This is a genomic window from Curtobacterium sp. RIT-PI-V, assembly GCF_025642935.1.
In the GTDB taxonomy this organism is placed as follows: domain Bacteria; phylum Actinomycetota; class Actinomycetes; order Actinomycetales; family Microbacteriaceae; genus Curtobacterium.
Genome location: NZ_JANZKM010000003.1, coordinates 1 through 114,138, shown reverse-complemented (window position 1 = coordinate 114,138; position 114,138 = coordinate 1). Strand labels below are relative to the sequence as shown.

107 protein-coding genes, 6 tRNA genes and 1 other RNA gene are annotated in these 114,138 nt (G+C 71.0%); 37 read left to right on the top strand and 77 right to left on the bottom strand.

What is annotated here, in order from left to right; all coding sequences use genetic code 11:
- Positions 1-54: 54 nt before the first annotated feature.
- A complete protein-coding gene (locus OGL88_RS03930; protein WP_263089855.1) occupies positions 55-933 on the bottom strand; it encodes a type II secretion system F family protein in 879 nt (292 codons plus the stop codon).
- A complete protein-coding gene (locus OGL88_RS03925) occupies positions 930-1,949 on the bottom strand; it encodes a CpaF family protein (protein ID WP_263089853.1) in 1,020 nt (339 codons plus the stop codon). Before OGL88_RS03925 ends, OGL88_RS03930 begins: the two co-directional genes overlap by 4 nt.
- A 679-nt stretch (positions 1,950-2,628) precedes the next feature.
- On the opposite strand from OGL88_RS03925, the gene acs reads away from it, so the two are divergent.
- Positions 2,629-4,590, top strand: a complete 1,962-nt coding sequence (acs, locus tag OGL88_RS03920; RefSeq protein ID WP_263089852.1) for an acetate--CoA ligase — start codon at positions 2,629-2,631, stop codon at positions 4,588-4,590.
- Between the two features lie 69 nt (positions 4,591-4,659).
- On the opposite strand, the gene OGL88_RS03915 is transcribed toward acs, so the two are convergent.
- Positions 4,660-5,121, bottom strand: a complete 462-nt coding sequence (locus tag OGL88_RS03915) for a RidA family protein (protein ID WP_263089851.1) — start codon at positions 5,119-5,121, stop codon at positions 4,660-4,662.
- Positions 5,118-5,276, bottom strand: a complete 159-nt coding sequence (locus OGL88_RS03910) for a DUF4177 domain-containing protein (protein ID WP_017888699.1) — start codon at positions 5,274-5,276, stop codon at positions 5,118-5,120. Before OGL88_RS03910 ends, OGL88_RS03915 begins: the two co-directional genes overlap by 4 nt.
- Positions 5,277-5,326: 50 nt before the next feature.
- On the opposite strand from OGL88_RS03910, the gene OGL88_RS03905 reads away from it, so the two are divergent.
- From OGL88_RS03905 to OGL88_RS17985, 5 genes are all read left to right on the top strand, one after another.
- A complete protein-coding gene (locus OGL88_RS03905; protein ID WP_263089848.1) occupies positions 5,327-7,891 on the top strand; it encodes a transglycosylase domain-containing protein in 2,565 nt (854 codons plus the stop codon).
- Positions 7,888-8,844 (top strand): metallophosphoesterase, encoded by a 957-nt coding sequence (locus tag OGL88_RS03900; RefSeq protein WP_263089846.1) that lies wholly within the window; start codon positions 7,888-7,890, stop codon positions 8,842-8,844. The genes OGL88_RS03905 and OGL88_RS03900 overlap by 4 nt, the downstream gene beginning before the upstream one ends.
- 90 nt (positions 8,845-8,934) lie before the next feature.
- Positions 8,935-9,008: transfer RNA gene (locus tag OGL88_RS03895), tRNA-Pro, on the top strand.
- Between the two features lie 150 nt (positions 9,009-9,158).
- Positions 9,159-10,184 carry a sensor histidine kinase gene (locus OGL88_RS03890; protein WP_263089844.1) on the top strand — a complete coding sequence of 342 codons (1,026 nt, stop codon included), beginning with the start codon at positions 9,159-9,161 and terminating at the stop codon, positions 10,182-10,184.
- Complete coding sequence (locus OGL88_RS17985; protein WP_263089842.1) at positions 10,181-10,798, top strand: response regulator transcription factor; 618 nt, start codon at positions 10,181-10,183, stop codon at positions 10,796-10,798. The genes OGL88_RS03890 and OGL88_RS17985 overlap by 4 nt, the downstream gene beginning before the upstream one ends.
- A gap of 81 nt (positions 10,799-10,879) precedes the next feature.
- Here OGL88_RS17985 and OGL88_RS03880 read toward each other — a convergent pair whose 3' ends face one another.
- The 12 genes from OGL88_RS03880 to ffs all read right to left on the bottom strand — a co-directional run bounded on the left by OGL88_RS03880 (position 10,880) and on the right by ffs (position 25,210).
- On the bottom strand, positions 10,880-11,917 hold the full coding sequence (locus OGL88_RS03880) for an LLM class flavin-dependent oxidoreductase (protein WP_263089839.1): 1,038 nt from the start codon (positions 11,915-11,917) through the stop codon (positions 10,880-10,882).
- 379 nt (positions 11,918-12,296) lie between these two features.
- Positions 12,297-12,923 carry a thymidine kinase gene (locus OGL88_RS03875; RefSeq protein ID WP_263089838.1) on the bottom strand — a complete coding sequence of 209 codons (627 nt, stop codon included), beginning with the start codon at positions 12,921-12,923 and terminating at the stop codon, positions 12,297-12,299.
- Positions 12,923-13,624, bottom strand: coding sequence for a response regulator transcription factor (locus OGL88_RS03870; protein WP_235035937.1), 702 nt, complete (start codon positions 13,622-13,624; stop codon positions 12,923-12,925). The genes OGL88_RS03875 and OGL88_RS03870 overlap by 1 nt, the downstream gene beginning before the upstream one ends.
- Positions 13,611-14,825, bottom strand: a complete 1,215-nt coding sequence (locus OGL88_RS03865; protein ID WP_263089835.1) for a hypothetical protein — start codon at positions 14,823-14,825, stop codon at positions 13,611-13,613. Before OGL88_RS03865 ends, OGL88_RS03870 begins: the two co-directional genes overlap by 14 nt.
- A complete protein-coding gene (locus OGL88_RS03860; RefSeq protein ID WP_263089833.1) occupies positions 14,822-16,039 on the bottom strand; it encodes a sensor histidine kinase in 1,218 nt (405 codons plus the stop codon). Before OGL88_RS03860 ends, OGL88_RS03865 begins: the two co-directional genes overlap by 4 nt.
- A 153-nt stretch (positions 16,040-16,192) precedes the next feature.
- Positions 16,193-17,299 (bottom strand): Rv2578c family radical SAM protein, encoded by a 1,107-nt coding sequence (locus OGL88_RS03855; RefSeq protein ID WP_205462759.1) that lies wholly within the window; start codon positions 17,297-17,299, stop codon positions 16,193-16,195.
- Positions 17,300-17,345: 46 nt separating this feature from the next.
- Complete coding sequence (locus tag OGL88_RS03850; protein ID WP_263089831.1) at positions 17,346-18,833, bottom strand: malate:quinone oxidoreductase; 1,488 nt, start codon at positions 18,831-18,833, stop codon at positions 17,346-17,348.
- Positions 18,834-18,910: 77 nt separating this feature from the next.
- Positions 18,911-19,963 (bottom strand): aspartate-semialdehyde dehydrogenase, encoded by a 1,053-nt coding sequence (locus tag OGL88_RS03845; RefSeq protein WP_123292140.1) that lies wholly within the window; start codon positions 19,961-19,963, stop codon positions 18,911-18,913.
- 35 nt (positions 19,964-19,998) lie between these two features.
- Positions 19,999-21,264 (bottom strand): aspartate kinase, encoded by a 1,266-nt coding sequence (locus OGL88_RS03840; protein ID WP_111084230.1) that lies wholly within the window; start codon positions 21,262-21,264, stop codon positions 19,999-20,001.
- 116 nt (positions 21,265-21,380) lie between these two features.
- Positions 21,381-21,980, bottom strand: coding sequence for a recombination mediator RecR (recR, locus tag OGL88_RS03835; RefSeq protein WP_111084231.1), 600 nt, complete (start codon positions 21,978-21,980; stop codon positions 21,381-21,383).
- Positions 21,980-24,829, bottom strand: coding sequence for a DNA polymerase III subunit gamma and tau (locus OGL88_RS03830; RefSeq protein ID WP_263089827.1), 2,850 nt, complete (start codon positions 24,827-24,829; stop codon positions 21,980-21,982). Before OGL88_RS03830 ends, recR begins: the two co-directional genes overlap by 1 nt.
- Positions 24,830-25,113: 284 nt before the next feature.
- Positions 25,114-25,210: signal recognition particle sRNA small type (gene ffs, locus OGL88_RS03825), an RNA gene on the bottom strand.
- 37 nt (positions 25,211-25,247) lie between these two features.
- On the opposite strand from ffs, the gene OGL88_RS03820 reads away from it, so the two are divergent.
- The gene (locus OGL88_RS03820; RefSeq protein WP_123292136.1) at positions 25,248-25,922 is read left to right on the top strand and encodes an SDR family oxidoreductase; all 675 of its coding nucleotides are present in this window, start codon (positions 25,248-25,250) and stop codon (positions 25,920-25,922) included.
- Positions 25,923-26,250: 328 nt separating this feature from the next.
- On the opposite strand, the gene OGL88_RS03815 is transcribed toward OGL88_RS03820, so the two are convergent.
- Both OGL88_RS03815 and pta read right to left on the bottom strand, forming a co-directional pair.
- Positions 26,251-27,447, bottom strand: coding sequence for an acetate/propionate family kinase (locus OGL88_RS03815; protein ID WP_263089825.1), 1,197 nt, complete (start codon positions 27,445-27,447; stop codon positions 26,251-26,253).
- A 66-nt stretch (positions 27,448-27,513) separates the two neighbouring features.
- The gene (pta, locus tag OGL88_RS03810) at positions 27,514-29,622 is read right to left on the bottom strand and encodes a phosphate acetyltransferase (protein ID WP_263089822.1); all 2,109 of its coding nucleotides are present in this window, start codon (positions 29,620-29,622) and stop codon (positions 27,514-27,516) included.
- Between the two features lie 122 nt (positions 29,623-29,744).
- Here pta and OGL88_RS03805 point away from each other — a divergent pair.
- Both OGL88_RS03805 and OGL88_RS03800 read left to right on the top strand, forming a co-directional pair.
- A tRNA-Ser gene (locus tag OGL88_RS03805) sits at positions 29,745-29,832 on the top strand.
- Between the two features lie 342 nt (positions 29,833-30,174).
- Positions 30,175-30,819, top strand: coding sequence for a hypothetical protein (locus OGL88_RS03800; protein WP_263089821.1), 645 nt, complete (start codon positions 30,175-30,177; stop codon positions 30,817-30,819).
- A 19-nt stretch (positions 30,820-30,838) separates the two neighbouring features.
- On the opposite strand, the gene OGL88_RS03795 is transcribed toward OGL88_RS03800, so the two are convergent.
- Positions 30,839-32,920 (bottom strand): DUF853 domain-containing protein, encoded by a 2,082-nt coding sequence (locus tag OGL88_RS03795; RefSeq protein WP_263089820.1) that lies wholly within the window; start codon positions 32,918-32,920, stop codon positions 30,839-30,841.
- A gap of 64 nt (positions 32,921-32,984) precedes the next feature.
- Positions 32,985-34,241 (bottom strand): multidrug effflux MFS transporter, encoded by a 1,257-nt coding sequence (locus OGL88_RS03790; protein WP_111084464.1) that lies wholly within the window; start codon positions 34,239-34,241, stop codon positions 32,985-32,987.
- Between the two features lie 225 nt (positions 34,242-34,466).
- On the opposite strand from OGL88_RS03790, the gene OGL88_RS03785 reads away from it, so the two are divergent.
- Positions 34,467-35,048, top strand: a complete 582-nt coding sequence (locus OGL88_RS03785; RefSeq protein WP_263089816.1) for a TetR/AcrR family transcriptional regulator — start codon at positions 34,467-34,469, stop codon at positions 35,046-35,048.
- 102 nt (positions 35,049-35,150) lie between these two features.
- On the opposite strand, the gene OGL88_RS03780 is transcribed toward OGL88_RS03785, so the two are convergent.
- From OGL88_RS03780 to OGL88_RS03760, 5 genes are all read right to left on the bottom strand, one after another.
- Complete coding sequence (locus OGL88_RS03780) at positions 35,151-35,723, bottom strand: substrate-binding domain-containing protein (protein WP_263089815.1); 573 nt, start codon at positions 35,721-35,723, stop codon at positions 35,151-35,153.
- Positions 35,724-35,754: 31 nt separating this feature from the next.
- Positions 35,755-37,155, bottom strand: coding sequence for an MFS transporter (locus tag OGL88_RS03775; protein WP_263089814.1), 1,401 nt, complete (start codon positions 37,153-37,155; stop codon positions 35,755-35,757).
- Between the two features lie 91 nt (positions 37,156-37,246).
- Positions 37,247-38,392 (bottom strand): cystathionine gamma-synthase, encoded by a 1,146-nt coding sequence (locus tag OGL88_RS03770; protein ID WP_263089812.1) that lies wholly within the window; start codon positions 38,390-38,392, stop codon positions 37,247-37,249.
- Positions 38,393-38,406: 14 nt separating this feature from the next.
- On the bottom strand, positions 38,407-39,771 hold the full coding sequence (locus OGL88_RS03765) for a cystathionine beta-synthase (protein WP_263089811.1): 1,365 nt from the start codon (positions 39,769-39,771) through the stop codon (positions 38,407-38,409).
- Positions 39,772-39,952: 181 nt separating this feature from the next.
- Positions 39,953-41,842: an ABC transporter ATP-binding protein gene (locus OGL88_RS03760; RefSeq protein WP_263089809.1), complete on the bottom strand. Its 1,890-nt coding sequence runs from the start codon at positions 41,840-41,842 to the stop codon at positions 39,953-39,955.
- 141 nt (positions 41,843-41,983) lie between these two features.
- On the opposite strand from OGL88_RS03760, the gene OGL88_RS03755 reads away from it, so the two are divergent.
- Entirely contained in the window at positions 41,984-43,408 is a 1,425-nt protein-coding gene (locus OGL88_RS03755; protein WP_263089808.1) for an amino acid permease, read from the top strand.
- Positions 43,409-43,596: 188 nt separating this feature from the next.
- On the top strand, positions 43,597-44,517 hold the full coding sequence (locus OGL88_RS03750) for a hypothetical protein (RefSeq protein ID WP_263089805.1): 921 nt from the start codon (positions 43,597-43,599) through the stop codon (positions 44,515-44,517).
- A 184-nt stretch (positions 44,518-44,701) separates the two neighbouring features.
- Here OGL88_RS03750 and rplL read toward each other — a convergent pair whose 3' ends face one another.
- From rplL to OGL88_RS03730, 4 genes are all read right to left on the bottom strand, one after another.
- Positions 44,702-45,082, bottom strand: a complete 381-nt coding sequence (gene rplL, locus OGL88_RS03745; protein ID WP_017888664.1) for a 50S ribosomal protein L7/L12 — start codon at positions 45,080-45,082, stop codon at positions 44,702-44,704.
- Between the two features lie 51 nt (positions 45,083-45,133).
- A complete protein-coding gene (rplJ, locus tag OGL88_RS03740; RefSeq protein ID WP_111084245.1) occupies positions 45,134-45,649 on the bottom strand; it encodes a 50S ribosomal protein L10 in 516 nt (171 codons plus the stop codon).
- A gap of 268 nt (positions 45,650-45,917) precedes the next feature.
- Positions 45,918-47,429: a sensor histidine kinase gene (locus tag OGL88_RS03735; RefSeq protein ID WP_263089801.1), complete on the bottom strand. Its 1,512-nt coding sequence runs from the start codon at positions 47,427-47,429 to the stop codon at positions 45,918-45,920.
- A complete protein-coding gene (locus OGL88_RS03730; protein WP_017888661.1) occupies positions 47,426-48,166 on the bottom strand; it encodes a response regulator transcription factor in 741 nt (246 codons plus the stop codon). Before OGL88_RS03730 ends, OGL88_RS03735 begins: the two co-directional genes overlap by 4 nt.
- Before the next feature lie 104 nt (positions 48,167-48,270).
- Here OGL88_RS03730 and OGL88_RS03725 point away from each other — a divergent pair, with 104 nt between their 5' ends.
- The 5 genes from OGL88_RS03725 (at position 48,271) to OGL88_RS03705 (ending at position 53,868) form a co-directional block, all read left to right on the top strand.
- Positions 48,271-49,308: an acyl-CoA dehydrogenase gene (locus OGL88_RS03725; protein ID WP_263089799.1), complete on the top strand. Its 1,038-nt coding sequence runs from the start codon at positions 48,271-48,273 to the stop codon at positions 49,306-49,308.
- Positions 49,302-50,660 (top strand): bifunctional PIG-L family deacetylase/class I SAM-dependent methyltransferase, encoded by a 1,359-nt coding sequence (locus OGL88_RS03720; protein WP_263089798.1) that lies wholly within the window; start codon positions 49,302-49,304, stop codon positions 50,658-50,660. The genes OGL88_RS03725 and OGL88_RS03720 overlap by 7 nt, the downstream gene beginning before the upstream one ends.
- Entirely contained in the window at positions 50,657-51,367 is a 711-nt protein-coding gene (locus tag OGL88_RS03715; RefSeq protein WP_263089797.1) for a glycosyltransferase, read from the top strand. The genes OGL88_RS03720 and OGL88_RS03715 overlap by 4 nt, the downstream gene beginning before the upstream one ends.
- Positions 51,368-51,496: 129 nt before the next feature.
- Positions 51,497-53,056, top strand: coding sequence for an ABC transporter permease (locus OGL88_RS03710; RefSeq protein WP_263089795.1), 1,560 nt, complete (start codon positions 51,497-51,499; stop codon positions 53,054-53,056).
- A gap of 134 nt (positions 53,057-53,190) precedes the next feature.
- Positions 53,191-53,868 (top strand): ABC transporter ATP-binding protein, encoded by a 678-nt coding sequence (locus tag OGL88_RS03705; protein WP_111084468.1) that lies wholly within the window; start codon positions 53,191-53,193, stop codon positions 53,866-53,868.
- 60 nt (positions 53,869-53,928) lie between these two features.
- On the opposite strand, the gene OGL88_RS03700 is transcribed toward OGL88_RS03705, so the two are convergent.
- The 6 genes from OGL88_RS03700 to OGL88_RS03675 all read right to left on the bottom strand — a co-directional run bounded on the left by OGL88_RS03700 (position 53,929) and on the right by OGL88_RS03675 (position 60,321).
- Positions 53,929-54,864 carry a biopolymer transporter Tol gene (locus OGL88_RS03700; RefSeq protein ID WP_263089794.1) on the bottom strand — a complete coding sequence of 312 codons (936 nt, stop codon included), beginning with the start codon at positions 54,862-54,864 and terminating at the stop codon, positions 53,929-53,931.
- Between the two features lie 109 nt (positions 54,865-54,973).
- A complete protein-coding gene (locus tag OGL88_RS03695; protein WP_111084253.1) occupies positions 54,974-55,813 on the bottom strand; it encodes a carbohydrate ABC transporter permease in 840 nt (279 codons plus the stop codon).
- Positions 55,806-56,801: a carbohydrate ABC transporter permease gene (locus tag OGL88_RS03690; RefSeq protein WP_263089791.1), complete on the bottom strand. Its 996-nt coding sequence runs from the start codon at positions 56,799-56,801 to the stop codon at positions 55,806-55,808. The genes OGL88_RS03695 and OGL88_RS03690 overlap by 8 nt, the downstream gene beginning before the upstream one ends.
- A gap of 225 nt (positions 56,802-57,026) precedes the next feature.
- Positions 57,027-58,328, bottom strand: coding sequence for an ABC transporter substrate-binding protein (locus tag OGL88_RS03685; protein ID WP_205462778.1), 1,302 nt, complete (start codon positions 58,326-58,328; stop codon positions 57,027-57,029).
- 104 nt (positions 58,329-58,432) lie between these two features.
- Entirely contained in the window at positions 58,433-59,578 is a 1,146-nt protein-coding gene (locus OGL88_RS03680; protein ID WP_123938624.1) for a Gfo/Idh/MocA family protein, read from the bottom strand.
- The gene (locus OGL88_RS03675; protein ID WP_263089787.1) at positions 59,575-60,321 is read right to left on the bottom strand and encodes a sugar phosphate isomerase/epimerase family protein; all 747 of its coding nucleotides are present in this window, start codon (positions 60,319-60,321) and stop codon (positions 59,575-59,577) included. Before OGL88_RS03675 ends, OGL88_RS03680 begins: the two co-directional genes overlap by 4 nt.
- 144 nt (positions 60,322-60,465) lie before the next feature.
- Between OGL88_RS03675 and OGL88_RS03670 the strand changes: the two genes are divergently transcribed.
- Positions 60,466-61,677 (top strand): ROK family transcriptional regulator, encoded by a 1,212-nt coding sequence (locus OGL88_RS03670; RefSeq protein ID WP_263089786.1) that lies wholly within the window; start codon positions 60,466-60,468, stop codon positions 61,675-61,677.
- Positions 61,678-61,743: 66 nt separating this feature from the next.
- Complete coding sequence (locus tag OGL88_RS03665) at positions 61,744-62,427, top strand: YqaJ viral recombinase family protein (RefSeq protein ID WP_123938623.1); 684 nt, start codon at positions 61,744-61,746, stop codon at positions 62,425-62,427.
- Here the strand turns inward: OGL88_RS03665 and OGL88_RS03660 are convergent.
- The 6 genes from OGL88_RS03660 to OGL88_RS03635 form a co-directional block, all read right to left on the bottom strand.
- Positions 62,424-63,032: a Pr6Pr family membrane protein gene (locus tag OGL88_RS03660; RefSeq protein WP_263089783.1), complete on the bottom strand. Its 609-nt coding sequence runs from the start codon at positions 63,030-63,032 to the stop codon at positions 62,424-62,426. The two genes, OGL88_RS03665 and OGL88_RS03660, sit on opposite strands and share 4 nt — an antisense overlap.
- A gap of 100 nt (positions 63,033-63,132) precedes the next feature.
- Positions 63,133-63,822, bottom strand: coding sequence for a 50S ribosomal protein L1 (gene rplA, locus OGL88_RS03655; RefSeq protein ID WP_263089782.1), 690 nt, complete (start codon positions 63,820-63,822; stop codon positions 63,133-63,135).
- A gap of 90 nt (positions 63,823-63,912) precedes the next feature.
- Entirely contained in the window at positions 63,913-64,344 is a 432-nt protein-coding gene (gene rplK / locus OGL88_RS03650) for a 50S ribosomal protein L11 (RefSeq protein WP_263089781.1), read from the bottom strand.
- A gap of 144 nt (positions 64,345-64,488) precedes the next feature.
- Positions 64,489-65,502, bottom strand: a complete 1,014-nt coding sequence (gene nusG, locus OGL88_RS03645; RefSeq protein WP_263089778.1) for a transcription termination/antitermination protein NusG — start codon at positions 65,500-65,502, stop codon at positions 64,489-64,491.
- A gap of 119 nt (positions 65,503-65,621) precedes the next feature.
- Positions 65,622-65,885, bottom strand: a complete 264-nt coding sequence (secE, locus tag OGL88_RS03640) for a preprotein translocase subunit SecE (protein WP_228504884.1) — start codon at positions 65,883-65,885, stop codon at positions 65,622-65,624.
- Between the two features lie 35 nt (positions 65,886-65,920).
- Positions 65,921-65,993 (bottom strand) — tRNA-Trp (locus OGL88_RS03635).
- A gap of 180 nt (positions 65,994-66,173) precedes the next feature.
- On the opposite strand from OGL88_RS03635, the gene OGL88_RS03630 reads away from it, so the two are divergent.
- On the top strand, positions 66,174-67,355 hold the full coding sequence (locus tag OGL88_RS03630) for a pyridoxal phosphate-dependent aminotransferase (protein ID WP_263089956.1): 1,182 nt from the start codon (positions 66,174-66,176) through the stop codon (positions 67,353-67,355).
- Between the two features lie 85 nt (positions 67,356-67,440).
- Here OGL88_RS03630 and OGL88_RS03625 read toward each other — a convergent pair whose 3' ends face one another.
- The 3 genes from OGL88_RS03625 to OGL88_RS03615 are packed head-to-tail and all read right to left on the bottom strand — an operon-like array spanning position 67,441 to position 69,343.
- Positions 67,441-68,457, bottom strand: coding sequence for a UDP-N-acetylmuramate dehydrogenase (locus tag OGL88_RS03625; RefSeq protein ID WP_263089774.1), 1,017 nt, complete (start codon positions 68,455-68,457; stop codon positions 67,441-67,443).
- 14 nt (positions 68,458-68,471) lie between these two features.
- Entirely contained in the window at positions 68,472-68,897 is a 426-nt protein-coding gene (locus OGL88_RS03620) for a MaoC/PaaZ C-terminal domain-containing protein (RefSeq protein ID WP_123292107.1), read from the bottom strand.
- Positions 68,894-69,343, bottom strand: coding sequence for a MaoC family dehydratase N-terminal domain-containing protein (locus OGL88_RS03615; RefSeq protein ID WP_263089771.1), 450 nt, complete (start codon positions 69,341-69,343; stop codon positions 68,894-68,896). The genes OGL88_RS03620 and OGL88_RS03615 overlap by 4 nt, the downstream gene beginning before the upstream one ends.
- 130 nt (positions 69,344-69,473) lie before the next feature.
- Between OGL88_RS03615 and OGL88_RS03610 the strand changes: the two genes are divergently transcribed.
- On the top strand, positions 69,474-69,872 hold the full coding sequence (locus OGL88_RS03610; protein ID WP_263089770.1) for a hypothetical protein: 399 nt from the start codon (positions 69,474-69,476) through the stop codon (positions 69,870-69,872).
- Positions 69,873-70,119: 247 nt separating this feature from the next.
- On the opposite strand, the gene OGL88_RS03605 is transcribed toward OGL88_RS03610, so the two are convergent.
- The 5 genes from OGL88_RS03605 to OGL88_RS03585 form a co-directional block, all read right to left on the bottom strand.
- Positions 70,120-70,193: transfer RNA gene (locus OGL88_RS03605), tRNA-Met, on the bottom strand.
- Between the two features lie 32 nt (positions 70,194-70,225).
- A tRNA-Thr gene (locus tag OGL88_RS03600) sits at positions 70,226-70,297 on the bottom strand.
- A gap of 93 nt (positions 70,298-70,390) precedes the next feature.
- The gene (locus OGL88_RS03595; protein ID WP_263089769.1) at positions 70,391-71,614 is read right to left on the bottom strand and encodes a M23 family metallopeptidase; all 1,224 of its coding nucleotides are present in this window, start codon (positions 71,612-71,614) and stop codon (positions 70,391-70,393) included.
- A gap of 148 nt (positions 71,615-71,762) precedes the next feature.
- Positions 71,763-72,584 (bottom strand): inositol monophosphatase family protein, encoded by an 822-nt coding sequence (locus OGL88_RS03590; protein WP_263089768.1) that lies wholly within the window; start codon positions 72,582-72,584, stop codon positions 71,763-71,765.
- Positions 72,585-72,641: 57 nt separating this feature from the next.
- Positions 72,642-72,726 (bottom strand) — tRNA-Tyr (locus tag OGL88_RS03585).
- 136 nt (positions 72,727-72,862) lie between these two features.
- On the opposite strand from OGL88_RS03585, the gene OGL88_RS03580 reads away from it, so the two are divergent.
- Together OGL88_RS03580 and cls are read left to right on the top strand one after the other, a co-directional pair.
- Positions 72,863-73,351: a YajQ family cyclic di-GMP-binding protein gene (locus tag OGL88_RS03580; RefSeq protein ID WP_111084269.1), complete on the top strand. Its 489-nt coding sequence runs from the start codon at positions 72,863-72,865 to the stop codon at positions 73,349-73,351.
- A 5-nt stretch (positions 73,352-73,356) separates the two neighbouring features.
- Positions 73,357-74,817, top strand: coding sequence for a cardiolipin synthase (gene cls, locus OGL88_RS03575; protein ID WP_263089766.1), 1,461 nt, complete (start codon positions 73,357-73,359; stop codon positions 74,815-74,817).
- 352 nt (positions 74,818-75,169) lie between these two features.
- Here the strand turns inward: cls and OGL88_RS03570 are convergent, their stop codons facing one another.
- From OGL88_RS03570 to OGL88_RS03555, 4 genes are all read right to left on the bottom strand, one after another.
- On the bottom strand, positions 75,170-76,345 hold the full coding sequence (locus tag OGL88_RS03570) for a heparan-alpha-glucosaminide N-acetyltransferase domain-containing protein (RefSeq protein ID WP_263089764.1): 1,176 nt from the start codon (positions 76,343-76,345) through the stop codon (positions 75,170-75,172).
- Between the two features lie 5 nt (positions 76,346-76,350).
- Positions 76,351-77,724 carry an FAD-dependent oxidoreductase gene (locus OGL88_RS03565; RefSeq protein ID WP_263089763.1) on the bottom strand — a complete coding sequence of 458 codons (1,374 nt, stop codon included), beginning with the start codon at positions 77,722-77,724 and terminating at the stop codon, positions 76,351-76,353.
- 86 nt (positions 77,725-77,810) lie between these two features.
- On the bottom strand, positions 77,811-78,887 hold the full coding sequence (locus OGL88_RS03560; RefSeq protein WP_205462790.1) for a polyprenyl synthetase family protein: 1,077 nt from the start codon (positions 78,885-78,887) through the stop codon (positions 77,811-77,813).
- A gap of 32 nt (positions 78,888-78,919) precedes the next feature.
- Positions 78,920-79,711 (bottom strand): demethylmenaquinone methyltransferase, encoded by a 792-nt coding sequence (locus tag OGL88_RS03555; RefSeq protein ID WP_263089759.1) that lies wholly within the window; start codon positions 79,709-79,711, stop codon positions 78,920-78,922.
- A gap of 131 nt (positions 79,712-79,842) precedes the next feature.
- Here OGL88_RS03555 and OGL88_RS03550 point away from each other — a divergent pair, with 131 nt between their 5' ends.
- Positions 79,843-81,102, top strand: a complete 1,260-nt coding sequence (locus tag OGL88_RS03550) for an isochorismate synthase (protein ID WP_263089757.1) — start codon at positions 79,843-79,845, stop codon at positions 81,100-81,102.
- A gap of 90 nt (positions 81,103-81,192) precedes the next feature.
- On the opposite strand, the gene menD is transcribed toward OGL88_RS03550, so the two are convergent.
- Entirely contained in the window at positions 81,193-82,941 is a 1,749-nt protein-coding gene (menD, locus tag OGL88_RS03545) for a 2-succinyl-5-enolpyruvyl-6-hydroxy-3-cyclohexene-1-carboxylic-acid synthase (RefSeq protein ID WP_308202600.1), read from the bottom strand.
- 49 nt (positions 82,942-82,990) lie between these two features.
- Complete coding sequence (locus OGL88_RS03540) at positions 82,991-83,347, bottom strand: PLD nuclease N-terminal domain-containing protein (protein ID WP_131921755.1); 357 nt, start codon at positions 83,345-83,347, stop codon at positions 82,991-82,993.
- A 64-nt stretch (positions 83,348-83,411) separates the two neighbouring features.
- Between OGL88_RS03540 and OGL88_RS03535 the strand changes: the two genes are divergently transcribed.
- Positions 83,412-83,747, top strand: a complete 336-nt coding sequence (locus OGL88_RS03535; RefSeq protein WP_263089753.1) for a DUF4229 domain-containing protein — start codon at positions 83,412-83,414, stop codon at positions 83,745-83,747.
- A gap of 12 nt (positions 83,748-83,759) precedes the next feature.
- Here OGL88_RS03535 and OGL88_RS03530 read toward each other — a convergent pair whose 3' ends face one another.
- The 4 genes from OGL88_RS03530 to OGL88_RS03515 are packed head-to-tail and all read right to left on the bottom strand — an operon-like array spanning position 83,760 to position 87,321.
- Complete coding sequence (locus OGL88_RS03530) at positions 83,760-84,761, bottom strand: 1,4-dihydroxy-2-naphthoate polyprenyltransferase (RefSeq protein WP_131845706.1); 1,002 nt, start codon at positions 84,759-84,761, stop codon at positions 83,760-83,762.
- Positions 84,762-84,811: 50 nt separating this feature from the next.
- Positions 84,812-85,942 carry an AMP-binding protein gene (locus tag OGL88_RS03525; protein ID WP_263089751.1) on the bottom strand — a complete coding sequence of 377 codons (1,131 nt, stop codon included), beginning with the start codon at positions 85,940-85,942 and terminating at the stop codon, positions 84,812-84,814.
- Positions 85,943-85,958: 16 nt separating this feature from the next.
- Positions 85,959-86,888, bottom strand: coding sequence for a 1,4-dihydroxy-2-naphthoyl-CoA synthase (locus tag OGL88_RS03520; RefSeq protein WP_111084280.1), 930 nt, complete (start codon positions 86,886-86,888; stop codon positions 85,959-85,961).
- A gap of 22 nt (positions 86,889-86,910) precedes the next feature.
- Entirely contained in the window at positions 86,911-87,321 is a 411-nt protein-coding gene (locus tag OGL88_RS03515) for a hypothetical protein (RefSeq protein ID WP_263089748.1), read from the bottom strand.
- Between the two features lie 133 nt (positions 87,322-87,454).
- Here OGL88_RS03515 and OGL88_RS03510 point away from each other — a divergent pair, with 133 nt between their 5' ends.
- The gene (locus OGL88_RS03510; protein ID WP_263089746.1) at positions 87,455-88,444 is read left to right on the top strand and encodes an o-succinylbenzoate synthase; all 990 of its coding nucleotides are present in this window, start codon (positions 87,455-87,457) and stop codon (positions 88,442-88,444) included.
- Positions 88,445-88,563: 119 nt separating this feature from the next.
- Here OGL88_RS03510 and ccsB read toward each other — a convergent pair whose 3' ends face one another.
- The 6 genes from ccsB to OGL88_RS03480 all read right to left on the bottom strand — a co-directional run bounded on the left by ccsB (position 88,564) and on the right by OGL88_RS03480 (position 94,867).
- Entirely contained in the window at positions 88,564-89,592 is a 1,029-nt protein-coding gene (gene ccsB, locus OGL88_RS03505) for a c-type cytochrome biogenesis protein CcsB (protein WP_263089954.1), read from the bottom strand.
- A 5-nt stretch (positions 89,593-89,597) separates the two neighbouring features.
- Entirely contained in the window at positions 89,598-91,307 is a 1,710-nt protein-coding gene (resB, locus tag OGL88_RS03500) for a cytochrome c biogenesis protein ResB (protein ID WP_263089745.1), read from the bottom strand.
- Positions 91,291-91,989, bottom strand: coding sequence for a cytochrome c biogenesis CcdA family protein (locus tag OGL88_RS03495; protein ID WP_123292336.1), 699 nt, complete (start codon positions 91,987-91,989; stop codon positions 91,291-91,293). The genes resB and OGL88_RS03495 overlap by 17 nt, the downstream gene beginning before the upstream one ends.
- Before the next feature lie 45 nt (positions 91,990-92,034).
- Positions 92,035-92,655 (bottom strand): TlpA family protein disulfide reductase, encoded by a 621-nt coding sequence (locus OGL88_RS03490; protein WP_263089744.1) that lies wholly within the window; start codon positions 92,653-92,655, stop codon positions 92,035-92,037.
- The gene (locus OGL88_RS03485) at positions 92,652-93,308 is read right to left on the bottom strand and encodes a histidine phosphatase family protein (RefSeq protein WP_123292091.1); all 657 of its coding nucleotides are present in this window, start codon (positions 93,306-93,308) and stop codon (positions 92,652-92,654) included. The genes OGL88_RS03490 and OGL88_RS03485 overlap by 4 nt, the downstream gene beginning before the upstream one ends.
- 68 nt (positions 93,309-93,376) lie before the next feature.
- Positions 93,377-94,867, bottom strand: coding sequence for a SulP family inorganic anion transporter (locus OGL88_RS03480; protein WP_263089743.1), 1,491 nt, complete (start codon positions 94,865-94,867; stop codon positions 93,377-93,379).
- 69 nt (positions 94,868-94,936) lie between these two features.
- Between OGL88_RS03480 and OGL88_RS03475 the strand changes: the two genes are divergently transcribed.
- Positions 94,937-95,311 carry a MerR family transcriptional regulator gene (locus OGL88_RS03475; protein WP_111084475.1) on the top strand — a complete coding sequence of 125 codons (375 nt, stop codon included), beginning with the start codon at positions 94,937-94,939 and terminating at the stop codon, positions 95,309-95,311.
- 227 nt (positions 95,312-95,538) lie between these two features.
- Here OGL88_RS03475 and OGL88_RS03470 read toward each other — a convergent pair whose 3' ends face one another.
- Positions 95,539-95,769: a hypothetical protein gene (locus OGL88_RS03470; RefSeq protein WP_263089741.1), complete on the bottom strand. Its 231-nt coding sequence runs from the start codon at positions 95,767-95,769 to the stop codon at positions 95,539-95,541.
- Positions 95,770-95,911: 142 nt separating this feature from the next.
- Between OGL88_RS03470 and aspS the strand changes: the two genes are divergently transcribed.
- A complete protein-coding gene (gene aspS, locus OGL88_RS03465; RefSeq protein WP_123292088.1) occupies positions 95,912-97,252 on the top strand; it encodes an aspartate--tRNA(Asn) ligase in 1,341 nt (446 codons plus the stop codon).
- Between the two features lie 133 nt (positions 97,253-97,385).
- Here aspS and OGL88_RS03460 read toward each other — a convergent pair whose 3' ends face one another.
- The 5 genes from OGL88_RS03460 to OGL88_RS03440 all read right to left on the bottom strand — a co-directional run bounded on the left by OGL88_RS03460 (position 97,386) and on the right by OGL88_RS03440 (position 99,037).
- Positions 97,386-97,679 (bottom strand): Dabb family protein, encoded by a 294-nt coding sequence (locus OGL88_RS03460; RefSeq protein WP_263089737.1) that lies wholly within the window; start codon positions 97,677-97,679, stop codon positions 97,386-97,388.
- Positions 97,676-97,930, bottom strand: a complete 255-nt coding sequence (locus tag OGL88_RS03455; protein WP_123338836.1) for a glutaredoxin family protein — start codon at positions 97,928-97,930, stop codon at positions 97,676-97,678. Before OGL88_RS03455 ends, OGL88_RS03460 begins: the two co-directional genes overlap by 4 nt.
- 69 nt (positions 97,931-97,999) lie before the next feature.
- Positions 98,000-98,098, bottom strand: a complete 99-nt coding sequence (locus OGL88_RS03450; RefSeq protein ID WP_003792170.1) for a 30S ribosomal protein bS22 — start codon at positions 98,096-98,098, stop codon at positions 98,000-98,002.
- A gap of 128 nt (positions 98,099-98,226) precedes the next feature.
- Positions 98,227-98,421 (bottom strand): helix-turn-helix domain-containing protein, encoded by a 195-nt coding sequence (locus tag OGL88_RS03445; RefSeq protein ID WP_022902482.1) that lies wholly within the window; start codon positions 98,419-98,421, stop codon positions 98,227-98,229.
- 100 nt (positions 98,422-98,521) lie between these two features.
- Positions 98,522-99,037, bottom strand: a complete 516-nt coding sequence (locus OGL88_RS03440; RefSeq protein WP_111084288.1) for an ArsR/SmtB family transcription factor — start codon at positions 99,035-99,037, stop codon at positions 98,522-98,524.
- A 74-nt stretch (positions 99,038-99,111) separates the two neighbouring features.
- On the opposite strand from OGL88_RS03440, the gene OGL88_RS03435 reads away from it, so the two are divergent.
- Positions 99,112-100,545, top strand: a complete 1,434-nt coding sequence (locus OGL88_RS03435) for a TrkH family potassium uptake protein (protein WP_194646423.1) — start codon at positions 99,112-99,114, stop codon at positions 100,543-100,545.
- A 22-nt stretch (positions 100,546-100,567) separates the two neighbouring features.
- Complete coding sequence (locus OGL88_RS03430) at positions 100,568-101,233, top strand: potassium channel family protein (protein WP_111084290.1); 666 nt, start codon at positions 100,568-100,570, stop codon at positions 101,231-101,233.
- A 39-nt stretch (positions 101,234-101,272) separates the two neighbouring features.
- Here OGL88_RS03430 and proC read toward each other — a convergent pair whose 3' ends face one another.
- Complete coding sequence (gene proC, locus OGL88_RS03425) at positions 101,273-102,103, bottom strand: pyrroline-5-carboxylate reductase (RefSeq protein WP_263089605.1); 831 nt, start codon at positions 102,101-102,103, stop codon at positions 101,273-101,275.
- Between the two features lie 64 nt (positions 102,104-102,167).
- Between proC and OGL88_RS03420 the strand changes: the two genes are divergently transcribed.
- Positions 102,168-103,124 (top strand): cation diffusion facilitator family transporter, encoded by a 957-nt coding sequence (locus OGL88_RS03420; protein WP_205462801.1) that lies wholly within the window; start codon positions 102,168-102,170, stop codon positions 103,122-103,124.
- Here the strand turns inward: OGL88_RS03420 and OGL88_RS03415 are convergent.
- Positions 103,105-103,539, bottom strand: coding sequence for a nucleoside deaminase (locus OGL88_RS03415; RefSeq protein ID WP_123938773.1), 435 nt, complete (start codon positions 103,537-103,539; stop codon positions 103,105-103,107). The two genes, OGL88_RS03420 and OGL88_RS03415, sit on opposite strands and share 20 nt — an antisense overlap.
- Positions 103,540-103,615: 76 nt before the next feature.
- Between OGL88_RS03415 and upp the strand changes: the two genes are divergently transcribed.
- The 5 genes from upp to OGL88_RS03390 all read left to right on the top strand — a co-directional run bounded on the left by upp (position 103,616) and on the right by OGL88_RS03390 (position 109,109).
- Complete coding sequence (upp, locus tag OGL88_RS03410; RefSeq protein ID WP_111084293.1) at positions 103,616-104,251, top strand: uracil phosphoribosyltransferase; 636 nt, start codon at positions 103,616-103,618, stop codon at positions 104,249-104,251.
- A 497-nt stretch (positions 104,252-104,748) separates the two neighbouring features.
- Positions 104,749-105,519, top strand: coding sequence for a winged helix-turn-helix domain-containing protein (locus OGL88_RS03405; RefSeq protein ID WP_263089601.1), 771 nt, complete (start codon positions 104,749-104,751; stop codon positions 105,517-105,519).
- Positions 105,520-105,796: 277 nt separating this feature from the next.
- Entirely contained in the window at positions 105,797-106,309 is a 513-nt protein-coding gene (locus OGL88_RS03400; RefSeq protein ID WP_240347364.1) for a MarR family winged helix-turn-helix transcriptional regulator, read from the top strand.
- Positions 106,306-107,655 (top strand): cryptochrome/photolyase family protein, encoded by a 1,350-nt coding sequence (locus OGL88_RS03395; RefSeq protein ID WP_263089598.1) that lies wholly within the window; start codon positions 106,306-106,308, stop codon positions 107,653-107,655. The genes OGL88_RS03400 and OGL88_RS03395 overlap by 4 nt, the downstream gene beginning before the upstream one ends.
- Positions 107,652-109,109, top strand: coding sequence for a serine hydrolase domain-containing protein (locus tag OGL88_RS03390; RefSeq protein ID WP_263089596.1), 1,458 nt, complete (start codon positions 107,652-107,654; stop codon positions 109,107-109,109). The genes OGL88_RS03395 and OGL88_RS03390 overlap by 4 nt, the downstream gene beginning before the upstream one ends.
- A gap of 54 nt (positions 109,110-109,163) precedes the next feature.
- Here the strand turns inward: OGL88_RS03390 and OGL88_RS03385 are convergent, their stop codons facing one another.
- The gene (locus OGL88_RS03385) at positions 109,164-110,135 is read right to left on the bottom strand and encodes a carbohydrate kinase family protein (RefSeq protein ID WP_263089594.1); all 972 of its coding nucleotides are present in this window, start codon (positions 110,133-110,135) and stop codon (positions 109,164-109,166) included.
- Positions 110,136-110,289: 154 nt separating this feature from the next.
- On the opposite strand from OGL88_RS03385, the gene OGL88_RS03380 reads away from it, so the two are divergent.
- Positions 110,290-110,865, top strand: a complete 576-nt coding sequence (locus OGL88_RS03380) for a hypothetical protein (RefSeq protein ID WP_263089592.1) — start codon at positions 110,290-110,292, stop codon at positions 110,863-110,865.
- Between the two features lie 84 nt (positions 110,866-110,949).
- Here OGL88_RS03380 and OGL88_RS03375 read toward each other — a convergent pair whose 3' ends face one another.
- The 3 genes from OGL88_RS03375 to OGL88_RS03365 form a co-directional block, all read right to left on the bottom strand.
- A complete protein-coding gene (locus OGL88_RS03375) occupies positions 110,950-111,564 on the bottom strand; it encodes a superoxide dismutase (RefSeq protein ID WP_111084300.1) in 615 nt (204 codons plus the stop codon).
- A gap of 44 nt (positions 111,565-111,608) precedes the next feature.
- Positions 111,609-112,118, bottom strand: coding sequence for a flavin reductase family protein (locus OGL88_RS03370; protein ID WP_111084301.1), 510 nt, complete (start codon positions 112,116-112,118; stop codon positions 111,609-111,611).
- Between the two features lie 211 nt (positions 112,119-112,329).
- Positions 112,330-113,853, bottom strand: a complete 1,524-nt coding sequence (locus OGL88_RS03365; protein WP_263089580.1) for an MFS transporter — start codon at positions 113,851-113,853, stop codon at positions 112,330-112,332.
- Positions 113,854-114,138 lie beyond the last annotated feature (285 nt).

Genomic DNA, 114,138 nt, shown 5'->3' with positions numbered 1-114,138 from the left:
GCGTCGCGCGTGGCCACCGCACGATCGGGGCCGCGAGCGCCATCTGTGGAGAGGTCATCGCGCACCGACGACGGTGGAGGAGAGGACGCCGACCACGACGGGGACCACCCCGACGAGCACGAACGCGGGCAGGACGCAGACGCCGAGCGGCAGCACCAGTCGGACGGCCAGGCGCTCGGCCGCGGCGAGCCCGGCGGCGGCAGCGTCGTCACGGACGTCCTCCGCGGCGCGTCGCAGCAGTCCCGCCGCGGGCACGCCCGCCCGCCTTGCCAGGTCGAGGACCTCGCGCAGACGGACCACCTCGGCCGCCGGCGGGACGATCCCGTCGGCGGCACGACGGACCGCCTCGCCGGCGTCGATCCACGAACCGCCGCCCGAGACGGCGACCGCCCAGGCGTCGAGGACGACCCCGGGCACGCGTCCGTCCGGCGTCGCCGACCGGACGAGCCGTGCGGTCCAGGCGCGCCCGGACAGGACGAGCACGGCGGCGAGCGCTGAGCAGACCCAGCCGAGCGGCGAGCCCGTGAGGACCTGCACGGCGCCTGACCCCCACGCGGCCCCGAGTCCGAGGCCGAACAACGGCAGCGCCAGGACGACGCGGGCACTGGTGCGCGGGCCGGCGAGGGCGACCCGGACCGCCCGGTCCGACGCGGCCGATCGACGGAGCGCTCCGGCGAGGGCACCGAGGGTGTCCGCAACGGGGGCACCGGTCTGCTCCGCGACCCGCAGGACGACGGCGATGTCCGCGGACGCGGGAGCGATCCCCGCGCGAGCGGCCCCCGCAGGGAGCCGGCCGACCAGTTCCCAGGCCCGCGGCGGCGGGACCCCGGCGGCGACGAGCGTCGCGACCCGGTCCAGGGTGCCGGCCACGCGCGCCGGGTCGAACGGCACGGGACGCCGGGCCCGACGCCCCAGGAGCGACCCCTTGCTCACGGTGCTCCGTCCACCGGGCGCACCCCGAGCCTCCCGTCCGACCCGACGTGGAACGCGCCCACCGCGGCGAGCCGTCGTCCACCAGCCCGACGCTCGACGTGGAGCACCAGGTCGAACGCACTGACCGCTTGTCGGGCCAGCGCCTCGACGCCGAGTCCGGCGAGGGCGCCGAGCGCCTCGAGCCGAGCGGCGACGTCCGCGACACCGTTGGCGTGCACGGTGCCGGCGCCCCCGTCGTGGCCCGTGTTCAGCGCGGACATGAGCTCGCGGACCTCGGCACCCCGGCACTCCCCCACGACGATCCGGTCCGGGCGCATCCGCAGGGCCTCACGCACGAGCCGGTCGAGGCCGAGCGCGCCGACGCCCTCGGCGTTCGCCTGCCGTGCTTCGAGTGCGACCACGTGCGGGTGGGCGATGCGCAGCTCGGCGACGTCCTCGACCGTGACGATCCGCTCGTGGACCGGGACGGCGCCGAGCATCGCGGCGAGCAGGGTGGTCTTGCCGCTGCCGGTGGCACCGGTGACCAGGACGTTGCGGCGCTGGTGCACGGCGTCTTCGACGATGGAACGCGGCACGTGCTCGAAGGTGCCGGCGCGATCGAGGGCGGCGAGGGTCGGACGGTCTGGGTGTGGGAGCCGGATCGAGAGGGCCGTGCCACCGACCGAGACCGGGGCGAGCACGACGTGCACTCGGATCCCGTCGCCGTGCCGGACGTCCGCGCACGGCGTGGTCTCGTCGACGTGGCGGCCGCCGAGCGCCACCAGCCGCGTGGCGAGCTCGCGGGTGCGTGCCTCGGTCAGGCGTGGCGCGACGGCTTCGAGTCCGACGCCACGGTCGGTCCAGGTGCCGACGCCGCCGACGACCAGGACGTCGGTGACCCCGGCGTCCGTCACGAGTCCGGCGAGTTCCTCGAACTCGACGGCACCGTGCGTTCGGCGCCGGAGGGCAGCGGCAGCAGCCCCGGGAAGGAACGGCCCGGCCTCGGGGAGGAACGGCGTGGCACGGTGACGGTGCATGACGCCAGAGCGTAGGAGGAGAGCCGTTTTCGGCATCCGGTGCCACAACCAGCCTGTGGAGGGGTAAGTGCCGACGGCACCAACGGACCGATTTGTCCCCCGAAACGGAAAGCCGTACCCCACTCGGCGACGAGCGCCCGACACGGCGTGACGGCGGACCATGCGAGCAGGTCCCGTCGATCACGGGCGCCGGGGTGGAGTAGCAACTGCTACGAGACCGCCGGGCACTCCATGCGTGAGCATGTACCGGTCTGTCCACTCGACCGGCGTCCCCGTGCGGATCGCCGCCGATCGTCGGCGGCCGGCGAACGCTGATCGCTCGAGCCGGACCCCGGACAAAAGAAGAGGCGGCACCGGTTGGGGGGAACTGGTGCCGCCTGGACACCGAAGGATTGGGGGGAATCCGATTCGATGCCGCCGGAAACGAGTCCAGCAGGATCTACTGTACCCCACGATCCGCCCCTCGGGGCAACCCCCGACACGACCGCCGGGCGTGCCGCCGCGACCAGGACACACCGGCGTCCGCCGTCGCGGCCCCGCTGCCCCGCACCCGGGCCCGCCGCCGCGGCCCCACTCCCCCGCACCCGGGCCGCCGCTCGTCACGGAACCACGCAGCGCACCGGCCGAGGGGTAGTCTCCGTGGCGCACCCTGAGGACGCAACGACGCGAAAGGACATCGATGTCCACTCCGACCCAGACCGACCACCGCGAGGACGACGGCGCCACCTTCCCGCCGACGCCCGAGTTCGTCGCCGACGCCGTCGCGCACGAAGACCTGCACGAGGCCGCCGCCGCCGACCGCGAGGCCTTCTGGGCCGAGCAGTCCCGCAGCCTGCTCGACTGGCGCACCCCGTTCACGCAGACCCTCGACTGGTCCGGCGCCCCGTTCGCGAAGTGGTTCGACGACGGCACGCTCAACGTCGCCGAGAACTGCCTCGACCGGCACGTCCGCGCGGGGAACGGCGACCGCGTGGCGATCCACTTCGAGGGCGCACCCGGCGACACCCGCCGGATCACCTACGCCGAACTCACCGCCGACGTGCAGCGCGCCGCGAACATGCTCACCGACCTCGGTGTCGGGCAGGGTGACCGAGTGGTCGTCTACCTCCCGCTCATCCCCGAGGCGGTGGTGACGATGCTCGCCGTCGCCCGCATCGGTGCCGTGCACTCCGTGGTCTTCGGCGGGTTCAGCGCCGAGAGCCTCCGCGCCCGCATCGAGGACGCCGGCGCGAAGCTCGTCGTCACGGCGGACGGCGGCTGGCGCCGTGGCGCGGTGTCCGCGCTCAAGCCCGCGGTCGACGAGGCACTCGAGGGCGAGGGCACCGACAGCGTCGAGCACGTCCTGGTCGTCAAGCGCGGTGGCAACGAGATCGCCTGGAACGACCGCGACGTGTGGTGGCACGACGAGTTCGCGAAAGCGGACGCCACACACGAAGCGCAGGCCTTCCCCGCCGAGAACCCCCTCTTCATCCTCTACACCTCGGGCACGACCGGGAAGCCGAAGGGCATCGTGCACACCTCCGGCGGGTACCTGACCCAGGCCGCGTACACGCACAAGAACGTGTTCGACATGCACCCGGAGAAGGACGTCTACTGGTGCACCGCCGACATCGGCTGGATCACCGGGCACTCGTACGTCGTCTACGGCCCCCTGGCGAACGGCGTGACGCAGGTGCTCTACGAGGGCACCCCGGACGAGCCGAAGCCCGGCCGCTGGTGGGACATCGTCGACTCCTACGGCGTCACCGTCCTGTACACCGCCCCCACCGCCGTCCGTGCGGCGATGAAGGCCGGTCGCGAGATCCCGGAGGCCCGCAGTCTCGAGACCCTCCGCCTGCTCGGCAGCGTCGGCGAACCGATCAACCCCGAGGCCTGGAACTGGTACCGGCAGGTCATCGGCCACGACCGCACACCCATCGTCGACACGTGGTGGCAGACCGAGACCGGCGCGATCATGATCTCCGCCCTGCCCGGCGTCACGAAGCTCAAGCCCGGTGCCGCGCAGACGCCGCTGCCCGGCATCGTCGCCGAGATCGTCGACGACGACGGCAACCGAGCCGACCCCGGCGAGAGCGGCTACCTCACCATCACCGAGCCGTGGCCGTCGATGGCGCGCGGCATCTGGGGCGACCCGGACCGCTTCGTCGAGACGTACTGGTCGCGGTTCCCCGGCCGCTACTTCGCCGGCGACGGCGCACGGCTCGACGGTCAAGGCGACATCTGGATCCAGGGCCGCGTCGACGACGTCATGAACGTCTCCGGCCACCGCCTGTCGACGGCCGAGATCGAGTCCGCCCTGGTCGGACACGAGGGCGTCGCCGAGGCCGCCGTCGTCGGAGCCGCCGACGAGACGACCGGACAGGCGGTCGTCGCGTACGTCATCCTGACCGCCGAGGCCGCTGCGGACGTCGACCGCGAATCGGCGTCGACCGAACTCCGCAACTGGGTGGGCAAGCGCATCGGCGCGATCGCGAAGCCCCGTCAGGTGGTCATCGTCCCCGAGCTGCCGAAGACGCGCTCCGGCAAGATCATGCGGCGTCTGCTCCGCGACGCGGCCGAGGGCCGCCGCATCGGCGACACGACGACGCTCGCCGACCCGACGATCATGGCGACCATCGCGGAACTCACGGAGTCCCGGTGACGGAAGCAGGGCCTCCCGTCCATCTCGGACTGGAGGCCCTGCTCACGTTCGTTCCGTCGGTCGCTGCCGTCAGGCGGTGAGCTCCACCACCAGCTCGACCTCGACAGGAGCGTCCAGCGGCAGCACCGCGACGCCCACCGCGCTGCGCGCGTGGACCCCGGCATCGCCGAAGACCTCGCCGACCAGCGTGGAGGCGCCGTTCGCGACCCCGGGCTGGCCCGTGAAGGACGGCTCCGACGCGACGAAGACGGTGACCTTGACGACCCGGGCGACGCGGTCGAGCGAGCCGGCGACCGACTCGACGGCGGCGAGTGCGTTGAGCGCTGCCACGCGGGCCTGCGCGGTGGCGGTCTCGGCGTCGACCGACGCCCCGACCTTGCCGGTGACGGGCAGCGCGCCGTCGACGAACGGCAGCTGCCCGGCCGTGTAGACGTACTGGCCGGTGACGACCGCAGGGACGTACGCGGCGACGGGTGCGGCGACCGGCGGGAGCGTCAGCCCCAGCTCGGCGAGGCGGTCCGCGACGCTCATGCGTCGGCCTTCGGGCGCTTGAGGTACGCGACGAGTCCACCCTCGGGGCCGGTGACGATCTGGACCAGCTCCCAGCCCTCGTCCCCGTAGTTGTTGAGGATGGCGGTGGTGTTGTGGATCATCAGGGGCGTGGTGAAGTACTCCCAGCGAGTCATGCGGTTCCTTGCCAGCCTTTCAGTCGTGGGTGTCGTTTAGGCTGCATCCTATGTCTGCCCAGAAGACGTCTGCCTCGCGGACCAAGCCCGTCTCAGCAGTCGGCGCCTTCATCGGATTCGTCGGGTTCAGCGCCCTCGCCGGCCTGCTGGTCACGATCGGGGTCACCCCGGCCATCGCGGTCGCCGGTGTCACGACGACGTCGACGATCGGTGTGTTCGAGTCCCTGCCGGAGTACATCGAGATCGGTGACCTGCCGCAGCGCAACGAGCTGTACGCGTACTCGGGCGGCAAGTCGGTGCACTTCGCGACCGTCTACGACCAGAACCGGCAGGAACTGAAGTTCGACCAGATCAGCGAGCAGCTGAAGAACGCCGCCATCGACGGCGAGGACAAGCGCTTCTACAGCCACGGTGGCGTCGACATGACCTCGCTCATCCGTGCGGGCGTCGGCAGTGTCGCGGGCGGGCTCGGCGAGTCGGGCGGTGGGTCGACGTTGACCATGCAGCTCGTGCGCAACATCAAGATGAACGAAGCCCTGAACCTGCCCACCAAGAAGGAACAGCAGAAGGCCTACAACGAGGCCGTCGAGCAGACCATCCCCCGCAAGCTCGAGGAGATGAAGCTCGCGATCGGGCTGGCGAAGAAGTACTCCAAGAAGGAGATCCTCACCGCCTACCTGAACATCGCCTACTTCGGCGACCAGACCTACGGTGTGCAGGCCGCCGCGCAGCACTACTACAACAAGAGCGCGACGAAGCTGACCCCGGCCGAGGCCGCCTCGCTCATGGCCATCGTGCAGTACCCCGAGGCACGCAACCTGTCGAGCCCGAAGAAGTACGAGGCGAACGTCGCCCGGCGCAACGTCATCCTCAAGTCGATGTACGCGCAGGAGAACCTGACGAAGGCCGAGTACGACCAGGCCATCGCGGCGAGCCCGAAGGACTACGTCCACCTGACCGAGCCGTCGCAGGGCTGCCGGGCATCGGTCGGCGACGGTTCGCAGTTCTTCTGCGACTACGCCGTCAAGATCGTGAAGGAGATGTCCCAGCTCGGCTCGTCGCAGAAGGCGCGCGACACCGCGTGGCGGAACGGCGGCTACAAGGTCCAGACGTCGCTGAACATCGACCTCAACGCCGAGCAGAAGCAGCTCGTCAACACCTACGACAACAAGGCCGAGACCAACCTCGCGCTCGGTGCGACGCTCAACTCGATCGAGGCCGGCTCCGGCCGCATCGTGACGATGGCGCAGAACAAGGACTACGACCAGTCCCTGAAGTCCGCCCCGACGTCGACGTCCATCAACTACAGCGTGGACTACAAGTACGGCAACTCCGGCGGGTTCCAGACCGGCTCGACGTACAAGCTCTTCACCCTGCTCGCATGGCTCAAGGCCGGGCACGGTCTGAACGAGGTCGTGAGCGGCGCTCCACGCAACATGTCGACGGGGTGGACCGCTTGTGGCGCACCCATCACGGCCGGCAACTACAACCCGAAGAACGACAGCCCCGGCGAGAGCGGCAACTACACCGTCGCCGCTGCGACCGCCGGATCGATCAACCTCGCGTTCCTGAACATGGCGCAGAAGCTCGACCTCTGCGACATCCGCGACACCGCGGAGTCCCTCGGCGTGCACCGTGCCGACGGCGGCGAGCTGCAGTACAACCCGTCCGCGGTCCTCGGGACCAACGACATCGCCCCGATGACGATGGCCGCGGCCTACGCTGCCGTCGCCAACAACGGGATCTACTGCAAGCCGATCGCCATCGACCAGATCACCGCGCCGTCCGGCAAGCAGCTCGGCGGCCAGACGAAGGACTGCAAGCAGGCGATCGACCCCGAGGTCGCACACGCAGCCGTCTACGCCATGAAGGGCACGATCACCAGCGGAACGGCACGCGGGGCGCAGACGCCGGACGGCACGCAGCTGTTCGCGAAGACCGGCACCACCGACACGGCGAACCAGATCTGGCTCGTCGGGTCGAGCTCGCGCGTCGCCACGGCGTACTGGCAGGGCAACACCGACGGCAAGCTCAACAACCTCCGTCACTACAGCAACGGCGTGAACGGCACCTACGCCGGCGTCCGTGCGGACGTGTGGAGGCAGGCGATGACCCCGATCAACGCGGTCTACCCCGCGGGACCGTTCACGGACCCGAACACGTCCGCACTCCGTGGCAACGCCAAGGCGCTCCCGGACGTCCGCGGCAAGAGCGCCGACGAGGCCCGTGCCGCCATCTCCGGCGCCGGTTTCTCGTACGTCGACGGCGGGCAGCAGACCGGCGGCGGCGCGGCGGGCTCCGTGACGACGACCTCGCCGGCAGCAGGCTCGCTCCTGTCGTCGGGTTCCGCCGTCACCGTGTACACGTCGGACGGCTCGCAGGGGACCGTTCCCGAGATCGGTGGGGACTCGCTCGGTGATGCCCGCTCCGCCCTCAACGACGCCGGTTTCGGCAACGTCGCCGTGACGGACGACTACGCCAAGGGCGGTGGCAACAAGACCTGCAAGGTCGCAGCCGTCGACCCGGCGATCGGAGCCGCAGCCGACAAGAACACCGATGTGCGGATCAAGCTCTACGGCGACAAGGACGGCAAGGCGCCGAAGGAGTGCAAGTGACGCGCGGTCGCGCCGCCCTCGGGGTCCTCGCAGCCGGAGCGGCCGCCGGCGCCGCCTCGTTCGCCTGGGGTTCCCTGGTCGAACGCCGACGCTTCGGGATCCGGTGGGAGACCGTCCCGGTCCTCCCGCCGGGGTCACGTGACGTGACCGTCCTGCACCTGTCCGACATCCACATGGCCCCGTGGCAGGCCGACAAGCAGCAGTGGCTGCGCGACCTGTCCCTGGTCGAGCCGGACTTCATCGTCAACACCGGCGACAACCTCGGGCACCCCACGGCGAACGCGGCCGTGGAGTACGCGCTGGAGCCGTTCCGCGGCGTCCCCGGCGTGTTCGCGTACGGGTCGAACGACTTCTTCGGGCCGTCGCCGCGCAACCCGCTGAAGTACTTCTCCGGTCCGAGCCGGATGCACAGCGGGGCGAAGCCCGTCGAACTCGACATCGACCGGCAGACGGCGTTCTTCGAGTCCCTCGGTTGGCTCGACCTGAACGACCACGCCCACGCCGTCGAGCTCCGCGGCTCGCGCTTCGAGCTGTTCGGCACCTCGGACGCCCACCGCGACTGGGACCGCCTCGACCTGCTCCCCACGAACGTCGACGAGATGCGCGGCGAGGTCCCCTGGTCGGAGGACGAGGACGGCCCCACTCCCGTCGCGATCGGTGTCACGCACGCGCCCTACCGCCGCGTGCTCGACGCCTTCGTCACCCAGGGCGCAGACGTCATCTTCGCCGGGCACACGCACGGCGGCCAGGTCCAGGTCCCCGGGGTCGGCGCCCTCGTCACGAACAGCGACCTGCCCCGCCGGTACGTCAGCGGACTGCACAAGTGGGAGCACCGGAACCACTGGTCGTGGCTCGAGGTCTCGGCCGGTCTCGGCACCTCGATCTACGCGCCCGTGCGCTTCGCTTGCCGCCCCGAGGCGGTCGTCGTCACCCTCACCGCCCGCACCTCCTGACGACGCGCCCGGGAGTTCGCCGGATGGTCGTGAGCACCCCGATCATCGGATAGTATTGTCGGGTTGCTCCGGTACGGAGTGATCACACCGCGGGGTGTGGCGCAGCTTGGTAGCGCGCCTCGTTCGGGACGAGGAGGTCGCAGGTTCAAATCCTGTCACCCCGACACTGTGTTGAGACAGTACGAAGAAGGCCCTGGTTCTCCGGAACCGGGGCCTTCTGCTTGTTCACGGTGGGGCGCTCGGTACTACACCTTCCGACACACGACGTGACCGCTGCTCCTCCGGCTGCGACGACGCGGCTAGCCTCGACAGCGATGTCACGCGCCGACCACCTCCGCCCGGTCCTCGAACGGATCGCCGCACAGTTCCCCGAGCTCGCCGACGACCCGGTCATGACGCGGAACCTCGTCGACAACGTGACGTCGATGGTCGCCGAGGCACACGAGCGCTACGCCGCCGGTGCCGAGGACAGCGTGGTGAGCGGCGCGTACCTCGATCCGGACCACCTGGCCACCGGCTCTCTGCACGCCGAGCAGTCCCAGCACCCGGCCGGCGCGATGCTCGCCGCGGAGATGCTCTTCGACGCCTACCTGCCGGTCTTCGTGGACGAGGTCCGCGCGGAGTCCACCGCCGAGGTCCTGCGCGCCACCAGGGCCCTGCATGCGGGCATCTGGCGCCGGTTCCCCGCCGGGGCCGTCGCCTACACGGAAGCGCTGCGCCAGCGCGTCACGACGGCGCACCTGGACTCCCGCACGCAGATCGCCCGAGACCTGCACGACCGCGTGGCGCACGGCATCCTCGCCGGGCTGCAGCGACTCGACCTGGTGCTGCTGACCGATCCCCCGGCCGGCGAACGGGCCGACCAACTCGACGACGCGGCGCGACTGCTGCGCGGAGCGCTCGGCGACGTGCAGGACCTCGCGGTGAGCCTGCACGCCCGCGTGGGCGACGCCCTGCTCGACGACGCGGTCGCCCGGCACGCCAGGGACCTGTTCGCCGACGACGACCGTCTGTCGTTCAGCACCACGGGTGCGTCCGAGCACCTGCCGAACTGGCAGGCCGAGGAAGCACTGACGATCCTGCTCGAGGCGCTCACGAACCGGCGGAAGCACGCGCCGAGCTCCTCCGCCGAGGTGCACTTCGCGTGGACCCAGGCCGCCCTCGTCGTGACGGTGTCCGACGACGGTCCGGGCTTCGACCCCGCCGCCGACACCGATGGGCGCCTCGGGCAGCAGACCATGCGCGAGCGAGCCGCCGTCATCGGGGCGCGACTCGACGTCGACAGCGCCCCTGGTTCCGGCACCACCGTCCGCCTGACGATCCCGAGGGGCATGCTGTGACCATCACGCACGTCGCCATCGTCGACGACCACCAGCTGTTCCGCGAAGGACTGGCCACGATCCTCGCGGCCGTCCCCACGATCCGCGTGGTCGCACACGGCGAGCGTCCGTCCGACGTCCTCGACTCCCCCGAGGCTGCCGCCATCGACGTCCTGCTCCTCGACGTCGAGCTCGACGGTCCGCCGGCGCGCACCACGATCGCCACGGTGCGCCGAACCCGTCCGGACATCCGCGTGGTGGTGCTCACGATGCACCGGGATGCCGTCCTGCGCCGGACGCTGCTCGACGCCGGCGCGGTCGACTTCGTGACGAAGGACACCCCGAGCCGCGAGCTCGTCGACCGCATCGCACGGGCCGCGCACGCCGACGCCGCGCCGGTGACGTTCCCGGTCGACCTGGTCAGCGAGGCCCGCGCGGGCTCACCGCTCAGTGACCGCGAACTCGAGGTCCTGCGGCTCCTGGCGGCCGCACGCACCAACGCCGAGATCGCGGCGGACCTGCAACTCGCGATCGGCACGGTCAAGCGGCACGTCTACAACGTGTTCCGCAAGCTCGACGTCGGTTCGCGGGTCGGCGCCGTGGCTGCAGCGACGCGCCTGGGCCTGCTCACCTGAGGCTCCGCTCCACTTGGTGAGCAGAAACGGTCGGGTGCCCGACGGCGACCCGACCATTTCTGCTCACCAAGCGAACTCGAACTAGACCGACGCACCCGCGGGCACGAGCCGCCCCGCGGCGTGCAACCCCGCGACGACGTCGAGCGCCTGGTGCCGGTACCGCGCCTGCGCAGCCCCCGGCGCGACGATCACGCCGTTCGCCCCGGTGGACTCCACGAGCGCGTTGATCTTGTCCGCCACCTGGTCGGCGGTGCCGTACGCCTGGCGCTCGGTCCGGGCGGCGATGAACCGACGCTCGAGGTCGTTGAACTCGTACGCACGGGCCTCGTCCATCGAGACCGGCTCGGGCTTCGCCCCCTGCCGCATCCGGATGAACGAGATCATCCCGGGAGCGCTCTGCTCGTCGACGACGGCCGGGTCCTCGTCGGTGACGACCTGCACGCCGATGAGTGCGTTCGGCGTCTGGCGGAACCGCGAGGGCCGGAACGAATCGCGGTACAGCGCGAGCGCCGCCTCGGTGTTGTCCGACGCGAAGTGGTGGGCGAAGGCGAACGAGACGCCGAGCGCCCCGGCCACCTGGGCGCTGTACCCGGAGGAACCGAGCAGCCAGAACTCCGGCACGTCGCCGTACCCGGGGACGGCACGGATGCGGGACAGCGGGTTCGACTCGTCCATGCCGGTGAAGAACCCGATCAGGTCGGCGAGGCGGTCCGGGAAGTCGTCGACGTCGAGCCGGTCGGTGCGGCGCAGCGCCATCGCGGTCGCCCCGTCGGTGCCCGGCGCACGGCCGAGCCCCAGGTCGACGCGGTCGCCGTACAGCGCACGGAGCGTGCCGAACTGCTCGGCGATGACGAGGGGTGCGTGGTTCGGCAGCATGACACCGCCGGAACCGATGCGGATGGTCGAGGTGGCCGCGCCGACGGCGCTCAGCAGGACCGCGGGGGCCGACGAGGTGATGCCGGGCATGCCGTGGTGCTCGGCGACCCAGAACCGCTCGTAGCCGAGCTTCTCGGCGTGGACCGCCATGTCGATCGAGCCCTGCAGGGCTTCGGTGTTGGACTGGCCGTACTCGCGCGTCGCCAGGTCCAGGACGGACAGGTGCAGGGTGTCGTCGCTCATGTGGTCACCAACGCGCGCCGCGGCGCACGCATTCCACGACGAGACCGCCTCCTCCACCGGTCAGGACACGCCGTCGTCCGCCAGCCGACCGGTCACCAGGCGTCGCCCGGACGTCGCACAAGCGACGGGTCGCGACCGAACGGCGGACGCATGCGGCGCGCCGTGGACGTCAGGCGCGACGGCCGGGAGGCCCGTGGCGGGGCTGCACCGCGCCTCCAGGCCCTCTGCGGTCGCGTCTCGAACGCCGAGCGGTCACGACGTGCTGCGCGCACCGCGCGGACCGGTCACGGCCGGTCGCCCGACGAGCGCACCGTCGACGCGACGCGACCGCTCGACGAACCCGAGCGGGGTGTCGTGACCGGCCGGCGGGCGCGACCGCTCAGGCGCCGTCGAGCCGGCCGCCGGACTCCGTCAGGTAGCAGTTGGCGCAGAGCGACTCGTAGGCCACGTCGACGCCGTCGATGGCGACCTGCGAGCCGTCGAAGACGAACCGGCCGTCGACGGTGCGGGCGTTGAAGACCGCCTTGCGACCGCACCGGCAGATCGTCTTGAGTTCTTCGAGCGAGTGCGCGACCTCGAGCAGGCGGGCGCTGCCCGGGAACGCCTCGGTTCGGAAGTCGGTGCGGATGCCGTACGTGATCACCGGGATCTCGTCGAGGACCGCGATGCGCAGCAGGTCGTCGACCTGTCGCGGGGTGAGGAACTGCGCCTCGTCGACCAGCACGCAGCTGACGGAGCGGATCATGCCGTCGAGGCGGTCGGACTGGGGGTCGACGGCGCCGGCCGCGGCGACCGCGGACCGGACGTCGGCATCGGGGGCGAAGACCAGGTCGACGGTGCGGGTGACACCGAGGCGGGAAACGATCTCACGGTCGCCCTTGGTGTCCACCGCGGGCTTCGCGAGCAGGACCCGGTGACCGCGCTCTTCGTAGTTGTAAGCAGCCTGCAGGAGCCCCGTGCTCTTGCCGCTGTTCATCGCGCCGTAGCGGAAGTAGAGCTTCGCCACTACGCGAGGAACCCGTCCTCGGCGGCCCGCCGGATCAGGTCGGACTTCTTCGAGGCGGGACGGCCGACCTTGCTGTACTTCTCGCGGACCCGGCGCAGGTAGGTCTTCGCGGTCTCGTACTGCACGTTCATCTGCGCGGCGACCTCGTTCGTCGAGTAGCCGGACACGTACAGCCGCAGCGCTTCTTCCTCGCCGTGGCTGAGCTTCGGACGCTGGTGTGCGGCCGCGCCGGTGGGCAGCGGACGCCACTCGCGCGGCTGCGGGGTCTCGCGTGCGACGCCCATGATCTCGCGGGCGACGTCCATGACCTCGCGCATCGGCAGGGACTTCGACAGGAACGCCGCGGCGCCTGCTGCCAGGGCACGGTCGCGGGACTCGCGGCTGTCGACGCTGGAGAGCACGATCACCTTCGCACCGGCGGCGCGGCAGGTGCGGACACGGGCCTCGATCGAGACGGGTTCCTTGAGCTGGAAGTCGAGGAACACCAGGTCGGTCGGGAAGCTGTCGCTGTGGACCATCTCGAGCCAGGTGTGCGCGGTCAGGGCCAGGTCGAAGTCGAACGCGTTCACCGCGATCCAGCTCGACAGGCTGTCCAGCAGCACCTCGTGGTCGTCGAGGATGGCCAACCGCACACGTCGTGCCCCCGGGTTCGGGAGGGACGGGGACCCCTCCGAGAGCCTGTTCGGGTCAGTGCTGGTCATAGGAGAACCTTAGTGCGAGGGCGGACGGACGAACCGCGACGTCGAGGTCGGGGAACGTCACACGGAGGACGGCGAAGTAGGGGTCGAAGGTGCGGTGGATCCCGATGTCGGAGTCGGCCACGGCGAGGTCGAGTGCGAGCAGCACACGGGCGCCGCGGGCAGGGTCGGTGCGGGCCGGGTCGGCGCGTGCTGGATCGCCGCGGGTGACCGCGTCGTCCTGCCCGTCCGCGCGCCGGACCGTTGCGCGGAACCCGGCAGGGTCGACGGTCGAGGCACGGAAGGCCGCCCGCAGGAACGTCCGCACCACGGAGCGCTGGTCGGCGTCGAGCATCGCGGTGAGCCCGTCCGGGTCGTCGACGAGCGGGGCGTCCCCGCCCTCGACCCGCACGGCCTGCTCGAACCAGGTGCGGTCCGCGTCGGCGACCATCGCCCGGCGGATGCCGTCGGCGATCAGTCGTGCCCGCTCGCGGTCGGCGTCGGTGATGACCTCGCGCGTGCGCAGCTCGGCGAAGAACGGCGCGACGTCGCGGGCGAGGATCGTCGACCGGTCCTGCTGCACGCTCGCCGCGATGCCGTCCCGCTCCGCACGCTCGACGGAGTAGGACCCGGCCCGGATCTGCACCCGCTCGGCCAGGCCCGCGAACGTCCACGCGAAGACGGCCGACGCAGCGGTCAGCACCAGGGTCGGCGCCGCCGCCAGGAAGGCCGCGACGGCGACGGGGATCTCGTGCGGGAACGTCGCGGCGCCGACGCCCCAGGTCACGGCGTTGACGACGGCGAGCAGGGCGCCGCCGATGGTCAGGTCCGTCCACGGCCGGTACGGCGCGACCATGACGATGCCGGTCGCGGTGATGAGCGACATGAAGTCGTTCAGGGCGCTGCGGTCGGGTCCCCACTGCGCGGCGACGCTCGTCACCGCCGCCAGGCCGAGCAGGCCGACGTGCGCGACGAACGCCCAGCGCGGGAACGGTGCGCGGAACGGACTCGAGGCGGTGAAGACGACCGCTGCCGACGCCGCGACCAGGATGACGGTGAGCGCGCTGAGGGTCGGGCTGCCCACGACGTCACGGTCGAACACGGACACCAGGAGCGCCCAGACGATGCTGGCGGCGCCGAGCCCGATCGCGAGCGGACGCGACCCCATCGCGCCGAGCGGGTCGTACTGCTGCGCGGTCCGACGGGCCTCGGCCGTGGCGCTCACCGGTCGGCTCCTTGCACGTCAGGGGTCGCGGCGTCGGTCGTGGCGGTGACCGGTCCGAACGGCACCGTCATCATCACGCTCGTCCCCGAACCGGGTGACGACCAGATCTGGACGTCGCCACCCACCCGACCGATGCGGTCACGGACGGAGCCACGCAGGCCCATCCGGTCGGAGCCCGTGGAGTCCTCGTCGAAACCACGACCGTCGTCGACCACCATCACGGTGCACGATGAACCGTCGTCGAAGACGCTGACCTCGGCCGCGTCGACGCCGGCGTGCTTGCGGACGTTGGCCAGACACTGCCCCACGGCGCGGACGAGCGCGGTGACGGCACGCTGGTCGAGCCGGTCGAGTGCGGACGGGTCGCCGGACACCGTGACGTCGAGACCGGCCGCACGGTGCTCGTCGACCATGACGGCGAACGCGTCGACCGCTGCACCCGGTCGCTGCCGGGCGTCCGGTGCCAGCCACCCTTTGCCGGTCAGGACGGCGACGTCGGCCTCGACGGTCCGCGCCAGGTGCGGGTCCATCGGCCCGTCGGGAGCCAGGGCGATCGCGTTGAGGTGGTTCAGGACGGTGTCGTGCAGGATCGCAGCGGCCTCGGCTTCGACCCCGGCACGGTACGCGGAGACGTGCTCCTCACGAGCCGACCGCAGCAGCTCCGGCTGCACCCGCTCCGACCGACCAGTGCTCCGGCTCGTGAACAGCACCAGGACGACCACGAAGCCGAGCGTCACCCAGGCGAGCACGAGGGGACGCGGCGGGCCGTCGGCCTGGACGACCGCGATCCACGTCGCCGCCCGACCGGTCAGGAACCCGAGGAAGGACCACAGCACCACGCGGCTCGGCACCGCGCCGGCACCGCCGACCAGGATGAGCGGGATGACCGCCAACGACAACAGGTACGAGGTGACCCAGCCCAACGGGACCTGCTGCTGCACGACCATCGCGAACCACCAGGCGCAGACGCCGCCGACGACCAGGAACGCGACCGCGGAGCGCCACGTGCCGAACTGCACGTGCACGCCGATCATGCCGAGCATCGGGACGAGCGCCAGGACCGCACTGATCACCTGCACGTCGGGCTCGGACAGCCGGTACAGCAACAGCGCGATCGCCGCCGCCACCAGCGACCCGATCGCACCGGCGTGGAAGGCCCGCACCGTCGACCACGCGTTCACTCGCGGAGCGAGGTGCGTGGGGATGCCGAGCACGAGATGGGTCCTTCCGGGTGGCGGGAATGCCGCCCACGATCAAACACCTCGGTGCTGACCGTGTACCCCGAAACTGCGTCCGTTCGGCGACCCGGTCGATGATACCGGCCCCCACGACGCACCGATGTCCCCCGAACGCGCGCACCTCGGTGCTCAGAACAACGTCTGCGTCGTGACCGGTCGGAGCAGACGGCGGTCGAAGCCCGGATCCGCACGCTTGAGCGGCGAGGCCGTGGGGATCGACTGTTCCTGCGGCACCGTCGAGGGGTCCGAGAAGCCCATCGACCCCGTCGCCGGGTCGACCCGCCCCAGGCCGACGCCGTGCGCCGCCAGGATCGGTCGGATGCGCTCCGACAGCCACCGGCGGTAGTCCTTCGGCGCGAAGGTGTTGTCGAGGTACATCGCCCGGTAGCGCGCCACCAGGTCGGGCCGTTCGCGTCCGAGCCACTCGAACCACCACGGCTTCACGCCCGGCCGCAGGTGCAGCGCGGAGTACATGACGCTCGTGGCGCCGGCCGCCGCAGCCCGACCGACGGCGTCGTCGAGGTGTGCACGGGTGTCGGTGATGTACGGCAGCACGGGCATGAGGAACACCGCACAGTCGAGCCCGGCGTCGCGGATCGCCCGCACGGTGGCGAGCCGCGCGGCCGTCGTGGGCGTGCCGGGCTCCACCGACTGCTGCAGGTCGTCGTCGTACACGGCGATCGACATCGCGAGGTCGACCGGCACCACCTTCGCCGCCTCGGCCAGGAGCGGCAGGTCGCGCCGGAGCAGTGTGCCCTTCGTCAGGATGCTGAACGGTGTGCGGCTGTCCGCCAACGCCTGGATCACCCCGGGCATCAGTCGGTACCGCCCCTCGGCCCGCTGGTACGGGTCGGTGTTCGTGCCGAGCGCGATCGGGTGGCGGTCCCACGTGGGCTTGCCGAGCTCGCGCCGCAGCACGTCGGCCACGTTCGTCTTCACGACGATCTGCTGGTCGAAGTCGGCGCCGCCGTCGAACTCGAGGTAGGTGTGCGTCGGCCGCGCGAAGCAGTACACGCACGCGTGGCTGCACCCCCGGTACGGGTTGATGGTCCACCCGTAGGTGCCGGAACCGTCGGCGCTCGGCACCCGGTTCAGCGCGCTCTTCGCCAGGACTTCGTGGAACGTGACGCCCGCGAACTCGGGCGTCGTCACACTGCGGACGAACCCGCTGTTCGACTCCATGCCCGGCAGTGCATCGCTCTGCTCGGCATCGATCGCCTGTCCACTCCACCGCATGCCGTCATTCGAACACATGTTCGAACGGGCCGCAAGCCGGAGCTGGTCAATGGTGGAGTCCGAGCACCTTCGCCGTGCGCTCGAGGGTGGCATCGGCCAGGGCGGCGTCGTCTCCGAGGTCCTGCCCGTAGGTCGGGACCATCTCGTGGACCGCGTCCTGCCAGGCGTCCCAACGGTCCGGGAAGCACTTCCGGAGCAGGCCGAGCATGATCGGCACCGCGGTCGACGCCCCCGGCGAGGCCCCGAGGAGCCCGGCGATCGAACCGTCGGCAGCCGTGATGACCTCGGTACCGAACTGCAGCACCCCGCCCTTGTCCTTGTCGGGCTTGATGACCTGCACCCGCTGGCCCGCGATGATCTTGTGCCAGTTCTCCGGCTCGGCGCTCGGCATGAAGTCGCGCAGCGCGTCGAACTTGGTCTGCTTCGAGGCGAGCAGCTGGCCGATCAGGTAGCGCACCAGGTCGAAGTTCGAGAACGCGACGCTCAGCATGGGGCGCAGGTTGTGCGGTCGGATCGACTTGAACAGGTCGAGCAGCGACCCCTGCTTCAGGAACTTCGGGCTGAACCCGGCGTACGGCCCGAACATCAGCGACGCGTTGCCGTCGACGATGCGGGTGTCCAGGTGCGGCACCGACATCGGCGGCGCACCGACGCTGGCCTTGCCGTAGACCTTGGCGGCGTGCTTCTGCACGACTTCGGGATCGTCGGTGCGCAGGAACTCGCCGGAGACCGGGAAGCCGCCGTACCCGCGGATCTCCGGGATGCCGGACTTCTGCAGCAGCTGCAGGGCCCCACCACCGGCACCGACGAAGACGAACTTCGCGGCGATCTTCTGCGTCGACCGACCGACCTCGTTCAGGACGTCGAGCGCCCAGCCGTCGAATTCCTTGCCCCGCGAGATGTTCTTGACCTGGTGGTTCGGTTCGAACTCGAGACCGTCGAGCTCGAGCTGGTCGAACAGCTGCCGGGTGAGCGACCCGAAGTCGACGTCGGAGCCCGCCGCCGAGTAGGTCGCCGCGATCGGCTGGTCCTTCTTGCGGCCGGGGATGAGCGCGGGTGCCCACTTGCGGATCTGAGCGGGGTCGTCGGAGAACTCGATCCCGGCGAACAGCGGATGCCCCCGCATCGCCTCGTACCGCTTGCGCATGTACTCGACGTTGTCCGCGCCCCAGACGAAGGAGATGTGCGGGGTCGGGTTGATGAAGTTGGACGGGTCGGGCAGCGCGCCGGTCTCGACCAGGTGCGACCAGAACTGCCGCGAGACCTGGAACTGCTCGTTGACCGTGACGGCCTTGGCGATCTCGACGCGACCGTCGGCGAGCTCGGGCGTGTAGTTCAACTCGCAGAGCGCCGAGTGCCCGGTGCCGGCGTTGTTCCACGGATTCGAGGACTCTTGCGCGACGGCGCCGAGACGCTCGTAGACGCGGATCTTCCACGATGGCTCGAGCCGGTGGATGATCGCGCCGAGGGTGGCGCTCATGATGCCTCCCCCGACGAGGACGACATCGATCGGGTCCACCTGCTTCACTGCCACCCGTCGATCCTACTGGCGTCGACCGACAGGCCGGTCAGCCGCGCGCGGAGACCGAGTCGCCGCGTGCGGCCGTGCCGCTACGCGGCGACGGTACGGCGCGCGACGATCGCCTCGGCGATCTGCACCGCGTTGAGCGCTGCACCCTTCCGCAGGTTGTCGTTGCTGACGAACAGCGCGAGCCCACGACCCTCGGGCGCGGACTGGTCGGCACGGATGCGGCCGACGAACGCGGGGTCTTGGCCGGCGGCCTGCAGCGGCGTCGGCACGTCCGACAGCTCCACACCGGGTGCGCTCGACAGGATCTCGGTCGCACGCTCGGGCGACAGCGGACGCTCGAACTCGGCGTGCACCGAGATGGAGTGGCCGGTGAAGACCGGCACACGCACGCACGTGCCGGCGACGAGCAGGTCGGGGAGCTCGAGGATCTTGCGGCTCTCGTTGCGGAGCTTCTTCTCCTCGTCGGTCTCGCCCAGGCCGTCCTCGACGATGCTGCCGGCGAGCGGCACGACATCGAAGGCGATCGGGCGGACGTACTTCACCGGCTCGGGGAACGTCACGGCGGAACCGTCGTGGGTGAGCGCTGCGGTGTCCTGCTCGAGGGCGGCACGCGCCTGGCCGAGCAGTTCCTCGACGCCGGCGAGCCCGGAGCCGGAGACGGCCTGGTAGGTCGTGGCGACCAGACGGCGGAGCCCGGCCTCGGTGTCCAGCACCTTGAGCACCGGCATGATCGCCATGGTGGTGCAGTTGGGGTTCGCGATGATCCCCTTCGGCGCCTGGTCGATCGCGTGCGGGTTGACCTCGCTCACGACGAGCGGGACCTCGGGGTCCATGCGCCAGGCGCTCGAGTTGTCGACGACGAGCGCCCCGGCCGCGGCGAACTTCGGCGCGAGGGCCCGCGAGGCGGTGGCGCCGGCCGAGAACAGGGCGATGTCGATCCCCGACGGATCGGCCAGCTCGGAGTCCTCGACCACGATCTGCTCGCCGCGGAACGGCAGGGTCGTGCCGGCGGACCGGGCGCTCGCGAAGAACCGGACCTGGTCGGCCGGGAACGCGCGCTCTTCGAGCAGACGACGCATCACGGCGCCGACCTGTCCGGTGGCGCCGACGACGGCGACGGTGAGGGTGCTCATGCGGTGCTCCTGGTGGGTCAGCGGGTCAGCGTGGGTCAGCGGCCGGTGCCGGCGTAGACGACGGCTTCGGCATCGGCGTCGAGGTCGAACGCGCTGTGCACGACCCGCATCGCCTCGTTGAGGGTGTCGGCGCGGGTGACGACCGAGATGCGGATCTCCGAGGTGGAGATCATCTCGATGTTGATCGACGCGTCGTGCAGCGCGCGGAAGAGCTTCGCCGAGACGCCGGCGTTGGTGCGCATGCCGGCACCGACCAGGGCGAGCTTGCCGATCTGGTCGTCGTACTGGATGCTCTCGTACCCGATGTCGGACTTCGCGACCTCGAGCGCCGTGAGCACGGTCTGGCCCTGGTCCTTCGGCAGGGTGAACGAGATGTCCGTCCGCCCGGTCGACGCCGCCGACACGTTCTGGACGATCATGTCGATGTTCGCCCCGGCGCGTGCGACGTTGGTGAAGATCTCGGCGGCCTTGCCCGGCTGGTCCGGGACGCCCACGACGGTGATCTTCCCCTCGGAGAGGTCTCCGGCGATCCCGGTGATGATCGGTTCTTCCACGGTTTCCCCCTCGGCAGGGTTGTAGACGATGGTGCCCTCGGTGTTGTTGAACGAGGACCGGACGTGCAGGGTGACGCCGTGCCGGCGGGCGTACTCGACGGCACGGATGTAGAGGACCTTGGCGCCGGACGCCGCGAGTTCGAGCATCTCCTCGCTCGTGATGCGGTCGACCTTGCGGGCCTTCGGCACGACACGAGGGTCGGCGGTGAAGATGCCGTCGACGTCGGTGTAGATCTCGCAGACGTCGGCGTCGAGCGCGGCGGCGAGCGCGACGGCGGTCGTGTCCGAGCCACCCCGGCCGAGCGTGGTGATCTCGCCCGTCGTGCGGTTGAACCCCTGGAACCCCGCGACGATGGCGACGTGGCCGGAGTCGAGCGCCTCGCGTACGCGCTTCGGGGTGACGTCGACGATGCGCGCCTTGCCGTGCTGCGCGTCGGTGAGCATGCCCGCCTGGCTGCCGGTGTACGACGAGGCTTCGACGCCGAGGCTCTTGATCGCCATCGCGAGCAGCGCCATCGAGATGCGCTCCCCCGCGGTCAGGAGCATGTCGAGCTCACGGCCGGCGGGGATCGGGGTGACCGAGTGCGCCAGGTCGACGAGTTCGTCGGTGGTGTCGCCCATGGCCGAGACCGCCACGACGACGTCGTTGCCGGCCTTCTTCGTCTCGACGATCCGCTTCGCCACGCGCTTGATGCTCTCGGCGTCCGCGACGGAGGATCCACCGAACTTCTGCACGATCAAGGCCACTGGCTGGTACTCCCGGAGACGGCGACACCGCGAGGTCACGCGGTCTCACAATGGTAGTCGGTGTTTCGAGGATGTTGCGTGCGAGCCGCCCCAGACGCAACGATCCTGCGTGGGGCTCAGCCGCCGACGACGCGCCGGCCCTCGAACGCACGGCCGAGCGTGACCTCGTCGGCGTACTCGAGGTCGCCGCCGACCGGCAGACCCGAGGCCAGCCGGGTCGTCCGGATGCCCATCGGGACGAGCAGCCGGCTCAGGTAGGTCGCCGTCGCCTCGCCCTCGAGGTTGGGGTCGGTCGCGATGATGACCTCCTCGACCGTGCCGTCGGCCAGGCGGGTCATGAGCTGCTGGATCCGCAGGTCGTCCGGGCCGATGCCGTCGATCGGGCTGATCGCGCCACCGAGCACGTGGTAGAGCCCGCGGAACTCACGGGTGCGCTCGATCGCCGCGACGTCCTTCGCCTCTTCCACCACGCAGATCGTGGCCGGCGACCGGCGCGGGTCGCGGCAGATGCTGCACTGGACGTTCTCGGTGACGTTGCCGCAGATCTCGCAGAAGCGCACGCGCTCCTTGACGTCCGCCAGCAGCTCGGACAGCCGCGACGGGTCGAACGACTCGGTCTGCAGGATGTGGAACGCGATGCGCTGCGCCGACTTCGGGCCGATGCCCGGCAGGCGACCGAACTCGTCGATGAGGTCCTGGACGATCCCGTCGTACATCAGGCACCGTCCTGGTGGAGAGCGGTCTCCTCGATGAACTGGGCATTGAGGATCTCACGCACGACGGCCTCGCCGTAGCGACCGGCGACCGGCGCACGACGTGCCGGTGGTGCGGTCCGCGGCGCGGCCGGCGGAGCGGTCTGCGCGCGCGGGGCGGCCGGCGCCTGCGCGGGCGCTGCGGCGGATCGACCGTGACCGGGGTCCGGGAACGGCGCGCCGTCGTCGTACGGTTCGTCGTCCAGCGGGTAGTCGTCGACGGGCACGCCCGGTGCGACGGGTCCTCCGGGAGGCGCGGCGACCGTCGACGACGCCGCCTGCACACCGCCGTCGGTCGGCTGCACCCCCTGCGGTGCGGTGGCACCGGCGGGTTGCGCGGGCGCCTCGAACCGGGGCTGCTGCGGATCGACGGACTCGGCCGGGGCGACGGGCGCGGCGGCCGGGGCGGTGCCGAAGGGTGCCGCCCAGCCGGGCTCGACGGACTCGGGCACGGCGTCGGCGGTGGGGTCGCTGGCGGGGATCGTGGCGACCGCCCAGTCGGTCACGGGTGCGCCGGACGGTGCGGGCGCCTGCGCAGGAGCGGGTGCCTGCGCCGGAGCGGGTGCCGGCTCAGCAGCGGGTGCCTGCGCCTGCTCGGCAGCCAGCGCCTGCGTGGGAGTGGGTGCCGGTTCCGGAGCGGGTGTCTGCGCCGGACGTGGCTCCGGCTCGGCGGCGGGAACGGACTCCGGCGCCGCGGCTTCGGGTGCCGCCGTCGTGGCGGGCGCTGCGGAGGCAACGGCCTCGGCGGGGGCGGTCGGGCCGTCACCGGTGGCTGCAGCAGCGTCGGAGGCCGGAGCCGACGACGGAGCGGGCGCGGCGGACTGCGGTGCCGACGATGCCTGCGGCTGCGCTTGTGGCTGCGCAGCGGGCTGGCTCGCCGGCGCCGGACGGCCGGCCGGGGCGGACGGCTGCTGTGCGGGAGCCGGGGTGCGCTGTTGACCAGGGCCCCCGGGACCGCGGGCGACGAACTTCACGCGGAGCCCGATGACGTCCATGATCGCGGCGCGGAGCAGTTCGCTGACGCTGGCCGAGGGGTCGGACATCTCCTTGAACGAGGCGACGTCCTGCTGGCTCGGGAAGGTCAGGGTCAGCACGTCGTCGCGCAGCGCGGTCACCTGTGCGGTGACGACCACCGACCACGCCGACCGCTTGGCGTGCTGCACGTGCTCGACGATCTGCGGCCAGGCGTCGCGCATCTGCTGGAAGCCCACGGCGCCGACGGTCCGGACCGCCGGCTCGTCACCGATCGTCGTGCCCTGACCCGTGGACGAAGCACTGACGGGTGACGAGGTGCTGGCGGGTGACGAGGCGCTGACGGGTTCGGTGGCCCGGGCGGTCGGGGCAGCGGGCTCGGGAGCGCTCGGGACGGCGGCAGCCCAGGAGGCTGCGGCATCACGTGCCGCACTGCCGGCGTCGGACTGCGCCGGAGCCGCGTTCGCCGACGTCGCGGCGGGAGCCTGCTGCGCCGCCGGAGCCTGCTGCGCCGCCGGGGCCTGCTGGGCGGCGGGGACCTGCTGCGCGGCGGGCTCCTGCCGACGCGGCGCCGCAGCCGACGACGGGGCCGGTTCGGGCGCCGGGCTGGTGGCGGCCGGCTGTGTCGACCCCTGCGCTGCGACCGCGCCGGACGGTGCCTGGTGTCCGCCGGCATCCCCGACACCGACGCGGCGCTCGAGCCGCTCGACCCGGGCGAGGGCCCCACGCTGGGTGTCGTCGGCCTCGGGCACGAGCATGCGCGCCGTCATGAGCTCGAGGTGCAGCCGGGGCGAGGTCGCTCCGGTCATGTCGGTCAGCGCCTTGTTCGCGATGTCCGCGCCACGGGACAGCCCGGTGGCACCGAAGACGCCGGCCTGCCGGGTCATGGTGTCGAGCTCGTCCGGCGAGACACCGCGCAGGACCGCTGCGGCGCTCTCGTTCGTCGCCGCGACGACGATCAGGTCGCGCAGCCGCTCGAGCAGGTCCTCGACGAAGCGACGCGGGTCCTGACCGGTCTGCACGACCCGGTCGATCGCGGCGAAGGCGGAGGCCGGGTCGGCCACGGCGAGGGCGTCCACGACGTCGTCGAGCAGCGCGGCGTCGGTGTAGCCGAGCAGGGCGACCGCGCGCTCGTAGGCGATCGCGCCGTCTTCGCTGCCGGCGATGAGCTGGTCGAGCAGGGACAGGGTGTCGCGGACGGAACCGCCGCCGGCGCGCACGACCAGGGGCAGGACACCGGGTGCGACCGTCACCGACTCCTGCGTGCAGAGCTGCTCGATGTACTCGAGCATGACGGCGGGCGGCACGAGCCGGAACGGGTAGTGGTGGGTGCGCGACCGGATGGTGCCGATGACCTTCTCCGGCTCGGTCGTCGCGAAGATGAACTTGACGTGCTCCGGGGGTTCTTCGACCAGCTTGAGCAGGGCGTTGAACCCCTGCGGGGTGACCATGTGCGCTTCGTCGAGGATGAAGATCTTGTAGCGGTCACGCGCGGGGGCGAACACGGCGCGGTCACGGAGGTCGCGCGCGTCGTCGACGCCGTTGTGGCTCGCGGCGTCGATCTCGATGACGTCGAGCGAACCGCTGCCGTCGCGGGCGAGCTCGACACAGCTCGGGCAGACGCCGCACGGGGTGTCGGTCGGCCCCTCTGCGCAGTTGAGACACCGCGCCAGGATCCGGGCCGAGGTCGTCTTGCCGCAGCCACGCGGGCCGCTGAACAGGTAGGCGTGGTTGACGCGGTTGGTGCGGAGCGCCGTGCGGAGCGGGTCGGTGACCTGCGACTGCCCGATCAGCTCGGCGAAGTTCTCGGGCCGGTAACGGCGATACAGGGCGGTGACCACGCGACCAGGGTAGCCGGGACGACCGACACCCGCGTGCCCCTCCACAGGTCCACGGGCACTGGACCGGACCGCCTGCGCAGGGTGGGCCGAGCGCACGGACGGCACCGCGCCTCCCGGCCGACACGGGGTCGGACAGGAGGCGCGGTGCGGGACGCTGCTCGGGCTCAGCCGCGGCTGCGGCGGCGGGCGCCCCTGGCCAGGCGGGAGAGCCCCAGCAGACCGAGGAAGACTCCTCACGCACCCGCGCAGGAGACAGACACAGCCCCGGCTCCCCCTACGGAGACAGAAAGGACTCCTCACGCACCCGCCAGAGCCCGGCTACCCTTGCTGCGTTTCCGCCCTGGGGGAGTTCACCTGGATGGCGTCACGTGAGGAGCCGCAGACAACTCTACCGGATGCGACCGGGCAGGATTGACACATGAAGATCGCCATCGCCGGAGGACACGGCCAGATCGCACTGCTCCTCGCCCGCCAGATCACCGACGCCGGACACGACGCCGTCGCGATCGTCCGCAACCCCGCGCACGTCGCCGACGTGGAGCAGCAGGGCGCCACGGCGATCGTCGCGGACCTCGAACAGCTCGGCGACGACGACCTGGCACTGCGCCTCCGCGGGGTCGACGCCGTGGTGTTCGCCGCCGGCGCCGGGCCGAACAGCGGTGCGGAGCGCAAGCTCACCGTCGACCGGGACGGCGCGATCCTGCTCGCGGACGCCGCGGAGCGCGCCGGCATCGACCGGTACGTGATGGTCTCGGCGATGGCGGCGGACACCTACGATGCCGAGGCCGCGGTGGTCCCCGCGAAGGACGACGCCGCCGTGTTCCAGGTCTACCTCCGGGCGAAGGCCGAAGCCGACGCGAACCTGCGCGCCCGACGGCTGCGGTGGACGATCGTGCGTCCGGGCGGCCTGCTCGACACCCCGCCGCAGGGGACGGTCGACGTCGGGCGCACCGTACCGCGTGGCTCGATCCCCCGGGCCGACGTCGCCACGGTCGTACTGCACGCGCTGCTCGACGACTCGGCCGTCGGTGTCCAGTTCGAGGTCACGAGCGGGAACACGCCGATCCCCGCGGCCCTCGACGCCCTGTCCTGAGCCGCGCTCCTCGTCCGCACCGTACGCACCTCCTCACCCCGTGCGAGCTTGCACGCTCCGTGCCGCGCCACAAGCGCGCACCCAGCCACCAACCCCGCACCAGCCCACCCAGGCCGCACCATGCGGTGACCGCGACCCAGCGCCGGACGGGAGGCACGGCGCCAGCCCGCCCCGCGCCTCCCGTCCGCACCGTGCGCACCTCCTCACCCCGTGCGAGCTTGCACGCTCCGTGCCGCGCCACAAGCGCGCACCCAGCCACCAACCCCGCACCAGCCCACCCAGGCCGCACCGTGCTGGCACCAGGCGGCGCAGCGCCCCACGCCCCGCGTCAGAGCGCGACCGCAGCCGACTGCCGGGCGATCTCCAGTTCCTCGTTCGTCGGGATCACGAGCACCGCGACACGTGACGTGTCCGTGGAGATGACCCGGGCCTCACGGGATCCCAGCTCGTTGCGGTCCGCGTCGATCTCGATGCCCAGGTGCTCGAGCCCGGCGAGCACGCGCCGGCGCAGCAGCGCGTTGTTCTCGCCGACGCCGGCGGTGAAGACCACCGCGTCGAGCCCGCCGAGCTGCGCGGTGTACGCGCCGACGTAGCGACGGATGCGGTGGCGGTACACGGCGAGCGCCGCCTCGGCGACCTCGTCGCCGTTGAGGGCGGCGTCCTGGACGTCGCGCATGTCGCCGTTGCCGGTCAGTCCGAGCAGCCCGGACTGCTTGTTGAGCATGGTGTCGAGCTCGTCGAAGGACAGCCCGGCCTCGCGGTGCAGGTGCAGCAGGACGGCGGGGTCGAGGTCGCCGGAACGGGTGCCCATGACGAGGCCCTCGAGCGGCGTGAGGCCCATCGACGTCTCGATCGACTTCCCGCCGTCGATCGCTGCGGCCGAGGCACCGTTGCCCAGGTGCAGCACGATGGTCTTCAGCTCGGACAGCGGGCGGTCGAGGAAGACGGCGGCCTGCTCGGAGACGTACTTGTGGCTCGTGCCGTGCATGCCGTAGCGGCGGATGGAGTACTTCGCCGCCAGGTCGGCCGGGATCGCGTACGTGTACGCATGCGGCGGCATGGTCTGGTGGAACGCGGTGTCGAACACGGCGACGTGCGGGACGTCGGAGAACACCTGCTTCGCGGCCCGGATCCCCTCGAGGTTCGCCGGGTTGTGCAGCGGCGCGAGGCTGTTCAGTGCCTCGATCTGTCCTTCGACGTCGTCCGTCACCACCGTCGCGCGGTCGAAGGTGGTGCCGCCGTGCACGACGCGGTGGCCGACGACGGCCGGCGGGTGCTCGTCGAACGACGGGCCGACCTTGGCGAACGCGTCGATCATCGCCTGGAACCCGGCGGCGTGGTCCGGCACGGACGCGGCGTCGTTCGACGACGACTCCCCCGTCAGCGCGTTGGTGTGCTTCCACGCGCCGGCCGACTCGCCGATGCGCTCCACGAGCCCGGAGGCGAGCGTGCGCTCCCCCTCGAGTTCGATGAGCTGGTACTTGAACGAACTCGATCCGGAGTTCACGACGAGGGCTGCGGTCACGGGTGGTGTCGCTTTCTGCTCATGGCCTGGTCGGCCGGACGGGAGGCGCGGTGTGCGTCGCGCGGGTCAGGCCGCGTCGGACGCGGTGCCGGCCTGGATCGCGGTGATCGCGACGGTGTTCACGATGTCGCTGACGAGCGCGCCGCGGGACAGGTCGTTGATCGGCTTGCGCAGTCCCTGCAGGACCGGCCCGATGGCGACGGCGCCGGCGGAGCGCTGCACGGCCTTGTAGGTGTTGTTGCCCGTGTTGAGGTCCGGGAAGATGAAGACGGTCGCCTTGCCGGCCACCGGGGAGTCCGGCATCTTCGTGCTCGCGACCGTCGGGTCGGCAGCGGCGTCGTACTGGATCGGGCCCTCGACGAGCAGGTCCGGGCGGCGTTCGCGCACGAAGGCGGTGCCGGCGCGGACCTTGTCGACGTCGGCGCCGGAGCCGCTGTCGCCGGTCGAGTAGCTGAGCATCGCGACGCGGGGGTCGATGCCGAACTGGGTCGCGGTCTCGGCGGACGAGATCGCGATGTCCGCGAGCTGCTCGCTCGTCGGGTCCGGGATCACCGCGCAGTCGCCGTAGACCAGGATGCGGTCGGCGAGCGCCATCAGGAACACGCTCGACACGATCGATGTGTCCGGACGGGTCTTGATGATCTCGAAGGACGGCCGGATGGTGTGCGCCGTGGTGTGCTTCGCGCCGGAGACCATGCCGTCGGCGAGCCCGAGCTGCACCATCATCGTGCCGAAGTACGAGACGTCGGTCACGGTGTCGCGCGCGAGCTCGATCGACATGCCCTTGTGGGCGCGGAGCCGGGTGTACTCCTCGGCGAAGCGTTCGCGGAGCTCGGGGTCGAACGGCGACACGAGCTGAGCGGCGTCGAGGTCGAGGCCGAGTTCGGTCGCGCGGGTGCGGATCGCGGCGGGGTCCCCGAGGATCGTCAGTTCGCAGACCTGGCGGGCGAGCAGCGTCGACGCCGCGCGCAGGATGCGGTCGTCCTCGCCCTCGGGCAGCACGATGCGCTTGCCGTACCCCCGTGCCCGGTCGAGCAGACCGTGCTCGAACATGAGCGGCGTGACGACGCCGGACGGCGTGAGCTGCAGGCGGTCGCGCAGGGACTCGGCGTCGACGTGCTGCTCGAACAGGGCGAGCGCGAGGTCGGCCTTGCGGGGCGAGTCCGCCGCCAGGCGCCCGCGGGTCTGCGTGATGCGGAGGGCGGTGTCGTACGTGCCCAGGTCGTTCTGCGCGATCGGCAGCGAGCTCGACAGGCCCTCGAGCAGCCGGGAGATCTGCGGTGCGGTCTCGAACCCGCCGTTCAGGATGACGCCGGCCAGGCTCGGGAACGTGTCCGACTGGTTCGCCAGCAGGGTCGCGATGAGCACGTCGCTGCGGTCACCGGGGACCACGACGATGCCGCCCTCGATCAGGCGGGGCAGGACGTTCTCCATGCTCATGCCGGCGACGACGGTGCCGAGTGCCTCGCGGTCGAGCAGGGCGTCGTCCCCGCGCACCAGGGTCGCGTCGGTCGCCTGCAGCAGCGCACGGACGGTCGGGGCGACGAGGACGCGGTCCTCCGGGATCGCCCACACGGGCACGTCCGGGTGGTCGTCGTGCACGGCCCGCTCGACACTCGCCACGATGGCGGCGAGGGCCTCCGGGTCGGCGCGGTTCACGACGACGCCGAACAGCTGCGCGTGTGCCGCCCGCAGCTCGCTCGTCGTGACGTCCGCGACCTGCGCCATCCCCTCGGGCGTGCGGGCACCGCGCTCGGCCGCGTCACGACCTCCGAGGACGAGGAGGACCGGGGCGCCGAGGTTCGCGGCGACCTTCGCGTTGAACGACAGCTCGGTGGGGCTGCCGACGTCGGTGTAGTCGGACCCGAGCACGACCACCGCGTCGCACTGCCGCTCCACCTGGGCGAAGCGGTTCACGATGGTGCCGAGCGCTGCGTCCGGATCCGCGTGGACGTCGTCGTAGGTGACCCCCACGGCGTCGTCGTACGAGATCCCGACCGCGGTGTGCTGCAGCAGCAGTTCGAGCACGTAGTCGGGTTCGGCGACCGAGCGGGCGACGGGGCGGAACACGCCGACGCGGCCGACGGAGCGTGCGAGGGTCTCGAGGACACCGAGGGCGACGGTGCTCTTGCCCGTGTGCCCTTCTGCTGACGTGATGTAGATGCGGGTCGACACGCGCCCCAGGGTAGTCGCCGGACATGTCACGACAACTGGGAGCACCGCCCTCGACGACACGCGGTCGTGAGCACCCCCGCAGAACCTGTACCATTGGGTGTCGCCGTCGCGAGACAGCGCAAGGAGAATTCGCCTAGTGGCCTATGGCGCACGCTTGGAAAGCGTGTTGGGTGCAAGCCCTCGGGGGTTCGAATCCCCCATTCTCCGCCAGCAGCAGTTGGGTGCGCGCGCAGCACCCAACTGCGGGGTTCGAATCCCCCATTCTCCGCCAGCAAGGCCCCGCACCTCGGTGCGGGGCCTTCGTCGTTCACGGCGTTCCTCGCGCCTGGTCCCCCACGCAGCGGACCCACCTGTCCCCTGTTCGCCAAGGACTGGCCGTCAAACGCCGATCCGGGGTGGAACGGGCTGTCCCCGGTCCCCGTCGTTCACCTATGCTTGCCGGAGCGGACGACTCCGGGACGAGTCGACCGCGGTGCATCGAGCGGCAGGGGCGTCGCTCGCAGGGCGGCCGATTCGGCGTGCCCGGGAGACCCGAGGGTTCAGGAGACGCGCATGGGGGACATGACGGTGCCAGCGACGCCACACCTGCGCGCCACCGTGTACGACGTCGTCCTCCGCCCCCGCCGGTCCCTGGTCCGCTCGACCGCGCTGAGCATCGTGTTCTCGGCCGTGCCGCTCGCCGTCGCCCTGGTCTGGGTGTCGTTCCCGTTCCGGACGTGGGCGATCGTCGCGACCGTGGTCGTCGCGCTGGCGGTCCTCGTCGGCGTCGTCTTCGTCCGACTGAGCACGGCGTACATCGGCATCGACCCCGACGGCCTGACGATCCGGGGCGTGGTCACCGCGCACCGCCGGATCCCCCGTGACCGCGTGCACAGCCTGGCGCTCGCCACCACCTACGGCAGCTCGGTCGACCGCACCATGCGCGAGCTCGTGGCGTTCGACGCGACGGGCGCGCACCTGTTCCGCATCCGTGCCGACGTGTGGGGCGACGACGGGGTCGCCCAGGTCGTCGACGCCCTGGGCGTCCAGGTGACGGAGGAAGCACGTCCGGTCTCGGCCCGGGTCTTCGCGAAGCGCTACCCGTCGAGCCGCGCCTGGTACGAACAGCGGCCGGCCTACCTGTTCGTCGGCGGCGTGGCGGCACTCGTCGTCATGGGTCTGCTCGTCGTCGAGTTCACCGGCCTGCTCGGTCGCTGACGCTCGGAGCTGCTGGACGTCACCGACGGCGGCGCAGCGTCGAGAAGATCCCCTGCACGACCTCCTTCGCGATCGTGCCACCGAGCCGTGACCCGAGCAGGTCCGACAGCGGGTCGTCCGCCTTCCGTGAGGTCGTCGTCCGCGTGCTCCGCCCCGACCGGCCCGAACGCCGCGACGCCGCAGCCCGCTCGGCCTTCTCGAACTCGCGCTGCGTCCGCTCGTACTCCTTCTGCGCAGCAGCCCGCTCGCGTTCCTCCTGCTTGGCCTGCGCCGCGGCCTCCTTGGCCGCGGTCGCCGCAGCACGCGCCGCTTCCTTCTCGGCCTCGGCCGCCGCGAGGGCTGCGTCCTTCTGCGCGTCGGCTGCAGCGGCCTCGGCAGCTGCTGCCTCCATCCGGCGCGCGAGCATCTCGTGCGCCGAATCCGGATCCACCCGGGTGCCGTACGTCGCGAGCAACGGCGATGCCTGCACCCGCGACTGCATCTCGGCTGCGGGCATCGGGTCCATCGAGCCCTGCGGCGCGCGCAACCGGGTCCACGCGACCGGCGTCGGCGCGCCCTTCTCGTTCATGACGGTGACGATCGCCTCGCCGGTCGCCAGCGAGGTCAGCACCTCGCCCAGGTCGTAGTCGCTCGAGGGGTAGGTCGACACCGTCGCCCGGAGCGCCTTCGCATCGTCGGGGGTGTGCGCCCGCAGCTGGTGCTGGATGCGGGACCCGAGCTGCGCCAGGACGTCGTTCGGCACGTCCTTCGGGGTCTGGGTCACGAAGAAGATCCCGACGCCCTTCGACCGGATCAACCGCACGGTCCGCACGATCTGGTCCGTGAAGTCCTTCGACGCCCCGCTGAACAGCAGGTGTGCCTCGTCGAAGAAGAACACCAGCTTGGGCTTGTCCTGGTCGCCCACCTCTGGCAGTTCGTTGAACAGGTCGGCCAGCAACCACATCAGGAACGTCGAGAAGACCTCGGGCTGGTCCTGCACGCCCGGGACCTCGAGCAGGCTGACGATCCCCCGGCCGTCCGCCGCCGTGCGCAGGAACACTTGCGTGTCGATCTCGGGCTCGCCGAAGAACTGGTCGGCACCCTTGTCGGCGAACGTGATGAGCTCGCGCAGGATCACCCCGGCGGTCTGCTTCGACAGACCACCGAGCTCGGCGAGTTCGCCCTTGCCCTGGTCTCCCACCAGGAACGTCAGCACGCTCCGCAGGTCGGCCAGGTCGACGAGCGGCAACCCGGCCTGCTCGGCGTAGTGGAACACCAGTCCGAGCGAGGACTCCTGGGTGTCGTTCAGGCCGAGCACCTTCGACAGCAGCAACGGCCCGAACCCGGACACCGTCGCGCGGATCGGCACGCCTGTGCCCTGACCACCGAGCGAGAAGAGCTCCGCCTGGCTCGCGAGACCCTGCCACTGCTGGCCGATGCCCGCGGTGCGCGCGAGCAGCTTCTCGTTCCCCTGCCCGACCACCGCGAGCCCGGACAGGTCGCCCTTGATGTCGGCTGCGAAGACCGGCACGCCGTTCGCCGCGATCTGCTCGGCCAAGACCTGCAGCGTGCGGGTCTTGCCGGTGCCGGTCGCGCCGGCGACCAGCCCGTGCCGGTTCAGCATGCCGAGCGGGATGCGGACCTGCACGTCGGGCTGCGCCTCGCCGTTCACCAGGGCGCCGAGTTCGAGCGCCTGCCCCTCGACGGTGTAGCCGGTGCGGATCGCGGCGACGGCGTCCGGTCCGAGCGGGCCTCCGCCATTGCCGGGAGGCGCGGTGCCGGCCGCAGGGGCGGCCGCCGGTACCGGGACGGCCGCGTCGGGGGCCGCCGTCGCGTCGTCCGGGACGGCTGCGGCGGGTCCTGCGGTGGTGGGCTCTGGAACCGGTGGGGTGGCGGAGGCGGGCTGCGCGTCGGGGGCGAGCCGGGCCTCCTGTCCGGAGGGTGCCGGTGACTCGGCGACCGCCGGTTCGGCGTCCGGCGTGAGTGCTGGTGCTCGAGCCGCGAGCGCGGCCGCGAGCTCCTCGGCCCGCTGCGCGGCTTCGTTCGCCAACCGGCGTGCCTCGTCCGCTGCTTGCCTGGCGGCCTCGGCCGCTGCCCGTGCCTGCTCCACCGCGTCGCTCATGGGCACAGCCTATGGACGCGCGGGGGCCGCTGTCCGGCTGTTCCGGGCAGCTGTGGAGAACCCGTCAGTGCGTGAGCTCGGGGACCGTCCGGGGCCGCACCACGAACCACAGGATCAGGATGGCCATCACCGAGGTCGAGGCCATCACGATCGCCATCGGGGTCGCGGTCGTGATGCCGAGCCAACCGACGATCGGCGAGATCAGGCCGGCGACGCCGAAGTTCAGGGCGCCGAGCAGCGACGCCGCCGTGCCGGCCTCCTTGCCGTGCGCAGCCAGGCCGATGACCTGCACGAGGGGGAACGAGAACCCGCACGCCGCGATGAAGAACCACAGGGGCACGAGCACGCCGACGAGCCCCGCACCGAGCTGGTCGAGCACGATGATCGCGATCGACGCCAGGAACAGGGTCGCCGTCGAGCACGCCAGGATCCACTGCGGCCCGACGCGCTGCGCCAACCGCGCGGAGATCTGCACACCGAGGACGACGCCGACGGAGTTCACCGCGAAGAGCAGCCCGTACTGCTGCGCGTCGAGTCCGTAGACACCCTGGAACAGGAACGGCGACGAGCTGAGGTACGAGAACAACCCGCTGAACACCATCGCCCCGATGAGCGCGACCCCCACGAAGATCCGGTCGGAGAACAGCGCCTTGTACCGCTGACCGATCGTGGAGTGCCCGGCCTCGCGGCGACGGGCCGGCGGCAGGGTCTCGACGATGAGCAGGATCGACGCGATCACCACGGCCAGGCCGTAGCAGGCGAGGAAGACGAAGATGCCGCGCCAGCTGGTGAACTGGAGCATCTGCGAGCCGATGAGCGGCGCGAGGATCGGCGCCAGCCCGTTCACCATCGCCAGGCGGGACAGCATCCGGACGAGCGGCTTGCCGCCGAACAGATCGCGGACGGTGGCCATCGCGACGACACCGCCGGCGGCCGCCCCCATGCCCTGGAGCACGCGGAACACCGCGAGGAGCTCGATGTCGGGAGCGGTCGCCGCGCCGATCGACGCGGCGATGTGCACCGTCGTCGCGATGATGAGCGGCAGCCGGCGGCCGACCTTGTCGCTCCACGGACCGACGAGCAGCTGCCCGAACGCGAACCCGAGCGTCGTCGCCGTGAGCGTCAGCTGCACGGCGCCGTCGGTGACGCCGAACTGTTCCTTGATGGCCGGGAACGCCGGCAGGTACAGGTCGATCGTGAACGGCCCGAGCGCCGTCAGGGCGCCCAGGACGAAGACGTAGACGAGTCGCTGCCCACGGGAGAGGGAGTCTCCGGGGTGCAGGACGACCCGGAGCGAACCGGTGGTGGCGGGCGCGGTCACGAGCAGGAGTCCTTCGGCGGTGAGGGGCGGGGAGGTGATCGCGGCGTCGATCGAATCGATTCGTCCGCGGAACCATCCTACGGGCCGACGGAACACTCCCGACGCCGTCGGCACGGATTGCCCGCGTGTTGCCACCCGCCGTCCGCGTGCCGATCCCGCGCCATGCGGTACCGTCGGACTGCTCGGGGGCCTCCGGGTGAACCGGATCAGAAGGGGGTGGGCGTCATGGTGGATGCCCGGATCCTGCACACGACCGCCGCCCTGCGCGAAGCGATCCTGCGACTGGCGGCCGACCGCCCCGTCTCCGAGATCACCGTCGCGGACGTCACCCGTGCCGCCGGCATCAACCGCGCGACGTTCTACTCGCACGCGGTCTCCCCCGGATCGCTGCTCGCCGACGTGCTGACGCCGGAGCTCGACCGCATCCGGCAGGACGACGCCGACGACCGACGGGCCGCAGCCGCCCGCGGGGCCGACACAGCCGAGCTCGCGACCATCACACGGCGGGGCATCAACGCGGTCGTCGAGCACGTGACCACCCACCGCGACATCTACGCCAAGGCGCTGCCGGACCCGAACGACGCGTCACTGCACCGGCTGCTCGTGGGCCACTTCACCGAGTCGAGCGCCCTGCACATCCGCGAACTCGACGCCGGTCGCCGCCCGGAACTCCTCGACGACGTGGCCGCCGGCTACGTCGCGCAGGGCTTCGTCGGGGCGATCGAGGCGTGGCTCGCCGGACCCCGACGGTCGCGGAAGGCGCTGGTCGAGACGATCACGCTGTCGTTCCCGGCCTGGTGGAGCTGAGCCGAGCCGCCTGGTGGCGCAGCGCTGACCGGCCTGGTGGCGCTGAGCTGAGCCGCCTGCTGGCGCAGCGCTGACCGGCCTGGTGGCGCGGCACGGCTCGGCTCACTCCGCGTCGGTCGAGTCGCCGTCGCTCGGTTCGGTCTGCGGCTTCTCGCCGCGCTGCAACGACTGCACGACCTCGACCGCGGTGGCCGCCAGGTCTGCGTCGTCCGATCCTGCGGGCACCCGGTAGTCGGCCGACACACCGTCGCCGCCGGTGCCGCTCGCCGGCAGCGGATCGCCCAGGGACACCACCACGACGCCGGCGTCGTGCGCGGTCTGGATCACCCCGGTCAGGGCAGACGGCCGAGCCGCGTGCACGAGCAGGGCCTTGGCACCCTTGCGGACGAGCTGGGCGACCGCGGTCCGCTGGGACGCCGCCGCACCGGACGCGGGCGCGACCCGGACGTCGGGACGGAACCCGGCACCGGACAGGCCGGTCCGCAGGTCCTCGCCCAGAGCCGCGTCGCCGTCGACCAGCACGACGCCGATGACGGCCTGCTTGTCGAACCCGCCGTCGGAGCTGGTCAGGTCCGTGCTCTGCACCGGCGTGGGCGCAGCGGAGGTCGTGCCCTGGCAGCCGGCCAACGCGAGGGCGGCCGTCAGGACGACGGCTGCAGCGACGATGCGCACCACGGGTGTCTCCTCTTCGGTCCGGTCTGCCACGCTACCCGGCTGCGCGGTCCGGCGACGCCGACGACACCGGCGCGGGGACGGGTCCGAGGCGCCGGACCGCGGCGATCGCCAGTGCGGCGAAGCCGATCATCGCCGCGAAGACCAGGGGGAAGGACACCGTGCCCTCGGCGCCGCCGGTCGCGGTGAACAGCAACCCGGTGACCGCCAGACCGATGACGCTGCCCGCGGCGTCGGCGATGGTGAGCGCCGAGCTCGCGAAGCCGTCGTCACCCTCGCCCGAGAACCGCAGGGTGAGCATCGACGTCCGCGGGTAGATCGCCCCCATGCCCGCGCCGCCGACGAACCAGCCGGCGACGAGCACCCACCACGGCAGGTCGAGCGTCGCCACCGCGAAGGCCGCCAGCAGGCTCACCAGGACGAGCGCGAGTCCGACACCGAAGGTCCGACGAGCGGTCAGGCGCTGCTCCCCCAGCCGACCGTGCGCCCAGCTCGAGGCTGCCCAGCTGAGCGCGGCGACGGTCAGCGCGAGCCCCGCTGCCGATGCGGACAGGCCGTGCTTCGCCTGCAGCAGGAACGGCACGTACGCCTCGCTGCCGAAGAACGACGCCGCCACGAGCCCGCGCAGCAACACCACCGAGGGCAGTCCGGCGGCAGCGCGGAAGGTGCCGGTCGGCAGCAGCGGGCGCAGCGCGAACCACGTCCCGACCAGGCCGACCACGACCGCGGCCACCATCCCCCACGGGGTCAGGTCCGGCGCGACGTTGAGCAGCAGGATCGACACGGCCGCAGCGACCGACCACCCGATCCGGATCCGCTGCCACGGCGGCCGCAGCCCGACCGCCGGTGCCTGCAGCCGCCCGAGCGTCGGCACGAGCACGGTGAAGGCGCCCACGGCGATCACGAGCGCCCCCGCGAAGACCCAGTGCCAGTTCCACGTGTCGGTGACGATGCCGGCGATCGCCGGGCCGATGAGCGCCGGGACCACCCACGCGGCCGCGAACCCGGCGAACACCGGTCCGTGCAGCTCGGCGGGGAAGATCCGGGCGACGAGCACGTACAGCACGACGTCGATCGCACCGGCACCGAAGCCCTTGACCAGTCGACCGACGAGGAAGACCTCCATCGTCGGCGCGAGCATGACCACGGCGGTCCCGACGGCGAACAGCAGCGCGGAGACCCAGGCGACGATCCGGCCGCCGGCGCGGTCCGTCCAGTTGCCGGCGAGCACCATGCCGGGCACCCCGGCCGCGAGCGGTGCCGCGAAGGCCAGGGCGTACAGGGTCTCGCCGTCCAGGTCGCGACTGATCACCGGCATGATCGTCGTCATCGCCAGGTTCTGGAACGCCGCGACGCCCACGATGGCGACCATGCCGATCGTCGCGAGGGCGTACCGGCCGCTCAGCAGGCCCGTCCTCGTCGCCGTGGTGCTCACCCGCTCATCGTAGGGCCGGTCACCGACGTGCGGCCGCGACGGCCAGGAGGCACGGCGCGGGTCCGCACCGTGCCTCCCGTCCGTCAGCGGGTCAGCGCTCGAGCGCCTGCTGCAGATCCGCGATCAGGTCGCCGGCGTCCTCGATGCCGACGGACAGCCGCACCACGTTCTCGGGCACCGCGAGCTCCGTGCCCTTCACCGAGGCGTGGGTCATCTCGCTCGGGTACCCGATGAGCGACTCCACACCCCCGAGCGACTCCGCCAGCGCGAACAGCTCCGTGGACTCCGCGAAGCGCCGGGCCGCGTCCGGGCCACCGGACAGTGCGACGGACAGCATCCCGCCGAACCCGCGCATCTGGCGGGCGGCGACATCGTGCCCCGGGTGGTCGGTGAGCCCCGGGTAGTAGACGCGTTCGATGCCCGGCGCGGTGACGAGTGCCTCGGCGACGGCCTGCGCATTCGCGGAGTGGCGCTCCATCCGGACCGCCAGGGTCTTGATGCCGCGGGTGGTCAGGAAGGCGTCGAACGGCGACGAGATCGCACCGGCGCCGAACTGCAGGAACTGCACCTTCGCCGCGAGCTCCTGGTCGGCGAGCACGACGGCCCCACCGACGACGTCGGAGTGGCCACCCAGGTACTTCGTCGTCGAGTACACGACGACGTCGGCCCCGAGCGACAAGGGCTGCTGCAGGTACGGCGACGCGAAGGTGTTGTCCACGACGACGAGTGCACCGGCCTCGTGCCCGAGGGTCGCGAGTCCGGCGATGTCGGCGATCTTCATGAGCGGGTTGGTCGGCGTCTCGACCCAGAGCACGGTGTCCTCGGGAGCGCCCTGCAGCGCGGCCCGGACCTGGTCGAGCTCGCTCATGTCGACGACGACGAGCTCGACGCCCCACGGCACGTGCAGTCGGCTGACCAGACGGTGGGTCCCGCCGTAGACGTCGTTCCCCATCACGACGCGGGCCCCGGGGCGGAGCGCCGCCCGGAGCAGGGCGTCCTCGGCGGCGAGACCGGACGCGAACGAGTACGCGGCCACGCCGCCGTCCAGGTCGGCGAGCAGCGTCTGCAGGGAGTCGCGCGTCGGGTTGCCGGCGCGGGAGTACTCGTAGCCGTTCCGCATCCCGCCGATGCCGTCCTGCACGTAGGTGGACGTCAGGTGGATCGGCGGGATGACCGCGCCGGTGGGGCCGTCGGGCTCCTGGCCGGCGTGGACGGCGCGGGTGCTGAACTCGGTCATGCTGGCTGCGTTCCTTACTCGGAGAGGTAGGTCAGGAGATCGTGGCGGGTCAGGACCGTGACCGGCTTGCCGTCCTCGACGACGAGCAAGGCGTCCACCGACTCGAGGGCCCGGCGCGCTGCGGACACGGACTCGCCCACACCGATCAACGGGAGCGGCTCGCCCACGAAGCCGGTCAGGGCGTCCGTCATCTTCGCGGCACCGGTGAAGACCTGTTCGAGCAGGTCCTTCTCGGCGACGGCCCCGATGACCTCGCCGATGACGACCGGCGGTTCCGCGCTGAGCACAGGCATCTGGGACACCCCGTACTTGGTCATGATGTCGACGACCTCGCGCACGGTGTCCGCCGGGTGCGCGTGCACCAGGTCGGGCAGCCGGCCGTCCTTGCCGGCGATGAGCGACCCGACGGTGCGTGCCTCGTCGGTCTCGGCGAAGCCGTACGAGCGCATCCACCGGTCGTTGAAGATCTTGCCGAGGTAGCCGCGACCGCCGTCGGGCAGCAGCACCACGACGACGTCGTCCTCGGTCAGGTCGCGGGCGGCCCGCAGCGCTGCGACGACCGCCATCCCGCTGGACCCACCCACGAGCAGGCCCTCCTCCCGCGCCAGGCGCCGGGTCATGGCGAAGGAGTCGGCGTCCGACACTGCGATGATCTCGTCCGGCACCTCGGGGTCGTACGCGGTCGGCCAGAAGTCCTCGCCCACACCCTCGACCAGGTACGGCCGACCGGTGCCACCGGAGTAGACCGAGCCCTCGGGGTCGGCCCCCACGATGCGGACACGGCCGTCGGACGCCTCCTTCAGGAAGCGCCCGGTGCCCGAGATGGTGCCGCCCGTCCCGACGCCCGCGACGAAGTGGGTGATCTGCTGCTCGGTGTCGCGCCAGATCTCCGGACCGGTGGTCTCGTAGTGGCTGCGGGGGCCGTTCGGGTTGGCGTACTGGTTCGGCTTGTAGGCGCCGGGGATCTCGCGGACGAGCCGGTCGGACACCGAGTAGTACGACTCCGGGTGCTCCGGCGCCACCGCCGTCGGCGTGACGACGATCTCGGCGCCGTACGCCGTCAGGACGTTGCGCTTGTCCTCGCCGACCTTGTCCGGCAGCACGAACACGCACCGGTAACCGCGCTGCTGGGCGACGAGGGCCAGCCCGACCCCGGTGTTGCCCGACGTGGGTTCGACGATCGTCCCGCCTGGCCGGAGGTCACCAGAGGCCTCGGCAGCATCGATGATGCGCGTGGCGATGCGGTCCTTCGACGACCCGCCGGGGTTGAGGTACTCCACCTTCACCAGGACGGTCGCGCGCACCCCCTCGGTGACCCGGTTGAGCTTGACGAGCGGGGTGTCACCGACGAGGTCGACCACGGAGTTCGCGTAACGCACGGGCCCGAGTCTAGGACGCCGACACCGCGTTCTGCTGGGTCGTGACGTGCGCCTCGCCCTGGTCGTGCCCCGTGTCGGACGGGAGGCCCGTGGCGGGGCCGCCACGGGCCTCCCGTCCGGCCTGGGGGCGCGTGTCCGATCGGCGCGCCCGCCCGCAGGTCGGTGGCCGTGATCGGCGGGGTCAGCGGCCGACGGCGTCCGCCGGTGTGTTCTGCTGCCGGTGCAGGAGCGCGTAGGTGCCGTCGAGCGCGAGGAGTTCGTCGTGTGTGCCCTGCTCGACGATCCGCCCGTGGTCGAGCACGAAGATGACGTCGGCGTCTCGGATCGTCGACAGCCGGTGCGCGATCGAGATCGTGGTGCGCCCCGCGGCGGCGGTGTCGAGCGCGGTCTGCACGACCCGTTCCGAGATCGAGTCCAGCGCGCTCGTCGCCTCGTCGAGCACGAGCACGGGCGGGTCCTTCAGGAGCACCCGGGCGATCGCGATCCGCTGCTTCTCGCCGCCGGACAGCCGGTACCCGCGCTCCCCCACGACGGTGTCGTAGCCGTCCGGGAACGAGGCGATCGTGTCGTGGATGTTCGCCGCCCGTGCCGCCCGTTCGACCTCGTCGTCGGTGGCGTCCGGCTTGGCGTACCGCAGGTTGTCGCCGATCGTCGCGTGGAACAGGTACGTCTCCTGGCTGACGATCCCCACGTGGCGCATGAGGTCCTCGTGCACGAGGTCGCGGACGTCCTGCCCGGCGAACCGCACGGAGCCCTCGGTCGCCTCGTACAAGCGCGGCACCAGGTACGACACGGTCGTCTTGCCCGCGCCCGACGGACCGACGAAGGCAGCGAACTGGCCGGGCCGGAGCTCGAACGAGACCCCGCGGAGCGTCGGCTTGTCGGCCTCGCCGTCCGGGTAGGTGAACGTCACGTCGTCGAAGGCGACGTGACCGACCATCGTGTCGTCGACGGGCTTCGCCGTGGGCGAGTCAGTGATCGCGGGCTTCAGGTCGAAGTACTCGAAGATCCGAGCGAACAGCGCTCCGGAGGTCTGCAGGTCGAGCACCACCCGGAGCAGTCCGACCGTCGGGAACAGCAGGCGCGACTGCACCGTCGTGAACGCCACGATGGTGCCGGCGGTGATCGGGACGTCGCCGATGATCAGCCAGGCCGCGACGAGGTAGATGATCGCCGGGATGATCGACAGGAAGATCTGCACGATCGCGAAGAACCACTGGCCCGACATCTGCTGGCGGACCTGCAGCTGGATCTGGTTACGGTTCTCGTCCCCGTAGCGGCGGGTCTCACTGCGCTGCTGGTTGAAGCTCTTGGCCAGCAGGATGCCGGAGACGCTCAGCGCCTCTTGCGTGATCGCCGTCATGTCGGACAGCGACTCCTGCGTCTGCCCGGCGATGCGGGCACGGACCTGCCCGACCCGACGCTGCGCGATGACGAGCAACGGGAGCAGCACGACCGCGACCAGGGTCATCTGCCAGCTCAACAGCAGCATCGCGACGATCGCGGCGATGACCGTGACGGTGTTGCCGAGCACGGACGAGATCGTGTTGTTCAGGACGCTCGCGACGCCGCCGACGTCGTTCTGCAGGCGGGACTGGATGACACCGGTCTTCGTGCGGGTGAAGAACGCGAGCTCCATGCGCTGCAGGTGCCCGAACAGGCGCATCCGCATGGCGCCCATGACCTTGTTGCCGACCGTCGCCGTCAGGTACGTCTGCCAGACGCCCACCCCGGCGCTCGCGATCCAGAGCAACACCATCGCCGACACGAGCTCGACCAGCACCGGGACGTCGGGGCTGCCGGACGGTGGGAACAGGCCGCGGTCGAACGCCTGCTGCGTCAACAGCGGCGGGATCACCGAGATCGCCGCGCCGATCAGCACGAGGACGACCGTCAGGATGATCGACCTGCGGTGTGGGACGAACAACCCGGCGATCCGCTGCACCAGGTGCGGGATCTTCGGCGCTTCGGCGTTCGCGGCCTTCTGTGCACGGAAGTCACCGCTGGAGATCCGGCCGCCGCCGCGCGGACCGCCACCGCCGCCCCCGCGCATCCCGCCGCCCATGCTCATGCAGCAACCGTATCCCCGCGGTCGGACATCGGCGCGCGCTCGACGACCGCCGTTCCGCAGTGCAGTCCGACAGCCGTATTTGACCCCGTTCAGGGGGCGTGCGAGCATGTGCCGTCCCCGCCCCCGCACCACCGAGGTCCCATGACGTCCGCGCCGTCCCGTCCCACGTCCCTCCGCGAGCAGCTCGCCCGCCGCAAGCCGATCGAGCAGCTGCAGTCCGAGGCCGCCGTCGGCGTCAACGGCGAACCACTCCGCCGGTCGCTCGGTGTCTGGCACCTGACGATGATCAGCGTCGGCGCGACCCTCGGTACCGGCATCCTCGTGGTGCTCGGCACGGCCGTGCCGCTCGCGGGCCCGGCCGTGTGGATCTCCTTCGTCGTCGCCGGGATCGCGGCCCTGCTCTCGGCGCTGTCCTACGCCGAGATGGCCGGAGCCGTCCCGACCTCGGGGTCGAGCTACTCGTACACCTACGCCACCATGGGCGAGGGCATCGCCTGGGTCTGCGGGTGGTGCCTCGTCCTCGAGTACGCCGTGTCGGTGGCAGCGGTCGCGGTCGGCGCGAGCGAGTACGTCGACGAGACCCTGCGCGTGTTCGGGCTGCACCTGCCGACCGCCCTGTCCGCGCCGCCGGGTGACGGCGGCGTCGTGAACCTGCCGGCGGCCGTCCTGGTCTTGCTCGCCACCGTCGTCCTGATCCCCGGAGCCCGCGAGAGCGCCTGGGTGAACACCGTCATGGTCGTCGTGAAGATCGCACTGCTCGTGTTCTTCGTGGTCGTCGCCTTCACGGCCTTCCAAGCGCAGAACTTCGAACCGCTCGCACCGATGGGTGCCGCCGGGGTGACCGCTGCGGCCTCCAGGCTCTTCTTCTCGTACATCGGTTTCGACGCGGCCTCCACCGCCGGCGAAGAGGCGAAGAACCCCCGCCGCGACCTCCCCCGGGCGATCATCGGTTCGATCGCGCTCATCACGGCGCTGTACATCCTCGTCGCCGTCGCCGCGATCGGTGCCCGTTCGTGGACCGACTTCTCGTCCTCCGAGGCCTCGCTCGTCCGCATCGTCGTCGACGTCACGGGACAGCCCCTCGTCGCGCTGGTCTTCTCGATCGGCGCGGTCGTCGCGATCGCGAGCGTCGTGCTGACGGTGCTCTACGGCCAGACCCGGATCCTTCTCACCATGGCCCGCGACGGCCTGGTCCCGAAGGTCTTCGGTCGGGTCTCGCGGCGCACCGGCACCCCCATCGCGAACACGTTGATCATCGGCATCGCGGTCACGATCGTCGCCGCACTGGTCCCCCTCGGCGAGCTCGCCGACGCCACCAGCATCGGCACCCTCGTGGCGTTCGCGCTCGTCAACGTGTCGGTCATCGTGCTCCGTCGCTCGCAGCCCGACCTCGAGCGCTCGTACCGCGTCCCGCTGTTCCCCGTCGTGCCGATCCTCGGTGCCCTGAGCTGCGTGCTCCTGGCGGTGTTCCTCGGCGCGACGACGTGGATCGCGTTCGGCATCTGGATGGTCGTCGGCGCCGTGCTCTACCTGGCCTACGGCCGCCGTCACAGCACCTTGCGCTGACCGCCCGGCCCGCCCCGAGACTCGGTTTGAGCGACACTTCTCGCGCTCAGGCACGCGAGAAGTGTCGTTGACCGCGAGTATCGCGGGGGCAGCACCGAGTCTCGTCCACATTCCCCCGCCACGAAGAACTCTCCACAGGCCGGCTCGCGCGGAGCACCTGACGCATGTCGGGCCGCGAGGCTCCAGCCATGACGACCGAACGAACGCGCCTTCTCCGAGCGACGAGTCTCGACCCGACCGGATCCCGCTTGCTCCAGCGGCGACACCGCGCGGGCCAGCTCGTCCGGATCACCGATGGCGTCTACGTCGACGCGCAGGTCTGGCGGGAGGTCAGCAGCACCGAACAACACCTCCTGATCGCACGCGCTCTGGCGCCGCAGCTCCGCGACGACGCTGCTTTCTCCCACCTGACCGCCGCGATCGCGTTCGGCTGGCCACTGATCGGTTCTCCCCCGCAACGCGTCCACGTGACCGACGCTGCAACGCGCAAGACGGAACACCGAGCGCACCTCGTGCGGCACGCTGGTCCTCCGGAGACCGGCACGACACCGTCCTCCTTCGCCGGGGTGCGGCTCACGAGTGCGCTGCGCACCGCTGTCGACCTCGCCACGACCCTCGAACCGTCCGTGGCGGCGGTGGCGATCGACCACGCGGTTCGCAGTGGAACGCTCTCGGTCGGAGACTTCGAGGCAGCACTCCCGATGCGCCCCAGACGCGGATCGGTCAGGTGCAGAACCGTCGCCGCGGCACTCGACCCGCTGCACGAGTCGGTCGGAGAGTCGTTCGCGGCGGTACGGATGGTCGAACTCGGCTTCCCTCGTCCGGCCGCGCAGCACGAGTTCCGGCACGCGAGCGGCGCAGTGGACCGGGTCGACTTCTGGTTCGAGGACACCGGCGTCGTCGTCGAGTTCGACGGCAAGCAGAAGTACACCGATCGGGGAATGCTCGCTGGCCGCGCGCCGGGTGATGCCGTCTGGCACGAGAAGGTCCGAGAGGACCGGATCCGTTCGGCACCCGGGGTCCGGAGTGTCGTCCGTCCGACCTGGTGGCATCTCGTCGATCCTGACCGACTCCGCGCCCTGTTCCGCCAGCACAGGATCGTCGTCTGATCCCCCGAGTCTCGAGCCCTGCAGACCGAGACTCGGTGTGAGCGACCGATCTCGGCTTCTTCGTCGCGAGAAGTGTCGCTCAGCCCGAGTCTCGGGCCACGCACGCACGCCCGCACCGCACCCCGCGCACGACGAAGGCCGCCACCCCGAGGGGCAGCGGCCTTCGTGAACCGAACGGTCGAGACTACGCGAGCTCGATCGTGGCGCCAGCGGCCTCGAGGGTCGCCTTCGCCTTGTCGGCGGTCTCCTTGTTCGCACCCTCGAGGATCTTGGCGTCGGCGGTCTCGACGAGCGCCTTGGCCTCACCGAGGCCGAGCGACGTCAGGCCACGGACCTCCTTGATGACCTGGATCTTCTTGTCACCAGCGGACTTGAGGATGACGTCGAACTCGGTCTTCTCCTCAGCGGCCTCGGCCGGGGCAGCGGCGGCCGGAGCGGCAGCCGCGGCCGGGGCAGCAGCGGTGACCTCGAAGACCTCTTCGAACTTCTTCACGAAGTCCGAGAGCTCGATGAGCGTGAGCTCCTTGAAGGCCTCGATGAGCTCGTCCTGCGAAAGCTTCGCCATGATTTTCTCCTACTACTAGCTAATACGTGTGGTTGTGGAACGCGAGCCTGATCAGGCCGCGGACTCCTGCTTCTCGCGAAGGGCGTCCACGGTGCGGACGGCCTGCGAGAGCGGGGCCTGGAACAGGTACGCAGCACCGAACAGCGAGGCCTTGAAGGCGCCGGCGAGCTTGCCGAGCAGAACTTCACGGGACTCGAGGTCGGCGAGCTTGTCCACCTCGGTCGCGGAGAGCGGGTTACCGTCGAAGTAACCACCCTTCACCACGAGCTCGGGGTTCGCCTTGGCGAATGCACGCAGCGACTTCGCGACGGCGACGGTGTCACCGTGGACGAAGGCGAGAGCGGACGGACCGGCGAGTTCCTCGTCGAACGAGGAGATGCCGGCGTTGTTCGCCGCGATCTTGGTCAGCGTGTTCTTCACCACGGCGTACGTGGCGTGCTCACGGATCGAGTTGCGGAGCTCCTTGAGCTGCGCGACCGTGAGACCGCGGTACTCGGTGAGCAGAACGGCGTTCGAGCTACGGAATGACTCCGTGAGCTCGGCGACCGCAGCTTCCTTGTTCGCCATGGTTCTCCTTGGGGTTTCTTGCCGGCTAGCCCCAGGTCTCCACACATGAAAAAAGCTCCGGCGCAGAGGCTCGGAGCTGCTCTCACCAGATGGTGGGAGTGGTTCGGAACACCTGCGCGGGATGCCTCATGCATGAGGACCTTCGGTCACGCTGCGAGCAGCACGACATCCGGCGGTCTTTGGCTTCGAGAACAGTAGCAGATGCGGTGGATGAGACCAAACAACGGTCGGGAGGCGCGGTGCGGGCCCGCCCCGCGCCTCCCGACCGTCAGTGGGTCGCGTCCACCGCGGCGGGCGTCCCCGACCAGTCAGCAGACGCCGGAGAAGCGTCCGCACCAGCGGCCGACACGGCCGGAGCGGCCGACGGATCCACCGGCAGGTGCACCGTGAACACGGTGTCTCCCGGCACGCTCGCGACCTCGACGCTCCCGCCGTGCGCCTGCACGACCGCGTCCACGATGGCGAGCCCGAGCCCCGTCGACCCCACGGTGCGCGACCGGGAGCTGTCGGCACGGGCGAACCGCTCGAACAGCTTCGGCAGGAACTCCGGGTCGATGCCCTGCCCGGTGTCGCGCACGGTCAGGTCGACACCGGGGCCGGACGGCGACGGCGCGAGACCCACGGTGATGCGCGTGCCGTCGGGCGTGTGGGTCCGGGCGTTCGTGACGAGGTTCACGATGACCTGGTGCAGGCGCGCGGCGTCCCCCACGACCACGACGGGCGACGACGGCACGTCGATCTCGATGACGTGCTCCGGCGAGGCGGCGTGCGCGTCGTTCACGGCGTCGAGCACGAGCCCGGTCAGGTCGACCTCGTCGAACTGGATCTCGCGCCCCTCGTCGAGGCGGGCGAGGAGCAGCAGGTCCTCGACCATCGACGTCATCCGGATCGACTCGGACTCGATGCGGCTCATCGCGTAGACGACGTCCTTCGGCAGGTCACCGCCCATCCGACGGGTGAGCTCGGCGTACCCGCGCACCGAGGCGAGCGGGGTGCGGAGCTCGTGCGAGGCGTCGGCGACGAACTGCCGGACCTTCTGTTCGGACCGTTCCCGCGCCTGCATGGCGCTGCCGATGTGCCCGAGCATCCGGTTGAAGGCGCTGCCGACCCGGCCCACCTCGGTGCGGGGGTCGGTGTCGGGCACGCGGACGCCGTCCAGGGCATCGCTGCGGTCGAGGGGCATCCGGGCCACGGTCGAGGCGGTCTCGGCGACGCGCTCGAGCGGGCGCAGCGAACGCCGGACCACGACGGCGGCGACGATCGACGCGGCGAGCAGCGCGGCGGCGACGACGATGACGACCACCCAGAGCAGCGACCAGACACTGGCGTAGACCGGGGCCATCGGCAACCCGACGACCAGCACGGCGGGACCGACCGTCACGGCGGTGAGCCGGTAGCGACCGATGTCCGAGCCGAGGTCGACGGTCTCGGGGTCGCCGCCCACGCGGACCTGACCGAGGGCAGTAGCGCTCGACTGCGTGATGGCACTGGGGCGCCCGTAGTCGTCGAGCACGTTCGCGATGACGACCTGCCCGTCGACGAAGTACGCCGTCAGGGTGCCGGCGGCCTGCCCGGACGGACGGGACAGGTCGATGCTCGGCTGTCCGTTCTGGTTCTGCTCGAGGTAGCGCTGCGCCCGGTGGGTGGCACTCGTGATCTGCTTGTCGATGGCGCCCGTCTGGATCGAGGAGAGCGCGATGATGCTCACCGCCCCGATCACCGCGCTGACGGCGACGACGAGGGCGACGATGCTCAGGACGAGCCGGCGCCGGAGGGTCACGAGGTGGGCTTGATGACGTACCCGACGCCGCGCACCGTGTGGATCATCGGGGTCTCGCCGGCGTCGATCTTCTTGCGCAGGTAGGAGATGTAGATCTCGACGACCGAGGACTTGCCGCCGAAGTCGTACGACCACACGCGGTCCAGGATCTGCGCCTTCGACAGCACGCGACGGGGATTGCGCATCAGGAAGCGGAGGAGCTCGAACTCGGTGGCGGTCAGCTCGATCGGACGGCCAGCACGGTGCACCTCGTACGACTCCTCGTCGAGCACCAGGTCCCCGACGACGATGCGGGAGTCGCCGGCCTCGGAGATCGAGATCTGCGAGCGGCGGATGAGGCCCCGCAGTCGCGCCACCACTTCCTCGAGCGAGAACGGCTTCGTGACGTAGTCGTCGCCACCGGCCGTCAGCCCGGTCACGCGGTCCTCGACCGAGTCCTTCGCGGTGAGGAACAGCACCGGGGTGTCGTCGTTGTTCTGCCGCAACCGGCTGAGCACCTGCAGCCCGTCGAGGTCCGGCATCATCACGTCGAGCACCATCGCGTCGGGCTTGAACTCCCGCGCCGTCGTCAGGGCGTCCTGCCCACCGTTCGCGCTCTTGACGTCCCAGCCCTCGTAGCGGAGCGCCATGGACAACAGGTCGGTGAGGCTGGCTTCGTCGTCGACGACCAGGATGCGCAACGGGGTTCCGTCGGCACGCGTGAGGCGCGGGGCTGCTGCAGGCTGGGAGATGGTCACGTCTTCGAGTATCGAGGAATTCCTATGAGCTGTCTGTGGACCGCCCCTCCGCGCTCTGTGGATCGCTCCGAGTGCACTCGGCTGCTCCTTCGTAGGTTGGGGGGATGTTGCGATCCTCCGCTTGGCCACCGTCCGCCAGGCACGTCGACACCGCGGGGATCGAGGAGACGGCCGGGAGGCCCGGCTCGAGCCCGGCAGACCGTCTGACGGCCGCGCGCACGCTCGCCGCCACCGCCCCGCTCCTGTCCGTGGGGACCGCCGGCGGTTTCCTCGCCACGCTCGCCGCCGTCGCCGCGGGCGACGTCGCGACCGCCCGCACCGTCGAACCCCACCTCGACGCGCTCGGCATCCTGCAGCAGGCCGACGTGCCGGTCCCCGCCGACTCGACCTGGGGCGTCTTCGCCGCCGAGGGCCCGGGACTCCGCCTCCAGGCCGCGCTGCAGGACGACGGCACGGCGCTCCTCACCGGCACGAAGCCGTGGTGCTCCCTCGCGTCGACGCTGTCGCACGCGCTGGTGACCGCGCACGCCGGCGACGACCGCGTCCTCGTCGCGGTGGACCTGCGGCAGGACGGCGTCACCGCGCACGACGAGGCCTGGGTCGCCCGTGGCATGCCCGACGTACCGAGCGGCCCGATGGACTTCGACGGGGTTCCGGCACGGCGCGTCGGCGCACCCGGTTGGTACCTGCAGCGGCCGGGCTTCGCGTGGGGCGGCATCGGTGTCGCGGCGTGCTGGTGGGGCGGTGCGCTGGGACTCGGCCGGGTGCTGCGCACGCTGGCCGAGTCCCATCCGGGGTCCGAGCTGCTGCAGGCCGCCCTCGGTGCGACCGTGCTCGACCTCGCGGACGCCGAGGACGCCCTCGCCGACGCCGCCGCCCGCATCGACCGCTCCGAGGACCCCGACGCTCCCGACGTCGACTGGCCGCTGCTCGCCCAGACGGTGCGCTCCCGGGTCCGCCGGAGTGTGGACTCCGTGCGCGAGCGGGTCGTCGCCACCGTCGGCCCGGCGCCCCTGACCTCGGACCCCGCCGTCGCGGCACGGGTCGCCGACCTCGAGCTCTACGTGCTGCAGGACCACGGCGCACGCGACCTCGCCCGGATCGGCCGGATGGTCACGGAGCGCGGCGGTGTCGCGTGGTGAGCTTCGACCACCGCGAGCCGGGCACCGACCCCGCGGCGTGGACCCCGTTCCTCGACTCGGTGCCGACCACACCGGTGGACCTGGACGGCATCCGCTCGGTGATGGTCGTCGCGCCGCACCCCGACGACGAGACCCTGGGCGCCGGTGGCCTGATCGCGCGCGCCTCGGACGCCGGGATCCCCGTGCACGTCCTGCTCCTCACCCGCGGCGAGCGCTCCCACCCGGACTCCCCCACCACGACCGTCCCGGAGCTCGCAGCCGTGCGCGACGCCGAGTTCACCCGCGCCCTGGCCACCCTGCACCCCGGTGCGACGGCGTCGTCGGTCGGCATCCCCGATGGCGGCACCCGGGAGCACCGGGACGAGGTCACCGACGCCCTGCGGCGAGCGCTCGACGACGCCGTGCGGCCGACGCTCGTGGTGGCACCGTGGCGCGGGGACGGTCACCGGGACCACCGCATCGCGGGCGAGGTCGCCGAAGCGGTCACCGCCGGAGCGGCCGGGGTGTCGCTGCTGACCTACCCGATCTGGGCATGGCACTGGGACGACCCGTCCGCATCCGCACAGCCGTGGGACCGAGCCCGGGTCCTGCGACTCCCCGACGCCGTGCGGGCACGGAAGCGCGCCGCGCTCGACGCCTACGCCTCGCAGATCCGCCCGCTGTCCCCGGCCGCCGGGGACGAGGCGATCGTGGACGACCGGCACGCCGCGCACCACCTGCGGTCGACCGAGTGGTTCTTCGCGCCCGAGCCGACGGCGTCGCGCTCGCGGGAGTCGTTCGACGCGCACTACGAGCGGAAGCCGGAGGGATGGGACTTCGAGGGGTCCTGGTACGAACGCCGCAAGCGTGCGGTGACGCTCGCCGCGCTCCCCCGTGAGCGGTACCGGTCGGCGCTCGAACTCGGGTGCGCCACGGGCGTCCTCACCGCAGCGCTCGCCGAGCGGGCCGACGCCGTGCTCGGCACCGACATCTCGGCCGCGCCGTTGGCCCAGGCTGCCGTCCGCGCGCCGGGTGCCCGGTTCGTGCAGGCCTCGCTGCCCGCCGAGTGGCCGACGGGTCGGTGGGACCTCGTCGTGATGTCCGAGGTGGGCTACTACCTGTCCCCCGCCGACCTCGACGAGACGATCGACCGGGTGCTGGCGTCGCTCGACGACGACGGCGTGCTGGTCGCGTGCCACTGGCGCCACCCCGACGACGAGGCGGTGTCGAGCGGCGACGCGGTGGACGCGCGGCTCGCGGAACGGTGGCCACGGCCAGCGCTCGTCCGGCACGTCGAACCGGACTTCGTGCTGAGCGTGCTGCCCGGCCCCGGCGTCGTGTCGGTCGCACGGGCCGAGGGGCTGGTCCGGTGACCGAGTCCTCCGGCGTCACGCGCATCGACGTCGTGCTGCCCGCCCACGACGAGGAGGACCGCATCGCCGCCTGCCTCGACGCGTTGCTCGCTGCTCGCGCCCGACTCTCCGCGGGACACCCGGACGTGGCGGTCTCGGTGACCGTCGTGCTCGACGGCTGCACCGACGACACGGCGACGGTCGTCGAGCGCTTCCCCGTCGACGTCGTCGCGACCGCCCACGTCGGGGTCGGTCGGGCGCGCACCATCGGTGCCACGCACGCCCTCCGGCAGTACCCCGCCGACCCGGTGTCCCGCTGGCTCGCCCACACCGACGCGGACTCGCGGGTGCCGGAGGGCTGGCTGGTCCAGCAGGCCGGCGCCCTCAGGTCCGGCGCGCACGTGCTCGTCGGCGCCGTCGTCCCCGACCCGGACGACCTGGACCCGGTCGTGCTCGCTCGGTGGACGCAGGCGCACCCGCCCGGAGCCGCGCTCGGGCACGTGCACGGCGCGAACCTCGGCGTGCTGGCATCCGCGTACCTGGCGCTCGGCGGGTTCGACCCCGTCCCCGAGCACGAGGACGTCCGGCTCGTCGAGCGGGCGCGGGCGATGGGCTTCCGCGTGGACGCGACGGTCGACCTGCCGGTGGTGACGAGCGGTCGGTTCGCGGGCCGCACACCCGGCGGCTACGCGGAGCACCTGCGCCGGGAGTACGGCGACGCGAGCTGAGCGCCCCTTAGACAGCTCATAGGCTGCCGATGGGGCGGCCACTGACCGGCTGCCTACGTTCTCCTCCGTCGGCCCCGCCGTGCGCTCTGCACGGCCGGTGACCCCAGCCGGCCACCACCGAGGAGAACCATGTTCCTGACGTACCTCAGGCGCGAACTCACGAACCGCAAGAAGCAGACCGTCATCATCGCGATCGGCATGGCGTTGGCCATCGCCCTCGTGGTCATCGTGTCCTCGATCGCGGGCGGCGTGAAGGCGGCCCAGTCCAGCGTCCTGCAGTCCGTGTACGGCGTCGGCACCGACATCACCGTCACGAAGACGACGACCCCGAGCGCGTCGGGCTCCGGTCGGCCGAGCTTCGACTTCGGCAGCCAGAGCGGTGACGACAGCGACAGCAGCGGTTCGACCGACCTGTCGCAGTCACGGCTCGCCGTCGCCCGCGGTACGAGCACGCTGAGCGCCGCCAACCTGACCACCGTCACCGGCACCGACGGCGTCAAGGCGGCGACCGGTGTCCTGACCCTCGAGAACAGCACGTTCTCGGGTCAGGTCCAGCAGTCGACCGACGGCAGCAGCACGGACAGCAGCAGCTCCGACAGCAGCGGCACGGACAGCTCCACCCAGCAGGGTCCGCCGAGTGGCGACTCCGGCCAGGGCGGCGGCTTCGGCGGCGGCTCGTTCAACGTCGACTCGTTCACCGTGACCGGCATCCCCGTCTCGGGCGACGCCGTCGGGCCCCTGACCAGCACCGAGCTCACCAAGGGCCGCACGTTCACCGCGAAGGACGCCGGCAAGGACGTCGTCGTGCTGGATGCGTCCTACGCGAAGAGCGAGTCGAAGGCGGTCGGTGACACCGTCGACATCGGCGGCACCGACTTCGAGGTCATCGGCATCGTCACCTCGACGGGTTCGTCGTCCACGACCGGCTCGAACACCTACATCCCCCTCGACACCGCGCAGGCCCTGGCGGACCTCGACGGCAAGGTCACCTCGATCTACGTCTCCGCCGAGTCCTCGTCGGACGTCAGCACGATCAAGACCGCCCTGCAGAAGCAGCTCACCACCGCCACGGTCTCGACCGAGTCCGACCTGGCGTCGAGCGTCTCCGGTTCGCTGAGCACCGCGTCGAGCCTGGTCTCGAACCTCGGCACCTGGCTGTCGATCGTGGTGCTGGCGGCGGCGTTCCTCATCGCGATCCTCTTCACGATCTCCGGCGTCACGAGGCGCACCCGCGAGTTCGGCACCCTCAAGGCCATCGGCTGGTCGAACGGCCGCATCACCCGGCAGGTCGCGGGCGAGTCGCTCGTGCAGGGCCTGATCGGCGGCGTCCTCGGCGCAGCGGCCGGCCTGATCGGCATCCTCGTGGTGAACATCATCAGCCCGACCATCTCGGCGAGCGCCTCGAGCACGACCGGTGGCGGCGGCGCGGGTGGCGGCGGCGGCATGCCCGGTGGCGCGGCGACCGCGGCCGCGGGTAGCGGCACGACGGGCGGCGCCCCGGCCGGCGGCTTCGGCGGCGGCGCGAGCACCGCGTCGACGACCGACGTGGTCCTGCACGCCCCGGTGACCGTCGAGGTCATCCTGCTGGCGATCGGCCTCGCGATCCTCGGTGGCCTCATCGCCGGCGCACTCGGCGGCTGGCGCGCGAGCAAGCTCCGTCCGGCCGAGGCACTGCGGAGCGTGGCCTGATGCCCGGCCCCGCCACCGGCGCGGTGCCGACCGCCGGACCCGCACCGACCCCGAGCACGCGACCAGAAGGAGTGACCGTGACCAGCACCGACACCGCACCCGGCCAGGCGGAGGCGAGCCGCGCCTCCAGTCCGATGTACCGGCTGACCAACGTCAGCAAGACGTACAAGCAGAAGAACCGCACCGTCACCGCCCTGACGAACGTGGACCTGACGATCCCGCAGGGACAGCTCGTGGCGATCCAGGGGCCGACCGGCGGCGGCAAGTCGACGCTGCTGCAGATGCTCGGGGCACTCGACCGGCCGACGGCCGGCTCGATCCACCTCGGCGGCGACCGCGACGTGGCGAAGCTCGGCGACCGTGCGCTGACCGACCTGCGGGCGACGGAGATCGGCTTCGTGTTCCAGAGCTTCAACCTCATCCCGACGCTGACGGCGCTCGAGAACGTCGAGACGGCGTTCGCGGGGTCACTCGCGAACCGAGCACGTTCGGAGATCCGCGAGCGGGCCACGGCTGCGCTCCGCGAGGTCGGGCTCGGCGAGCGGATGGAGCACCTGCCGGCCGAGCTCTCCGGCGGGCAGCAGCAGCGCGTCGCGATCGCCCGTGCCCTGGTGAAGAACCCCAGCGTGCTGCTGGCGGACGAACCGACCGGTGCGCTCGACGAGGGCACCCGCGACGAGATCATGGGGCTCATCGAGAAGCAGTGGAAGGAACGCGGGCTGACGGTCGTCATCGTCACGCACGACTCGTGGGTGGCGAAGCGGGCCGAGCGTCGCCTGCACCTCAAGCAGGGGCAGGTACGCGAGGTCTGAGGTGACCCGAGTCTCGCGGTGGGCGACAGTCCTCGTGGCCACGAGCCCGAGGACTGTCGCTCAGTCCGAGTCTCGACCCACGGGGTAGTCGCAGTAGGCGAACCACCGCGAGTCCGGCGACCACGGCGGCACGTTGACCGTGCCCTGGCCGCCGTCGAGCACGACGAGGGTCTCCGGCACCGGCATGATCCGGGCGCCGCGGACGAGCACCCCGGGCAGCCGCCGCAGCTCCACGCGCTGGTCGGCCGGGTGGCCCTGCACCCCCGGCTCGTACGACAGGTAGAGCAGGTGCTCCCCGTCCGGCGAGAGGTGCGGGAACCAGTTCACCCGGTCGTCGTTCGTGATCCGGACCGGGTCGGTCGCCCCTGGCCACAGCGCGACGAGCTGCGCGGTGCCCGGTGTGAACCGCTCCGAGTTCCACACGAGCACCTCGCCCGCGAACGAGACGCCGTCGTCGGGGTGCTCGTCGCGGGTCAGGAACGTCGGGTCCCCGGTGGCCGGGTCGACGAGTGCGACGTCGGTGGTCCAGACGCCCTCCTCGGTGCGCTCACCGACGATCGCCGCGAGGGTCTCCCCGTCCGGGGAGATGCCGTGCAGGTAGAACTTCCGGACGACCGGCAGCGCGGTGGTCACGTCGGTGAGGGTCGCCGCCGCTCCGCCGGCCGGCACGGGCACCCGGTACAGGTCCCCGTCGCGGCCGCTCACCACGACGGAGTTGCCCGAGGGGTCGAGCACGTGGTCGTTGTTGATCTCGGGGACGCCGGGCATCGGCACCGGCACGAGCGCGGTCTCGTCGAGCACCTGCCCGCCGTGCTCGAGGAGCCAGAGGTCGCCGTCGCCGTTCAGCAGGATCGTGCCGTCGTCGAGCACGTTCGGCGCCTCGACGAGCACCGTGCTCGACTCGAACACCAGCCGCGAAGTCCGCGACTCGAGGTCGTGGACGTGCACCCGGCTGGTCTGTCCTGGCAGCAGCTGCCGCCCACGCGCTCCACTCATGCGCCCCATCCTGCCCGGAACGACGAGACTCGGGCTGAGCGACGTCGCTCGTGCTCGATGGCACGAGGACTGTCGCCCAGCCCGAGTCTCGGGGCCGGGGTGCGACCGGCTACTTCACCGCACCGGCGGTCAGACCGGCGACGAACTGGCGCTGCACGATGAGGAACGCGATCACCACGGGGATGGACACGACCAGGGACGCGGCCATGATCTGGTTCCAGTACACGTTCGTCTGCGTCGAGTACTGCTGCAGACCGACCGCCAGGGTCTGCCCGTCGCCGTTGGTCATGACCGAGGCGAAGAGCACCTCGCCCCAGGCCGTCATGAACGAGTAGATGCCGACCGCGACCAGCCCCGGGCGGGCCGAGGGCAGGATGACCCGGAACAGGGCCCCCATCGGGCCGGAACCGTCGACCATCGCAGCCTCGTCGAGCTCACGCGGGATGGTCTCGAAGTAGCCGGCGAGCATCCAGATCGAGAACGGGAGCGTGAACGTCAGGTACGTGATGATCAGGCCGGTCCAGCTGCCGACGAGCTGGATGCCGAGCGAGTTCCCGAGGTTCGTGAAGATGAGGAACAGCGGGAGCAGGAACAGCACGCCGGGGAACATCTGGGTGGAGAGCACCGCGGTGGTGAAGGTGCTCTTGCCCTTGAAGTTCCAGCGCGAGACACCGTAGGCGGCGAACGTCGCGATGATCAGCGAGAACACCGTGGCGACCGTGCAGACGACGAGCGAGTTCACGAAGTACTTGCCGAGCGGCACCGTCGACCACATGTCGATGAACGGCTGGATGGTGATGTTGGTCGGGATCCACGTGAAGTCGTTCTGCACGTCACCGAGCGGCTTGATGGCCGTGGTGATCATCACGTAGAGGGGCACGACCGTGAACAGGGTCAGGATGACCAGGGTCACGACCTTGAAGGACTTGGCGCCGAATGTCTCACGCACGGACGGACCTCCGGTTGGTCACGGCGAGGTAGATGCCGGTGACGATGAGCAGGAAGATGAGGAGCAGGACGCTCATCGCGGCACCGGAGCCGAAGTTCCAGGTGATGAAGGACGCGTTGTAGATGTGGAAGCTGAGCAGGTCCGCGGCCGGGGGCTGTGCGGTCGAGCCGAACAGCACGAACGGCGTGTTGAAGTCGTTGAACGTCCAGAGGAACATCACGAGCACGAGCGTCACGTTGACCGGGCGGACCATCGGCAGCGTGATCGAGCGCCACTGCCGGAACGGCTTCGCACCGTCGACCGAGGCGGCTTCGTACACGTCGTTCGGCACGGACTGCAGTCCGGCCATCAGCATCAGGAACGCGAAGGGCCAGGTCTTCCAGATCGCCACGACGACGACGGAGACGAAGGCGTTCGAGCCGATCAGCCAGAACGGGCCGGTGCCGTTGAACAGGTGCAGCTGGTCGACCAGGACGTGGTTCACCGCGCCCGAGTCACGCTGGAACATGAACTTCCAGGTGATGATGCCGGCGTACATCGGCAGCGCGTACGGCACGAGGAACAGGGTGCGGAACAGACCGCGACCCCTGAACGGCTTCTGCAGCGCGACCGCGGCCGCCATGCCGAAGGTCCAGGAGAGGCCGACGACCAGCACCGTGAACCCGCAGGTGATTAGGAAGGAGTGCAGGACGCCCTTGCCGATCGCCTGGTCGAAGTCGACGACGACCGAGTAGTTGCGCAGTCCCGCGAAGGGTGCAGCGCCCCAGTTGGCGATGAAGTACTTGGTGAGCTGGATGAACGAGATCCAGATGCCGGTGAGCATCGGGACGATGTGGATGAGCAGCTCGAACAGGATGGCCGGCGCGACGAGCGCGTAGGGCAGCCAGTTGGTCTTGCGCTTGCGACCTGGCGGACGGCCCGACAGCGTCGAGCCCTTCGTGTGCGTCAGGTCGATGCGCTCCGCATCGGGCAGGACCGTCGTGGACATGGGCGGGGGCCTTTCGGCAGGAGGGGGTTCGGGTGCTTCGCACCCCGGTCCGTGGCAGCGGACGGGAGGCACGGCGTGCGTGAGGCGGGACGCTCACTGCCGGCGGATGGCCGGCTCTGGGGCTGTGGGGCCGGTGACGACCTGCCCCGGCGCGTCCGGCTGTGGACGCGAGGGGTGGAGGCCCGGGGGCGTCCTTGCGGACGCGCCCCGGTCCTCCTGGCTGGATCAGCCGTTCGCCTGGGACACCTGGTCCTGGGCGGTCTGCAGCGCGGTCTTGATGTCGCTGTCGGACACGGTGCCGCCGGTGGCGATCTTGGCGAACATGTCGTTCATCGCCTTGCCGACGGTGGACTCGAACTGGTCCTCGGCGGGGACCAGCGGGAGGGGCTTGGCCTTGTTGTTGTAGATGTCGAGGAACGTCTTCGTCTGCTCGTCGGTGACCGAGTCAGCCGCGGCGGCGAGCACCGGGAGGGCCGAGTACGGCTTGTCGAGCGTGGTCTGCGTGTCCGCGCTCGTCATGTACTTGACGAACTTGAGCGCGCCGTCCTTGTTCTTCGTGTTCTTGAAGATCGACAGGTTGATGCCGGCCGGGAACGACGCGATGTCCTCGCCGTCAGCGGTGGTCGGGAACGGCACCACGCCGAACTCGTCCGTCTTCATGCCCTGCGAGGTGATCGTCGCGTTCGCGTTGTTCTGCGTCAGCATCATCGCGGCCTTGCCGTTCGCGAAGTCCGAGACGGCCTGCGTGCCGTTGTCGTACTGCGCGTTCGAGGTGTTGACGACCTTGTCGGACTGCATCAGGTCGAGGTAGCGCTTGATGCCGTCGACGTTCGCCTTGTCGGTGAAGGTCGGCTTGCCGTCCTTGTCGAACCACTCGCCACCGTTCTGCGCCGAGGTGATGAACGCGAAGTGCGAGTTCTCGGTGTACGAACCACCGGCGATGGTGAAGCCGTACTTGCCGCCGGTGGTGAGCTTCTTGGCGTCCGCCGTGAGGTCTTCCCACGTGGTCGGTGCCTCGAGGCCGGCGTCCTTGAACATGGACTTGTTGTAGTACAGGCCGTACGCGAGGCCGTAGAGCGGGACGCTCGTGACGGTCTTGCCGGGGGCGCCACCGGTGGAGAGCGCGACCTTGCCGAACTTGTCGGCACCGCCGATCGCCTTCATCTCGGAGTCGCCGTACTCCTGGAACGCACCGGTCGCCTGGAGCGAGGTGGCCCAGGTGTTGCCGATGTTGACGACGTCCGGGCCCTGGCCCGAGGTGACGGCGGTCTGGATCTTCGTCTGCAGGTCGTTCCAGCCGATGACCTGGAGGTCGACCTTGATCCCGGTCTCCTTCGTGAACTCCTTGAGGACGGGGGTCAGCACCTCCTTGTCGTTCTGGAGCGACGTGCCCTGGTTGGACGCCCAGTAGGTGAGCGTCTTGGAGTCGCCGGAGGAACCGGACGATCCGGAGGAGCAGGCTGCGAGGCCGGTCACGGTGAGTGCGGCGGCCGCGGTGATGGCCAGTGCGCGGATGGCAGTGCGCATGACTCTCTACTTTCTCGTCGTTGAGATGGTGCAGGGATGGTGCAGGGGTGGTGCGGGGTGGAACGTCGGGTGCTGCTGTGGTGTGCGGGGCGGATCCGAGCCGGTCAGGCCAGGGTCTGCTCCGCGGGGTCCCAACCCTCGGGGAGGGTCTGGGAGGGCGACACGGTGCTCTCGACGAGCACCGCCTCGCCACGTTCTGCCGCCTCGGCGATGGAGACCATCACGTCGAGGACGTGGAAGGCGAGGGCACCGGGGACACGGTTCTCGTCGCCTGCGCGGAGCGAGCGGGCGAGGTCGACCACGCCGGTGCCGCGCGAGTAGGTGGAGCCGACCGCGGGGATCGTCTCGGGCTCCTCGGCGCCGAGCGCGTACAGCTCGGTGTCGCCGTCGAAGTTGTTCGGGTCCGGGAAGACGACGGTGCCGGTCTCGCCCGCGATCTCGACGACGCCCGTGCGGCCGCGGTCCGACTCGAACGAGAAGACGCTCTGCGCGCTCCCGCCGTCCTCGAACTCGATCAGCGCGGAGTGGTTCGTCGGGACGTCGACGGGGAACTCGGTGCCCGCCTTCGGGCCGGAGCCGATCGTGCGCGTGGCGCGGGACTTCGACGCCGTCGCCGTGACCTTCTTCACCGGGCCGAACGTCTGCACCAGGGTGGTGATGTAGTACGGGCCGATGTCGAACAGCGGGCCGGCACCGTACGCGAAGAGGAACTCGGGGCTCGGGTGCCAGGACTCCGGGCCGGGGCTCTGGAAGAGCGTCAGGCCGTTGAGCGGCTTGCCGATGCGGCCGTCGCGGATGGTGCGGAGCGCGGTCTGCAGGCCGGCACCGAGGAAGGTGTCGGGTGCGACGCTGACGGTCTTGCCCGCGGCGCGTGCGGCGTCACGGAGTTCGGTCGCGCTCTCGCGGTCGAGGGCGTAGGGCTTCTCGCCCCACACGTGCTTGCCGGCGGCGAGGACCTGCAGGGCGACCTCGACGTGGGCGGCCGGGATCGTGAGGTTGACGACGATCTCGATGTCGTCGTCGGCCAGGAGCTCCTCGACGGTGCCCGACCCGGCGACGCCCCACTTCTCGGCCTGGGCGGCTGCGCGCGGCAGGTCGATGTCGGCGATGAAGCGGACCTCGACGTCGGGGAAGACGGTGAGGTTCGACAGGTACTGGTCGGAGATGACCCCGGCGCCGATGACGCCGACGCCGACGCGGCCGGTCCGGGTGCTGCTGTCGAGGGCGGTGGACGCCGTGGTGTCGGTCATGCGCGGACCCCCTCGAGGAACGTGTAGGAGTCGGCGACCGCCTGGAAGACGTCGCCCTCGTGGCCGTCGAGCTCGACGACGTGGAGTGCGTCGGGTGCGGCGGCGAGGATCTCGCGGATCGGCATGATGCCGTTGCCCACGGCGACCTGCTTGTCGTCGTCGTGCGAGCCGTCGCCGTCCTTGACGTGCAGGAACTCGATCTTGTCGCCGTACTTGCCGATGATCGCCACCGGGTCGTCACCGCCGACCGTGACCCAGTAGGTGTCGAGCTCGAGCACGACGTCGTCGGACAGGGCGTCGGCGAAGACCTCGTAGGCGCTGACGCCGTCGATGCGGTTTGAGAACTCGAACGCGTGGTTGTGGTAGCCGAGGACCAGGCCGTGGTCGGCGGCGCGGGGGGCGAGGGCGCTCAGTTCGCGGGCGATGGCCTCGACGTCCTCGCGGGTGGTCCAGCGGGCCTCGTCGATGTGCGGGTCGATCAGGGTGCCGAGTCCGACGGTGACGCTCGCGTGGAAGATCCGCTCGAGGTCCTGCTCGCCGGCGTCCAGCAGTCGTGCGTGTCCGCTCGGGGCGGCGAGGCCGGCGTCGCGCAGCGCGGCGGCGAGTTCGTCGGCGTTGTCGACGAAGCCGAAGGCCTCGACGTTCGTGTAGCCGATGTCGGCGATGCGCTGGAGCGTGCCGGGCAGGTCGGCCGAGAGGGCGTCGCGGACGGTGTAGAGCTGAACCGAGATCGGTTGGGTCACCAGGGGTTCTCCTCGTCGAGATGGTGCGGTCGTCACTGACCGAGCGTCACACTATGACCACTTCTGTCGGCGGTCAAGCAGAAGTTCGTGGAAGGTCGACGAACTTCGTTGCGTGGCGCGTTCGATGTGTGCTTCACTCCCCCCATGGTCGACTTGACTCGGACGGCAGCGTCGCCTCCGGTCGGGACGAGCGAGCTCTTCCAGATCCTCCGCGACAGCGTGCCGCGGACCCGGGCCGAGCTCGCCGCACTGACAGGACTCGCACGCTCCACCATCGGCGTGCGCCTGGACGCCCTCATCGAGGTCGGTCTCGTCGGCCCCGTCGACACCGCCGTCTCCACCGGAGGACGGCCGCCGGCCCAGGTCGCGCTGAAGCCCCGCGCCCGACTCGTGATCGCCGCCGACCTCGGCGCCTCGCACGGCCGTGTCGCCGTCACCGACCTGGTCGCCGCCCCGCTCGCCACCCGCGAAGCACGCATCGACATCGCCGCCGGCCCGGTGGAGACCCTGTCGTGGCTGGTCGCCACCATCGACGAGCTGCTCGACGAGGTCGGCCGCGCCCGACAAGACGTCATCGCCATCGGCATCGGCGTGCCCGGTCCGGTCGAGTTCTCGACCGGACGCCCGGCGAACCCGCCGATCATGCCCGGGTGGGACGGCTTCGACGTGCCGTCGTGGCTCCGCCAGCACATCGCAGCGCACGTCCTGCTCGACAACGACGTGAACATCGCGGCCCTCGGCGAACGGGAGCACGGCTGGCCCGACGTCGACCACCTGTTGTTCGTCAAGGTCGCCACCGGCATCGGGTCCGGCATCGTGTCGGACGGCGCGCTGCAACGCGGCGCCCAGGGCACCGCCGGTGACATCGGCCACGTGCGGGTGTCCCGCGCCGGCGACGTCCCCTGCCACTGCGGCAACACCGGGTGCCTCGAGGCGGTCGCGTCCGGTCCGGCGATCGCCCGTGCCCTGCGTGCGAAGGGGCACGACGCCCACACCGGCGCCGACGTGCTGGACCTGGTGAACCGGTCCGACCTCGACGCGATCTACGCCGTCCGACAGGCGGGCCGCGACATCGGTGAGGTCCTCGCCACCTGCGTCTCGCTCATGAACCCGTCGGTCATCGTCCTGGGCGGCTCGATCACGCAGGCCGGGGAGCACCTGCTCGCCGGCGTCCGCGAGGTCGTCTACTCGCGGTCGATGCCGCTCGCCACCGAACACCTCGTCATCGCCCAGTCGCGAGCGGGGTCGCTCGCCGCGCTGCAGGGCGCAGCGGCACTCGCGATCGGCTACGCACTCTCCCCCGCCGGGGTCGACGAGCTGGTCGCGTACGCCGAGGGTCGCGAGCTGGTCTCCTGACGCACACGCCGCACTCGTGAGCGCGTCGGATTCGGTCCTGCCGGTGGTCGGGGGGAGAATCGTCGGGTGACGATCGTGCAGCCCACCCTGTGGGGCGACCTGGACCCCGGACTGGAGGAGCTGTCTGCCTCCGCCACGCCGGCTGCGGTCCCCGGGCGCGACGCGTTCACCGCCCTGCGCGGCCACACCGAGCGGATCGTCGCGCACTCCTCGGACCGCTTCGCCTGGCTCCGCGCGCGCGCCGCGGGCATCACCGCGACCGACGTCGCGCGGCTCGCCTCGCTGCACGCGGTCGAGGCCGTCGTCACCGAGAAGCGCTACGGCTCACGGTTCTCCGGCAACGCGTTCACCGAGCACGGCAAGGACCGCGAGCCCCACATCGCCGCCTGGGTCGCGGCCACGCACGGCATCCAGCCCTCGGCGCACCTGTTCCACGCCGCTGCGAACCGGGCGCACCTCGCCACCCCGGACGGCGTCGGGGTCCAGGGGTCGCGGGTGGTGCTCGCCGAGATCAAGACCACCGCGAAGGGCTGGCGGAGCATCCCCCGGCACTACCTGCGGCAGATCTGGTGGCAGCAGTACGTCCTCGGTGCCGATCGCACCCTGTTCGTCTGGGAGCGCCACGACGGCTTCGTCCCCGTCGCCGACGAGCCCGAGTGCCGCTGGGTCGACCGCGACGACGACCAGATCCGAGGGCTCGTGCAGCTCGCCGACCTGGTGCTCGACAAGCTGCGCGACTTCCGTTCCTAGACCTTGACGAGCCGCAGCCGACTCATCCCCACGACCAGGACGCCGAGCAACCCGATCGAGACGCCCACGCCGACGCAGTAGATCGCCACGACGCCGTAGCCCTGCGCGGGGTCGAGGAACGGGTACGGCACCCAGCCGTCGGTCGCGCCACGGATCAGGATGACGATCGTCCACACCGCGGGGTAGACCAAGAACCACCAGACGTGGCGGAGGAGCAGCTTCGACCGGTCCGAGAACAGCAGCCAGTCGAGGACCGCGTACGCGGGGATGACCTTGTGCAGCACGTCGTTCGACCACTGGACGTTCGCCGACACGTCGACGTTCGTCAGCAGGGTGTTGTAGACGATCCCGGTCGTGGCGATGTAGACCGTGCCGGCGCCCCGGAGCAGGCTCACCCGCAGGTCCCCACGCTTGCGGCGGGCCGAGGCGACGAGGGTCACCGCCAGGGCCACGGCGATGATGACGTTCGACTGGATCGTGAAGTAGCCGAAGAAGTTCCACGGGTTGTACACGTCGGTCTTCGAGCTGACGAGCCACTGGGCAACGATCGCGACGACGACGGCGATGACGGCGATCAACCGGAGCGAGTTGACGAAGGTGCGCACGACACCACGCTACCGGGACGCGCGCGCCTGCATGCGAGAAAGGCCCGCACCGTTACCGGTGCGGGCCCCTCCGTGAGTCAGTGACTCGGAGTCAGTGGACTCAGATGCTGTTGACGTCCAGCGGGATGCCGGGACCGAAGGTCGTCGAGACGGCGCCCTTCATGACGTAACGGCCCTTCGAGGAACTCGGCTTGAGGCGGTTGATCTCCTCGAGCGCGGTCGAGATGTTCTCGTCGAGCTGCTCCGGCGTGAACGAGGCCTTGCCGACGACGAAGTGCACGTTGGCGTGCTTGTCGACGCGGAACTCGATCTTGCCGCCCTTGATGTCGTTGACGGCCTGCGCCACGTTCGGGGTCACGGTGCCGGTCTTCGGGTTCGGCATGAGGCCACGCGGGCCGAGCACCTTGCCGAGACGACCGACCTTGCCCATGAGCTCGGGCGTCGCGACGGCGGAGTCGAAGGCGGTGTAGCCCTCGGCGACCTTCGCGATGAGCTCGTCGCCACCGACCTCGTCGGCGCCGGCTGCGATCGCGGCCTCGGCCGCTGCACCCGTCGCGAACACGATGACGCGGGCGGTCTTGCCCGTGCCGTGCGGCAGGATGACCGTGCCGCGGACCATCTGGTCCGCCTTGCGCGGGTCGACGCCGAGCTTCAGCGCGACCTCGACCGTGGAGTCGGTCTTCGAAGAGCCGGTCTCCTTGGCCAGGGCGACTGCCTCGGTCGGGGTGTAGAACTTGTCGGCCTCGATCTTCGCGGCCGCGGCTTCGTAGGCCTTGGACTTCTTCGCCATGGTGGTCTCCTTGCGAGATACGTGGTTGACGAGCCGGCGCGGCTCTCCCACGGAAAGGTGTCTGGGTGTGGGCCGGAGCCCGATCGGTGCTTAGGCCTCGACCGTGATGCCCATCGAGCGTGCGGTGCCGGCGATGATCTTCGCGGCCTGCTCGACGTCGTTGGCGTTCAGGTCGGCCTGCTTGGTCTCGGCGATCTGACGGACCTGGTCCATCGAGATCTTCGCGACCTTGACCGTGTGCGGGGTCGCGGACCCCTTCTGCACACCAGCAGCCTTCTTGATGAGCTCAGCGGCCGGCGGCGTCTTGAGGACGAACGTGAACGAACGGTCCTCGTAGACGGTGATCTCGACCGGCACGACGTTGCCACGCTGCGACTCGGTCGCCGCGTTGTACGCCTTGCAGAACTCCATGATGTTGACGCCGTGCTGACCGAGTGCCGGACCGATCGGCGGGGCCGGGTTGGCGGCTCCCGCGTTGATCTGCAGCTTGATCAGGCCCGTGACCTTCTTCTTCGGTGCCATGACTTGTCTTCCTCCTGGAATCGAACGCACGGGGATCCGTGCACTCTCCCGCTGGTCCGGCCGTTCCGGACCGCGGTGAAGGCCCACACGCACGAAGCGTGCGGGCCCAAACTCGATGAGTCTACCCGAACGGGCAGACCTGGACTAGAGCTTCGTGACCTGGTCGAAGCTGAGCTCGACCGGGGTCTCGCGCTCGAACAGCGAGACGAGGACGGTGAGCTTGCCGCTCTCCGGCTTGATCTCGGAGATCGAACCCGGCAGGCCCGCGAACGAGCCTTCCTTGATGGTGATCGTCTCGCCGACCTCGAAGTCGACCTCGGCAGCGGGCTGCGCCTGCAGGGAACCGCCGGACTTCGAGCCACCCTTGGTCGGGGCGGCCTCGGCGACCTGCACGAGGGACTTGAGCATGCCGAACGCCTCGTCGAAACGGAGCGGCGTCGGGTTGTGGGCGTTGCCGACGAAGCCGGTGACACCGGGGGTGTGCCGGACGACGGACCACGAGTCCTCGTTGAGGTCCATGCGGACGAGCACGTACGAGGGGATCCGGACACGGGTGACCAGCTTGCGCTGCCCGTTCTTGATCTCGACGACGTCCTCCATCGGGACCTCGACCTGGTAGATCGACTCCTCCATCGACATCGACACCATGCGGTTCTCGATGTTCGACTTCACGCGGCGCTCGAAGCCCGCGTAGGAGTGGATGACGTACCACTTGCCCGGCTTCATCCGCAGCTCGACCTTGAAGGCCTCGTACGGGTCGACCTCGGCCTCTTCGGCGTCGTCGTCCTCGGCGTCGATCGCTTCGTCGGCGGCGAGGGTCTCGTTCGCCGCTTCGGCGGTCTCGGACTCGAGTTCGATCTCCTCCTCGTCCTCGACGGCCTCGACGGCGGCATCGGCCTCGTCAGCGGAGTCGATCTCGAGGGCGTCCTCGACGACGGCGTCGGCCTCGGGGTCCTTGGACTCCTGCAGTGCCGTCAGCTCCTCGTCGATGCCGAGGGACTCGTCGTCCTCGGACTCGACGGAGATCGCGCGCTCCTCGGCGGACTCGGCGGAGCGCTCCTCGCCGGTCTCGACGTCGCCTTCCTGGTTCTCCTCGACCTCGGAGGACTGCTCGGCAGCCGTCGCGAGGTCGATGTCGTCGCGGGAGTAGTCAGACACAGTCGATTCTTTCCGTTCGGTGGTGCGGGTCGGGATGGCGGACGGTCCTGGTCACGAACGGCACCGTCTCGGGCGACCGTACTCCAGTGGACTGCCGCACTCGGCAGTCGACGTCCGGGTCAGGCCGTGGGCCCGTTGCCGAAGACGTACCCGACGCCGAGACCGAACACGAAGTCGAGGATCGACACCAGGATCATCATCACGACGACGAAGACGAGCACGACCAGCGTGTAGCTGAAGAGCTCCTTGCGGGTCGGGGTCACGACCTTGCGCAGTTCGCCGATCACCTGACGGATGAAGAGCACGATGGCAGCGATCGGACCCCGGCGCTCGGCCCGGTCCTGCTTCGCCTTGGCGACGACGTCGTCCGCCGTCGTCTCCATGTCTTTGCTCGCCAACTTCTACCCTTCCAGAGTTGCAGGGCGGACAGGACTCGAACCTGCAACCTGCGGTTTTGGAGACCGCTGCTCTACCAATTGAGCCACCGCCCTTCAGAGCACGTCCGTCACCGATCGTGTTCCGGTGGTCGAGTGTACGGGAGTCCGTCACACGGTGTCCACTTGGCCCCCTCCACGGCGTGCCGCGCCGATAGGCTGGCACCCGTGAGCACCGCAGCCCCCGGCCCCGAGTCCACCGCAACCCCCGCCGCCGCGCCGACCGATCGGCCGCGCATCGCGTCCCGCATCGCGGCGATCGCCGAGTCCGCGACGCTCAAGGTCGACGCGAAGGCCAAGGCCCTGAAGGCCGCGGGCCGACCCGTCATCTCCTTCGCCGCCGGCGAGCCCGACTTCGCCACGCCCGACCACGTGGTCGCCGCCGCGGTCGAGGCCGCACAGGACCCGAAGAACCACCGGTACACGCCGGCGACCGGCCTGCCGGAGCTGAAGCAGGCCATCGCCGAGAAGACCGCACGCGAGTCCGGCATCACCGTCGAGCCGTCGCGGGTGATCGTCACCAACGGCGGCAAGCAGGCCGTCTACCAGGCGTTCCAGACGATCGTCGACGCCGGCGACGAGGTCCTGCTCCCCGCCCCGTACTGGACCACCTACCCCGAGGCCATCCGCCTGGCCGGTGGCGAGCCGGTCGAGGTCTTCGCCGGCAGCGACCAGGGCTACCTTGTCACGGTCGAGCAGCTCGAGGCCGCGCGCACCCCGAAGACGAAGGCGCTGCTGTTCTGCTCGCCGTCGAACCCGACCGGCGCCGTGTACACCGCCGAGCAGACCAAGGCCATCGGCGAGTGGGCACTCGAGCACGGCATCTGGGTGATCAGCGACGAGATCTACCAGGACCTCGTGTACGACGGACTGCGGTTCACCGGCATCCTCGACGCCGTGCCGGCCCTCGCCGACACCACGATCCTGGTCAACGGCGTCGCGAAGACCTACGCGATGACCGGCTGGCGCGTCGGCTGGTTCATCGGTCCGGTCGACGCGGTCAAGGCCGCGTCGAACCTGCAGTCGCACCTGTCGTCGAACGTCTCCAACGTGTCCCAGCGCGCCGCGATCGCCGCCCTGACCGGGCCGCAGGAGCCGGTGGCGGCCATGCGCGACGCCTTCGACCGCCGTCGGCAGGCCATCGTCGCCGGGCTCAACGCGATCCCGGGCTTCGTCACGCCGACCCCGCAGGGCGCCTTCTACGTCTACCCGGACGTCACCGCACTGCTCGGTCGTGAGTGGGCGGGCTCAACCCCGACGACGACCCTCGAGCTGGCCGACCTGATCCTCGAGCACGCCGAGGTCGCAGTCGTCCCGGGCGAGGCCTTCGGCCCCTCCGGGTACCTGCGCCTGTCGTACGCCCTCGGCGACGACGACATCGCCGAGGGCGTGGCCCGCCTGGCGGAGTTCTTCGCGTAACCCCGCCCCACGCAGAACGGGCCGCCTCGTCGAGGTGGCCCGTTCTGCGTTCCGGGAGGCCCGTGGCCGGGTCGTGCCAGTGGGTTCAGTCGAGCAGGTCCCCGACCACGACGGGCTCCGGCACGAGCGACACCCCGAAGCGGTTCAGGACCGTGACCTGCACGTACCGTGCGAGCTCGGCCACCTGGGCCGCCGTCGCGCCGCCACGGTTGGTCAGGGCCAGGGTGTGCTTCGACGAGATCGCCGCACGCGACCCCGGTACGGCGTAGCCACGGTGCACCCCCGCGTGCTCGATGAGCCAGGCCGCGCTGAGCTTGACGTCGTCGCCCGCCGGCCACCGTGGCGCGTCGGCGGGGAGGGTCTCGGCGAAGGCAGCGGAGACGATCGGGTTCGTGAAGAACGATCCGGCGCTCCAGGTGTCCCGGTCGTCGGCGTCGAGCACCATGCCCTTCGAGGCGCGGAGGCGCAGGACCTCGTCGCGGACCGTCGTGGGTTCCACGAGGGCACCGAGGGACACTCCGAGCGAACCGGCGAGCTGGGCGTACCGCACCGGGACACCGTGTTCACCCGCTGCACCGAGTCGGAACTCGACCGTCAGCACGACACCACGGCGTCCGTGCTTGAGGGTCGACGTGCGGTAGCCGAGCGCCAGCTCGGCCGCGGGCACCCACGTGCGCTCCCCCGTGGCCGCATCGAGGAACTCGACCCGGGTGAGCACGTCGGAGAGCTCGACCCCGTAGGCGCCGATGTTCTGCACGGGGGCGGCGCCGACGGTGCCCGGGATGCCGCTGAGGGCCTCCAGGCCGGTCCAGCCGTTCGCGACGGTGGTGGCGACGAACGCGTCCCAGGGTTCGCCGGCCGCGACGCGGACGGTGACGCCGTCGGCGTCCGTGTCGGCGTCCACCCCCGCGGTGCGGACCAGGACGACGGTGCCGTCGAAGCCGGAGTCGGCGACCAGCACGTTGCTGCCGCCGCCGAGGACCAGCCACTCGTGGTCGTCCCACGCGGAGCGCGTGTGGTCGACGAGCTCGTCGGTCGTCGTGGCCGTGAGCAGCCGCGCGGCCGGCCCGCCGACGCCGAGCGTCGTGAGGTCGGCGAGCACCGGCTCGTGCACGGTCAGCGGAACGCCACCGTGACCTGCGCCTTGCCGAGCACGGTCTGCCCGCCGGCGGTCACGGTGAGGTCGATGCGCTTCGGTCGGCCGTCGTCGTCGACGGTACCGACCTTCGCGACGATGCCGATGGTCGCGCCCTGCTCCGGGTCCACGACGACGGGGCGGGTGAAGCGGACACCGTAGCCCGCGACCCAGCCGCTGTCGCCGAGCCACTCGGAGACCGGCTGCACGGCGAGGCCCATCGTGAGCATGCCGTGCGCGAGGACGCCGGGCAGGCCGACCGAGGCGGCGACGTCGTCGCGGTAGTGGATCGGGTTGAAGTCACCGGAAGCGCCGGCGTAGCGGACGAGCGAGTCGCGGGTGACGTGCACCTCGCGCTCGGCGACGACCGTGCCGACCTCGATCGCGGTGGCGGGTGCGGCGGTCATGCGTCGTCTCCTCGGACCACGAGGGTCGACGTCGCCGTGACGACGTGCTCCCCCGAGGCGTCGTTCATGGTGCTCTGGGCCGTGACCATCGCATTGCCGCCGAGCGTCTTGACGCTCGTCACGGTCAGGGTCGCGGTGAGCTCGTCGCCGGCAACGATGGGCCGGTCGTAGGTGAAGGACTGCTCGCCGTGCACGACACGCGAGAAGTCGATGCCGGCGTCCGGCTCGGCCAGGAGCTGCGCGAGCGTGGCTTCCTGCACGACGACCGCGAAGGTCGGCGGGGCGACGACGTCGGCGTACCCGGCGGCGCGGGCGGCGTCGGGTTCGTGGTGGACGGGGTTGGTCGCGAACACCGCGCGCGAGAACTCGCGCACCTTCTCGCGACCGACCAGGTAGGGCTCGGCCGGCGGGAACGTCCTGCCGACGAGCTCGGGGTTCACTGACACGTCGGCAGTCTACCGACGCCCGTCCTGGGGCCTGTCGATACTGAGGATGCATCGGCTAGGCTGGCCGCGCCGGTTCGGGGGAATCGGCGGTCCGGTCACGACACCGGATCAGGGGACGGGGGGAGCAACGATGGACACCAGGACCGAGTTCGCCGTGCACACGGGCGACCGGTGCACCGCGATGGAGGTCGCCGGCGCGGCGCTCCGCACGGCGGGACACCACGTCGAGTCGACCGGTGGGACCCTCACCGCGACGACCGGCAACCGACTGCTGACGATCCTGCTCGGCGCGCTCGTGCACCCCTCCCGCGAGTTCCGCCGCTACGAACTGTCGACGACCGTCACCGGGGCGTCCACCACGATCACGCTGCGGCACAGCGGACACGGCACGGCCGTCTCCGGCGGCAGCATCGGCGCGAGCCGGCGACGAGCCGCGTGGCACGAGGTGAACGCTGCGATCGAGCGCGCCCTGCGCGCGGCCGGCGTGCTGCAGGCGCGCACCGACACCGGGTCGCACTCCGCGCTGTAGGCGCGCGCGGGTCGCGCGCGGTCGGCGCGCGGTCGCGACGTGACCGGCGCACAACGCAAGTGCATCTGCACCACGCGAACACACGGCGCGGACGCACTTTGATCGAGTGTACGGCGCGACAGCCGCACTGGACCAGGCCACGCACCGGACAGGAGGCACGGAGCACGTCCGCCACGCGCCTCCCGACCGGAACGCCGTTGCGCCCGGGAACGACGAAAGCCCGGCGAACAGATCGCCGGGCTTGCTGTAGCGAGGGCGGGACTTGAACCCGCGACCCCACGATTATGAGTCGTGTGCTCTAACCAACTGAGCTACCCCGCCAGAGATCCGGAGCGACACGCGCACCGGGTCGGAGCCCCGAGTCAGGATTGAACTGACGACCCCCTCCTTACCATGGAGGTGCTCTACCACTGAGCTATCGGGGCGATGTGCCGCGAACGGCACCACACGAGGATAGCAGACCTCCGACGCTGCTCCGGAACCGGGCGAGACGCCCGGGCGTGCCGCGTCGGCGACCGCTAGTTCGCGTTGGTCTGGAGCCAGGCCAGCGGGTCCACGGGGACCCCGTCGACGTGCACTTCGAGGTGCAGGTGCGGGCCCGTGGAGTTGCCCGTGCTGCCCACGAGACCGAGCTCGTCGCCGACCTCGATCTGCTGACCGGTGACCACCTTGAAGGAGTTGTCCTCCATGTGGCCGTACACGCTGACGAACTGCTTGCCGTCGACGTCGTGCTCCACCCAGACGTCGTTGCCGAAGCCGCCGTCGTTCGCCTGGACCTTGATGACGGTGCCGGCGGCGATGACCCGGATCGGGGTGCCCTCGCCGGGAGCGAAGTCGACGCCCATGTGGTTCGTCGAGCAGAACGAGCAGCCCGCGACCTGACGACCGCCGAAGCCGGAGGTGATCGGGACGCCGGTGAGGAACGGCCACTGGATCGTGCCGGTCGGGTCGTTGGTGAAGCTCGAGGCGTCGACGTTCTTGTACTGCGTGGCGTCCGACACCGTGTACTGGTCGCGGGTCGTCGACCCGTCGGTTGCGGCGCCGACGCTCATCGACTGGGTCGCACCACTCGCCGTCGACCGGACCGCGGTCGAGCCGGTCTCCGGCACGTAGAGCGCCTGGGCGGGCAGCGACGTCGAGACGACCAGACCAGCGACGAAGAGGAGCGCACCGACGGCCGTGACGCGCGAGGCCGCACGGCGGAACGAGGCGCCCTGCGTCCGGGCGGCAGGAGCCGGGGCGGGCGCGGCAGCGGTGCGGCCGGCCGCGATGTGCCGGGTGGCGCGGTCGACCTGCACGGCCGATGCGGCACGGCCGGTCCGCCGACGGGACGCCGGGACCTGGCCGATGACACGGCGGGGCTGCGGTGCGACGGGCTCCGCAGCGGCCGGCGCGGTGCGCGGTGCCGAGGCGCGGACGTCCGGCGACGTGGGAGCCGGTGGCGTCGTGATGCGCTGCGCCGGACGGACCGCCGACCCGGGCAGCGCGGGCGAGACCGGCGCGAGGTCGATCGGCGACGCGGGAGCGGCGGCCGACGACGGCGTGGTGAGCCCGACGACCTCGTCGAACGACGGGCCCGCGGCACGGTCAGGTGCGACGTCCTGCGTGTGGTCCTGCGTGACGGGGGCGCCCTTCGCAGCCGCTCGCTCCGCCTCGATCCGTGCTCGTCGGGTCAGGTGGACGACCGGGGTGGCGGCGTCGACGGGACCGGTGGGGACGGACGTCAGTGGGGAGTGGGGCATGCGTGCGGTGGCGATCCTGATCGGGGAAGGGGCGCGCTCGTTGGTAACGAGCAGATAACGGGACCTGAGCACGGTAGCAAACGTCGTCGCACGTCGCCAGTCGTGGTCGCGTCCACCGCGCACCCCCAGAGCGAGGGACCGGCGGACCTCAGACGCCGAGCGCCTCGGCTTCCAGCCCGCGCAGCAGCGCTTCGAGGTCGTCGGCCACCGCGGGGCTCGCGAACAGGAAGGAACGGGTCCCGCCGGCCTCCCAGATGCGGATCGACGCCCCGGCCTCGCGCGCGACGACGGAGCCGCCGGCCATGTCCCACGGGTTGATCCCGCGCTCGTAGTAGGCGTCGACGACCCCGGTCCCGACCGCGCAGCAGTCGAGCGACGCCGCTCCCCCGCGCCGGATGTCCCGCACCTCGCCGATCAACCCGGCGAGCACGGACACCTGCTCGCGGCGCCGGTCCGCCGTGTACCCGAAGCCCGTCGCCACGAGCGTCTCGGCGAGCGAGGCCGGAGCACTGACGGACAGGGGCACGCCGTCACGGGTGGCGCCCTGTCCGGCGGCGGCACGGAACACCACCCCGGTCGCGGGGGCGACGACGACGCCGGCGATCGGCTCCCACGTCGTGGGGTCGGCGGAGCCCCGCACGACGCCGATGCTCACGCCGTACTCGGCACTGCCGTACAGGTAGTTCACCGTGCCGTCGATCGGGTCGACGACCCAGGTGATGCCCGACTCGCCCGACGCCGACCCCGACTCCTCACCGTGGAACGCGTCGTCCGGCCGGGCCTCGGCGATACGGGCCCGGATGAGCGCCTCGACCTCGCGGTCCGCAGCCGTGACCACGTCGACGATGCTCGACTTCCGGTCGGCGATCTCGACCCCCTCGGCCCGTCGTCGTGCGGCGAGCGTGGCCGCTTCGCGCGCGATCGTCTCGGCGAGGTCGGCGAACTGGGACGGTGTGCGGTCGGATGCCATGCACCGATCCTGCCAGGGACGACGAAAGCCCCGTCCGGGTCGGACGGGGCTCCTCGCTGGTGGCAAGTGAGGGATTCGAACCCCCGAAGGCTACGCCGGCTGATTTACAGTCAGATCCCTTTGGCCGCTTGGGTAACTTGCCATGCGCACCCAGCCGGTGTGATCACCAACCGAAGGCGCGCACAAAAGCATAGCGGATCCAGAACGGTGGTCGTGACCACCGCCGGCCGACCGCCGGAGCCGAACCGGGCCTCCTGTCCGCCGTTAGGCTGTGCGGCATGGCAGACAGTTCCTTCGACGTGGTGAGCAAGGTCGACAAGATGGAGGCGGAGAACGCCCTCAACCAAGCGGCCAAGGAGATCGAGCAGCGGTACGACTTCAAGGGCGCGGACGCGTCGGTCGCCTTCAGCGGCGAGGACGTCCTCATCAAGGCGAACTCGGAAGAGCGCGCGAAGGCCGTCCTCGACGTCCTGCAGAGCAAGGCGATCAAGCGCAACATCAGCCTGAAGAGCCTCGACGCCGGCGACCCCTACCCCTCGGGCAAGGAGTACCGCATCGAGGTGAAGTTCAAGAACGGCATCGAGCAGGACGTCGCGAAGAAGATCGGCGCGTTCCTGCGGGCCAACGCCCCGAAGACCGTGAAGAGCCAGATCCAGGGCGACGAACTGCGGGTGTCCTCGAAGAGCCGCGACGACCTGCAGAACACCATCCAGCTGCTCAAGGGTGAAGAGTTCGACGTCCCGTTGCAGTACATCAACTTCCGCTGACGTCCGTGGAGCACTGGCTCACCGTCGCGATCACCGTCCTGGCCGTCCTGCTGGACCTGGCGATCCGCGCCTTCTCGATCATCTACGTCCCGATCAACCGGAAGCCGCAGACGGCGACCGCCTGGTTGCTGGCGATCTTCCTCATCCCCTACATCGGCTTCATCGTCTTCCTGGTCATCGGGTCGACGAAGCTGCCGCGTGCCCGGCGTGAGAAGCAGACCGAGATCAACGCGTACATCCTCGAACAGACCGAGGGCATCGAACGCGTGCGGCGTGACCACCCGTGGCCGCTGTGGCTCGAGAGCATCACCACGCTGAACCGCGAACTCGGTGCCATGCCGCTGGTCGGTGGCAACTCGGCGGAGCTCTACCCCGACTCCGAGGAGTCGATCGCGGAGATGACCCGGGCGATCGACCAGTCGCGTCGGTTCGTGCACGTCGAGTTCTACATCGCGACGCTCGACGACACCACGCGGCCGTTCTTCGACGCGCTCGCCCGTGCACAGGCCCGCGGCGTCACCGTCCGGTTCCTGCTCGACCACTGGGCGAGCCGCGGCTACCCCGGGTACAAGGACACGCTGGCGTTCATGGACCGCGCGGGCATCGAGTGGCACCTCATGCTCCCGCTGCTGCCGCTGCAGGGGAAGTTCCAGCGCCCCGACCTCCGCAACCACCGGAAGATCATGGTCATCGACGGCTCGGTCGCCTTCACCGGGTCGCAGAACCTGATCGACGCCTCGTACGACATCAAGTCGCACATCGAGAAGGGCATGGTCTACAAGGACCTGTTCGCCCGGTTCGAGGGTCCGGTCGTCGCGGGGTTGAACGCCCTGTTCGTCACCGACTGGTACAGCGAGACCGACGAACTGCTGCTGCGCGAGAGCGACCCCGTCCAGCGGGCCGACCGCGGCGACGCCCTCGACTGCCAGGTCGTGCCGTCCGGGCCCGGGTTCGACGGCGAGAACAACCTGCGCCTGTTCAACGCGCTGCTCTACTCGGCGCAGAAGAAGGTGTCGATCACGTCGCCGTACTTCGTGCCGGACGACTCGATGCTCTACGCGATCACGACGACCGCCCAACGCGGCGTCGAGGTCGAGCTCTTCGTCGGCGAGATGGGCGACCACGCCATGACCTGGCACGCGCAGCGCTCGTACTACGAGGGACTGCTCCGCGCCGGTGTGAAGATCTGGCTGTACCGGGCACCGACGATCCTGCACGCCAAGCACTTCACCATCGACGACGAGGTGTCGGTGATCGGGTCGAGCAACATGGACATGCGCTCGTTCAGCCTGAACCTCGAGGTCTCCGTGATGGTCCGGGGCCACCGCTTCGTCGATGCCCTGCGCGAGGTGCAGGACGCCTACAAGGAGCACAGCTTCGAGCTGACGCTCGACGAGTGGGACGACCGTCCGCGCCGGTCCAAGGTGCTCGACAACGTCGCGCGGCTCACGGCAGCGCTGCAGTAGCCCACGACCGGGAGGCGCGGTGCGCGCCCGCCCCGCACGGTGCGCGGTCCGCCTCCTGGTGCGACCTTGGCCGCTCGGTGCGTCGCCACAGCGGGGCACCCAGCGAGCAAGCCCGCACCGGACGAACAACCCGGCACCGTGCGGCAGCGCTCCGGCTCGCCTCCGCCCCGCACCGTGCGGACGGGAGGCGCGACTCGCCTCCGCCACGCACCGTGCGCCGTCCTCCACCTGGTGCGACGTTGGCCGCTCGGTGCGTCGCCACAGCGGGGCACCCAGCGAGCACGCCCGCACCGGACGAACAACCCGGCACCGTGCGGCAGCGCTCCGGGCCGGGTCGAGCCCGGCAGGTCGCTCAGCGCATCGGAACGAGGGATGCCAGGGCCGCGACGGCCCGCTCGAGCGGGCCCCGGCCGAGGAACCGGCGCCAGACCATCGCGAACAGGATCGAACCGAGCGCGAACCAACACCACGCGGACGCCGACTCCGGGTACTCGGGCAGCATCGCGATCACCACGAGGTGTCCCGAGTAGATCGTCAGGGGCATCGACCCGACCGCGGCGAGCGGGAACGCGATCCGCTCGGCGACCCGCCCGCGGCCGTCGAACAGCAGGGTGCAGAGCGCGATGACCGCCACCGCCACGCCCGCGGTACCGACCACGTCCACCGTCGTCGACGAGTGGTCGCGCGGTGACAGGAAGAGCTGGGCGAGGGCCTCGGCCGGCGTGCTGCCGTCGGCCGCGTACGGGACGCCCGGGAACGCGAACGCGGCCCCGGACGGAAGCGGCGCGATGACCGTGCCGACGACGTACGCGGTGGCGGCGACCAGTGCGCCGGACGCGAGGAGCACGACCTGCGTGCCCCGCGCCTCTCCCCACCGGCATGGCCCGGACGCCGCTGGCGCGTCGTCCGGGAACCGGCGGCGTGGGCCCAGACCGCCCCGGGCGACGGCGAGACCGACCAGGACGTACGCCAGGAAGGTGACCACGGGGTAGACCAGACCGAGCTGCACGCCGACCATGCCGGCGTCGGCGTAGGCCGGTGCGGTCGAGACGGCGACGATCGGCGACAGCACGGCGCAGGCGCCCGCGATGGCGAGGAGCCACGCAGGGCGGATCCGGAGCACCGGGATCACCAGCAGGAACAGCACTCCGTAGGTCGGCAGGATGACGTAGACCGGGGTGTCCAACGCGATGAGCACGAAGCCGACGGCGACGACGGCTGCGGCACGGATCACCAGGCGAGCCCGCACTCGGCCGATCGTCGGCGGACCCGGCGGAGTCGTCCGACCGCTCGTCAGGCCGATCGAGACCCCGGCGAGGACCGCGAAGAGCGCGGACGGCCGCCCGTTCGCGACCGCGGACCACGTCGTCGGGTCGACCCAGTCGAGCTGCTCCGCGATGCCGCCGATGTGCGCGGCCATCATGCCGAGTAGCGCGACGGCGCGCGCGACGTCGACGCCCTGCAGTCGCGCAGCGGACGCGGACGCGCCCCGCACCGCCGCGGGCGGGACGGGGCGCGTGTCGGCCATCGCTGTCAGTTGGTGGGCGCGTCGACGCGGCCGAGCGACACGTCGATCATCTCGTCGCGGGGCACGACCTTGATGCGCTCACGGCCCTCGGCAGCGCCGAGCGCGAGCTCGTGGGTGTCCAGGTGGTGCCAGCCCTCGAGGTCGGTGTACTCGACGCCACGCTCGCGGAGCAGCGCCGGGATCGCACCCTCGGAGGGGTCCTCCGGAGTCCACCAGCTCGCCTGGTCGTTGACGATGTGCTGCACGGTCTCCATGGCGTCGGACTTCGTGTGGCCGATGAGACCGACCGGACCGCGCTTGATCCAGCCGGTGGCGTAGACGCCCGGGATCTGCTGGTTGTCGTCGTCGAGGACCTGGCCCTCGTGGTTCGGGATGACGCCGTGGCGCTCGTCGAACGGCAGCCCGGGCAGCGGGGAGCCGAAGTAGCCGACGGCACGGTAGGCCGCCTGGATCGGGATCTCGCGGATCTCGCCCGTGCCCTCGACACCGCCCTCGCCGTTCGGCCGGGTGCGCTCGTACCGGATCGCGGTGAGGTTGCCCTGCTCGTCGCCGACGAACTCGGTCGGCTTCGCGTAGAAGTGCAGGTGCAGCCGCCGGCTCGCCTGGCCCGTCTCGCGAGTGCGCCACTGCTCGAGCACGCGGTTGATGACCATGACCTGCTTGTTCGTGGCGATCGCGGTCTTCGACGCCTCGTCGTGGTCGAAGTCCTCGTCGTAGACGACCATGTCGACGTCACGGACCTCGCCGAGCTCGCGGAGCTCGAGCGGCGTGAACTTGACCTGGGCAGGACCACGGCGGCCGAAGACGTGGACGTCCGTGACGGGCGACGCCTTGAGGCCCTCGTACACGTTCGCCGGGATCTCGGTCGGCAGCAGGTCATCGGCGTGCTTCGCCAGGATGCGGGAGACGTCGAGGGCGACGTTGCCGACCCCGATCACCGCGACGCTCTCCGCGGTCAGCGGCCAGGTGCGCGGGACGTCGGGGTGGCCGTCGAACCAGCTGACGAAGTCGGCGGCACCGTAGGAGCCCCGCAGGTCGACGCCGGGGATGTCGAGGTCGGCGTCCTTGATCGCCCCGGTCGAGAAGACGACCGCGTTGTAGTGCTTCTTCAGGTCCTCGAGGGTGATGTCCGCGCCGAAGCGGACGTTGCCGAACAGCCGGACGACACCGCGGTCGAGCACGTCACGCAGGGCGTTGACGATGCCCTTGATGCGCGGGTGGTCGGGGGCGACGCCGTACCGGACGAGTCCGTACGGCGCGGGGAGCTGCTCGAACAGGTCGATCGACACGTCGTGTCCGTGGGCCTCGCGCAGCAGGATGTCCGCGGCGTAGATGCCGGCGGGTCCGGCGCCGACGATGGCGATTCGGAGGGTGGGCACTGATCGTCTCCAGTTCGTTCGGGTGGGGTGCTCCCGGTGGTGCGTCCCGCGCGGCGACCGTGGGGTCGTCCGGTCGCGGGTTGTGTTCAGCGGCTGCGGTCGACGACGGAGTCGGCGAAGCGAGTGAGTGCTCGCTTCACGGTGCCGTCGGGCAGCGGGGCGAGGGCGTCCACGGCTTCGCGGGCCCAGCGGACCGCGACCGTGCGCGTCGACGCGGTCGCCTCGTGGTCGCGCAGTGCGGCGACGGCCGACTGGTACGGGACGGAGCCGACCGCGTCGTCCGGAGCGCCGTTCACGTCGCGCTCGATGCGCAGGACGAGGTCCTGCGCCTCCGGGTCGGTCGCCGCGTGCCGACGCAGGTGCAGCATCGGCAACGTGTCGACGCCGGCACGGAGGTCGTTGCCGGCGATCTTGCCGGTCTTGTCCGTCGCCGGTGCCAGGTCGATGACGTCGTCGACGAGCTGGAAGGCGACGCCGACCTTCTCGCCGAAGGTCCCGACGGCGTCGAGGTAGGCACGGTCGGCGCCGGAGAACATGACACCGGCGCGGGCGGCGGTCGCGATGAGCGAGCCGGTCTTGTCGCTGAGCACCTGGATGTAGTGCTCGACCGGGTCGTCGTCGGGCTGTGGGCCGGTGGTCTCGTGCAGCTGCCCCATGCAGAGGCGCTGGAAGGTCTCGGCCTGCATCCGGATGCCCTCGGTGCCGAGGTCGGCCGTGATGAGGCTGGCGCGCGCGAAGAGCAGGTCGCCGGTCAGGATCGCGACGTTGTTGCCGTACGTGATCTGCGCGGCGGGGACCCCGCGGCGGACGGGCGCCTCGTCCATGACGTCGTCGTGGTAGAGCGACGCCAGGTGGGTCGTCTCGATGCTCACGGCGGCCTTGACCACGGCGTCGGTGACCCCGTCGCCGAGCTGCGCGATGAGCAGCGTCAGCGTCGGGCGGATCCGCTTGCCGCCCGCGGACAGCAGGTAGCGACTCGTGGTGTCGGCGAGGGTGTCCGTGGAACGCATGGCGTCCTCGAGCCCCTGCTCGACGAGCTCGAGACCGTCGTCGACTGCGGCGATGAAGCGGCGGTCGGCGGGCGTGGCGAACAACCGCTCGCCGATGCCCAGCGAGGCGCGGAGGCTCGGCGCGCGACGTGCGACCGGGACGCTCGGATTCAAGTGCTGCTCCGTCTTCGGGGGATGGTGACCGGTCAGTCGTCGGCCGGGTCGACGCGCGGCTGCTCGCCGGTGGTCTGGTGGTTGCGGCGTGCCTTCGCACGGCGGGCCGCGGACTCGCGCACCGTGTCGGCGACGGGCTTGCGGCCACGGTGCAGTGCGACGATACCGGCCGTGAGGTTGCGGTAGGCGACCACGGAGAACCCGACGCCGCGCAGCCACTGGGTGAGGACCTGCTGGTCCGGCCACGCGTCGATCGACTCGGCGAGGTAGCGGTAGGCGGCGGGGTTGCTGCTCGACAGCTTCGCGATGCCCGGGAGCACGCGCTTCAGGTAGGTGCCGTAGCCGAGGCGCAGCAGCGCACGCGGCGGGGTCGAGAACTCGCAGATGACCACACGGCCGCCGGGCTTGAGGACCCGCAGCATCTCGGCGAGCGCCTGCTTCGGGTCGTTCACGTTGCGCAGCCCGAACGAGATCGTGACGGCGTCGAACGTGTCGTCGTCGAAGGGCAGGTGCTCGGCATCGCCCTCGACGAAGGTGATCTCGGGGTGTCGCTCGCGACCGACCGCGATCATGCCTGCGGAGAGGTCGAGCGCGCTGACCTCTGCCCCCTTCTTCGCGAAGGCCGCGGCACTCGTCCCGGTGCCCGCGGCGATGTCGAGGACCTTCTCGCCGGGCTGGGGATCGACGGCCCGCACCGTGGCGACACGCCACAGCGGTGCGTTGCCCGCCGACAGGATGTCGTTCGTGAGGTCGTACTTGGCCGCGACGTCGTCGAACATCGCCGCCACCTCGTCCGGCCGCTTGTTCAGGTCCGCTCTGCTCACCCGACCAATCCTAGAGGTCCCGACCGTACGTTCACCGGACTCGCAGCAACGGCCCGCGCCGGACTCGCAGCAACGGCCGCGCGACGAGCGCCCGGCCGGGTGGTCCACCAACCGCGCGTAGCATCAGAGCCGTGACCCGAACCACCACGGCGGCGCCCCCGCTGACGGTCTCCACCCGGATCCTCGACGACCCGGGCACCGTCCTCCGCCACACCCTGCGCGACCGTCCCCTGGCATTCGTCCGGAACGGTGACGGCATCATCGGCATCGGGGAGGCGCTGCGGTTCACGTTCACCGGCGCCGACCGGATGCGCGACGCAGCCGCGGTGTGGCGCACCGTCGTGGAGTCGGCCGTCGTCGACGACCCGGTGCAGCTGCGCGGCTCGGGTCTGGTCGCGTTCGGCTCCTTCGCCTTCGCCGACGACTCCGCCGACGAGAGCGTCCTGATCGTCCCGCGCGTGGTCATCGGCCGTCGGCGCGGCAAGGCCTGGCTCACCGCGATCGACACGACGGTCGGCGCCGAGCCGCTCGCGTTCACGCGGACCTCGGTGCCGGTCCCCCACGTCGGACCACACGTCTCCGTCGCACTGCGCCCCGGCCGGATCGACGAGGCCGCCTACGCCGCGAACGTCGCCGAGGCCGTCCGGCGCATCGCCGCCGGGAGCGCGCAGAAGGTCGTCCTCGCCCGCGACCTCGTCGGCATGCTGCCAGCGGGCGCCGACCGTCGTGCCGTGCTGCTCGACCTCGCCGCCGCCTACCCGCAGTGCGTCACGTTCGCGGTCGACGGCCTGGTCGGTGCGACCCCCGAGACGCTCGCCCGCACCGACGGCACCCGGTTGACGGCGCGGGTGCTGGCCGGAAGCGCTGCACGCGGTGCCGACGAGGTGTCGGACCGTGCCGCTGCCGAGGCCCTCGCCGCCAGCGCGAAGGACGTCGAGGAGCACGCGTTCGCGATCGACAGTCTGCTCGCCTCGCTCCGCCCGCTCGTGACCGAGTTGCGCGCCGACCCCGAGCCGTTCCGGCTGCAGCTGCCGAACCTGTGGCACCTGGCGACCGACGTGCAGGCGACGCTGCCGCCGGACACCACCTCGCTCGACGTCGCCGACGCCCTGCACCCGACGGCCGCCGTCGCGGGCACCCCCACCGACGTGGCCGTCCGGCTCGTCGCCGAGCTCGAGGGTGTCGACCGCGGCCGCTACGCCGGCCCGGTGGGCTGGATGAGCGCCACCGGCGACGGCGAGTGGATGCTGGCGCTCCGCAGCGCCCGCATCGACGACGACGGCACCGTCCGGGCCTGGGCGGGTGCGGGCGTCGTCGCGGGGTCGGAACCGGCGCGCGAGGTCGCCGAGACCGCCCTGAAGTTCCGACCGGTCACGGACGCGCTGGCCTGAGCGGCGCGGCGGCCACGCGGACGCGTTGCGTCGGTCCCGCGGTCGCGGCGCTGCGGCCACGCGGTCACGTTGCGTCGGTCCCCCGCCGCGTCAGTCGGCCAGCGGCACCTCGATCACGACGCGCTCGGCCGGGTCGGTGAGCACCCGCTCGAGGTCGCCCCACGTCTCCGCGCGGCGGTACTCCCAGCCGAGGCCGGTCACGACCCGTTCGACGTCGACGTGCTGCGGCGTCGACATCATCCGCCGCATGTCCTCCGGCGGGGTGGTGCGTGCCACCTCGAGCCCGCGGAAGATCGCGCCACCGTGGTCGTTGCCGACGACGACCTGCACCCGGTGCGTGCGTTCCTCGGTGCCGGTGACGAACGCCCCGAGGTCGTGCAGCAGGGTCAGGTCGCCCAGCAGCACGCGCGTGGTGCCGACCGACGCCGACGACTGCTCGAGCGCTGCGGCGATCCCGAGGGCCGTCGACACGGTGCCGTCGATGCCGGCGAGCCCGCGGTTCGCGTGCACCCGGATCTTCTTGCCGAGCACCCGCCCGTCGGCGACGCGGATGATCTGCGATGCACCGAACACGAGCCGGTCGTGCGGCCACGTCACGCCCCACACGGCGTCGGCGAGCATCGCACGGTCGACGGGTCGGCGGCGGAGGGCGACCTCGTCGCGCAGGAACTTGTTGCGTTCGGCGCGGTCCGGGGACCGCTTGGCGCCGAGGTCGGGTCCGGCGTCACCGTCGCCGAGCAGTGAACGGCTCGCGCCGACCCAGCGACCGACCCACGCGCGGTGCTCCGGCCGGGTCCGGCCCGTCACGCGGACGTCGGACACGAAGGTGGTCAACGATTCGCTGGGCCCACGCCGCCGGTTCCCGGGCGACGCGCCAGCGGCGTCCGGGCCGTGCCGGTGGGGAGAGGCGCGGGCCGGGTCGAAGGGGTCGGCCGTGTGTCCGCGGACCACGATCGTCTCGACCCCCTGCCGCTGCAGGAGCGCCGGGACCTCACGGCTGAGGGTGGGGTGGCCGAGCACGACGGCACGACGGACCGCCCCGCCGAAGCCCTCGTCGCGCAGGAGTTCGCGGTAGGCGACCACGAGGTTCCGGCCGAACCGTGCGCCGCTGGAGACCTCGGCGAGCAGGGGCGCCCCGAGCTCCCACGCGATGCGCTCGGCGTCCTCGCCGGCGTCGTGACCGGCGATGACGACCGTGCCCGGCTCGTCGTCCGGCGACAGCTCGGCCACCGGGAGTGCTCCGTGTGCCCGACGGGTGGCGAACGCGGTGTCGACCTCGTCGTCGGGGACGCCCTCCACGTGCTCGGCGTCGAGGCCGGCGGACAGGGGTTCACGGAACGCGACGTTGAGCTGCGCCGGCCCCGGCTGTCCGGTGTGTCCGGCGGCCGCGGCCACGGCCTGGCGGGCGAGGTCGCGGAGCGCTGCACGCACCGACGCGTCGGCTCCGTGCGCGGAGGGCGCCTCGACGTCGCGGACGAAGGCGACCGCGTCGCCGAACATCCCCGGCTGGACGGTGGTCTGGTTGCTGCCGATGCCGCGGAGTTCGTCCGGCCGGTCGGCGCTCAGCACGAGCATCGGGACGCCGGAGTGGTGCGCTTCGAGGACCGCGGGGTGGAGGTTCGCGACGGCGGTGCCCGAGGTCGTCACGACCGCCGCCGGTCGACCGGACTCCACCGCGAGACCGAGGGCGAAGAATCCGGCGGTGCGCTCGTCGAGCCGGACGTGGACGGTCAGGCCGCCGGCTCGCTCGAGCGCGACAGCCGCCAGCGCCAGGGCCTGGGAGCGCGAGCCCGGGCTGACGACGACGTCGGTGACGCCGGCGCGCACGAGTTCCTGCAGCAGCGTCAGGGCGGCGTCCGTCGCCGGACTGCCCGATCCGACGGGACCGTCAGCGATCGGTGCGGCCGTCGTCGTCTCGGTCGTGGAACTGGTCTTCGAGGTCTCGGAGGGTCGCGTCGTCCTGGTCCTTGTCCGTGAGGGTGTCCCCCGGAACGGGCGTGGTGCCGAGGAAGTCCGGGTCGTCTTCTGGTCCACGGTACCGGGCGGTGGTGCCCGGGGACGCCGGCGAGCGGCCGAGCAGGAACCACAGCACTCCGCCGAGGACGGGGAGGACGATCACGAGGAGGATCCAGACACCGCGTCTGAGGGATCGGACACGTTCGCGGGGCATCGTCGCGCAGTCGATGGCCGCGTACACCGTGAAGGCGACAGCGGCGACGACGACGATCAACCACAAGCGGACCATGCTCGGGAGTCTAGGTCGCGAGCCTGTGACGACCCTGCCGGTCGGCCGTCCGTAGACTCGCAGGGTGAAAGCGTGGCTCCTGTACACCCTGGCCCGGCTCGGCATCTTCGCGGCGGCGCTCGTGCTGCTCCTGCTCCTGACCCCGATGCCCTGGTACTGGGCGACGATCATCGCCGCCCTCATCGGGCTGTTGATCTCCTACATCGCGCTCGCGAAGCTCCGTGCCACGGTCGCCCTGAGCCTGGCGAACCGTCGCGGTGGCCCGGAGCGCGATGCGGACACCGACTTCGAGGACGACTTCGTCGACGCGGCGGACACCGACGCCGCGGACGCCCCGACCGTGCGCCCGGTCTCGGACGCCGACCGGCACGCCGCGCGCCGGGACGCCGACGCGGAGTAGTCCGGCGGAGTCCTACGGCTGGACGGCGAGCGTGATGCCGAGCACCACGCCGAACACCAGCGACGCGAACGACGACAGCTGCAGTGCCGTGATGAGTTCACGGGGCTTGCGCGACGACACCCCGATCGCGAGCGCCGGCAGGGCCAGCAGCAGCGAGAAGTACGTGAAGCCCGTGCGGAAGTAGAGCAGGACGAACCAGAGCAGCACGACGTACGGCAGCAGCAGGAACAGGCCGTACAGCACCCGTGCCACCGGTCGGCCGACGACGACCGCGAGGGTGCGCTTGCCGGCGAGACGGTCCTCGTCGATGTCGCGGATGTTGTTCACCATCAGGACCGCGCAGGCGAAGAACCCGGCGGCGACCGCGGCGGCCCACCCGCTCGTGGTGGCCTGGCCGATGAGCACGTACTGGGTGCCGAGCACGGCGACGAGGCCGAAGAACACGAAGACGAAGACCTCGCCGAGCGCGTTGTAGCCGTAGGGCTTCTTACCGCCGGTGTAGAACCACGCGGCGACGATGGCGGCGGCGCCGACGAGCAGCAGCCACCACAGCTGCGTGAGCACCACGATGACGATCCCGGCGACCGCGGCCAGCCCGAAGAACGTCAGCGCGACGGTCAGCACCGTCCGGGGCTTCGCGAGGCCGGCTCCCGTCAGGCGAGCCGGGCCGACGCGGTACTCGTCGGTGCCGCGGACACCGTCGGAGTAGTCGTTGCTGTAGTTCACGCCGATCTGCAGGAACAGTGCCACCGCGAGGGCGAGCAGCGCGATGGCGAGGTGTCCGTCCTGCGCCAGGAACGCACCGAAGTCGCCCGTGGTGCCGCTGTCGACGAAGCCCACGGTGGTGCCGAGCACCACCGGGACGACGCCGAGCGTCAGGGTGCGGAGTCGTGCCCCGCCGATCCAGTCCCGCGCGGTCGCCCGGCGCTTCGAGCGGACCGGGGCCGCAGCCTTGGCCGGGTTGCCCGAGCGGCCCTGCTTGTGCGTCGTGTTCTTCGTTCGTGCCACGACCACCGATCCTATCCGCGCCGCGTCGCACTGCACCGCGGTGCCGTCGAGCGCACCTACCGTGCCGCGAGGTCCTGGATCGCCCGCCGGTCGGGCTTGCCGGACGCGAGCATCGGCAGTCGGTCGACGACGACCACCGCGGCCGGACGTGCGGCGCGGCCGAGGGCGTCGCCCACGTGGGACCGGACGGTGTCGAGGTCGAGCGGCTGCTCGGTGACGACGACCGGCACCTCGCCCCACTCCCCCGAGGCCCGTCGGGTGACGACTGCACCGTGCTGATCGGGCAGGTCGCGCACGAGCCGCTCCACCGCGCCGAGCCGGACCTTCTCGCCGCCGGAGATCACCACGTCGTCGAGGCGCCCGAGCACCCGGACCACTTCGTCGGACACCGTGGCGGCGTCACCCGTGCGGTACCAGCGCAGACCGTCGCGCTCGACGAACGTCGCGGCCGTGCGGTCGTCGTCGCCGAGGTACCCCTCGGCGAGCATCGGGCCCGACAACTGGAGCTCGTCGTCCACCACCGCGGTGCGGACGGTCCCGAACGGCACGCCGTCGTACACGCATCCGCCGCTCGTCTCGCTGGCGCCGTAGGTCGTCACGATGTGCACGCCAGCGGCGACCGCCCGCTCGCGGAGCGCCGCCGGGGTCGCCTGCCCGCCGACGAGGACCGCGTCGAACCCTGCCAAGACAGCCGTCGCGCGGTCGTCGTCGAGCACACGGGCGAGCTGCACGGGGACGAGCGACGTGTAGCGACGCGGGGAGGCAGGACCGGTGACGAGCTGGTCCGCGGCGTCCGCGAACGCCGCTGCGTAGAAGTGGCCCGGTGCCACGACGACCGGCGTCGTCCCCGCGGCGATCGAGCGGGTCAGGACGTTGAGGCCCGCGATGTAGTGCGTGGGCAGCGCCAGTACCCAGCCGCCCGGTCCGCCGAGCGCTGCGTCCGCCGCGGCGGCACCGGCGAGCAGCGCCTCGGACGAGAGTGCCACGCGCTTGCCGGTACCGGTGGACCCGCTCGTCTCGACCACCAGGGCGACCCGCTGCCGGACGTCGGCCGGCGGCGGGGTCGGCAGCGCCGGTGCCCCCTCGGCGACGGGGAGCAGCGCGGGGCCGCCGGCGAGTGCTGCCTCCAGGCCGCGGAGCACGGCCAGCGGATCCGACGTGCCCAGCGCGACCAGTGGACGGGTCATGCCGGCACCGCCGGGCTCAGTAGTGCCACGGGAACGACGTCCACTCGGGAGCGCGCTTCTCGAGGAACGAGTCGCGGCCCTCGACGGCCTCGTCGGTGCCGTAGGCGAGCCGCGTCGCCTCGCCCGCGAAGACCTGCTGGCCGACCATCCCGTCGTCGACGGCGTTGAACGCGTACTTGAGCATCCGGATCGCCGTCGGGGACTTGCCCAGGACGATCTCGCCCCAGCGGATCGCCTCGCGCTCCAGGTCCTCGTGCGGGACGACCGCGTTCACGGCCCCCATCTCGTACGCGCGCTGCGCCGAGTACTCCTGTGCCAGGAAGAAGACCTCGCGGGCGAACTTCTGGCCGATCTGCTTGGCGTAGTAGGCGCTGCCGTAGCCGCCGTCGAACGACCCGACGTCGGCGTCGGTCTGCTTGAACCTGCCGTGCTCGGCGCTCGCGATGGTCAGGTCGCAGATCGCATGCAGCGAGTGCCCGCCGCCGGCTGCCCAACCGGGGACCACGGCGATGACGACCTTGGGCATCATGCGGATCAGGCGCTGCACCTCGAGGATGTGCAGACGTCCCATCGAGGCCTGCGCGGCCGCCGGGTCGACGCCCTCGGGCGGCGCACCCTCGTCACCGACGTACTGGTAGCCGCTGCGCCCCCGGATGCGCTGGTCGCCGCCGGAGCAGAACGCCCAGCCGCCGTCCTTCGGACTCGGGCCGTTGCCGGTCAGCAGGACGACGCCGACGCGGGGGTCCTGGCGGGCGTCGTCGAGCGCCCGGTAGAGCTCGTCGACGGTGCGCGGACGGAAGGCGTTCCGCACCTCGGGCCGGTCGAACGCGACCCGGACGATCCCCTTCGAGACGTGCTTGTGGTACGTGATGTCCGTGAACTGCTCCGCGATCGGAGCCGCGGTCCAGACGTCGGGGTCGAACAGGTCGGAGACGGGAGCAGCCATGCCCCCAACGTACCGCCGCCGGTCAGGCGCCCATGCCGGTCAGGACCTCGGGTGCGACGAACACCAGGATCACGATGAGGATCACCGGGTTGGCGAAGAAGGCCACCACGACTCCGATCGCCCCGTACCACCGGCCGAGGCCACCGACGGCCGCGACGAAGCCGAGCACCGCCGCGATGAGGGTCAGGAAGACCACGACGAAGCAGATCCCGAACGCGAACTCGGTGTCGCCGCCCATGAACACCGCGAAGGCGCTGGCGTCCACCGCGGCGGACACCACGGCGAGGCCGAGGGCGATCTTGCCGACGATCGGGCTGCGGCGCTGACGAACAGCCGTCTGGCGGACGTCGACGGTGTTCTGCTGCATGAGCCGCGCGAACTCGTCGGTGTCGCGACCGGGGCGCTGCGCACGCTGCTGCGGTTCCCGCGCCACCGCGCCTCCCTCGTTCCGGACGGTTCGATCCGGGTCGTGACCAGTGCCGACCTGGGCCGACCGATGCATGCTAATGCCCTGCCCTGGCGGTCCCCTCCGAGGAACCGGCAGGTGCCCTGGGTGCGGTGGGAGGATGGCCGACGTGCTCCCCGACCTCGCCGAACTCACCGCCGACGCGCACGTGGTCGCCCTGCCCATGCGGGTGCGGTTCCGCGGCATCACGACGCGCGAGGCCGTCGTCCTCCGCGGGCCCTCCGGGTGGACCGAGTTCTCGCCGTTCGTCGAGTACGACGACGCCGAGGCCGCCGCGTGGCTCCGTGGTGCGATCGACTTCGGCTGGACCGCGCACGAGGCCGCCGCGGACTCGGTGCCCGTGAACGCCACCGTGCCGGCGATCGCCCCGGACCAGGTCGCCGCACTGCTCGCGCGCTACCCCGGGTGCACCACGGCCAAGGTCAAGGTCGCCGAACCCGGCACGACCATCGACGACGACGTCGCCCGGGTCGCCGAGGTCCGACGGGTGATGGGGCCCGCGGCCGCCGTCCGGGTGGACGCCAACGGGCTCTGGACCGTCGACCAGGCCGCCGAGGCACTCGAACGCCTCGCCCCCTTCCACCTGCAGTACGCCGAGCAGCCCTGCCGGACCGTGCCGGAGCTCGCCGCGCTGCGGTCTCGGATCGACGGCCTCGGCGTACGCATCGCCGCGGACGAGAGCGTCCGCAAGGCCGCGGACCCGCTCGCCGTCGCGCGGGCCGGAGCGGCCGACGTCCTCGTCGTCAAGGCACAACCCCTCGGCGGCGTCACCGCGGCATGCGCCGTCATCGCCGAGGCCGGGTTGCCGTGCGTGGTCTCCAGCGCGCTCGACACCTCGGTGGGACTCGGCATGGGGGCGTTCCTCGCCGCGGCCGCGATGTCCCCGGGCTACGCCGCCGGACTCGGGACGGCCGCGATGTTCGCGTCCGACGTCACCGCGGACCCACTGCTGCCGGTCGGGGGTCGCGTCCCGGTGCGCCGTGCCACGGTGTCGGCGGGCCTGCTGGACCGGAACGCGGCGTCGCCGGCGCGCACGGCGTGGTGGCTCGCGCGCCTCGAGCGGGTACACGCCGTACTGTCCGCCGCGTAGACCCGTCTTCCTGGCCCTGCACGCGACTGGACGACGGACGGGAGGCACGGTGCCAGCTGGCACCGTGCCTCCCGTCCGGTCCTGGTCGCGACCAGGGTCGCGTCAGTGACGCGCGTCGCTCACAGACCCGAGTAGCTGTGCAGGCCCTTGAAGAAGACGTTCACGACCGAGAAGTTGAACATCACGGCAGCGAAGCCGATGAGCGCCAGCCACGACGACCGCGCACCGCGCCAGCCGCGCGTCGCACGGGCGTGGATGTACCCGGCGTAGACGACCCAGATGATGAAGGTCCAGACCTCCTTGGTGTCCCAGCCCCAGTACCGACCCCAGGCACGCTCCGCCCAGACCGCACCGGCGATCAGGGTGAAGGTCCAGAGGACGAAGCCGACGAGCAGGACGCGGTAGGTCAGGACCTCGAGGCGGTCGGCGTCCGGCAGGGTCGCCATGAAGCGGAGCTTGCCCGACGTGGTCCGGCCCTGGCGGTACGTCTGCACGAGCTGCGCCACCGCGAGCCCTGCACCGAGTGCGAAGAACCCGGTGCCGGCGATCGCCACGAAGACGTGGATGACGAGCCAGTACGACTGCAGCGCCGGCTGCAGCGGGACGACGGGGACCCAGTAGTTCACCGTCGCGATGCCGAGCAGGATGATCGTCAGCCCGGTGATGAAGACACCGAGGAACTTCAGGTTCTGCCAGAACTGCACGAGCAGGAAGATGAGCGTGATGAGCGCCGTGCCGGTGAGCGAGAACTCGAACATGTTGCCCCACGGCACCCGGTCGGCCGCGATGCCGCGCAGGACCACGGAGCCGATGTGCAGCACCAGGGCGAGGACCGTCATGGCCATGCCGACGCGCTCGAACTTCGTGCCCCGCCCGGCCGAGCCGCCGGCGTTCGCCGGAGGTGCCGCGACCGGCTCGAGCACGACGGTGCCGCCCCGGACGGTGGCGACGGTCTTCGCCGAGCGGGCCGCGCCCACCGAGGCCGTCGCCGCTGCGTCGTCCGAGTCCGCACCCGTGTTCTTCGCCGCCGCTGTCACCTCGCCGGAGCGTTTCGCCATGTCCAGCGCGAACGAGATGAACGCGATGACGTAGACCGCCATCGCGGAGTACGTCAGCACGACCGAGTAGGTCGCGAGGTTCGTGGTCATGTCGTTCACTGGGGCATCCTAACTCCGAGGTCCGACGTGTGGCGTTGTGCGATGTCCCCGACGGCCCGCTCGAGGTTGGGGTCCTCGCCACGGGCGAGACCCGCGTACTCCAGGTCGTACTCGCCGTTCGCTGCGCCCTTCCGGGGCACGACCTTCACCCACACGCGTCGGCGCGGGACGAAGAGCGACGTGAGCAGCCCGAGGGTGGAGAGCAGCGCGAAGCCGGCGACCCACGCCTGCGACGGGTCGTGGTGCACGTCGAGCGACACGTAGCGCTTGACGCCGTCGAAGGTGATCGACCCCGCACCGTTCGGCAGCTTCTTGGTCTGCCCGGGCTCGAGCGCGATGCTCGCCGTGTCGGACTGGCGGCCGGCGATCTGCGTGAGCCCCTTGGTGTCGAGCGTGTAGACGCTCTGCGGCACGCCGCTGTCGAGCCCGAGGTCACCGGTGTAGACCTGCAGCGTCAGCAGCGGGTTCTGCGTGTCCGGGTAGGCGCTCGTGTACGCGCCGGAAGCGAGCTTCGACGCCGTCGGGTAGAAGAACCCGACCATGCCGAGCTGGTCCGGCAGCGCGTCCGGCACCTTGATGACGCCCGTGGACGTGTAGTTGGCGTCCTCGGGCAGGAACGGCACGACGTCCTGGAACGCCACGTTGCCCTCGCCGTCGCGCACCGTGACGTTCATCGCGTAGCCGTTGCCGAGCAGGTAGACGTTGGTGCCGCCCACGTGCAGCGGGTCGTTCACGCCCAGGCGGCTGGTCGTCGACTCGCCGCCCTTCTCCTTGCTCGTCACGGTCGCCGAGTAGTCGAGCGCCTGGCCGAGCGCGTCGAGGTTGCGCTCCTCGTACTTCGTGACGAACTTGTCGAGCGTCAGGTTGTAGCCCTTGAGGTCGGTCTGCTGGAACCAGCGACCCGGGTTGAACGAGTCGTAGGAGCCGAGGACGTTCGAGAACGTCTGCCCCTCGACCAGCAGCCGCTGGCCGGTGAACCCGAACCCACCGCCGACACCGACGGCCAGCAGGACGCCCACGAGCGCCGCGTGGAACACCAGGTTGCCGGTCTCGCGCAGGTAGCCGCGCTCCGCGCTCACCGAGTCGCCGAAGCGCTCGACGCGGTACCCGGAGCGCTTCAGGATCGCCATCGCGCGCGTCACCGCGTGCTCGCTGGACGGGAGGCCCGTGGCCGCGTCGATCCCGGTGGTGCCGTCGATCATCGCGTCGGGTTGCACCGCCACGGTGCGGAAGCCCGCCAGTCGCGTCAGGCGGACGGGGGTCCGGGGCGGACGGGTCCGCAGCGCCTGCCAGTGGTGCTTCGTGCGCGGCACGATGCAGCCGATCAGGGAGACGAACAACAGCAGGTAGATCGCCGAGAACCACACCGAGGTGTAGGTGTCGAAGACCTGCAGCTTGTCGAGGATCGGGTAGAGCGTGGCGTGGTCGGCCTTGTACTGGACGACGCCGTTCGGGTCGGCGGTGCGCTGCGGCACGAGCGAGCCCGGGATCGCCGCGAGGGCGAGCAGCATGAGCAGGAACAGCGCGGTGCGCATGCTCGTGAGCTGGCGCCAGAAGAACCGGAGGGTACCGACGAAACCGAGCTTCGGCTGGTTGATGCCGGTGTCGCCGGGGCCGGAGCCGTCGACGTGGTCGGACGGTCGCTGCGGGTCCGACGCGGTGTCGGCGCCCGTCGCTTCGGTTTCGGGATCAGACCGCGGGGACAAAGCTCTGGATCACCGCCCCGACGCTCGACATGACGGCCGACCAGATTCCGGTGACCATGAGCAGACCGATGACGATCAGGATCGCTCCTCCGATGATGTTGACGGTGCGCATGTGGCGCTTCACGGCGCGGATCGCACCGGTCGCCCAGCCGGCACCGAGGGCGACGAGGACGAACGGGATGCCGAGGCCCAGGCAGTACGCGACGCCGAGCCACATGCCCTGCCAGGCACTGCCCGACTGCACGCTGAGCAGGTTGATGGCGGCGAGGGTCGGGCCGAGGCACGGGGTCCAGCCGAGGCCGAACACGATGCCGAGCAGCGGGGCGCCGACGAGTCCGGTCGCGGGCGTCCAACTCGGCTTGATGGTGCGCTGCATGAACGTGAACCGGCCGACGAACACCAGCCCCATCGCGATGACGACGACGCCCAGGATCTGCGTGATGAGGTCGCGCCACCGCACGAGCCAGAACCCGAGCGCGCCGAACACCGTCGTGTACGCGACGAAGACCGCCGTGAAGCCGAGGATGAACAGGAGCACACCGAGCACGACCCGCCCACGGCGCTGCCCACCCTCGGCGATCCCACCGACGTACCCGAGGTACCCGGGCACGAGCGGGAGCACGCAGGGCGACAGGAACGAGACGAGCCCCGCGAGCGCCGCCACGGGCAGCGCGACGGCCATCTGGCCGCTGAGGATCGCCTCGGCGAAGGGGTTGGAGGCCACGGGTCAGGAGGCCTTGCCGGCGTCGACTTCGTCGCTGATCAGGGTCTTCAGGATGCTCGTGCCGTCGACGGCACCGAGCACCCGGGCAGCCACGCGGCCCTTGGTGTCGAGGACGATCGTGGCCGGCACGGCGTTCGGGGCGATCTGACCGGACAGGGCGAGCTGCATCGTGCCGGTCTTCTGGTCGAGGACGGTCGGGTAGTCGACGCCGAAGGTGCGCTCGAAGGCTGCTGCGGTCGCTGCCGCGTCGCGGACGTTGACGCCGATGAACGCGACGTCGTCGGCATCGGCGTAGGACTCGTGCACCTCGTTGAGGTACTTCGCCTCGGCGCGGCACGGCGGGCAGCTCGCATACCAGAAGTTCAGGACGACGACCTTGCCCTTGAGGTCCTTCGACGAGACGGTGTCGCCGTCGGAGTCCTTCGCTTCGAAGTCGACCGCGTCGGACCGCTTGTCGGCGGTGACCTCGGTCACCGCGCCGTCGCCGGAGATGTAGTTCTGGGTGGTGCCGTTGCCGTACTGCTTCGCGAGGCCACCGTTGTCCGACGAGCACCCGGACAGGACGAGCGCCGCCGTGACCGCCGTCGCTGCGAGGACCGCGAACCGCTTGCTGTTGACGCTCACACTGCTCCTTCGTCGATGGCGGTCGCGCGCAGCTCCTGCGCGGGATCCGTGTACCCGACCTCGGTGAACCGACCGGTCGACGTGGCGGGTACCCGTTCGACGGTCGTGATGCTCGACAGGTCGCAGCGACGCTTGCGTGGGTCGTGCCAGAGCGACTCCCCCGCGAGTTTCCGGTGGACCGTCCAGATCGGCAGCTGGTGACTGACCAGGACGACGTCGCCGCCGTCCACGCTCTCCCACGCCGTGGTCATCGCGGCGAGCATGCGGTTCGCGATCGACTCGTACGCCTCGCCCCAGCTCGGTCGGAACGGGTTCGCGATCCAGGGCCACTCCGCCGGACGGCCGAGCGAACGCTTCGTGAAGCCCGGGGGCTGCCCCTCGTACCGGTTCGTCGGCTCGATGAGGCGCTCGTCCAGCGTGACGTCGAGCCCGTACGCGGCCGACCACGGTGCCGCGGACTCCTGCGTGCGCTGCAGCGGCGAGGCGACGATCCGGCGCACGTCGACACCGGCGTCCTTCCACGCGGTCGCCGAGGCGAGGGCCATCTGCTTGCCGAGGTCACTCAGTCCGAAGCCCGGGAGCCGCCCGTACAGGACGCGGTCGGGGTTGTGCACCTCGCCGTGCCGGACGAGGTGGAGTCGGGTGGCGGGCATGGGTTCCAGTGTAGGTCGCCCACCGGTGCTCACCGGCCCCACAGCCGATTCACCGGATGCGGAAGCGCTCAGCCGAGCTCGCCCGACAACCGCCCGTGGATGGCCACCGACCCGGTGTTGAGGCCCACCACCTCGACCGTGGACCCGTGCTTGGCGAACCGCTGCTCGACGCCGTCCAGCGCCGCGACCGTCGAGGCGTCGAAGACGTGCGCGTCGGACAGGTCGATGACCACGTGCTCCGGGTCCTCGGCGTAGGAGAACCGCGTGACGAGGTCGTTCGACGACGCGAAGAAGAGGGCGCCGCGCACCCGGTACTGCACGGTGTGCTCGTCGACCGGCTCGCGCACGACGGTGACGACGTGCGCCGCCCGGCGCGCGAAGACCAGCGCCGCGACGACGACCCCGACGAGCACCCCGGTCGCGAGGTTCTCGGTCACGACGACCACCACGACGGTGATCAGCATGACCGCGGTCTCGCCGAGCGGCATCCGCCGCAGGGTGCGCGGGCGGATGCTGTGCCAGTCGAAGGTCGCCACGCACACCATGAGCATCACGGCGGTCAGCGCGGCCATCGGGATCTGGGCGACGAGGTCGTGCAGCACGATCGTCAGGACGAGCACCGACGCACCGGCGACGAAGGTCGATATCCGGGTCCGTGCGCCCGCGGTCTTCACGTTGATGACCGTCTGGCCGATCATCGCGCAGCCACCCGTACCGCCGAAGAACGCCGACGCGATGTTCGCGACGCCCTGCCCCCAGGACTCCCGCCACTTGCTCGAGCCGGTCTCCGTGATGGAGTCGACGAGCTGCGCGGTCAGCAGGGTCTCGATGAGGCCGACGATCGCGACGCCGAACGCGTACGGCGCGACGATCTGCAGCGTCTCGAAGGAGAACGGGGTGACGATGCCGGTGAACCCGGGCAGTGCGGTGGGCAGTTCGCCCTCGTCGCCGACCGTGGGGACGACGACGCTGAAGAGCATGGTGATGCCGGTGATCACGACGACCGCGATGAGCGGCGCCGGGACCGCCTTGGTGAGGAACGGGAAGCCGACGATGATCGCGATGCCCAGGGCTGTGAGCGGCCAGACGACGAACGGGACGTCGGGGCCGAGCAGGTTGGGCAGCTGCGCGGTGAAGATGAGGATCGCCAGCGCGTTGACGAACGCCACGTTGACGCTGCGCGGGATGAAGCGCATCAGGCGCGCGACCCCGAGGAACCCGAGCACGAGCTGGAACACGCCACCGAGCACGATCGCGGGCACGAGGTACTCGATGCCGTGTTCGCGGACGAGCGGCGCGATGACCAGGGCCACCGAACCGGCCGCGGCGGAGACCATCGCCGGACGGCCGCCGACGATCGAGATGACGACGGCGATGATGACGCTCGAGAACAGGCCCACCGCGGGGTCGACCCCGGCGACGACCGAGAACGAGATCGCCTCGGGGATGAGCGCGAGCGCGGTGACGACCCCGGCGAGGAGTTCGCGGGTCAGCATGCGGGGTGAGCGGAGGGCGGTGAGGACGCTCGGGGCCGCCGGCGCGTGTGTGATCACGGACATCGATGGGAACTCTACCCTCACGTGAGGGTAGAGTTGTACACCGTGAGCACCACCGACACCCCGGACACGATGCACATCGGCGAGCTGGCGGACCGTGCCGGCATGTCCCTGCGGACGATCCGCCACTACGACGAGGTCGGGCTGCTCGTGCCGAGCGGCCGCACCACGGGCGGGTTCCGGGTCTACACCGCGCAGGACCTGGACCGGCTGCTCGTGATCCGCCGCATGAAGCCGCTCGGGTTCACGCTCGACGAGATGGCGGACCTGCTGCGGGTCGTCGATGCGCTGGCGGCGAAGGACCCCGACGACGAGCCCGCGCTGGCTGCACGCCTCGACGAGTACCTCGACGACGCCCGGGCCCGGCACGCCAAGCTCGTCGAGCGCGCCGGCATGGCCGAGGAGTTCATCGGCACCCTGGGGTCACTCCGCGCTTCGCTCCCCTGACCGTGCGGCGCCCATCGCCGCGGTGGCCCCCAGGCGCGCGCGCTCGGCGCGGAGCCGCGCGCGCTCGTGATGGGCTGCGTCCCATTCGCGCAAGCGACGCCGGATCTCGTCGTGCTCCCAGATGACACGGCGCGCCTTCCTCGGTCTGAACCGGTACTTCCGCCTGATGCGTTCTCGCCACTCGGCCTCTCGACGCTCCAAGAGCTCGACCACCGGATCACGCTCCGTCACTCCGTGTTCGTCCACGTTGCCTCTCTTCCCGTGATGAGTTCCAACACGATGTTGCCCATCGCCTCGTCGTCGTCCCGAAGAATCTGCATTTCGTACATCGCTTTCGCGCTGGCGCGACCGAGCTCGGCGCGACCGATGTCGTCGGCACACGTCTGGTCCACCGTCCAGACGAAGCGCGACCAAGCTCGGTCCCGCTGCTCGCGCGCGACGTCCCGCGACCCGGCCACGTCGAGAACGTTACGGCCCCGCGTGGCGCCGCCACGGGCCTCCCGGTCGGACCTGTGGACGACGCCGAGCGCAGGCCGCCCTGTGGAGGGGAACACCCTGCGGACCGACGCCGCCGGACGCAGACGGTTAGACTCGACCACCGTGATCGAACGCACCCGCATCGCCGACCTCGCTGCCCTCCCCGACGGCCCCGTCTCCGTGGCCGGATGGGTCGAGACCGTCCGAGACCAGAAGAAGGTGCAGTTCGTCGTCCTCCGCGACGAATCCGGCGCCGTCCAGCTCGTGAACCCCGCCACGCGCGAGGCCGAGGACGGTGACGACGCCGCCCAGGCCGCGCTCGCCACCACCACCGAGATCTCGGCCCTCGCCCACGGCACCTTCATCCACGCCACCGGCACCCTGAAGCACGACGAGCGCGTCAAGCTCGGCGGGCTCGAGGTCAAGGTCGGCACGCTCGAGGTGGTGAGCGCCGCGATCCCGGAGACCCCGATCGCCGACGACTCGTCGCTCGACAAGCGGCTCGACTGGCGCTTCCTCGACCTGCGCAACCGCAAGCAGAACCTCATCTTCCGCATCCAGACGACGCTGGAGCACGCGTTCCGCACCTACTGGGTGGACCGCGACTACATCGAGATCCACACGCCGAAGCTGATGGCGTCGGCGTCCGAGTCGCGCGCCGAACTCTTCCAGCTCGAGTACTTCGAGACGACCGCCTACCTGGCGCAGTCGCCGCAGAACTTCAAGCAGATGGCGCAGCCGGCCGGCTTCGGCGCCGTGTTCGAGATCGCCGACGCGTTCCGCGCGGACCCCTCGTTCACGAGCCGCCACGCGACCGAGTTCACGAGCGTCGACGCCGAGTTCTCGTGGATCGAGTCCCACGAAGACGTCATGGCGATGCACGAAGAGGTCCTGGTCGCCGGCATCACCGCCGTCAAGGAGAAGTACGGCAAGGACATCGAGGAGGTCTTCGGCTTCGAGCTGCAGGTCCCCGCGACGCCGTTCCCCCGCGTGACCCTGGCCGAGGCCCGGAAGATCGTGGCCGACAGCGGACACGACGTCGTCCGCGCCGACGGTGACCTGGACCCCGAGGGCGAGCGCCGCGTCGCCGCCTGGGCGAAGGAGCACCACGGTTCCGAGTTCGTGTTCGTCACCGAGTACGACGCCTCGATCCGGCCGTACTACCACATGCGCAAGCCGGGTGACCCGTCGCTCACGAACAGCTACGACCTCATCTTCAACGGCGCGGAGATCTCCACGGGCGCGCAGCGCGAGCACCGCGTCGACGTGCTCGAGGCGCAGGCCGTCGAGAAGGGCCTCGACCCCGAGGAGCTCGGCTGGTACCTCGACTTCTTCCGCTACGGCGTACCGCCGCACGGTGGGTTCGGCATGGGCCTCGCGCGCGTGCTCATGCTCATGCTGGGTGAGCCGTCCATCCGCGAGGTCACGTACCTCTTCCGTGGACCGACGCGCCTGACCCCGTAGTCGCGTCACGCGTCTCCCCGCGCGAGCGCACTTGGTGAACAGGAATGGTCGCCTCCCGATGTGGGAGGCGACCATTCCTGCTCACGAAGCGCCGCAGCGCACGCAGCGCCGGGGGCGGGACGGGAGGCCCGGCTCAGCTCTGCCAGTCGATGGCAGCCCGCCCCGTGACCAGTCCACGGATCTCGGCTGCGGCGGCCTGGTGGTCCGGGTGCACCTGGTACTCGTCGAGTCCGGCGAGGTCGTCGAACGACGCGACGACGGCGACGTCGCTGTTCTTCTCCGGGTAGGCGACGTTCTCGACGACCTCGAGCGAACGGATCGACCCGATGGTGCCGCTCAGGCCGGTGAGGAGTTCGCGGATCCGGCCGATGGTCGCGGCGCGGTCGAGGTCTTCGCGCAGGGTCCAGGCGACGACGTGGGAGATCATGCGGGGGAACCGGCCTTCTCGAGGGCACGTGCGAGCCGGTCGGCGTCGACGTGCCAGTTGCTGTGGACGCGCCCGTCGACCAGCACGACGGGGATGTCCTCCGCGTACTCCTGGCGGAGGGCGTCGTCGTCGAGGATCGAGCGTTCCTGCAGGGTCACGCCAGGGTGTTCGGCGACGACGCGTTCGACCACGGGCCGTGCGTCGTCGCAGAGGTGGCATCCGGGCTTCGTCAGGAACGTCACTGCGGGCATGGCTCCAGCGTAGCCCGGGAACGCAAAAGCCCCGGCGAACCGGGGCTTCACGTGCAGACCTCTCTCGATCTACTTCTTGTTGCGACGCTGGTGACGCGTCTTGCGAAGGAGCTTGCGGTGCTTCTTCTTCGCCATGCGCTTGCGACGCTTCTTGATGACAGAACCCATGTGGACCTCGCTCGGACTGTGCTGATGTATCGGACACCGGGCCGTCGAGACCGCGGAAAATCAACCCGGCCGAGTCTACCGGAGGGCTGACGCGATGTCGAACGCGCCCGGAACGGACGTGCGTGCGTTCAGCCGACGTCTGCGATGCCACCGCGCAGCACGTCGGCGACGGCTGACTCGGGGACACGGAAGGACCGGCCGAAACGGATGGCGGGGAGCTCACCGGCGTGGACCATGCGGTACACGGTCATCTTCGAGACACGCATCATCTCGGCGACCTCAGCGACGGTGAGGAAGCGCACGTCGTCGAAACTGCCGGTCATGATCCGCCTTCGGTGGCTCGCACGCGATCCGCGCACGGGTTTGGTGTGACCTGTGTGGTCACTGGCAACTGTAGAGGCGCGTGCGACCCAGTGTCCAGGCTCAGTCTTCGTCGCCGCGGCGGGTGAAGCGCTTGCGGCTGCGGTCGACGACACGCTCCCAGCCCTGCTGCGCGCCCGAGATCGCCGCGGTGGCCCGGTAGGACGCCTCGGCCATGACGCGCCCGAGCTCGGTCCCGACCTCGACGGTGGTCTTGCCGGCCGCACCGCTCCGGCGGACGGACACGGGCTGACCGTCGGGGGTCCACGCCGTGGTCGCGGGCATGCCGTCGGCGTCGACCGCCCCGGTGAACGGCAGGACCCAGTCCTCCAGCGACACGAGCGGTTCCGGGTCGAGCCGGTAGAAGCGGTGCTGCCCCTCTTCACGGCTGGTGACGAGTCCGATGTCGCGCAGGACCCGGAGGTGCTTCGACACCGTCGGCTGGCTGACGCCCAGCCGTTCCACCAGCTGCCCGACGCTGAGTTCCCCGCCGGTGACGTCCGATCCGTACGCGGCGAGGAGGGTCCCGAGCAGCTCGCGCCTCGTGGGGTCCGCCACGACGGAGAAGATGTCGGCCATGCGGGCAAGGCTAGCCGGGGCACCACGGATGTACCATGACGAACCGTCCCGGCCCATGTCCTCGGAGGCATACGATGCTCGACCGTACCGAGCCGCTCCCGCGGCACGTGACCGTCACCCGACGACGGGGCGGACGGATCGCGACGGTCCTGCGCTCGTCGCCGTCACGTCTGGCGATCCTGGTGTTCGTCGCCCTCATCTTCGTGTTCACGGCGCTGTTCATGACCCCGTGGGCGGCGGCCGACGGCACCGGCACGCACTTCTCCGACGCGCTGTTCACGGCGGCCTCGGTGGTCTGCGTCACGGGCCTCGCGACCGTCGACATGGCCACGCACTGGTCGGTGTTCGGCAAGGTCCTCGTGGTGATCGGGACGCAGATCGGCGCGGTGGGCGTCCTGACCTTCGCGTCGATCCTCGGGCTCTTCGTGACCCGCAAGCTCGGGCTCCGCGCGAAGCTGATGGCCGCCGGCGACTCGAACCCGCTCCGCACCCACCACGGGGCCGTCCCCGAGGGGCAGGCCGTCCGCCTCGGCGAGGTCGGCACCCTGCTCGCCACGGTCGCGGTGAGCACCCTGTCGATCGAGATCGTCCTCGGCCTGCTGCTGCTGCCGTCCGTGCTGATCGCCGGCATCCCGTTCTGGACCGCGGTCGGCGACTCCTTCTACTACGCCGCCATGGCGTTCACGAACACCGGCTTCTCGCCGAACGCGGACGGCCTCGACCCGTTCGCCCACGACTACTGGTTCCTGACGCTCCTGATGATCGGTGTCGTCGCGGGGTCGATCGGCTTCCCGGTCATCCGCACCCTGACGAAGCAGCTGCGCACCCCGCGCCGGTGGCCCATCCACGTCAAGCTCACGCTGGCCACGAGCGCCGTCCTGCTCGTCGGCGGTGCGATCGTCTACACCGCGCTCGAGGCGTCGAACCCGACGACCTTCGGCGAAGAAGGAGCCGGCCGGACCGCGTTCCAGGCGCTCTTCCTGTCGACGATGACCCGGTCCGGCGGCTTCTCGCTCGTCGACTTCGACCAGCTGAACGGGTCGAGCCTGCTCGTCACCGACATGCTCATGTTCATCGGCGGTGGGTCGGCCTCGACCGCCGGCGGCATCAAGGTCACGACCCTCGCCGTGCTGTTCCTCGCCGCGGTCGCCGAGGCGCGCGGCCGCCAGAGCATGGAGGCGTTCGGCCGCCGGATCCCGAGCGACGTGCTGCGGGTCGCGGTCGCCATCGTGCTCTGGGGCGCGACGATCGTGGCGGTCGCAACCGTGGTGCTCCTGCAGATCACCGACGACTCGCTCGACCGGGTGCTGTTCGAGGTGATCTCGGCGTTCTCGACCAGTGGGCTGTCCTCCGGCGTGTCCGCGAACCTGCCCGAGTCCGGCAAGTACGTCCTGGCCGCCACCATGTTCCTCGGCCGGGTCGGTACAGTGACCATCGCCGCAGCCCTGGCCGCGAGTCAGAGCCGGCAACTGTTCCGCCGTCCCGAGGAGAGGCCGATCGTTGGCTGACCGAACCCGTCCCCCGCACCCGATGGGTGCGATCAGTCACGACGCACCCGTGCTCGTCATCGGCCTCGGCCGGTTCGGCGCCGCCACCGCCGGTCAGCTCGAGCGCCAGGACCGCGAGGTGCTGGTCGTCGACACCGACCCGGGCCTCGTGCAGAAGTGGTCCGACCGGGTCACGCACGCCGTGCAGGCCGACGCGACCGACATCGACGCGCTGCGCCAGATCGGTGCGCAGGACTTCGCGATCGCGGTCGTCGGCACGGGCAGTGACCTGGAGTCGAGCGTGCTGATCACCGCGAACCTGGTCGACCTCGGCATCCCGCAGATCTGGGCGAAGGCCATCAGCCGGTCGCACGGCACGATCCTGTCCCGCATCGGCGCGAACCACGTCGTCTACCCGGAGCGCGAGGCCGGCGAGCGCACGGCGCACCTGGTGTCCGGGCGCATGCTCGACTTCATCGAGTTCGACGACGACTTCGCGGTGGTGAAGATGTTCCCGCCGCGGGCGGTGCGCGGCAAGGACCTCGCGACCACGGTGATCCGCACGCGGTTCGGTCTGACGGTGCTCGGCATCAAGCCGCCGGGCAGCCCGTTCGTGCCGGCGACCCCGGAGAGCATCATCGGCGAGAACGACGTGATCATCGTCTCGGGGTCCGAGACGGACCTGGAGCGATTCGCCGCCTACGAGTAGCGCGCTCGGCGTCGGTCGAGCCTGCCGCGCCGGCCGTGCCTACGACGCCGCGATCTCCTCCGCACGCGCGATCGCCGCGCGCGACGCGCGCAGGAACGTGTCGGCCAGGTCGGCGTCCTGCAGCACCGCGACGGCCCGCTCGGTGGTGCCCTTCGGGCTCGTGACGGCGCGCCGCAGGTCGGCGGGTCCGCGATCCGACCGGTCGAGCAGCTCGACGGCGCCCCGGAGCGTGCCCTGCACCATCGTGGCTGCCTGGTCCGGGGTGAAGCCGATCGCCTCGGCGGCGCGCTGCCACTCCTCGACGAGCAGGAAGACGTAGGCGGGGCCGGAGCCGGACACCGCCGACAGGGCGTCGAGCTGCGCCTCGGGCACCTCGATCACCCGTCCCGACGCCGTGAACACCGACGACGCGAGCGCGACGGCATCGGCGTCCGCCGAGGCCCCGGCGCTGATCCCCGTGACGCCGTGGCCGACGCCGATCGGCGTGTTCGGCAGCGCACGGACGACGCGGACCCCGTCCGGCACCCGCGACTCCATGCTCGCGGTGGTGGTGCCGACCGCGACGCTGACCAGCACCGCGCCGGGCTCCAGCTCGGCGGCGACCTCGTCGAGCAGGTCCGCGATCATGTACGGCTTCACGCCGACGACGACGAGTGCCGCACCACGGACGGCCGCGCGGTTCGCGCCGGGGTCGGTGTCGCTCGCGGTGGCGTCGAGCCCGCGCTCGCGGTGGGCGGCCGCCGACGCCTCGGACTTCGTCGTGAGGGTCACGGTTGCCGGGTCGAGTCCGGCGGCGAGCAGGCCGTCGAGGACCGAGCCGGACATGGAGCCGACGCCGAGCAGGGCGGTACGGGGCAGGTCGATCGTCATGCTCCCGACCCTACCGACCGGCCTCGCCTAGGATCGTCTTCCAGATCCGGAGAAGGGGACAGCTGTGAGCGCTTCAGGAGGCACGAAGGCGATCCTCGCCGCACTCGGTGCGAACGTCGGCATCGCGATCGTGAAGTTCGTCGCGGCGGCGATCAGCGGGTCCGCGTCGATGCTGGCCGAGGGCGTGCACTCCCTGGCCGACTCCGCGAACCAGCTCCTCCTGCTGCTCGGCGGACGCCGGGCACGCCGTGCCGCCGACGAGGAACACCCGTTCGGCTACGGCCGCGAGCGCTACGTGTACGCCTTCGTCGTCTCGATCATCCTGTTCTCCGTCGGCGGCGTCTTCTCGCTCTACGAGGGCATCGAGAAGCTCACCCACCCACATCCGCTCGAGAACTGGTGGCTGCCGCTCCTCGTGCTCGTCATCGCGATCGGGCTCGAGGGCTTCTCGCTCCGCACCGCCCTGAAGGAGGCCCGGCCGCAGAAGGGCTCCCAGAGCTGGGTCCAGTTCGTCCGCCGCGCCAAGGCGCCGGAACTCCCCGTCGTCATGCTCGAGGACACCGCGGCACTGCTCGGCCTGGTGTTCGCACTCTTCGGCGTCGGACTGACCGCGATCACCGGCAACGGGGTGTTCGACGCGATCGGCACGATCTTCATCGCCGCCCTGCTCATCGCCGTCGCGGTCGTCCTGGGCATCGAGACGAAGAGCCTGCTCGTCGGCGAGGGTGCGACCGCCGCCGACGTCGAGCGGATCAAGCACGCGGTGCTCGACGGCCCGGAGGTCGACTCGATCATCCACATCAAGACCCTGTACCTGGGCCCGGACGAGCTGATGGTCGGCGTGAAGGTCGCCGTCGACGGCGACCGCCGCCTGGGGGACGTCGCCGCGGGCATCGACACGGTCGAGCAGCGGGTGCGCTCCGCGGTGCCGATCGCCCGGGTCATCTACGTCGAGCCCGACGTGCTCCGCACCGGTCCGCGCCCGCCGACCGAGGCGATCGTCATCCTCGCCGCTGACTGAAGAACGCGTCGAGCAGCGCGGCGCACTCGCGTTCGAGCACGCCGCCGACGACCTCGGAGCGGTGCGGCAGCCGGCGGTCCCTGGCGATGTCGTAGACGCTGCCGGTCGCGCCCGCCTTCGGGTCCCACGCGCCGAACACGACCCGCGGCACGCGCGCGGCCAGGATCGCCCCGGCGCACATCGGGCACGGCTCGAGCGTCACGACGAGCGTGTGCTCGTCGAGGTGCCAGTCCCCCGTGACCGCGGCGGCCGCGCGGAGCGCGAGCACCTCGGCGTGGGCGGTCGGGTCCTGCAGCGCCTCGCGCTCGTTCCGGCCGACGGCGACGACCACGCCGTCGCGGTCGAGCACCACCGCCCCCACGGGCACGTCGCCGGTCGCCAGGCAGGCCCGGGCCTCGTCGAGCGCGCGCTCCATCGCCGGGACGAACGGGCGGGCAGCGGGCGCTTCCACGGGACCTCCAGGTGGTCGGCAGCACGGTAGGCTCGACCCTATGCGAGTCCACGTCGCCGACCACCCGCTCATCACCCACAAGCTCTCGGTGCTCCGCGACCGGACCACACCCTCCCCCACGTTCCGCGCCCTGACCGAAGAGCTCGTCACGCTCCTCGCGTACGAGGCCACGCGGAACGTCCGGGTCACCGCGACGCCCATCGACACCCCCGTGGCGCACACCATGGGCGTCTCGATCGCCAAGCCGCGTCCGCTCGTCGTCCCGATCCTGCGTGCCGGCCTCGGCATGCTCGAGGGGATGGTCAAGCTCGTACCGACGGCCGAGGTCGGGTTCCTCGGCATGGCCCGCAACGAGGAGACGCTCGAGCCGCAGACCTACGCCGAGCGCCTGCCCGACGACCTGTCCGGCCGACAGTGCTTCGTGCTCGACCCGATGCTGGCCACCGGCGGCACCCTCGCCGCCGCCATCGACTTCCTGTTCGCCCGCGGCGCCGAGGAGATCACCTGCGTGTGCATCCTCGGTGCGCCGGAGGGGCTCGCCATGGTCGAAGAGGCCGTCGGCGACCGCAACGTCTCGATCGTCCTCGGTGCCCTCGACGAGAAGCTCGACGAGAACGGGTACATCGTGCCCGGTCTCGGCGACGCCGGCGACCGCCTCTACGGTCTGGCCGAGTAGGCAGTCGACGTCACCGACGATCGACGGGAGGCCCGTGGCGACACCGCCACGGGCCTCCCGTCGTCCGTGAGCCCGGTCCACCGCCACCGGTGCGCGGAACGCACCGTCTGCCCGGACGGTTGACACCGCCTTGGTATACCGCCGATACTCGTCCCATGACTGCAACCGTGTCCACCCGCGTCCTCTCCGAGGTCCAGGGGACTGCCGGCATGATGATGCCGGTCGCCGTCATGCGTTGTCGAATGTGTGCCTGATCGGCACCCGTTCCAGCCGGATCCCCCGCGACACCACCCCGGTCGCGAGCGTGTGATCCCCGGGTGACGGACACCGTCGGCGACGCGCACCACGTCACGAGGTCTGTCTCCCGTTCCCCCGGGTCCGCCCCGGTCCGCAGCAGGACCGCAGGGCACATCGGCATCCAGCCGTACCCGGGTCGACGCATTCGACACCGCCGCCAGCGCCACACGCGCACCGGCCACATCGCCCGGAGAACCACCATGTCGCTCACCATCGCCCAGCCCCGCACCGCGCTCCGCACCGCCGCTCCGGCGCCGACCGACCTCGGGACGGTCACCCCGATCCGTCCGCGTCCCGCGACACCGGCCACGACCGGGCAGACCAGCGTGCCGACCAGCCCGGTCGTCGCACCGCCGCGCAACCGCTCCCTGCCCGAGGGCACCGAGGCCCGTGGCTTCGCGCTCTACGTCGGGATCGACGAGGCGAAGGCGGCAGCGGCCGGCACGACGCTCGCAGCCGTCGTCGAGCAGCTGAAGGCACTGACCGCGCAGCTGGTGCCGAGCTCGGAGACCTACGCGGCCGTCGCCGTCGCCGCGGAGCAGTCCGGCGGCCGTGACGTCGACGTCGTCCGACTGGCCCTGCAGGACCGGTCCGCGGTCGCCGCCCGCAAGCAGGCCGAGAAGCCCGAGCCGGAGGAGACCGGGGTCGTCATCGACATCTCCCGCAAGCGCGTCACACTCGACGGCGAAGCAGCTCCCCTGACCTACAAGGAGTTCGAACTCCTGCAGTTCCTGGTGCTGCGCGAGGGCGAGACGGTGGACCGCTCGGCCATCATCGACGGCCTGTGGTCGGACGGCGAGGACGAGACCCCGAACGAGCGCACCATCGACGTGCACGTGCGTCGTCTCCGCTCCAAGCTCGGCGCGTTCGAGGAGATCGTCCGCACCGTCCGCGGCGTCGGGTACCGGTTCGACCGGCACGCCGACGTGGCCGTGCGGTACGCCTCGACGCCGTCGCCCGACCTCTTCTGATCCTGATCGGTCGCTCTTGGTGAACTCGCAGCGAACGACGCACGGGGAGGCTAGCGCGCCGTTACCGCTTCGTTATACAGTCGGTCGTGCAGACGGTGTTTGCTGTGGCACCGCCTGCGGAATGTGATTGCAGGAAACTCTTGGTGCAAGGGAGAGGGCCGGTCGCTCGGAAGAGCGGCCGGCCCTCGTGCATGTCCGAGCGCATGCATGTCGAACCCGCGCCTGTCGGGGGCCGTCGGTAGTGTGGACGGACCGTCCGACCAGAGGGAGCGCCATCGTGAGCGAGTCACGCCGCAGCGAGAAGGCGACCGCCGTCGCTGCCTGGGAATCACTGTTCCGCGCCCAGGTCACCGTGATGCGGAGCCTCAACGCGGACTTCCCCGGCGGCGAGATCTCCTTCAACGAGTACGACGTCTGCTTCAACCTGTCGACGCAACCCGGCCGACGCTGCCGCATGCGTGACCTCACCGGCCACCTGCTCCTCACCCAGCCGAGCGTGAGCCGTCTGGTCGATCGCCTGCTCGCCCGCGGGATTGTCGAGAAGCAGCCGGATCCGTCCGATGCCCGCGGAGTGATCGTGGCACTCACCCCGCACGGGTTCGACGTCTACCGCCAGGTGGCCGTGCAGCACGCGGCGAGCATCGCGCAGCAGGTCGGCGCCGGACTGTCCGACGCCGAACTCCGCACCCTCACCGAGCTCTGCACGAAGCTTCGCCTCGCGGTCGGCACCGCACCGGGCCGACGATCCGTCACGCGGTCGGTCTCCGAGTCGGACCCGGCACCGGTGTGAGCGGCGCACTGGTCTGGCTCCGCGACGACCTGCGGCTGGCCGACAACCCCGCGCTGCGTGCCGCGATCGACCACGGTGGCGACGTCACGGTGGCCTACGTCCTCGACGACGAATCCCCCGGCATCCGTCCCGCGGGCGCGGCGAGCCGCTGGTGGCTCCACCACTCGCTCACCGCCCTGGACGGCGAACTCCGTGACCGCGACTCGCGGCTGGTGCTGCGACGGGGTGCGGCCGCCGCGGTGATCGACGCCCTCGTCGCCGACACCGGTGCCGACGCCGTGTTCTGGAACCGTCGGTACGGTCCGGCCGAGCGCGAGGTCGACGCCGGCATCAAGAGCGCCCTGCACGACCGCGGCATCGAGGCCCACAGCTTCGCGGCGAGCCTGCTCTGGGAGCCGTGGACCGTCCGCACCGGACAGGGCGAGCCGTACAAGGTGTTCACCCCGTTCTGGCGTGCTGCCCAGGCAATGCCGGAACCACGGCACCCGCTCCCGAAGCCCCGCGACCTGCCCGCTCCGGCGCGGGTCGCGAGCGACGACCTGAGCCAGTGGGACCTCCTGCCGACCCGTCCCGACTGGGCCGGCGGACTCCGCGGCGCCTGGGAGCCCGGCGAGCACAGCGCACACAAGCGGCTCGAGCACTTCGTCACCCACGCGCTCGAGGACTACGACCAGCGCGACGAACCCGCCATGGCCGCCACGAGCGACCTGTCCCCGCACCTGCGCTGGGGCGAGGTCAGCCCGTACCAGGTGTGGCACCGGCTGCACGGAGCGCTCGAGCCCGAGCAACGCCAGAACGCCTCCGCCTTCCTGCGACAGCTGGCGTGGCGCGAGTTCAACTGGAACGAGTACTTCCACTGCGAGGACATCACGACGGTGAACGTGCGTCGCGAGTTCGACGCGTTCCCGTGGCGGGACGCCCCGGCGGCCGAGGTCGACCGGTGGCGCACCGGGACGACCGGGTTCGACCTCGTCGACGCCGGCATGCGCGAGTTGTGGCACTCCGGCGCCATGCACAACCGCGTCCGGTTGGCGACCGCGAGCTTCCTCGTCAAGAACCTGCTCGTCGACTGGCGCGTGGGCGAGCAGTGGTTCTGGGACACCCTCGTCGACGCCGACTCCGCCAACAACGCCGCGAACTGGCAGTGGGTCGCCGGGTCGGGCTTCGACGCGGCGCCGTACTTCCGGGTGTTCAACCCCGACCGGCAGCTCGAGCGCTTCGACCCGCACCGCGAGTACGTGCACCGGTGGGTGCCGTCGGAGGAACTCCGGCCCGAGCCGATGGTCGACCTCAAGGTGACCCGGCAGCGCGCCCTCGACGCCTACGCCGAGATGCGCCGGTCATGAGCCCGTGGGACACCGCCGTCACGCAGGTCGACGCGCTCTTCCGTGACCGTGTCGACCGGGGCGTCGCACCGAGCAGTGCGTGGGGCGTCTTCGACCGGACGGGCCTCGTCGCCTCCGGGGGCCACGGCGATCGCGGCGACGGGCAGCGGCCGGACGCCGACACCGTCTACCGGATCGCGTCGTGCACCAAGAGCGTCACCGCGGCGACGCTGCTGACGCTGGTGTCCGACGGTCGGCTCGACCTCGACGCGCCGATCACCGCGTTCATCCCGGCGTTCGGCGCCGTGCCCCTGCCCACGCCGGACTCCCCCGTGCCGACCGTGCGGATGCTGCTGACCATGTCGGCCGGCTTCCCCACCGACGACCCCTGGGCGGACCGGCAGGAGTCGATCGGCGACACCGAGCTCGACGACGTCCTGCGCCGCGGGCTGTTGTTCGACTCCGTGCCCGGCACCCGGTTCGCGTACTCGAACCTCGGCTACGCCCTGCTCGGGCGGGTCGTCGCCGTCGTCACCGGCCGTCCGTTCACCGAGGCGGCACGCGACACCGTGCTCCGTCCGCTCGGTCTCGACCACACGGTGTTCAGCGCGGCAGAGGCGCTGGGACCGGTCGTCACCGGGTTCCGCCCGCACGAAGGCGACTGGGAGCCCCTGCCGATGACCGGCCCGGGGGCGTTCTCGTCGATCGGTGGCCTGTTCTCCACCGTCCGCGACCTCGCACGGTGGGCGACGCACCTCCGGTCGGCGTCCTCCGATGCTCCGGAACCCGGCCCGGTCTCCCCCGCGGACCGCCGTCTCATGCAGCAGGCGATGCGGGTCGTGCCGTCGTCCGTCATCCCCGGCTCGACACGCGCCACGGCGTACGGCTTCGGGCTGTTCGTCGAGCAGGACGCCCGGTTCGGCGAACTCGTCTCGCACTCCGGCGGCTACCCGGGGTTCTCGGCGCACATGCGCTGGTCCGCCCAGACCGGGCTCGGCGTCGTCGCGTTCGAGAACGCCACGCAGGCGAAGGTCTCCGCCGCAGCCCAGCAGGCGCACGACCTCCTGCTGGATGCAGCGCCTCCGGCGGCGTCCGACGGGCACGCCGACACGACGACCGGACCGGTCCGCCGCCCCGGCGCCGAGCTGACCATCCGCGCGACGCGAGCGGCGCAGGCTGCCGTGACGGGCCTCCTGACCGACTGGCAGGACGCCGTGGCGGACGCGGTCTGCACGCCGAACGTGGCGATGGACGTCCCCTACGACCGTCGCCGTCGTGCGATCGCCGCGGCGGTGGCCGAGGTGGGCGCTGACCTGACCGCCACTCCCGTCGCCGAGGAGTCGTCGACGCCGTCGCACCTCCGGTGGTGGCTGCCCGGCACCTGCGGGCGCTTGCGCGTCGAGATCCGGCTCGCCCCCGCCGCGGCCGGACGCGTCCAGACCCTCACCGTCGTGGCGGAGCCCGCCGAGCACTGACGTGGTGGAGCGCACGCGAGAAGCCGGCCAGGTCCGCGCCGCGCTCCTTCCTCGTCACACCGGAGGGCGACCACCCACGAACCCGAGTGCTCGGGCCGCGACGCGGGTGCCCTCACGTGCAGCCGCTCCGACCCGCACGGGATCCGTCGCCCACGCCCGCACGAAGCCCGCGGCGAACGCGTCACCGGCGCCGACGGTGTCGACGACCGTGGCCGGCGTCGCGGGGACGCGGTGGACGCTCCGTCCGCGTCGCCCCACCAGCACGCCGTCGGCGCCCACCGTGACCACCACGAGCGGTACGTGCTCGGTCAGTCGCCGCACTGCGTCGTCGAGGTCGGTCGTGCCCGTCAGTTCGAGGGCCTCCTGCCCGCCGGGGAAGAGGACGTCGACGCCGACGAGGGCCTCGAGGAAGGCGGGGGCACCGACCGACCGGACGATCGCTGCCGAGGACGGGTCGAGCGACACCCGGGCCGACCCGAGCCGAGCACGGGCGACCAGGGACGCGATACGGTCGGCGCCGCCTCCGAGCATGGCGTGCCCGGTCAGGTGCACGATGTCCGCGCGTCGGGCCACGGCCTCGGGGACGTCCGCGGCGGTGAGCTTCCCGCTCGCGGCAGGGTCGGACATCGCCGTGCGGCCGCTGTCGTTGCGCACCGACACCACGACCCCGGTCGAGGTCATCGCGTCGTACCGCAGGTGCGGACGGACACCGGCGTCCTCCAGCGACCGCTCGTGGCGGTAGACGTCGTCGACGCCGACCCGCGCGACCAGGTCGACATCGGCACCGAGCCAGCCGAGCCAGGCGGCGGTGTTGCCGGCAGCACCGGTCGGTCGGTGACGGATGACGGCGGCGGGATCGTGGACGCCGATGGTGTGCGCGGTCGTCTGCACGAGCACGCCGTCCAGGACGTCGCCGACGACCAGGAAGCGTTTTCCGGCTCCCCGACGGCGCCCCGCGACCACCCGTCCGGCACGGGTCCCCTCGGGCTGCGACACGGGCACGGAGCCCTCTTGCGGCATGGACATCTGCCCCAGTGTACGGGGAACCGAGTATTGCTCCGTTTTCGGGCCGGTACAGGCGGTCGCAGCAGGTGACTCCCCCACCAAGCGACCGGTAACATACTCCATGACACCGGGCGGTCGATCGCATGACCGCCGCCGCCGATCCGACGGAGAAGCCATGCCCCGGAAGCCCGACCCGACACTCAAGCCGGCGATCCTCGAGAAGGTCACCCTGCACCTGCTCGACACCAAGCTCGAGGACGTCTCGGTGCGCAGCCTCGGTCGTGTCCTGGGCACGAGCGCCTACCCGATCGTCTACCACTTCGGCTCACGTGACGCGCTCATCGACTCGGTCGTCGAGCACCTGGCCGACACGGTCTGCCGCGCCGTGCTCGATCCCGGCGCGGACCGCGCCGCGCTCGGTGACTACCTCGTCACCACCTTCGGCGGGCTCGGCGACCCGCACCGAGCCCTCGCCGCGCGGCTCACCTTCGAACTCGGTTCGGTCGAGGCGTTGGACGGCCGCACCCGACAACGCGGTCTGCACCGAGACCGCGTCGCCGCGGTCGCCGCGTGGTGCCTCGCGCACGGCTACGACGCCGCGGCAGCCGACCGCGCCGCGCACGACGCCGTCATGGCCGCGCGCGGTGCGCAGTGGAGTGCGATCGTCGACCGGGAGCGCACCGACGCCGACGCCGTACTCCGCGCGATCGCCGACCGGCTCGCCGCGGGCGCGGCCGCCCCCGCGGCCTGATCCACGAACGGGAGGCACGGTGCCAGCTGGCACCGTGCCTCCCGTTCGTCCGTCGGTCGCGTCACGCGACCCGCGGTCGGTGGGTCAGAGCGTCACGAACGACTGCGACTTCGCGTTGGCGAAGCGCGCCGCGACGTTCTCCCAGTCGACGATGTTCCAGACGGCCTTGACGTAGTCCGCCTTGACGTTGAGGTAGTCGAGGTAGAAGGCGTGCTCCCACATGTCGAGCAGGAAGATCGGCACGAGACCGAACGGCACGTTGGCCTGCTGGTCGAACAGCTGGAACGTGGTCAGCTTCTGGCCGACGGTGTCCCAGGCCAGGACGGCCCAGCCGGAGCCCTGGATGCCGTTCGCGACAGCGGCGAACTGCGCCTTGAAGGTGTCGAACGAGCCGAAGAACTCGTCGATCGCCGCGGCGAGCTCGCCCTCGGGGACCTTGGTGTCCGGGCCGAGGTTGGTCCAGAAGATCGAGTGGTTGACGTGGCCACCGAGGTGGAACGCCAGGTCCTTCTCGAGCTTGTTGATCGCACCGAAGTTGCCCGACTCGCGCGCTTCACCGAGCTGCTGCAGCGCGGTGTTCGCTCCGGTCACGTAGGCCTGGTGGTGCTTGTCGTGGTGCAGCTGCATGATCTTGCCGCTGATGTGCGGCTCGAGTGCGGCGTAGTCGTACGGCAGCTCCGGCAGGGTGTACTCAGCCATGTGAGGTCCTTTCGATCAGTGGGTTGCGGATGGGATTCCGCGGCTCACGAGAGCCGGGAACGATCGGTGAGGGAGTGGAATTCCCGGTTGTGGTAGACCAGCGGCTCGCCGTGCTCGAGGCCGACGACGATGTCGAGGACCTCGGCGACGACGACGGTCGAGCTGCCGATCGGGGTCGTGGAGAGCGGACGGCACCGGAGCGCGCTGGCGGCGCTGGGCAGGTAGCGGTCGCCCGAGGGCAGGGTGCCCCAGATCGGGTCGTCGGCTGTGGGGCTGCCGGTCGAGGCGAAGCGTCGCGCGAGTGCGACGCTCAGCGAGTCGACCAGGTGGACGACGAAGACCGGCGCGCCGAGCACGACCCCGGCGGACCCGGAGTTCGTGGAGAGCGAGAACACGAGCACCGGCGGGTCGACCGCCACACTCGCGACGCTCGAGGCGGTGAGTCCGGTCGGACCGTCGGGCCCCTCGGCGGTGATGACGGCGACGCCGGCCGGGTGCCCGCGGAACGCGGACTTGTACGCTTCGGCGATGTTCGCCGGGGCTTCGTCGGGCATGGTGTTCGTCGTCGTTCCTTCGCGCGGGGTGTGCCGTCACTCGGCGGCCATGTCCCAACGTATGACCTGAACCATGGTTGAGGTCAACGATTCACAGGTTCGACCGCTCCCGGGCGCGCCGCAGCGATGACTTCGTGAGCGGAAATGGTCGGGTCTCGTGGCGCGACCCGACCATTTCTGCTCACGATGCGGCGCGCGCCAGCGGCGCGCGTCAGCGACGCTTGAGCATGACGACGGCGCCCGCGGCGGCGATCACCATGAGCACCGCAGCGACGCCAGCCGTGATCGTCACGCCGGAGTCGAACGCCGCCCGCGCCGATTCGAGCAGGGCCTGACCGGTGCCGCCGCCGAGGGACGACGCGGCGGACACCGCACCGCCGAGCGTCTCCTGGGCAGCAGTGTGCGCGGTCGAGCTCAGTCCACCCGGCACCACGACGTGCGCCCGGTAGGTGCTCGCCAGGATCGTGCCGAGGACAGCCGTGCCGAGCACCGCGCCGATCTCGTACGCCGTCTCGGACATCGCGGACGCCGCACCGGCCTTGTCCGCCGGGGCGGTCGAGATGATGAGGTCGTTCGTGACGGTCTCGGACGCGCCGATCCCGATGCCGAGCAGCACGAACGCGAACGCCAGCGCCACGATCGACGCATGATGTCCGAGGATCGCCACCAGGGCGTACGCGGCCGCCGAGAACAGCAGCGAGACCGACACGACCCAGCGCGGCGCGACGCGGGCGACGACCGGCACCACCGCGAGGCCCGCGACGATCGTGAGCACCGAGCCGGGGATGAGCACGACGCCCGAGGCGAACGGGTCGAGCCCCGCCACGAGCTGCAGGTGCTGCGCGATGAAGAACAGGAAGCCGGTCAGCGAGAACATCGCCATCAGGTTCATGAGCACACTGCCGGTGAACGCTGTGCTGCGGAACAGGCGCAGGTCGAGCATCGGCGTGCGCGACCGCAGCTGCCGGCGGACGAACGCGATGCCGCAGACGACCCCGACGGCGAGCATCGCGACGGCGAACCCGCGCTCCTCCGGGTGCACGAACGACTTGATCGCCCAGGCGATCGGCGCCAGCGCCCCGAGGGACAGGAACATGCTCGGCACGTCCACGGGCCCGGGCATCGGGTCGCGCGACTCCGGCACGCAGAACGGGACGCCGACGAGCATGAGCACGAGGATCGGCACCGCGACCAGGAAGACGCTGCCCCAGTGGAAGTGCGCGAGCAACGTGCCACCGACGAGCGGACCGAGGGCGTTGCCGGCCGCGAACATGGTCGACCAGACGGCCAGCGCCATCCGCCGCTCCCCCGCGTCGACGAAGACGTTGCGGATGATCGAGAGCGTCGCGGGCATGAGCATCGCCCCGAAGACCCCCATCGCGATCCGGGCAGCGACGAGCATCCAGGCGTCGGTCGCGAAGGCCGCGGCGACGGAGAACAGCGCGAAGCCGGTGGCCCCGATCACGAGGATCCGACGCCGGCCGATGCGGTCACCGATGCTGCCCATCACGACGAGCAGCCCGGCCAGGACGAGCGGGTACGCGTCGACGATCCAGAGCTGCGTGGTGGCGTCCGGGTTGAGCGCACGACTGATCGACGGCAGTGCGAAGCTCAGCACGGTGTTGTCCACCGAGATGAGCAGGACCGGCAGCATCAGCACGGCGAGCGCGAGGAACCGTCGAGCGCGGCTGCCGGTGACGCGGGTGGCGATGGGGCTGGTGAGCAGTGCGGACACGGCGGACTCCTGGGACTTCGAGCCGGACCTGGTCGACGGCGGGCGGTGCGTGGGGCAGACGAGACGGGACGCGGGATGGACACGCGCCCCGTCAGGACTCCGTCAGTGTACCGTCTGGACGGTGATGGTTGCAAATGCAACCAACAGACTGACGGGAGGCCCGTGGCGGGCTCGCCACGCGCCTCCCGTCCGACGGTTGGTCCCGCCCAGAGCGACCGGCTGGAGCGGCGGCACGACCTGCGTCCGGTGCCGGGGTGCCGGTGCCGGGGTTCCACAACACGCCGT

Excerpts from the sequence above, each read along its gene's own strand:
- OGL88_RS03800 (WP_263089821.1), top strand. The coding sequence starts at position 30,175 with ATGGGGGACATGACGGTGCCAGCGACGCCACACCTGCGCGCCACCGTG.
- upp (WP_111084293.1), top strand. The coding sequence starts at position 103,616 with ATGCGAGTCCACGTCGCCGACCACCCGCTCATCACCCACAAGCTCTCG.
- OGL88_RS03385 (WP_263089594.1), bottom strand. The coding sequence starts at position 110,135 with ATGTCCATGCCGCAAGAGGGCTCCGTGCCCGTGTCGCAGCCCGAGGGG.
- OGL88_RS03430 (WP_111084290.1), top strand. The coding sequence starts at position 100,568 with ATGGGTGCGATCAGTCACGACGCACCCGTGCTCGTCATCGGCCTCGGC.
- OGL88_RS03870 (WP_235035937.1), bottom strand. The coding sequence starts at position 13,624 with ATGACCAGCACTGACCCGAACAGGCTCTCGGAGGGGTCCCCGTCCCTC.
- OGL88_RS03370 (WP_111084301.1), bottom strand. The coding sequence starts at position 112,118 with ATGCCCGACGAAGCCCCGGCGAACATCGCCGAAGCGTACAAGTCCGCG.
- OGL88_RS03460 (WP_263089737.1), bottom strand. The coding sequence starts at position 97,679 with ATGATCTCCCACGTCGTCGCCTGGACCCTGCGCGAAGACCTCGACCGC.
- OGL88_RS03455 (WP_123338836.1), bottom strand. The coding sequence starts at position 97,930 with ATGCCCGCAGTGACGTTCCTGACGAAGCCCGGATGCCACCTCTGCGAC.
- rplK (WP_263089781.1), bottom strand. The coding sequence starts at position 64,344 with ATGGCACCGAAGAAGAAGGTCACGGGCCTGATCAAGCTGCAGATCAAC.
- OGL88_RS03485 (WP_123292091.1), bottom strand. The coding sequence starts at position 93,308 with ATGCCCGCCACCCGACTCCACCTCGTCCGGCACGGCGAGGTGCACAAC.
- OGL88_RS03700 (WP_263089794.1), bottom strand. The coding sequence starts at position 54,864 with ATGAGTGGAGCGCGTGGGCGGCAGCTGCTGCCAGGACAGACCAGCCGG.
- OGL88_RS03610 (WP_263089770.1), top strand. The coding sequence starts at position 69,474 with ATGGACACCAGGACCGAGTTCGCCGTGCACACGGGCGACCGGTGCACC.
- OGL88_RS03480 (WP_263089743.1), bottom strand. The coding sequence starts at position 94,867 with ATGTCCGTGATCACACACGCGCCGGCGGCCCCGAGCGTCCTCACCGCC.
- OGL88_RS03710 (WP_263089795.1), top strand. The coding sequence starts at position 51,497 with ATGTTCCTGACGTACCTCAGGCGCGAACTCACGAACCGCAAGAAGCAG.
- OGL88_RS03785 (WP_263089816.1), top strand. The coding sequence starts at position 34,467 with ATGGTGGATGCCCGGATCCTGCACACGACCGCCGCCCTGCGCGAAGCG.
- OGL88_RS03525 (WP_263089751.1), bottom strand. The coding sequence starts at position 85,942 with ATGACCCGTCCACTGGTCGCGCTGGGCACGTCGGATCCGCTGGCCGTG.
- OGL88_RS03570 (WP_263089764.1), bottom strand. The coding sequence starts at position 76,345 with ATGGCCGACACGCGCCCCGTCCCGCCCGCGGCGGTGCGGGGCGCGTCC.
- secE (WP_228504884.1), bottom strand. The coding sequence starts at position 65,885 with ATGGAGACGACGGCGGACGACGTCGTCGCCAAGGCGAAGCAGGACCGG.
- OGL88_RS03760 (WP_263089809.1), bottom strand. The coding sequence starts at position 41,842 with ATGAGCATGGGCGGCGGGATGCGCGGGGGCGGCGGTGGCGGTCCGCGC.
- OGL88_RS03910 (WP_017888699.1), bottom strand. The coding sequence starts at position 5,276 with ATGACTCGCTGGGAGTACTTCACCACGCCCCTGATGATCCACAACACC.
- OGL88_RS03770 (WP_263089812.1), bottom strand. The coding sequence starts at position 38,392 with ATGACCGAGTTCAGCACCCGCGCCGTCCACGCCGGCCAGGAGCCCGAC.
- OGL88_RS03690 (WP_263089791.1), bottom strand. The coding sequence starts at position 56,801 with ATGTCCACGACGGTCCTGCCCGATGCGGAGCGCATCGACCTGACGCAC.
- rplA (WP_263089782.1), bottom strand. The coding sequence starts at position 63,822 with ATGGCGAAGAAGTCCAAGGCCTACGAAGCCGCGGCCGCGAAGATCGAG.
- OGL88_RS03390 (WP_263089596.1), top strand. The coding sequence starts at position 107,652 with ATGAGCCCGTGGGACACCGCCGTCACGCAGGTCGACGCGCTCTTCCGT.
- ccsB (WP_263089954.1), bottom strand. The coding sequence starts at position 89,592 with ATGACCACGAACCTCGCGACCTACTCGGTCGTGCTGACGTACTCCGCG.
- OGL88_RS03435 (WP_194646423.1), top strand. The coding sequence starts at position 99,112 with ATGCTCGACCGTACCGAGCCGCTCCCGCGGCACGTGACCGTCACCCGA.
- proC (WP_263089605.1), bottom strand. The coding sequence starts at position 102,103 with ATGACGATCGACCTGCCCCGTACCGCCCTGCTCGGCGTCGGCTCCATG.
- OGL88_RS03670 (WP_263089786.1), top strand. The coding sequence starts at position 60,466 with ATGGTCGACTTGACTCGGACGGCAGCGTCGCCTCCGGTCGGGACGAGC.
- OGL88_RS03375 (WP_111084300.1), bottom strand. The coding sequence starts at position 111,564 with ATGGCTGAGTACACCCTGCCGGAGCTGCCGTACGACTACGCCGCACTC.
- OGL88_RS03495 (WP_123292336.1), bottom strand. The coding sequence starts at position 91,989 with ATGGCCGTCGCGCTGCCCGTGGCGGCGCTCGCGGGGCTCGTCTCGTTC.
- OGL88_RS03705 (WP_111084468.1), top strand. The coding sequence starts at position 53,191 with ATGTACCGGCTGACCAACGTCAGCAAGACGTACAAGCAGAAGAACCGC.
- OGL88_RS03795 (WP_263089820.1), bottom strand. The coding sequence starts at position 32,920 with ATGAGCGACGCGGTGGAGCAGGCACGGGCAGCGGCCGAGGCCGCCAGG.
- OGL88_RS03540 (WP_131921755.1), bottom strand. The coding sequence starts at position 83,347 with ATGGTCCGCTTGTGGTTGATCGTCGTCGTCGCCGCTGTCGCCTTCACG.
- OGL88_RS03405 (WP_263089601.1), top strand. The coding sequence starts at position 104,749 with ATGTCGCTCACCATCGCCCAGCCCCGCACCGCGCTCCGCACCGCCGCT.
- acs (WP_263089852.1), top strand. The coding sequence starts at position 2,629 with ATGTCCACTCCGACCCAGACCGACCACCGCGAGGACGACGGCGCCACC.
- OGL88_RS03510 (WP_263089746.1), top strand. The coding sequence starts at position 87,455 with ATGGCCGACGTGCTCCCCGACCTCGCCGAACTCACCGCCGACGCGCAC.
- OGL88_RS03445 (WP_022902482.1), bottom strand. The coding sequence starts at position 98,421 with ATGACCGGCAGTTTCGACGACGTGCGCTTCCTCACCGTCGCTGAGGTC.
- recR (WP_111084231.1), bottom strand. The coding sequence starts at position 21,980 with ATGTACGACGGGATCGTCCAGGACCTCATCGACGAGTTCGGTCGCCTG.
- OGL88_RS03820 (WP_123292136.1), top strand. The coding sequence starts at position 25,248 with ATGAAGATCGCCATCGCCGGAGGACACGGCCAGATCGCACTGCTCCTC.
- OGL88_RS03595 (WP_263089769.1), bottom strand. The coding sequence starts at position 71,614 with ATGCCCCACTCCCCACTGACGTCCGTCCCCACCGGTCCCGTCGACGCC.
- OGL88_RS03915 (WP_263089851.1), bottom strand. The coding sequence starts at position 5,121 with ATGAGCGTCGCGGACCGCCTCGCCGAGCTGGGGCTGACGCTCCCGCCG.
- OGL88_RS03680 (WP_123938624.1), bottom strand. The coding sequence starts at position 59,578 with ATGACCGACACCACGGCGTCCACCGCCCTCGACAGCAGCACCCGGACC.
- OGL88_RS03475 (WP_111084475.1), top strand. The coding sequence starts at position 94,937 with ATGCACATCGGCGAGCTGGCGGACCGTGCCGGCATGTCCCTGCGGACG.
- OGL88_RS03855 (WP_205462759.1), bottom strand. The coding sequence starts at position 17,299 with ATGCGGTGGAGTGGACAGGCGATCGATGCCGAGCAGAGCGATGCACTG.
- OGL88_RS03845 (WP_123292140.1), bottom strand. The coding sequence starts at position 19,963 with ATGAGCACCCTCACCGTCGCCGTCGTCGGCGCCACCGGACAGGTCGGC.
- OGL88_RS03755 (WP_263089808.1), top strand. The coding sequence starts at position 41,984 with ATGACGTCCGCGCCGTCCCGTCCCACGTCCCTCCGCGAGCAGCTCGCC.
- OGL88_RS03880 (WP_263089839.1), bottom strand. The coding sequence starts at position 11,917 with ATGAGCGACGACACCCTGCACCTGTCCGTCCTGGACCTGGCGACGCGC.
- OGL88_RS03750 (WP_263089805.1), top strand. The coding sequence starts at position 43,597 with ATGACGACCGAACGAACGCGCCTTCTCCGAGCGACGAGTCTCGACCCG.
- OGL88_RS03890 (WP_263089844.1), top strand. The coding sequence starts at position 9,159 with ATGTCACGCGCCGACCACCTCCGCCCGGTCCTCGAACGGATCGCCGCA.
- OGL88_RS03415 (WP_123938773.1), bottom strand. The coding sequence starts at position 103,539 with ATGGAGCGCGCGCTCGACGAGGCCCGGGCCTGCCTGGCGACCGGCGAC.
- rplL (WP_017888664.1), bottom strand. The coding sequence starts at position 45,082 with ATGGCGAAGCTTTCGCAGGACGAGCTCATCGAGGCCTTCAAGGAGCTC.
- OGL88_RS03580 (WP_111084269.1), top strand. The coding sequence starts at position 72,863 with ATGGCAGACAGTTCCTTCGACGTGGTGAGCAAGGTCGACAAGATGGAG.
- OGL88_RS03685 (WP_205462778.1), bottom strand. The coding sequence starts at position 58,328 with ATGCGCACTGCCATCCGCGCACTGGCCATCACCGCGGCCGCCGCACTC.
- OGL88_RS03590 (WP_263089768.1), bottom strand. The coding sequence starts at position 72,584 with ATGGCATCCGACCGCACACCGTCCCAGTTCGCCGACCTCGCCGAGACG.
- rplJ (WP_111084245.1), bottom strand. The coding sequence starts at position 45,649 with ATGGCGAACAAGGAAGCTGCGGTCGCCGAGCTCACGGAGTCATTCCGT.
- OGL88_RS03925 (WP_263089853.1), bottom strand. The coding sequence starts at position 1,949 with ATGCACCGTCACCGTGCCACGCCGTTCCTCCCCGAGGCCGGGCCGTTC.
- OGL88_RS03520 (WP_111084280.1), bottom strand. The coding sequence starts at position 86,888 with ATGGCTGCTCCCGTCTCCGACCTGTTCGACCCCGACGTCTGGACCGCG.
- OGL88_RS03440 (WP_111084288.1), bottom strand. The coding sequence starts at position 99,037 with ATGGCCGACATCTTCTCCGTCGTGGCGGACCCCACGAGGCGCGAGCTG.
- OGL88_RS03905 (WP_263089848.1), top strand. The coding sequence starts at position 5,327 with ATGTCTGCCCAGAAGACGTCTGCCTCGCGGACCAAGCCCGTCTCAGCA.
- OGL88_RS03620 (WP_123292107.1), bottom strand. The coding sequence starts at position 68,897 with ATGACCGCCGCACCCGCCACCGCGATCGAGGTCGGCACGGTCGTCGCC.
- OGL88_RS03380 (WP_263089592.1), top strand. The coding sequence starts at position 110,290 with ATGCCCCGGAAGCCCGACCCGACACTCAAGCCGGCGATCCTCGAGAAG.
- OGL88_RS03725 (WP_263089799.1), top strand. The coding sequence starts at position 48,271 with ATGTTGCGATCCTCCGCTTGGCCACCGTCCGCCAGGCACGTCGACACC.
- OGL88_RS03450 (WP_003792170.1), bottom strand. The coding sequence starts at position 98,098 with ATGGGTTCTGTCATCAAGAAGCGTCGCAAGCGCATGGCGAAGAAGAAG.